The sequence below is a fragment of the Acidovorax benzenivorans genome, assembly GCF_028680575.1.
Lineage (GTDB): Bacteria > Pseudomonadota > Gammaproteobacteria > Burkholderiales > Burkholderiaceae_C > Acidovorax > Acidovorax benzenivorans.
Genome location: NZ_JAPCKI010000001.1, coordinates 469,288 through 581,008 on the forward strand (window position 1 = coordinate 469,288; position 111,721 = coordinate 581,008).

Sequence of the window (111,721 nt, forward strand, 5' to 3'; positions counted from 1 at the left end):
TCTCGGATGCTGCCCACGGCATTGTTCGAGTCCCCCACACCGTTGTCCGTCACGGTGTAGACCACAGTCCGGCGATCGGGACTGAGGCTTGCACCCGACCATGCAAACCATGTGGACGTGGGGGCTCCGGGGGTCGCAGGCCCAAACTTCCAGAACTGAATCGCGGCAGGCAAAGGGTCTGGATAGACCAGCGTAAGGGTCACGCTGCCAGGGCAGCCCACAGCCAGGAACTCAAAGCCGCCATGGGGCAGTTGGAGGCTGCCAGGTACGCTGCCAGGAGTCATGAAGCCGGTGCTACCAGGGGTCAAGGTGCAGCTTGCCCCCCCGCCCGACAAAGTGGCGGTAGCCGTGCCCGCCATTCCAGCGACAGAGCCGGACACTGACAGAACCGGGGTGACGCTAAAGCTGCGGGAGACCTGGGTGGCAGCAAGGTAACTACCGTTACCCGCCTGGTCTGCGTTGATGGTGCATGTGCCTGCCGTCACGAAAGTCAGTGCCCCCAAGGAGGTAATGGTGCACACACTGGCGGTGGACGACGTGAAGGTGGGATTCAGACCCGAATCCGATGTGGCTGTGAGCGTGGGTGTGGTGCCGTAGTTCTGCGCGCCAGGGTTGGCGAACGTAATGGTCTGGGTCGCTTTTGGTGTGACGGAGTTGGACGCGGCAGACGCGGCCCCCGTCCCGGCCGAGTTGGTGGCGGTCACGGTGAAGGTGTAGGCCATCCCGTTCGTCAGGCCAGTCACGGTGATCGGCGAGCTGGACCCGGTGGCAGTGGCCCCGGCCGGACTGGCGGTGACGGTGTAGCCCCCAGCGATGATGGCCGAGCCGCCGGTGGAGGCTGGCGCGGTGAACGTGACCGAGGCCTGGGTGTCGCCTGCGGTCGCCGTGCCGATGGTGGGCGCCCCTGGCACGATGGCGTTGACGGCGAACGAGCGGCTTACTTGCGACGCGGATAGATAGGTGCCGTTGCCTGCTTGGTCAGCGTTGATGGTGCAGGTACCTGCCGTCACGAAGGTGAGCGTACCGCCTGTGGTGATGGTACATACGCCAGTTGTCGACGAGGTAAAGCTTACCGGGAGCCCGGATGTGGAGCTCGCCGTGAGCGTGGGTGTAGTGCCGTAGTTTTGCGCGCCAGGGTTGGCGAACGTAATGGTCTGGGCCGCTTTCGGTGTGACGGAGTTGGACGCGGCAGACGCGGCCCCTGTCCCGGCCGAGTTGGTGGCGGTCACGGTGAAGGTGTAGGCCACCCCGTTCGTCAGGCCAGTCACTGTGATTGGCGAACTGGACCCGGTAGCGGTGGCCCCGGCCGGACTGGCGGTGACGGTGTAGCCCCCGGCGATGATGGCCGAGCCGCCGGTGGAGGCTGGCGCGGTGAACGTGACCGAGGCCTGGGTGTCGCCTGCGGTCGCCGTGCCGATGGTGGGCGCCCCTGGCACGATGGCATTCACGGTGAACGTGTTGCTGACCGTGGGGGCCGCATTCCACGCGGTATTACCGGCCTGGTCGGCATTGATCGTGCAGGAGCCTGCCGTCACGAAGGTGAGCGCACCGCCTGTGGTGATGGTACATACGCCAGTTGTCGATGAGGTAAAGCTTACCGGGAGCCCGGATGTGGAGCTCGCCGTGAGCGTGGGTGTGGTGCCGAAGTTCTGTGCACCGGGGTTCGTGAATGTGATCGTCTGGCTGCCCTTGGGGATCACGGAGTTGGATGGGCCAGACGGTGTGCTGGTGCCAACGCCGTTGGTGGCTGTCACGGTGAAGGTATAGGCCGTGCCGTTGGCCAGTCCGGTCACCGTTGCTGTACAGGCCGCAGGCCCTGCGCAAGAGCCAAAGGCTCCGCCTGGGTTGGCGGTGGCGGTATAGGTGGTGATGGCGGAACCACCGTTGCTGCCCGGTGCGGTGAAGGTCACGTTCGCCTGTGCATCGCCCGCCGTGGCCGTGCCGATGGTAGGAGCGCTAGGCGCTGTGAGAATGCTGACGGTGTGCGTGCTGCCACCGCTGTAGGCGGGCACGGAATTGCCCACGCCATCGACGATATCGGTGCCTCCATTCAGGTTGACCTTGAGCGTTCCCGAGCCGCTGATGCCACTGATGTTCACGTTGACGGCCGTCCCGCTGCTCGCGGAAACACTCGCAATGCTGCCAGCGGCCGACCCCGTGTTCATGAGCGTGAAGTCGTCGGTGGAAATGTTGGCCACCGCCTCGCTGAAATTCACCGTAAAGGCCATGCTGGTGTCGCCGCTGCCGGGCGAGCCGCTCACAGCGATGCTGCTGACGGACGGTGCGATGTTATCCACCGTGGCGTTGGTGGTGTCCGTGGTGCTGGTGGCGTTGCCCGCGTTGTCGGTGGCGGTGAAGGCGATATTGCGGTTGGCGGCGGCAATGGCGCCTGCCACGATGGTGTAGGTCGCCGTCCAGGTGCCAGCGCTGTTGGTGGCTGCCACGGCAGCCCCCCCGCCGAACTGGCTGAAGTTCACCGTCGCGCTGCTGATGTCGGGGTTGTTGTCGCCGCCAGCGGTATTGTTCCAGGTGGCGGTGACGGTGTCGCCGATCTTGTAGGCCCCACCGGTACCGGACGCGCCCGAGATGCTGATGCGGCCATCGGTGACGGTGGGAGCGATGTTGTCCACCGTGGCATTGGTGGTGTCGGCCGTGGTGGTGTTACCGCCAGCGTTGGTGGCTGTGACACTGACGTTGCGGTTGGTGATGTCGATGGCGCCCGAAGTGATGGTGTACGTGGCCGTCCAGGTGTTGCTGCTGTTGGTGGCCGCCACCGCAGAGCCACCGCCGAACTGGCTGAAGTCCACGGTCACGCCGGTGATGGAGCTACTATTGTTGTCGCCGCCAGCGGTGTTGTTCCAGGTGGCGGTGACGGTGTCGCCGATCTTGTAGGCTCCACTGGTACCGGACGCGCCCGAGATGCTGATGCGGGCGTCGGTCACATTGGGCAACGGCGCAATGGCGCCCTGGATGGAGAAGCTACGGAATTCGAAGAAGGGCTTGGTACCGGAGCCGCCGTTGGTGTCGAACACCAGCTTGAACGCTTTCAGCTTCACGCCCGAGAAACTTGAGAGCTGGCCCGCGCCAAAGGTAAAGGTCTCGCCCGTGGTCCCCGTCCCGTTGATGATGGACGATGTCACCGTGCTGTTGTCTGGCTTGATGCCGACAATTTGCACATTGGTGAATTGCCCCGTGCCGTATTCACCAGCCACGAGGCCCGTGAGTTCGAACGCCCCGGTGTTGACTCCATCGGCGGCCACCTGGAAATAGGTGCCTGTAGTGCTTGTGTTGTATCCGGTTTGCAGGTACGCAGCAAAAGGCGACGCAGTATAGATACTGATGTTCGAGATGGGGCTACCACCGCTGTCCCAGCCGGTGGCGACAAAATCGGTGGAGGTCAGATTGGCGTTGTTGTCCATCCAGCCCGTCTGAAAGGTCTTGGTGCCATCCGACGCTACCAGCACGTGCGAGAAGTCCTTCATGGCCTTGTCAGAGAACGCCATGGTGGTTTCAATGCTCCCGCGCACCACTTCCAGGTTCCAGTCGCCTCCCAGTGTCGTGCTGCCCGTCAGATTGCTGGAGGCTGCCACATCGAGGCCTGTCTGTTGCTGGAGGATGTCCAGCAGCGCACTGCCTTCGCTGCTGGCGGCCAGATCGCAGCCATAGAACAGCAGGTCTGCGCCAGGGCGCACAGCCTCACGCAGCGTGGACAGCGCGGCCAACTCCTCGTGGGCGTTCTCGGGTGTGATGCGGCTGTTGCCCAGCAGCAGTACACCAGCGCTGGCATGCGATACCACATGGATGGCCGCGAGGTTGCGATGGCCGCGCAAGGCATCGGCCAGCTGCGGCAGGCCGGGTAGGGATGGGTCGATCTCCACGGCCACCACGCCGGGCTTGAGGCCCCGGTACAGCGTGGCCTTGTCGGCGATGGAGCCGTCGATGACTACCAGTTCGGTGGCGACCGGCGGCTGGAGGATATCCAGCGTGGCAAAGTCGGTCGGCGCAGCGGCATGCCGGGCCGATGGTTTTGCCTTTTGGGGCGCCGTGATGGTGGGGCTCAAGGCATCTATCTGTAGACGCGCGTGGCTGCGTGGCTGGTATCCGCCGCGCAAGAGGTAGCCCCCAGCCGCCGTGGCGGCAGCATGGGCGGCAAAGGGAAACAGCAGCGCGGAAAGGCCGCCGAGCAGGGCACGGTTCATGGGGTGTCCTTGTGGGGTTGCGTGTTTTGAACGGGGGCCCGGCGTGGGGCGACGATGCTGGCCGAGGTACCGGTCTGGTCTTGCCAGAAATCCATGTCCTGGTACTTTGCAAAAAGATCCGGGGGAAGAATGCTGCGGCGTGGCTTGAACGCGACCTTCTTCTTCACGTCGTGCAGGCCCTTGACGCCCAGGTTCTGGTCGAACTCGTTCTCCGAATACTCGACGTTGTCGAAGTCGTGCTCGAACCAAGGCTCGCCGATGAAGCGGTAGATCAGCTCCAGCGTGCGCCGGGGGTGCTGGGTGAGGAGGTCGTAGTCCACCAGCAGCAGCCGGTCGGAATACTCGCCGTAGTAGGCCTCCTTGAGCGCCGTCCAGGCGCTGCCGACCGGGCCGCCGGAAGACATCATGACCTCGCAGCGCGAGTAGACCGTCTGGCGGCTGCCCGCGTTGTACATGCGGCTGTAGTCGAAGGGGTTCTTGCGGTGGATGACCTCGAAGCTGTCCATCACCCACGCGGGGTTGCGCACGCAGCAGATCATCTTGAAGCCGTCCACCAGCTCGACCAGTTGGTGCATGCGCGCCGTCCATTGGCGGTTGGTGTCGAAGATGACGGGCTCGGTCTTGTCGGCGTAGTAGGCGTCGATCAATGCGCGGCAGATGGCTTTACGCTTGGTCGTGTCGAAAAAGGGATAGGACTCGCTGCCTGCACCCATCTGCTCCAGCACCCCGTTGACGAGACTGGCCACGGGGCTGCTCATGGCGGCATGAAAGCGCGGGTTTTGGCGCAGGATGCCAGCGAGCAGGGTGGACCCTGAGCGCGGGAGGCCGGAAAGAAAATGCAGTGTGTGCGGCATAGGGGAATGGAGATGTTGAGACGCACCCCTGGACAGCCACTGGGCCACCCAGGGACGCTGCGCAGGCAGCGTCAGTTGCGCGCGGGGAATATGCCCCACAACGCAATGCAGTAGTTCAACACCAGGAAGGGCTGCCTGTTCTCGTGGGGCGTGCTCCCGCCATTGGGCAGCAGCGTGTTGGGCTCCATCGCGGTTGAAGGGTTGCCGCCCGTCTGCATGTATTGGATGACACCACTGCCTCCACGCACGTCGCGGCTCAGGTAGCAAGCGGCGTTGGGCGCGGTCTCGGTGCCAGGATTGTTCATGCCGGTGATCTGGTGGCTGTGGGCTGGCATCTGGGGCGATAAAAGCGTCACGCTGTCCTCCCCCACCATTTCGCCCAGGGTCCAGGGGCTCAGCCCTGGACCCTGCCCAGCGCCCACCACTACGCGGCCTTGCAAGTTGGGCAAACCGAACGTGGTTGTTCCATTCCCTCCGTAGGTCGTCCCGAGAATGGAAAACAAGGCCGTGTTGCTCGATATGGCCAACAACTGGCCATTGCACAGCGCCCAGTCTTTGGGCGCGAAACTGAAGGGAAATGCCCGGATTTCTCCGATGAACTGTTCCATACGATCCTCCGGGATTAATTGCGGCTCGGAAAAACGCCTTGCAGCGCGATGATGTAGTTCAGGCCCATGCTGGGCATGATGTTGTCGTGCGGCTGGCTGCCGCCTGACACAGTTACCGCATTGGCCGCGAAGGCCTGTGGCTGCGGATCGGTGGCGGGTGCGGGGCCATACAAGTTGTCCGAACCCGTTTGCCCAAAAAGCCTGCCGCCCGGTTGGGGGCTGGTTCCCGTGGCCGTGGTGGCGTTCAGCGCATGGCTGTGCTGCGGCATTTGCGTGGTGAGCAACGTGACGGTCTCGGTGCCGTAGGTTTGCGACAACACGCGATTGCTCAGGCCCGAGCCGGTCCCCTGACCGACCGGAACGCGGCCCCGCAAATCCGGCACGGCGAAGGTGGTCTGACCGTCGCCACCATAGGTGGTACCGATCAACGCGAACAAGGCGTCGTTTTCGCTGATGCTGAGCAGGGCTCCGTTACAAAACATCCAGCCCTGGGGCGCGTAATTGCCCGCAAAAAGGCGGATGTCTCCAATAAAGCTTTCCATTCTCGGCCTCCGTTTTAGTCAATTGCGAGACGGGAAGATCCCCGCGACGGCGATGCAATAGTTCAGCACCAGCGAGGGCTGCGTGTTGTCGTGTGGCTGGTTGGCGCCCTGGGGGCTGACGGCTGCCGGAATCAATGGCTGGGCAGGCCCGCCCGCCTCGGCATACACGTTCACCGGGTTACCCGATGCCACTGCGTCTGCCACCAATGCACCAGCGAAAGCTGTGGTGTTGCCATTGCCCGAGGCCGCCATCACGGCATGGTTATGTGCCGGCATTTGGTTCGACGACAGTGCCACCGTTTCCTGCCCCGCCCTGGCCCCCAGCGGGTTGGCCGGGGATGCGTGCTGCACGGACCGGCCGCGCAGATCCGGCAGCTGAAACGTGGTAACGCCATCGCCTCCGTACGTGGTGCCCAGCAAGGAAAACAAAGCCTGATTGGTGTTGATGGGCAGCGTCTGCCCCTGGCACAGCATCCAGCGCTTGGGCGGCCATTCATAGGGCATCAGACGAATCTCTCCGAGGTAAGGTTCTGACATGGGGTTCAGCCTTTCGTTGTGGTGGTGAGGGACAAGGAATCCGCGTGCGCACCCTCCTGCGCGGCACAGGGTCGGGGGCGCCACAGCATCCGCCACTGGACGGGCTGCTTCTCTGTGGGCTCGAAGCCCAGCGCCAGGTACAGGCGCAGGGCTGGTTGATTCATAGGGTCCACGCTCAATGTGACCGCTTGACGACCGGCCTCGCGCTCCTGCGCTTGCGCCTGCACTTGGCGCACCAGCGCCCGCCCATGGCCGCGGCCGCGCGCTGCAGGCGCCACCACCAGGTCCACGATGTGCAACGCGGCGGCGTCTTCGTTGACCACCAAAGAGCCCACGGGCTCATCCCCCGCCAGCGCAACAAGGGTGCAGGCCCGAGGGAAGCGACGCTCGTAGTCGGCCACCCGGCAGGTGTACTGTTGGTCGATCAGTGCCTGCAAGGCTACCGGCGGCAAGCTCAGCGCACGGAGATGATCGCAGTGCGAGTCGAACAGCGAACGCAGGAATGGCGCGTCCTGCGGGCCGCTCAAGCGGGTGCGCAAGGGCCGTGGGGTTGGTGTGTCAGTGGACATCGGCAGCCTCGGTTGTCGGCACTGCGTGCTCTGCTGGCGGAATCAGCGCCTGGTGCAGCGCGGACAGCCGCTGCGTGATGGTCTGCGCCTGGCCGACATCGAACACCGCAGCCTTCCTGGCGCCGTCCGGCTCAAAGCGGACGCCCGGCAGCTTGGCGTTGCGCTGCATGCGCTGCGCGATCCGCTGCTGGCCTTGCACGCCACAGTGCAGGCCGAACATCCCCGCGATCCGCCGCACGGAGTCGCCGTGCAACTGGCGGTAGTCGAGGTAGACGGTGCCCGAAACCGCGCGAAGGGCCGACATGGCCTCCATCAGCGCCCCAAGCACGTGGATGCGATGCTCCAGCACCGAGCTCGCTGCGGACACCCCAAAAACCGGAGCGACCGCAGCGAGGGATGGATCCCCTGACATGTGCCGACCCGTCTGCGCGTGGTGGGACGCCAGGATTTCCACCGGGTCACGCACCAGCGCTACCACCGGCACGGCGGGGTACGCGTCACGCAGCAGCTGCGCGTGGAAGATGTCCCACGCGTTCCATTTGACGACCACTCGGCGGCCAGGAAAGAGGCTCGCCTTCAGGTCGATCAGGCATTGGACGTGCGCACGCTTTTCCTGCTGGCCCAGCGCTGGATCGAGCAGCACCTCGGTCAGTACGGGGGACTCTGAGAAGACTACCGCCTCGTCCAGCTCCGACAGGCAGCCGGACAGCAGCGTGGAGCCGCACCGCGACAGGTGAAAGATGAAACCGGCGGGTTGCGCCCGGGGCACCCTTTGCGCACACGCCGCCAGTGCCTGCAAGGAGGTCCGGGGCCTGAGCAGCTGGTTCAGCACGGTTGTTTGCCCGCAGCGGCTCAGGTACTCGTCGTGGAAAGGTTCGGTGGGAGCGCCATCGGGCAGGCACCAGAGGATGCGCTGGCTGCGTACCTGGTAGCTGTGGGGCAGCCAGAGTCCCGCCATGCCGATGGCCACTTGGTCGGGCACGTCTTCGCGGTTCAGCGCGTCGATGGCCTGCAGAAGTTCCGCGTCGCTGTAGCCGTCTGCGCCCCAGAGGCGGCGCAGCGCTGCCAGCAAGTCCGCCACCGAACACGCTTGTCGGCACAGGGCCAGCTGTGCCGCAGAACACAACAGCGTGTAGTAGGCGTTGCGCAGGTCAGGCACCGAACGCGCCCTCCAGAATGCGGCGTACCAGCCACGGGTTGGCCACGCAGTCGATGACCAGATGGGTGCGTGGCGCCGGGCTGCGGTTGACCACCGCGTGCTCCTCGTCAGCGTTGAAGTACCAGAGCTCGCCTTCGCGCATGGGCACTTCCTGCCCCGCGACGAGGAAGTGCACATCCGGGTTGGTCCAGACCGGTGCATGCAGGCGCGCCTCGCCGCAGCCCAGGTGCAGGCCGTGGTCTCGGTGGGGCCTGATGTTGGCGCCGGCATGCAGCCGCATCAGCCGCACGGACTTGAGCGGACAGTCCAGCCGACCGAGCAGCCGCCGAATGGCAGGGCACGCGTCAAGCGCTGGCAGGTCGTCCCATTCCTGCGCAGGGTCCTGCAGGGCAAAGCCCTGGAGGACCGGGTGCGCATTGACATGCTGCTGCTGGCAGCGCAAGGGCGTCACATCCCACGCGCCCTCGTAGTCAGCGTGATTGACATGAGGCAGCCAGTTGTGCGCCATCAGGTGCGAGACCTCCTCCTGCAGCGCAGCGATGGGCACCGGGATATCAAGGCGTGAGGCCACTGGCCCGCGCAGCGTGTGCGTCTCGGCGGGCGGGGCCTCCAGAGCCATGGGCAGGCTCATGGCAGGGGCGCCCGATCAGACTCACACCGAGAGTGAGGCGCAGGCACGGGTCGCGCGATGGCTGGCATCGTGCCTTGCGACGACGCCAGCAGGGTCAGCATGCGTTCCACGCAGGCATCGATGGAGAGCAGATCGGTGCGCAGTGCCAGGTCAGGCGCAAGCGGCGGCTCGTAGGGCGAGTCAATGCCCGTCAGGTGCGCCAAGGCGCCACTGCGCGCCTTCTGGTACAGGCCCTTGGTGTCGCGCTGTTCCGCCACCGCGAGCGGCACGTTCACGAAGACCTCCAGGAAGTCGCCGGGGGTGAACAGTTCCCGCGCTGCCTGGCGCTCCGCGCGGAAGGGGGAGATGAATGCCACCAGCACCAGCATGCCCGCATCGACAAAGAGACGCGCCACCTCGGCCACTCGGCGCATGTTCTCCACGCGGTCCGCGTCCGAGAACCCCAGGTCCTTGCACAGGCCGCGCCGAATGTTGTCGCCGTCCAGAATGTAGGTGCGCTTTTGCGTGCGGTGAAGTGCTACCTCCAGCGCGTTGGCCAGCGTGGATTTGCCCGCGCCGGACAGGCCTGTGAACCATACGACCCGGCCCCGGTGCCCGGCCAGCAGCTCCCGGTCTTCACGGGCAACGGTAAATGACTGGGGGGCGATCACGGGTGGGCTTTGGTTGAAATCGTGGGGCGGCATGAAAGCGGGGATGGCATTGCGCGCATCGACAGGATGCGGGAGTGGTGGGTGACTATCTGCGAATCCTTTCAGGTACACAAGAAAAAAATGACGGGGTATGACTTGCGCGACAGATTCATGCCCCGACTACCCGTGCATTCCGCCCGACATGGCCCGCCAGCCAGTCCAGCCGTTGGCCCGGCCAGGGCACCGGAAGGGGCTGTGACCTATCATGGTTGGTTTTCCTGCTCCAAGCCCTCCCGTGACCGACACCACCGCCCCGTCACCCGCTACGCCTGCCGACGGCACCTACCTTGCCCGCGCCCTGCGCGAGCAGCGCATCAGCATCCGCGGAGCGCGCACGCACAACCTCAAGAACATCGACCTGGACATCCCGCGCAACCAGCTCGTGGTGATCACGGGGCTGTCGGGCTCGGGCAAATCGAGCCTGGCGTTCGACACGCTGTATGCCGAAGGGCAGCGGCGCTATGTGGAGAGCCTGTCGGCCTATGCGCGGCAGTTTCTGGGGCGCCTGGACAAGCCCGATGTGGACCTGATCGAGGGCCTGTCGCCCGCCATCAGCATCGAGCAGAAGGCCACCAGCCACAACCCGCGCTCCACCGTGGGCACGGTGACCGAGATCCACGACTACCTGCGTCTGCTGTACGCCCGCGCTGGTACGCCGTATTGCCCCGACCACAACCTGCCGCTGGCCGCGCAGACCGTGAGCCAGATGGTGGACGCCGTGCTGGCCCTGCCCGAAGACACCAAGCTCATGCTGCTGGCGCCCGTGGCGCGCGAGAAGAAGGGCGAGTTCACCGAGCTGTTTGCGCAGATGCAGGCGCTGGGCTACGTCCGCTTTCGGGTGGACGGCCAGATCTATGAGCACGAGAACCTGCCCGCGCTCAAGAAAACCGAGAAGCACAACATCGACGTGGTGATCGACCGCATCAAGGTGCGTGCCGACCTGCAGCAGCGCCTGGCCGAGAGCATCGAGTCGGTGCTGCGCGTGGGCGGGCACGAGGGCAATGGCCGCGTGCTGGCGCTGGAGATGGACACGGGGCAAGAGCACCTGTTCAGCAGCAAGTTTGCCTGCCCCGTCTGCAGCTATTCGCTGCCCGAGCTGGAGCCGCGCCTGTTCTCGTTCAACTCGCCCATGGGCGCGTGCCCCGCGTGTGACGGCATCGGCCAGCGCGATGTGTTTGACCCGGCGCGTGTGGTGGCCTTCCCCACGCTGAGCCTGGCCAGCGGCGCCATCAAGGGCTGGGACCGGCGCAACGGCTACTACTTTGCGATGCTGGAGAGCCTAGCCAAGCACTACGCGTTCGACATCGAGGCGCCGTTTGAATCGCTGCCCGCACCGGTGCAGCACGCCATCCTGCACGGCTCGGGCGAGGAAGAAATCGCCTTCAGCTACATCATGGACAGCGGCGCCTCCAAGGGCAAGGTGTATGCCAAGAAGCACCCGTTCGAGGGCATCATCCCCAACATGTCGCGGCGCTACCGCGAGACCGATTCGGTGGTGGTGCGCGAAGACCTGGCGCGCTTTCGCAGCACCCAGCCCTGCCCCGAATGCCACGGCACGCGCCTGCGCCGTGAAGCCCGCCACGTGCGGCTGGGCGAAGGCGAGCAGGCCCGCGCCATCTTTGAAGTGAGCCACGCCACACTGAACACCGCCCACACCTGGTTCAACGACCTGAAGCTCACCGGCGCCAAGGCCGAGATCGCCGACAAGGTGGTGCGCGAGATCGCCACGCGGCTGCAGTTCTTGAACGACGTGGGCCTGAGCTACCTGAGCCTGGACCGCAGCGCCGAGACCCTCTCTGGCGGCGAGGCGCAGCGCATCCGCCTCGCGTCACAAATCGGCTCGGGCCTCACGGGCGTGATGTACGTGCTGGACGAGCCCAGCATCGGCCTGCACCAGCGCGACAACGACCGCCTGATCGCCACCCTCAAACACCTGCGCGACATCGGCAACAGCGTGATCGTGGTCGAGCACGACGAAGACATGATGCGCGCCGCCGACCACGTGATCGACATGGGCCCCGGCGCGGGTGTGCACGGCGGGCGCGTGATGGCGCAGGGCACCTACGACGAAGTGCGTGGCAACACCCAGTCGCTCACGGGCCAGTACCTGTCGGGCGTGCGCTCGATTGCCGTGCCCCAGTGCCGCACGCCCTGGCTGCCGGTGCTGGAGCAGGCCGCGCCCGTGGTGGAGGCCAAGGCCAAGTCGCGCTTTCCGCAAACCGAGGCCAGCAAACGCCGCGCCGAGCGCATGGCTGAGCACCACGCGCGCCAGGGCGCCCTGCAGGCGCTGCGCGTGGCAGGCGCCACGGGCAACAACTTGAAGGGCGTCACAGTGGACTTCCCCGTGGGGCTGCTCACCTGCGTGACGGGCGTGTCTGGCTCGGGCAAGAGCACTCTGGTCAACGACACGCTGTACACCGCCGTGGCGCGCCAGCTGTACCGCGCGCACGAAGAGCCGGCCGCGCACGACGAGATCGTGGGCATCGAATACTTCGACAAGGTCATCAACGTGGACCAGAGCCCCATCGGCCGCACGCCACGCAGCAACCCGGCCACCTACACCGGGCTGTTCACGCCCATCCGCGAACTGATGGCCGAGGTGAACACCGCCAAGGAGCGTGGCTATGGCCCCGGGCGCTTTTCCTTCAACGTGGCGGGTGGCCGCTGCGAGGCCTGCCAGGGCGATGGCGTGGTGAAGGTGGAGATGCACTTTTTGCCCGACGTGTACGTGCCCTGCGACATCTGCCACGGCCAGCGCTACAACCGCGAGACGCTGGAAGTGCTGTGGAAGGGCAAGAACATCGCGCAGATTCTGGAGCTGACGGTGGAAGACGCCGCCGCCTTCTTCAAGGACGTTCCAACCATCGCGCGCAAGCTGCAGACGCTGCTGGACGTGGGCCTGTCGTACATCCGCCTGGGCCAGGCCGCCACCACGCTCTCAGGCGGCGAGGCGCAGCGCGTGAAGCTGGCGCAGGAGCTGAGCAAGCGCGACACCGGCCGTACGCTCTACATCCTGGACGAGCCCACCACCGGCCTGCACTTTGCCGACATTGACCTGCTGCTCAAGGTGCTGCACCAGCTGCGCGATGCGGGCAACACCATCGTCATCATCGAGCACAACCTCGACGTGATCAAAACCGCCGACTGGCTCATCGACATGGGGCCGGAGGGTGGTGCGGGCGGCGGCACCGTGGTGGGCGTGGGCACGCCCGAAGAACTGGCGGCCAACCCGGCCAGCCATACGGGGCGGTATCTGGCGCCCTACCTGAAAAAAGCGCCGGTCTGAGCGCAGCGGCCCGTCAGGGGGCCTTGCTCACAAACGCCACGGTCAGCCCTTTGGCCGTCACGGTGATGGGCCCTGGCTGCAGGCCCAGGCCGTCAAACACGGCCGTGTCCTGTGGGCGCAGCTGGTGCAGCGTGACCTCGCGCAGCGACTGTTCGGCCAGCAGGGGGCCGTAGGCGTTGAGCAGGTCTGTCACCTCCGGGCGCAGGCTGGGGAATTCCATGCGCCCCAGCTGGATCTGGTGGGCGCGCAGCGTGCGGTCGCTGGCCTCGTAGCGCAGCGCAAATTCCACATCCAGGCGGCCCTGGTGGCTGCGCCGCAGCGCCGGGCCGGCCACGTCCAGCGCCATGGCTGCGCCCAGGCGGTTCACTTCGGGCAACAGGCGCAGGTGGGGCGCCTGCACGCTCAGGTTGAACAGGCCTTGCACCGGCACGTTGCGCGGGAACTTGGGGTCCACCATGGCTTGCAGTTGCGCCAGGGGCACGGTGTAGCTGGGCTGGGCCAGTGCGCCTTGCGCCACCAGCAGCGCCGCGCCGCCCAGAGCGAGGCCACGGGTGGCGTGGGTCAGGAATCGTCTGCGATGCAGCATGGGCGCTCTCCGTCAAACCCGTTGTGACACCGTGGCGGTGAAAAGGTGCCCGGCGGCTTGCTGCAGGCGTTGTTACCAGAAGTTTGCAGATCTTGGGCGATAGCGCTGGTTTTGTATGTCTTGAGTGCTATCAAAATAGGTGCAACGGCAGGTGAGCCGTGCTCAGCGCCCCACCACCGACCAGCCCGCCCGCTGGTTGTTCTTGTCGTTCTCGTACTCCCACGCGGTGCCGCAGCGGTCACACACATAGCGGGTGATGGTGACGGAGCCGTCCTCACGGTCTTCCTTGCGGTTGCCGCGCTGCACCAGTTCGGCGTGGCCGGGCGCCTTGCGCCAGTTGCGCTGGATGCCCTGGCAGGGCTCGCACAGGGCCATGGGTTTGAGTTCGTTCTGTCGGGCCAGGTCTTTGGTCATGGGGTGTCAGCCGTCGTGGGCCGGTGTGGGTGGGTTTGTCTGCTGCGGGGCGGCTACTGTAAGGCACCTGCGGGTGCAAAGACACAGCGCGGTGGCTGAGTTTTAAGCCAAATTGGCCTCTGGCGCTTGATGGGTAAGCGCAACCAGCTATCAAATCAGGAGTATCTTCTCAACGGGCCACCAGTGCCTTGGCCATGCGGGCGTTGTGCAGCACCACGCCTGCACGCTCCACCTGCTGGCGCGCTTCCACCACAAAGCCCTGCGCGGCAAAAAAGGGCTCGGCGGTCAGGCTCACGCGGGCCTGCAGCTGGGCGATGCCACGCTGCTGAGCTTGCGCGTGGACGTGTGCCATCAGCGCCCGGGCCACGCCACGGCCTGCAAATGCCGGGGCCACAAAGAACATGTCGATGGTGCCGTTGGGCAGTAGATCTGCAAACCCGGCGATGGCACCACTGCCCAGCGCCTGCGCGATGAAGGGCTGGTTGGCCCGCATGCGCTCCGCCCACTGCGCCGCGTCATGGTGCTGCGGCGCCCAGGCGGCGAGTTGTTCGGCGGTGTAGTCCTTGCAAGCCAGGCCATGCACCGAGGCGTGGAAGACGGCGCGCAACGCGGGTTCGTCGCCGGGGCGAAAGTTGCGGATGTGGATGGACGGCATGGCGAGCAAGCTGTACAGAAAAAGGCCGCGATGGTGCCACAGCCCTGCGCGGTTGGAGAAAACGTCAGCCCGCCGCCATGCGCAGCCTGCGCGCCGCGTCTTCGTCGCGCGCGTCGTCAATCTCGCGCAGCACGGCCTGCATGTCCACATCGGCATGTGTGGGCGCATAGATGCCGGTGAGCGGCGTCTCGTTGCTCAACAGCCCGCTCTGGTACAGGCTCCAGATCTCGGGGCCGTACTGGGTGGTGCGCAGCTCGGGCGCGAACTGGCCGAAGAAGTCGCGCAGGTTGGCCACATCGCGCAGCAGCATGCGCTGGGCGTGGTTGTTGCCCGCAGCGTCCACGGCCTGGGGCAGGTCGATGATGACGGGGCCATCGTGGCCCCCTTCGCCTTCTGCACCATCCACCCCGCCAGCGCCCGGCAGGTATGCCAGCAGGATGTTGAATTCCGACAAGTCGCCATGCACCACACCCGCACACAACATGCGCACCACCTCGGCCACCAGCGTGGCGTGGTGGGTGCGCGCGTCTTCGGGCGTAAAGCTCACATCGTTCAGGCGCGGGGCCGCGTCGCCGTGGGCGTCGGTCACCAGCTCCATCAGCAACACGCCGTCGTGAAAGTTGTAGGGCTGCGGAACACGCACGCCGGCGGCGGCCAGGCGGTAGAGCGCATCGACCTCGGCGCTTTGCCAGGCGGCCTCTTGCTCCTGCCGACCAAACTTGCTGCCCTTGGCCATGGCGCGGGCCGAGCGCGAGTTCTTGACCTTGCGGTTCTCGGTGTAGTCCACAGCCTGCCGAAAGCTGCGGTGGGTGGCCTCTTTGTAGATCTTGGCACAACGGGTTTCATCACCGCAGCGCACCACATAGACCATGGCCTCTTTGCCGCTCATGAGTTGCCGAACCACGGTGTCGATCAGGCCTTCCTCGATGAGGGATTGGAGGCGCGGGGGAGCTTTCATGCGGGGCAGTGGCGAGCAAAGGAAGCGCTGATTGTCGTTCCCTCACGCCTTGCCCCTACTCCCTGCTGCCGGTTACCTGCTCCCCTCGGCGGTTTCCACCGCCTTGACGCCCAGCATCGCTTCGCGCAGTTTCCAGTCGGCCGGGGCCGCGTTGAGCCAGATGCCGGCCAGCGCGTTGAAGAACTCCGGCTCCTTGAAAGGCTCGCCCGACACCTTGCCCTTGACCGTGACCACCGTGCCTTTGCCCGGCACCCAGTCGAGGATGATCTGGTCGCCCGCATCCAGGCGCTTGTACTCGGTGAACAGCTCGGACATGCGCCACATGGACGACATCAGCCGCGCGGCGGAGGCCTTGTCCAGGTTGTCCTGGATGCCCCGGGCGAAGAGCTTGCCCAGCTCGTCGGACTTGACCTCGCGCAGCATCACGAGCTGGATGCGCCGGGCTTCGGTGGGGCTCTGCATGTCCACAAAATGGTGTGCGGGCTTTTCGAGGTACAGACCGGCCTGGTAGACCTGGAACACGGCGCGGTAGCGGGTGCCCGCGCCGTTCAATACCAGGGTACGGCCACCGACCTGCGCCTTGGCGGGGAAGGTGAATGCGGGCACAACCACCTTCACGGGCGCTTCGGTTTGGGCCTGGGCCAGGGCAGCGGCGCCGACGGCGAAAAGGGATACCAAAAACCAACGAATAAGCTGCATTGAGCCTCCGGCAACAGTCACTCTGATCAAGTGCTTTCATGCTAAGGAGATGTGCTCTACAGCGGGATACCGCTTGTACATTGTTTGCAAACCCAGCGCAGGCGGCGGGGCCTGCCCAGGCTCAACGCAAGCCGCGCAGCCGCAAATGCGCTGCGCCCTCCCAGTCCACTGGCAGCTGGTGCTTGGCCTGCAGGTAGTGGTGGGTGAACACGTCCAGGTACGCCTCCAGCGCCTGCGCAGCGCGCAGCTCGCCCGCCAGCTCCAGGCACAGCGCGCCGACCTCGGAGGTGCAGAAATGGTCCATGCGGGTAGACCGGCGCAGGTGGTAGCGCGAGAGTTGCTCGGGCTGCAGGCTCAGCACGGGCAGGTGGTTGAGGTAGGGGCTCTTGCGGAACATCTTGCGCGCCTCGGGCCAGGTGGCATCGAGCAGCACAAACAGCGGGCGTTTGCCTTCTGCCGTGGCCACCTGAGTGACCACGCGCTCGGGCGCCACGAACTCGCCGGGGAACACCACATACGGCTGCCACTGCGGGTCGGCCAGCAGCGCGAGCAGGTCGGGGTGCACCTCGGTGCGCGCCCAGCCAAAGGCATAGGTGTCGGCCACCACATCGGCAATCAGCCAGCCGGTGTTGCTGGGCTTGAGGGGCTCGATGTCGGCCATCAGCAAACACATGCCTGCACGTGTGGGCAGCACGGGGCGCAGTGCGCACATGCAGTGGCTGGGCACCAGGCGGCAGTCAGCGCAGCGCTCGCCTTTGGGGCCGCCGCGTGCCAGAAAGGGCTTGGCGCTGCGGGCCAGGCGCTCGGCGCGCAGGCGCGACACCGCGTGCGGCGGAATCGGCGCGTTTGGCGCGTTTGGCGCGACAGGGGCGCTCACTGTTCGCCCGCCTGCTCCAGCGCAAACAGTGGCAGCTCGGCCTTGCGGCTGAGCCACACGCCGCCGCCCAGTTCGATGGCGCCTTCGCGCAGGCCGCGCCGATACAGCTCGGCGCGGTGGCGGAACACGCGGTTGTCGGTGATCTCTTCGTCGATGATGTCGCGTTCAAAATCCTCGCGCGACACCGCCTCGACATACAGCGCGCCTTTCGTCAGACGGCCCAGGTTGAGCAGCGCGGCCTTCAGGTCTGGCGGACTCAGGTAGGGCAGCACGCCCTGGCAGATGACCAGGTCAAACGGCTCATCGGCCGCATAGTCCACCACCGAACCCTGCTGCCACCCGAAGCGCTCGCACAGGTAGGGGCTGAACTCCACGCCCTGGTAGCTGGCCTGCGGAAAATGCTGCGCCACGATGCCCTTCCACAACCCGATGCCGCAGCCCACGTCCAGCACGCGCGACACCGGCACGCGCAGGTACTTGAGGTAGCTGCACACAAAGGTGCCCAGGCGCTCCATGTGCGCTGGGTCCACCACGCTGGTCTTTTTGTCGAAGTAAAAGCGCTGGTAGTAGGCCTCGTCAAAAGTGGTGGCGCTGGCGGATTTCAATGGCGGGTCCTGGTGTCTTTGGGGGGATGCACACCACCTGATGGGTGGTGGAGCGAAGCCGCCAAGTATCCACCACAGGTTCTCACACACGACTCAAACAGCACGCAACCAGCACGCTGCGTTAGGCTGTCGCCATGGATTCGCTGATCTCCGCCGCTGCCCGCGCGCTGGCCGCAGGCGATGCACTGGCCGCCCTGCAGCGCGTGGCCCTGCGCGACGACCCTCCGGCCCTGGCCCTGCGTGGCATTGCCATGGCCCAACTGGGCGAGCACCCGCGCGCCCGTGAGCTGCTGCGCCGCGCCGCACGGGGTTTTGGCGCGCACGAGCCCGTGGCCCGCGCGCGCTGCGTAGTGGCCGAGGCCGAGGTGGCGCTGGCCATGCGGGACCTGGGCGAGCAGGCGCACGCGCTGATGGCTGCCGTCGCCACGCTGCAAGTCCACGGTGACGTTGCCAACGCACTGCAGGCACGGCTGGTGGCAGCGCGCAAGCTGATTTTGCTAGGCAGGCTGAACGAAGCCACCGCTGCGCTGGCAGGCGCTCCAACCACCGGCGCGACAACGCGACTGCCCCCTTCGCTGATCGCCGTGGCCGAGCTTGCCGCGGCAGAACTGGCCCTGCGCTCGCTGCACATCGGCACTGCCCGCTTGGCCCTGCAGCGCGCGCAACAGGCTGCGGCCCAGTCGGGCGTGCCCGCGCTGCTGGCCGAGGTGGCCCAGGCGCACGCGCTGCTCACCCAGCCCGCCGCGTGCTGCCTTGCGAGCGGCGCCGAACACATGCTGCCGCTGGACGACGTGGCCGCGCTGCTTGCGTCCCCCACGCTGGTGGTGGATGCCTGCCGCCACGGCGTGCGCGCGGGCGACGTGTGGGAGCCGCTGGCGCGCCGCCCGGTGCTGTTTGCGCTGGTGCGCGCGCTGGCCACCGCCTGGCCGGGCGATGTGGATCGCGAGGCATTGATCGCCAACGTGTTTCGCACCCGCCACCCCGACGAAACCCACCGCGCCCGCCTGCGGGTGGAGATCGGCCGCCTGCGCAAGCTCATCGCGCCGCTGGCGAACGTGGAGGCCACCGCACGCGGCTTTGTGCTGCGGCCCCACGGTGGGCGCGATGTGGCCGTGCTGGCACCGCCTGTGGAGGGCGAGCAGGGCGCACTGCTGGCGCTGCTGGCGGACGGCGCAGCGTGGTCCACATCGGCCCTGGCGCTGGCCTTGGGCGACAGCCAGCGCACCGTGCAGCGCGCGCTGGCCGATCTGGAAGCCGCCGACCGCGTGCGCGCCATCGGCAACGCGCGGGCTCGCCGCTGGCTGGCTGCGCCGCTGGTGGGATTCACGACGATCTTGTTACTCCCCACGGCGCAGCCAATTCCATAAAGTGGCCTCACCGCCCAACGCACAGCGCCTTTTGCCGTGCACCGGCACCCCACCAGGAGTGACAGAGATGACCACCGCCACCCACACCGCCACCCGCGACACCGCCTGCAGCAGCGACATGGACGACACCCCGCCCTCCAGCAAACACTTGCCCATCGCGGCCCGCCAGCCTGCCGATGTGGTGCGCGAATACGGACCGTTCGGCGCGGCCAGCGCCATCCACGGCGTGACCCACGACGGCCAGCGCGTGTGGGCCGCCACGGGCGAACAGCTGGTGGGTTTCGACCCCGCCAGCGGCGCTACCACGCACACGCTCAACGTGATCTGCGACGCAGGCACCGCGTTTGACGGCACATACCTCTATCAGATCGCCGAATCGCGCATCGACAAGATCGACCCCGCCACGGGCAAAGTGCTGGCCACCATCCCCGCACCGGGCGGTGGCAACGATTCAGGCCTGACCTGGGCCGAGGGCAGCCTGTGGGTGGGCCAGTACCGCGACCGCAAGATCCACCAGATCGACCCGGCCACGGGCGCCATCCGCCGCACCATCGAGTCGAACCGTTTCGTGACCGGTGTGACCTGGGTGGACGGCGAGCTGTGGCACGGCACCTGGGAGGGCGAAGAAAGCACCCTGCGCCACATCGACTCCACGAGCGGCGCCGTGCTGCAGCAGCTGGACATGCCGCAGGGCATGGGCGTGAGCGGCCTCGAATCCGACGGCGCAGACCTTTTCTACTGCGGGGGCGGCGGCAGCGGCAAGGTCCGCGCGGTGCGCCGACCCAAGGCGCACCGCGCCTGAGAGGGTGTGAACGAACCCGCCATGCCCGCTCGGCCAAGCCGGTTTCATTCACACCTTCTGAACCTGTTGAGCAACGCGGCGCCCGCCGCACCCACCACCCCCCTTGCCACCACAGGCCCTGCGCGCATCAAGCGATGCCGCAGGCCAGGGACAGGTGCGCCTGCCATCGCCCCAATTCATCCATCCACCAAACCACACCACCACCTCACCAAGGAGCACACCCATGAACGCACCCACCCCCCACCCCGTGGTATCCGCCGACCAATGGCTGGCCCAGCGCCACAGCCTGTTGGCCCGCGAGAAGGCGCTGACCCGCCTGCGCGACGAGGTCGCCGCGCAGCGCCGCGCGCTGCCCTGGACCCGCGTGGACAAGCACTACACGTTTGACACGCTCCAGGGCCCACGCGCCCTGGCCGACCTCTTCGACGGCCGAAGCCAGCTGCTGGTGCAGCATTTCATGTTCGGCCCGGGGTGGGAGCAAGGCTGCCCCAGCTGCTCCTTCATGGCCGACCACCTGGGCGGCATGGAGCTGCACCTGCAACACCGCGACGTGTCGGTGCTCGCCATCTCGCGTGCGCCGCTGGCCGAGATCGAGCGCTTTCGCCAGCGCATGGGCTGGCAGTTCCGCTGGGCGTCATCGCACGGCAGCGACTTCAACCACGACTTCGCCGTGAGCTTCACGCCCGAGCAGCGTGCGCGCGGCAACGGTGAGGTGCTCTACAACTACGGCATGCGGCCGTTCCCCGCCGATGAGGCACCGGGCATCAGCGTGTTTGTGCTGAGCGATGCGGGCGAGGTGTTCCACACCTACTCCACCTTCGGGCGCGGCGTTGAAGCCATGATGGGCACCTACCAGTTGCTGGACCTGACGCCAAAGGGGCGCCACGAAACCAACCCGGCCTACCCCATGGATTGGGTGCGCCACCACGACCGCTACGCGTCTGCGCAGCCACCGGCCGGTTCTGCTGCTTTGCCCGCTGTGCATGTACCTCAGGCCTCCCCATCCCACCCTGCGCCGGGTGCGTGCTGCGCTGCACGGGGCTGAACACCGCACCACCACCACCATGGACACCCTCTGGCCTTGGCTCGCCATCGCCGCCATGGGCGCGCTGCACGGGCTCAACCCCCTCACCGGCTGGGGGCTGGCCATCGTCTGGAGCCTGCGTGCACACGACCGCAGCATGCCGCTGTGCGCGCTGCTGCCCATGGCCGCCGGGCACTTGGCCTCGGTGGCACTGATGGCTGCGGCGGTGGTGTGGGGCCTGTCGCTGTCCCGGCCTGTGCTGTTGGCCGCGGCGGGTGGCTTGTGTGGGGCCGTGGTTCTGGTGTGGGCCTTTGCGCACCGGAGGGGCCTGGCTCTGCATCGGCTGCGCAAGCCTGCCGGCCCGGTGGGCATGGCGTTTTGGTCGTTGGGCGTGTCTACCGCACACGGCGCGGGGCTGGCACTGGTGCCCGCGCTGGCACCGCTGTGCCTGGGCGATGGTGCCGTAGGGGCTGGGGCATCAGGGGGTGTTGCGCCCTTCACACCCTTGCTGCAGGCGCTGGCCGCGCTGGGTGTTCATACCCTGGCGATGCTGGCCGCCACTGGGGCCATGGCCGCCACCGCATGCCACGGCGTGCAGCGGGCCACGCGCTGGCTGCAACGCCACAGGTGCCGTGCCAGCCGCCCAGCCCGCTGATCACGCCTTTGGGGGGCGGTGCAGCGCACAGAGCTTGTTGCCGTCCGGGTCGCGCAGGTACGCCAGGTACAGCTTGCTGCCGGGGCCTTCGCGCCAGCCCGGTGGGTCTTCGCACGTAGTGCCCCCGTTGGCGACACCCGCCGCATGAAACGCGTCGGCCTGCTCGGGCGACTGCATGGCAAAACCGATGGTGCCGCCATTGGCAAAGGTGGCGGCCTCGCCATTGATGGGGGTGCTGATACTGAAGGTGCCAGTGGGGCTGCGATAGAAGTAGCGGTTCTTGTTGGCGACGCCAGCGGGCACACCGATGGTGCCGAGCAGCGCGTCGTAAAACTTCTTCGACACTTCCAGGTCGTTCACACCGACCATCACATGACTGAACATATTGCTTGTCTCCGTTGTGCCCCGGTGGGGCGGGTTGTGGGCTGGGCGATGTTACTTGCTGGTAAATGGCCGCAAGGCGCCTCGGTCAACGCCTCGGCATCTCGCGCACGGGCAGCGTGGCATGATTTAACGTAAAAATGGCCTCTAGCGCTTATCCGATAAGCGCTAATAGCTATCAAATGCAGAGCGTTGTCGGTTTGCCGCTCAACCCCCATCCCCCACACCATGCTGCCATCCACACCTGCCGAACACTTCGCCGCCGTGCCGCTCAACAAGGCGTACCGCCTGCTCAACCACGGCCCCACGGTGCTGGTGTCGGCAGAACACGCAGGCCAGCACAACGTGATGGCCGCATCGTGGGCCTGCGCGCTGGACTTTGCGCCGCCCAAGGTGACCGTGGTGCTCGACAAAGCCACGCGCACCCGCGAGCTGGTCGAAGCCAGCGGCATGTTCGCGCTGCAACTGCCCACCGTGCCCATGGCCGCCATGACCGTGGCGATTGGCACCGACAGCGCCAAGACCCACCCGGGCAAGCTGCAGCAGCACGGCGTGGAGCTGTTCTACGCGCCCGGCCACGCCGCCGCCCCGCTGGTGCAAGGCTGCGCCGCCTGGCTGCTGTGCCGCGTGGTCCCCGAGCCGCACAACCAGCAGACCTACGACCTCTTCATCGGTGAAGTGATAGCCGCCTGGGCGGACGACCGCGTGTTCCGCAACGGGCACTGGGAGTTCGACACCGCGCCCGATGCACTGCGCACGCTGCACTACGTGGCGGGTGGGCAGTTTTATGCGACGGGGGCGTCGGTGCGGGTGTAGGGGCCCGTGCCAATGCACGGGGAGCCGCGGTGATGTTGCAGAGCAGCAGCTGCCGTCACGGTGCGGGCTGGTGCCGTTAAGACTGACTCCACGGCAGGCAGCGTCTACCCCGGCACAGGCATCGCGTAGCGCGTGCCGTGCTTTGCATCACTCCCCATCCGAAATCCCCACCTGCTTGAGATCCGCAAATTTGGCCGCCATCGTCGGGTTGCCGCGTGTCAGCTTCTTGATCGTGAGGTCTTCGGCCTTGTCGTTGGCCAGGCGCAGGTTGTTGGCCGACTTGTGCAGCGCCTCCTTGGTTTTCTCCAGGTCCTTGATGGCCTCGTCAATGCGCTTGACCGCCTCCTCGAACCCATCCGAAGCCAGCCGCCAGTTGCGCCCAAAGGCGCCCTTGAACTCCTCCAGCTGCGATTCAAACTTGGTGATGTCAAGGTTCTGCGCCTTCACCAGCGCCAGCTCCGACTTGTACTGCAGCGACTTCATGGAGGCGTTGCGCAGCAGCGTGATGATGGGGATGAAGAACTGCGGCCGCACCACATACATCTTGGGGTAGCGGTAAAACATGTCCACGATGCCGGTGTTGTACAGCTCGCTCTCGGGCTCCAGCAGCGACACCAGCACCGCGTACTCGCAGCCCTTTTCGTTGCGGTCCTTGTCCAGTTCTTTCAAAAAGTCTTCATTGCGCTTTTTGGTGGCCGTCTCGTCGTTCTCGTTCTTCATCTCGAACATGATCGAGACGATCTCGTTGCCCGCCTCATCCGCATCGCGAAAGATGTAGTCGCCCTTGCTGCCGCTGCGTGCGTCGTTGTCCTTCTCAAAGTACGCGCGGGGAAACGCCGTGGCGCGGATGCGGTTGAACTCCGTCTCGCAGTGCTGCTCCAGCGTCTCGCCCACCATCTTGGTGGACAGGCGCGCCTTCATGTCCCGCAGCCGCGCAATCTCGCCGTCGCGGTCGCGCAACTGCAAGGCGTACTGCTCCTTGATGGCGGCCTCCTCCAGCTGCTTCTTCACCACCACCAGGTTCAGATCGTTCTTGAATTCATCGCGCTCGCGGGCCACCACCGTGACCGCCTCGGACACCGCCAGCCTGCGTGTCACCTCGCCCGCCTCCAGCTGCGATTTCAGCTGCTGGATCTCGGAGTCCTTTTTGGCGGCTACGCCCTGCAGCTCCTGTGCCAACCGGGCCTCCGCCAGCAGCGCCGCTGTTTGCTGCGCTTGCCGCGCCCGCTCCAGTTCATTGGCCATGGCATCGCGCTGCTTTTCCACCGCGCTCAGCGCCTGCGCCACCGCCAGATCAAGCTCCACCGCGCTCGCACCCAGCTGGGCCTTCAGGCCTTGAATCTCGGAGTCTTTGGCGGCCGCCGACTTCTGCAGCTCATTGGCCACCTGGGCCTGCGCCAGCGCTACCGCGTTGCGCTTGTCTTGCTCGGCCAGCTCCAGCCGCTCGTGCAACTGCGCGTTGAAATCCGCATCGCGCACCTGCTTGAGGATGTCGGCATAGCCGGTTTCGTCCACCTTGAACGCCTTGTTGCAGTGAGGGCAGATGATGTCGTGCATGGCGGTTACTGTGTGTCTTGTTCGTGTTTAGTGGGTAGGGGAGCATAGCGGGCAGGAGCGTGCGCGGACGGAGCCTGTCGCAGCCTCGCGGAGCGCTTCAGCAGGCTCAGCGTGAACGATTCAAGTGGATTCATGCCGCCTCAGCCGCAGGTCTGCGGCGGCAGTTCTTGTATCGCCCCCATCTTGCTGATGACCAGCTCAATGAAAGCCGACACCGCCAAGGGCAGGTAGCGCCTGCTGGGGTAGACCATGTGCACGCCATGCCCCTGCCGGTGGTACTGCGGGAGCACGGGCACGAGCAGGCCCGCACGCAAATCGCGCTGCGTCAGCGTGGAGGGCAGCAGCGCAATGCCCAAGCCCGCCAGCGCGGCTTTGCGCAAGGCCTGCGCCGTGTTGCCGCTGAACCGGCCTGACACCTGCACCTCGGCCGGTGCGCCCTCCGGCCCTGTCACGCGCCAGGTGGCTTTGCCGCTGGGATGGCCGAACACCAGGCAGTCGTGGCCCACCAGGTCTTGCAACGTGGCCGGAACACCCCGGCGTGCGATGTAGGCCGGGCTGGCCACCAGACAGTCGGTACCCGCGTCCAGCACCTTGCGGGCAAAAAGGCTTGAGTCCTCCAACATGCCGCCGCGAAGGGCCACGTCGATCCGGTCTGCAATCAGGTCGGCGCGGCCGTCGCTCAGCACAAAGTCCACCCGCACTTTGGGATGTGCCTCTAGAAACTCCGTCAGCCACTCCATCGCAAAGAAATCAAAAAAATCAGCCGGGGCCGCCACCCGCACCAGGCCGCTGGGCTCCTGGTTCACCGCCAGCAGCTCCTCGCCCGCATCCATCAGCCCCTCTACCGCGCCGCTGCAACGCTCCAGAAACACCTGGCCCGCGCTGGTGAGCGTGAGGTGGCGGGTCGAGCGCTGCATCAGCCGGGTGCCCAGCTGCGCTTCCAGCTGCTGCACCCGGCGGCTCAGGGTGTTGGGCGGCACGCCCAGGCGGCGCGAGGCCTCGGCAAAGCTGCCGCAGCGCACCACCTGCACAAAGATGGCCACGTCGTTCAGATCCAGCATCGTCGCGCCAATTCATTCAATTAATGGACGAGTGCAATCATATTGCGCTATCTAGTCAATTAATCGCTGAATTTTTAAGCTGCAGGCATCAGTTCAACACCTCCAAGGTTCTCTGTATGTCTGCACCCGCCACCGCCCCACGCGCCATCACCCACCGCACCCGTGGCACCCCGCACGGCCCCATCACCCGCCTCATGAGCCCTGGGGACCTGGGCCAGGTGCTCAAGCCCTTCATCTTTTTGGATCGGGTGCACTTTCAGCCCGGCGCAGCGCAGCAGGGCTTTGGCATGCACCCCCACTCGGGCATCGCCACGGTCACGTTCTTGTCGGAAGGCGATGTGCGCTACGAAGACAGCACCGGCCAAGCGGGCCTGCTGCCTGCGGGTGGCGTCGAATGGATGCGTGCTGGCAACGGCGTGTGGCACACCGGTGCCCCCGTGGGCGACACGCCGGGCCGGGGCTTTCAGCTGTGGGTGGCCCTGCCCGCCGCGCTGGAAAACGCCCCCGCCCACAGCCAGTACCTCGCCCCCGAACTGGTGCCCCAGGTGGGCCCGGTGCGGGTGCTGCTGGGCGAGTACGGCGCAGCACACAGCCCCGTGGCAGCGCCCGAGGGCATGACCTATCTGGCCGTGCAGTTGGCCCAGGGCGAGCGCTGGACCTACACCCCGCCCCCAGGCCACACCGTGGCGTGGGTGGCCGTGGCCAGCGGCGCGCTGACGGCGGACGAAGCCATTGCCGCTGGCGAGCTGGTGGCGTTTGAGCCCTCCGGCCAAAGCATCGACTTTGTGGCCACCGAAACCACCAGCTTCGTGTTGGGCTCTGCCGTGCCGCATCCGCACGAGCTGGTCATGGGGACTTACTCGGTGCACACCAGCCAGGCGGCGCTGCAGCAGGGCACCGCAGAAATCCGGCGCATTGCAGGGCAACTGCGCCAAGCCGGGCGGCTGGGTTAATCCCTTTCAGATCCCTCTCCGCATTCGACTTTTCACCGTTCCCCTTCCCTCCACCCACTTCACTCATTGACCAAGGAAATCATCATGAACATCGGCATCATCGGCTCTGGCGCACTCGGCTCTAACGTGGCGCGCGCATTGGCCAGCAAAGGCCTGGCGGCCACCCTCTCCACCCGGCGCGGGCCGGAATCACTGGCCGCGCTGGTGGCTGAGCTGGGCCCCACCATCAAGGCGGGCACCGTGGCAGAGGCTGCCGCCGCAGACATCGTGCTCATCGCCGTGCGCTGGGAAGACCTGGGCCAGGCGCTTGGCAGCCTGCCCGCCTGGAACGGCCGCATCGTCATCGACGGCACCAACCCCGTGGAATTTCTCGACCCCAACTCGCCCGCCGCCAAAGACCCCAGCAACCCGCTGGCGGCCTACGGCATCAAGGCCATCGACCTGGGCGGGCGCTCGTCCAGCGAAGTGTTCAGCGAATTCGTGCCCGGCGCCCGCGTGGTCAAGGCGTTCAACCACCTGGATGTGAACGTGCTGGCCCAGCCCCAAGTCTCTGGCGGCCAACGCGCCATGTTCTACGCAGGCGACGACGCAGCAGCCAAGGCCGAAGTGCGCAAGGTGCTGGACGCCATCGGCTACTTCCCGGTCGACCTGGGCACACTGGCCGTGGGCGGCCGTTTGTCAGAGCTGCCGTTTGGCGCTCTGTCGAGCACGCAGTTCATCAAGATCTGAGTACGGGGCGCCTGCCAGGGCGCTTTGACGGCCCCGGACGCAGCTTGCTCAATGCAAAGGGCCTGGAGCTTGCGGGAGTCACCCCATCGCACCGCCCACAGCACCGCTGGGTGCGCTGCAAACCGAGGCGGAGCAGGGGCTGCTGCGCATGCCTCCCGCTGAATGTAGAGCCAGATTGCCCTCCAGCGCTTTATGGATCAACGCTAGTAGCTATTAAAAACGAAGCATCTTCGATTGCCGCACTCGCGTTTTGAACCAATTTTCGTCGATATTCACCGCACAAAATGCGGTGAATACTCTGCATAATCGCCGCATGCGCCACCACCGCCCCACCCGCACGCCCCGCTACATCTGGCAGTTGCCCGATTGGCCGCACCTTGCTTTTGACGCAGCCGCCCTGGCCGCACCACTGGCTCAGGTGCACCGCGCACAAGGCATGCTGGCCGGGCGCATGGCAGAGCTGGGGCTGGCGCAGCGCGACCAGGCCACCCTGCAGGTGCTGACACAAGAAGTCATCACCACCAGCGCCATTGAAGGCGAGCGGCTGGACCTGGACGCCGTGCGCTCATCCGTGGCCCGCAAGCTGGGCCTCGACATTGGGGCGCTGGCGCCCAGCGACCGACACGTGGACGGCGTGGTGGACGTGGTGCTGGACGCCACCCGCAACTTTGACCAGCCCCTGACCCCCGAGCGCCTGTTTGGCTGGCACGCGGCGCTGTTCCCCACCGGCTACAGCGGGCGCATGCGCATCACCGTGGCCGCATGGCGCACCGATGCCAGTGGCCCCATGCAAGTGGTGTCCGGCCCTGTCGGGCGGGAGAAGGTGCACTTTGAAGCCCCGCCCGCCGCCACCCTGCCCGCGCAAACCCAGGCCTTTTTCGACTGGTTTGAAGCCGCTCCAGCGGGCGACGCCATCATCAAAGCAGGGCTGGCCCACCTGTGGCTGGTCACCCTGCACCCGTTTGACGACGGCAACGGCCGCCTGAGCCGCGCCGTGGGCGACATGGCCCTGGCCCGCGCGGAAGGAACGCATCAACGCTTTTACAGCTTCAGCGCCCAAATACAGCGCGAGCGCAAAGACTATTACGACCAGCTGGAGGCCACCCAAAAAGGCCCCCTGGACGTGACCCCGTGGCTGCATTGGTTTCTGGGCTGCCTGCTGCGCGCCGTGCAGGGCGCAGACGCCACGCTGGCAGGCGTGCTGGACAAAGCCCAGTTCTGGCAGCGCTGGGCAGGCACGCCCATGAACGCGCGGCAAACGCTGGTGCTGAACCGCGTGCTGGACGGCATGGAAGGCAAGCTGACCAACGCCAAGTGGGCGGCGATGGGCAAATGCTCTGCGGATACGGCGCTGCGGGACATCAACGACCTGTTAACCCTGGGTGCGCTAGCGCGGCAGGGAGGTGGTGGGCGGAATACCGCCTACATTTTGATCAAATAGGCGGATAGCGCTTTATCCATAGCACAGGCAGCTATCAAAAGCGCAGCAAAATCCACTTGCGCATCTGCGTTTGAGCCGTATTGCGGCACTATTCACCGCACAAAATGCGGCGATTAAAAACAGCGCACCGACCTGACGGCAACGCCGCAGGCCAGCCCCCACCACCTACCTCAGCACCTACCCCTGCGCATACCGCGCCAGCCGCTGCGCCAGCGTGCCGGTGTGCAGCTCAAACAGGTGGTTGTCAAAGTCGTAGAAGTACAGCGACTGCCCCTCGCCCTCCACCCGTGGGCGGGGCGGCTTCACTTCTGCCCCCAGCGCCCGCAGCCGCGCCTCGCAGGCGGGCAGGTCTTCGTCAGCTACTGCAAAGGCGACATGGCGGTAAGTGCGATCGGCAGGTGGCTCACCCTCCATGAACGCCAGCCACAGGCCGCCCAGCAGCACAAACTTTTCGCGCGAGAGGGAGAAGTTGCGGCCCTGGCTGTCGTACACCGCTTGCCCGCCTAGGGCTTCGCAGAACAGGCGGGCGGTGCGGTCTACGTCGCGCACGATGAAGGTGAGGTGGCTGAGGCCGAGGGTGGGAGCGGTTGCCATGGGGGGAGCCTGTGCTCATCAATGTGCTAAGGGGTGGGTTGTAGCGTATTAGCGCCGCCTCTGGGGCATGCAGGGCGACCGCATCGAAAAATGAACCGAAAAAAGTAACTTAACTTATTGTCAATATTCACTTTTCGGTAAAAAATCTAAAAACACAAAATATACCGAAATGCTCGAACTCAGCCCTGCCATCACCCGCCAGTACATCGACGCCATTGCCGTGTTTGACGCGCTGGCCGAAGCCACCGAAGAAGCCGCCCAGGTGCGCGGCGGCATGTACTGGCACGCGGGGCCAGCGTCGTCGCCGCAAGCGCAATACCTGGTGCGTACCTCGCCCGCCGGGGCCGAAACCAGTCTGGGGCCCCGCACCCCCGAGACACAGGCCATCTACGACAAATTCATGCAAAGAAAGCAGGCCAGCACCGAACGGCTCACCGGCCTGAAAGCCGCGCTAGACCAGCAACAGCGCATGAACCGCGCCCTGCGGGTCGGCAGGGTAGACCCGCTGGTGGTGGCACTGCTCGACCGCCTGGCCAGCACCCGCCTCAGCGAGCACTTTCGGGTGGTGGGCACCCACGCCCTCTACGCCTACGAAACCGCAGCCGGGGTGCGACTGGACGCTGATGCACTCGCTACGCGTGATATCGACTTGCTGTGGGACAGCCGCAAACGCATCATCTTTTCTACCCAGCTCGCCCGGTTGGACAGCTCCATGCTGGGTGTGCTCAAAAAAGTAGACCCCACCTTTCGCATCAGGCAAAGCCAAAAGTTCACCGCCGTCAACAAAGACGGCTTTGAGGTGGACATCATCCGCCGCGAGCGCACCGATGACGACCCCCACCCCATCAAGCTCAGCGACGCCGACGAAGACTTCTGGGTAGCCCAGGCCCGCCGCGCCAGCGTGCTGCTGGACTCACCGGGGTTCTCTGCCGTCATCGTCGCCACCAACGGCACCATGGCCCGCATGCACACCGTGCACCCGGCTACGTTTGTGGCGTTCAAGCGGTGGATGGCAGAGCAACCCGACCGCGACCCGCTGAAGCGGCGGCGGGATGTGTTGCAGGCCGATGCGGTGCAGGTGCTGTTAGACCAGTATTTGCCGCAGGTTTAAGCAATTGGCGGCTGGCGCTTATGGAATATGCGTAGGCAGCTATAAAAAAATGAGCACCAAGACACACCACACCTTTGAAACGCCAGAACAGCTCCACGCATGGCTGCAGGCCCACCACGCCAGCGAGACAGAGCTGTGGGTGCGCATCTTCAAAAAGGCCACCGGCCAGCCCAGCGTGACGTGGGACGACTGCGTGGGGGCCGCCATCGCCTGGGGGGGATCGACGGGATACGCAAGAGCTTGGACGACACCGCGTTCTTGCAGCGCCTGACACCCCGCCGCGCACGATCCAACTGGTCGCAAAAGAACGTGCAGCATGCCGAGCGGCTGATCGCGCAAGGGCACATGCAGGCCGCTGGCCTGGCGCAGGTAGAGGCCGCGCGCAGCGACGGGCGCTGGGCCGCCGCCTACGCCGGCAGCGCCACCATGGAGATACCCGAAGACTTTTTGGCGGCGCTGCAAAAAGACCCGGTTGCCCACGCTTTTTACGCCACGCTCAAACGCCAGAGCCTGTTCACCATCTACCACCGGTTACAGAGTCCCAAGCGGGCGGAGACGCGGGAGAAGCGGATGGCGGAGTTGTTGGCGAAGTTGGGGCGGGGCGAAGGCCCTTGAAATTTGTCTCCCGCGAGATGGGCGTAGAAACGCTAGTTTCGTGAGCCAAATTAGCCCGTAACCCTCGTGGAAATATGCGAGAGCAGCTATCAAAAGCCAAGTGGTTACGTGGCTTCTCCCCTGCGATAACAGGATCGCCAAGGCACTCAAAAATCACGATCTGATAGGTGCCCCCACACATAACCACGACCTTAATTCTGTAGAAATTTTCGAATAATCAGAACGAATATATTGACTATCCTCTCTATTAAGTTTAGACCTCCACCCCGCGTTCTCTGGCTTAAGGGCAGTGGCAAGCGTCTTATCACTGATGCTCGGAACTAAATTACAGCTACAACTTGGGTCTTCACAACAAGGCAAGGTCATTCCGGCTGCCTTTAACTCACCCGCCCAGTACTGTGAACGCATATCAACCTTCTTTAAATCACCTCCATTTATACCTTGCTTCAACGGCAAATGCCGCCAACTATTCATTCCCCTAATTTTCTTAGCTATTGCGAATTGGGATATCTGTTGCTGGCTTTTACCTACGTTGAATTGCCTTTCAATTTCATCCATAGGTAGCAAATTTTCGGCCGAATACATATCAATAACTAAATTATCACATAGTGGCGATTTATGATTTTTGTCCACATTCACCACAAATTTCGCAGTATCACCCAGCTTTTTACTTGGATGCGCACGATCGGAATCCACTATACAAAAACAAAAATCCATACTTTTTTGCTTGTGTCGGCTATAGGAGTAATGGGTGCTGTTTCCTCCACCGGATTCGAATCGATCAAACAACTGCAATTCACTCAAGGACTGAGGGATTCCATCAATAAAATTTTTAGATATTCCTTCTGCGTAAAGTTCGCAATCTGTCAAATTTTCACCAAGCAAAATTGGCGGATATAGAACATTGGATTTATTAATAAAATCCGGTGCAACATGGATTACATTACCTCTTCGGCGTGGATTCCTTTTACCAGAACACCCAACAAGCACAAAAGCAGTTAAATCTTTTAAAAGCTGCTTTTTATGACGAAACTTTTTCGACATCGTTCTCAGGAGCTCAACTGTTTCACCATCGCCACTTTGCTGAAAATAGGCAACAATCAAATCAATAGCCTTATTAGAGGAATATATTAAAAGCAAGCCTCGCTTTCGAGAGTCCAGCATTCTCAGCAAACAATCAATACTATCCCGATCCCCAGCAGCTATACTATTTGCAAATGATTTTCCCAGGCAAAACAGCATTTTATTGTCCATCAAAAAAACCATAAGGCCACTGCTCGAGAAATCCCCCAGCATCGAAATGGGACCGCCTTACATTAATATCCCTACCCTTGCTAAGAATATAAATACCCGCATCATCCTTCCCAATGGTTTCCCGCTCAATTGATCTTCCAATAGCATCAATTATTTCCCTGCTGTGCGTCTCAATTATTATTCTTAAATCAATATTTTTACTTTTCGCAAGTTTTATCGCTCGACAAAAGGCCTCACCTACGCGAGATTGCATTTTTGGATGCAAGTGCAGTTCAGGTTGCTCGATGACAATCATGGTCGGGGTATTTTTGATCCCGATCCCTAAATTACTTCGCTTCGACTGTTGCCACACCTGTATAAGAACAGGAAGTATCTGAGATATTCCAAATCCGGTATCTGCAATATTTGTCTTACTTCCCTCTTCACCATCAATAATAAAAATCGAAGCATGTCCATGGCTTCCAACAATTTCAATGGAAAAGCCAATTTCACTCTTTAGCCACAAATTAATCTCATCAATTTCAGATTCTTTTTTTGCATACAAAAACATAGCCAAATTACTGCCATTAGGATCCAACTCCTCAATCGAAGTGTTTTGTATACGGTAATACCTATCCGCAGCGGCGCGCAATGGAGTTATATAGCGCGAAGCAAGAAAATGTGCGCGAAAATTATCTGCAATCTCATCCGTTATTCGCTCTAGATTCACAAAAATAATCTGATCCTTAATTGATTTAAATTTTTTATCAGTTATTTTCCATTGAGAAATTTTTGCAGCAGCGTAATCACCCACCAGAGCCTTGTTTGAAAGACTTTTCTTGATTGTTTCATCGTCTGAAAACTTAAGGTTTCTAGCGATTTGCTGGATCTTAAATTCGGATGTTCGATGGTGCACATGATTCGTAATTTCTCTTATAAGAGTCACGTAATGCGATCCGTATTGAACAGCAGTTCTGGCATTCCTAAATAGAACAGGAATAATCGTATATATCTTATAAATCTGAAACGACTCAAGCGCCTGCTTGGTAAAATCAACCTCATTTATATGGAGAGATATTATTTTAAATTCAGGATTGGTTCGAATGGAAAATTTATTACCATACATTTCATAAGAAATATCAGTGTAGCTACTCTTGCCATACTCATCCCCATAAACTTTGATTGTTAACTTCACCAATGATTCTGCAGCAAGAGAACTACGTACGTGACCCGATGAAATTCTGAATGAAAAAGAGAATGAAATTTCTCTTGAGTCTTTAACATCTAGACCATGCTTAACAGACTCATCAAAACTACCGTAATCAACATACTTCCCAGACCAAAGCACGGTTCCTAGGATTTTTGATTCAGCACTTTGCTTGAACAGTGGAAAACATCGAATTAAGCTACTTTTACCTGAGCTATTTTGCCCAACAAAAACCGTAATAGGCTTTATTTCTATCTCCCCTGAATCGGTTATGCTTTTTAAATTTTTCACACGAATGGTGTCCACGCAAAATCCTCCTGTTATTTAAAGCGTTTCCATCTCTATATATTGAAATAGAAATGCCTGTCAGCCACAATATTTATGTAACCGCAAATCTCAAAAAATATACATATCGACCAATTTTTCATTTTAGGAAGATATTAAAGTTTGGCCGTTTGAGTGACTTCCTGTTTGCAAAAGATACCGAAGGAAATTTCCGTCGCATTTGAATGCTCTCTAAATTTCCAGAAGCGTCTTGTCAAAACGCCCTAGTTCATTTACGCCCAACACTAGCCTTTGCATTGCCCTAGTCGCCGCCACATAAAACACCCGAGCTGCTTCCCTCTCATCCTCCCCCGCCGCAGGCATGTACCACACACCGGGTAACGCCACCACGGAAAACTTAAAGCCTTTGCTGATCTTCATGGTCATCACCTGAATAGCATCCGCGCCAGGCCGGTATTCACCACTCTTCTTGCGCACGCGGTGCGGCAGCTTGCGTTGGGCCAAGGCGCTGGCGCACAGGTCCATGGCTTTCCAGTCCGCGCACAGCACCGCCATGTCCCCACGCAACGTCATATCCATGCACCTTCATTTTGTGTAGTCAACGTGCGCGGCTTTAGTCTTTTGCACCATACAAATCCAGCTCGATCTGCTCCCCCGGCAAGGTAGATGGCAACCCGCGGGCCAACAGATCCTTGGCACTGACGACCTTGTTCAAAACCACAACCGCGCGAGCAAGCAGAGCAAGAAAGAACAACGTGCAGATAAGCAAAGACCAGCGCTGCTCTTTCAGCTTGCTCGCCAGATGCTCTGGCCACTCGTCGACTGGCAAAAGGTCGCACAACGTTTTCACTTCCGCCTCGGTGAAGGAGGTACGCGCTGCGTTCGCGGCCAGTGGCTGATCGCAGTCGCCCTTTTTCAATGGGTTTCTGTTGAAGAAGAAGGGGGGCCACAGGGTCTGCGCGTTGGACTCTGTGGCGAGGAAGGTCCGCTCGCTCGCCTTGAAGGTGAACGGCACTTGCGGAATCAGCAGCAGCCAGGCGCAGACTATCGATCCGACAAGGGACACGACAAACACTGCAATCTGAGCAAAAAGGTAGGGGCGCGAGGGAAAGTCTTGCTTGCGCACCTGCCGCAGCCCGGTGTCGAAGTAGCGACCGCAAGCGGCGATTTGGCGCAAATCAACGCGGTGGAGTTGGGCCCACGCAATCAGCTGGTGCGCTTCTTCCAGGCTGGCGGCCTGCACGCCAGAGAACATGCGAAAGGACATGAGGTTGGTCTGCTCGTCCACGTACGCACGGATCTTGGGGTCTGAGATTTCATCGCTGCCGTGCACCAGCAGCCACAGGCGCCGCAGCAGGGTGTGCAACGACACCGTGCGCCAGATGACAACGACAAAGCCGACGAGCAGTACGAGCGGAATCAAGGCGGCCAAGGCGCCGCCGAATTGCGTGATGGTGGCGAAGTCCATCACGCAGCAGAGGGCGCGCATCGCCCACGGTGGTGCGGCCTCGACGCGAGCGAGTCGCTGGCTTTCTCTTGCGGCCTGTCAGCCAGGCGTTTTTCTCCACGGGTCATGCGCGGTAAGCACGCACCCAGTGCCGGTATCAATGTCGCCATGTCGCTGGTTGCCCCCCTATGCTGTGCGTTGCATATCTTTGTATGCAGTTGTTAAGGCACTTTAGGTGGTGTGGCAGTGGGGCGCAACTTTTCGATGCCAAGCGTGTTGGTGGGCGCTGGTTGAGTGGGCCGCTGCAGAACGACTTACGCAGCCAGGACTATTCAAACTATATTGGCCTGTAGCGCTTATCCAATAAGCGCTGATAGCTATCAATTTCATACCAATCAGCTAACAACACACTGGCCCTCGGCGTGCACTGGCGTCGCCCTGCAAGCCCCTGCAGTGCCGTCGGGTAAATTGCCCCGCATGCCGAACACCTCTTCGTCCCGCCCAGCCGCCGCCCCCGCCTCCCTCATCGATTCCCCCCAAGCCGCCTGGCGCCTGCTGACCACGCTGGGCCTGGTGGTGCTGGGCAACAGCAGCATGTATGTGGTGTCGGTGGTGCTGCCCGCTGTGCAGGCCGAGTTCAGTGTGGGCCGTGCGGACGCGTCGCTGCCTTACACGCTGATGATGGTGTGCCTGGGGCTGGGAGGGATCTGGACGGGGCGCATGGCCGACCGGCATGGGCTGATGCCGGTGCTGTGCGTGGGCGCGGTGGCCGTGTGTGGCGGTTTTGTGTGGGCGGGGCTGTCGGGCAGCATCTGGATCTTTGGGCTGGCCCATGGCCTGATGGGGCTGATTGGCAGCTCGGCCACGTTTGCTCCACTGATGGCCGACACCGCGCTGTGGTGGAACAAGCGGCGCGGCATTGCGGTGGCGATCTGCGCCAGCGGCAACTACATTGCGGGCGCGCTGTGGCCGCCCATCGTGCAGCACGGCATTGAGCTGATTGGCTGGCGCCAGACATACGTGCTGCTGGGCCTTGTGTGTGGTGTGGGCATGCTGCTGCTGGCACTGCGCATGCGCCAGCGCGCGCCGGTGGCACAGATGGATGCAGCACCATCTGCACCAGCCGCATCGGCACGCGGTGTTGCATCCGGTGCTGCGCCCCTACCGTTGTCGTTGGACCGCAGCCGCCCGTTTGGCTTGCGCCCGGTGCATGCGCAGCTGCTGTTATGTGTGGCGGGCGTGGCCTGCTGTGTAGCCATGGCGATGCCGCAGGTGCACATCGTGGCCTATTGCACCGACCTGGGTTTTGGCGCAGCGCGTGGCGCCGAGATGCTGTCGCTGATGCTGGCGTGCGGCATCGTCAGCCGCCTGGTGTCGGGCGTGATCTGCGACCGCATTGGCGGCGTGCGCACGCTGCTGCTGGGCTCGGCCTTGCAGGGCGTGGGGCTGGCGCTGTTTTTACCGTTTGACGGGCTGGTGCCGCTGTACGTCATATCGGCCATGTTCGGGCTGTTCCAGGGCGGCATCGTGCCCGCCTACGCCATCATCATTCGCGAGTATTTCGCGCCGCAAGAGGCGGGCGCCCGGGTGGGCGCGGTGATCATGGCCACGCTGATCGGCATGGCGCTGGGGGGCTGGATGTCGGGCTGGATTTTTGACGTGACGGGCAGCTACCAGGCGGCGTTCATCAACGGCATGGGGTGGAATCTGTTGAACCTGTCGATTGTGGGGTGGCTGTATTGGCGGGTGCGCTACCAGCGTGCTGTGACAGCGCGGCCACAACACAGCCCCTGGTAAGCCGGGCAAGCGCTGCCAGCAGGCCCCATGGGTGGTCACACCGCCTGCAGATACCGCCCCGCCAGCTCCTGCTGCGCGGCGGCGTCCACGCCCAGCACGTCCACCAGATACGGCTGCAGGCCACCATAGTCTGTGTCCACCATGTGCAGCGCGGCGTCCAGAAACTCCTCTTGCACGCGCCACAGCACGCGCAGCACTTCCTCTGGCGCGTGGCTGCCCATGCCGGGCGGGCGCTGGTAGAGCGCGTTGGTGAGCAGGTAGTCGTGCATGACTACGTCGCGTGGCACGCCCAGCGTCAGCAGGATGAGGGCGGCGGCAAAGCCGGTGCGGTCTTTGCCTGCGGTGCAGTGGAAAACGGTGGGTGCGTCGCTGGCCAGCAGCAGGCGAAACAGCTCGGCAAAACGCGGCGCGTTGTCGTGCACAAAGCCGCGGTAGGTGTCTTGCATCAGGCCCACGGCGTCTTGCGCGGTGAGCTGGCGGCCGGTGCGCTGCAGCTCCAGCGCGCGCTGCACTACGGTGGGCTCGATGTGCAGGGGGTGGTACGCAATGCCGGGCAGCGCGTAGGCATACGCAGCGCTTTCGGCCTGGCCCCGAAAGTCCACCGCGCGGGCCACGCCCAGGTCGGCCAGCAGGGCCTGGTCTTGCGCGGTGAGGCCCGCCAGGTGGTCTGACCGGAAGATGCGCCGCCATTTGACCTGCCGCCCGCCATGGCCGGTGTAGCCGCCCAGATCGCGAAAGTTGGTGGCGCCCATCATGGGTAGGGATCGGGTGGGGGCTTGCTGCGTCATGGTGCGAGGTACGCGGTCAGTGAGGAGGGAGGTACAGGATAGTCGGGCTGTGTGGCTGCCATCTGTCGCGCGGGTGGCTGGTGCCTGGGTGGACTGCCGCGTTGGTAACGCACCTGTGCCCCGCTACCGGGCGGCCCATGTGTGGCTCATGTGCAAAATTGCGGCATGCCCCACCAGCGCTTTGTACACGCCCCGCCCGACTTGCAGCCTTGGCTGGAGGCGGCTGTGGTGGTGGACTGCCCCGCAGAACTGGCGCAGTCGCAGTTTCCGGCGATGGTGTCGAGCATGCTGGTGGTGCGGCTGGCAGGGCAAGTGACGTACCAAGGGGTGCCAGTGCCAAAGGCGGCCTGGATGAGCGCCAGCACCTGCGCCACCGTGTATGCACACGTGGGCCGCGTGCACGCCGTGGGGCTGGTGCTGCGGCCCGAGGCAGCGGCGGCGCTGTTTGCTGGCGCATGCGGGGCGGTGAATGCGATTCGCCCCATGGCTGAACTGGCGGGCACCCAGTGGGCTGCGGTAGAGCGTGGCGTGCTGGCTGCGGCAGACGATGATGCCCGGCTGGATGTGTTGTGCCAGTTCATCCGCGCCACCGCTGCACCACCGTCGGATTGCGAGGTGCGGCGGCGGCAAGCGTTGGCACTGCTGGCTGCCGCCAGCCGTGCCGATGAAGGCACCGGCCTGCACATGGGCCTGAGCAAGCGCCAGTTTGAACGGCGCTTTGTCGCGCACTGGGGCATGGCGCCCAAGCAGTTTCAGGTGGTTGCGCGGCTCAACAGCACGCTGTGGCACGCCCTTGCCGACGCGCCAGACAGCCAGGGGGCCGAACTGGCGGCAGACCAGGGCTACTACGACCAGTCACACATGGGGCGCGATGTGCGCAGGCTGGCGGGCCAACCGCTGCAGGCGCTGGTGCAAGACACGCGCACCTCGCTCAGTACGCACTGGCCTTTGCAGATAGGGGCGCAGACACCGCCGAAACCGCTGCATGAGCCACCCCAGCCCACTCAGCCGGTGGCGCCAGCGCGCAGGCGGTAAGCCAGATACAGCGGCATCGCAAACGCCAGGCTGATGCCAAAGCAGGCCACGATGCACGCCCAGCGCCATGCGCCCAGGGTACGGTCTGCCGCGACCCAGACTGAAAACGCCACGGCGGCCAGGTACACGTCAAGGGTGATGCCGGTGGTCAGGGGGTTGGCAAATGCGTCTCGCCAGAAAACATCGGGCATCACGCTGCCACCCGCCAAAAAGTACACCGCGTTGAAATACCAGGGCACAGCCAGCCCCACAAAGGCCAGCAACAGAAAGACGGCGCGCAGGTGCTTTTTTTGCATCGGTTCGATCAGCCCCAAGGGTGGGCTGGCAGTAGTGAATCAATGCTGCGATTGGACGCGGGGAGCGCTGCGGCCGGATAGGAAAAAACCGACATGCGCAGCGTGTACGCCACTCATGCGCGGGTTGGCCGCGCCGCCGTGCAAAAAGCCAGCGGCGGCACGCCCTCTGGCCCGGTTTACTTGCCCTGCACGTACGCGTTGCGCGCCGTCACGGCCAGGTCAGGGTAGTTGGCGAACATGCCGTCCATACCCATGTCCAGGTACTTGCGAAACTCTGCGGCCGCAAGGGCTGCGTCGGTCTGTGCAAAGGTCCAACCGTGCACCTTCAGGCCTGCGGCGTGGGCCTGGTCGATGAAGGCCTTAGTGACGGGATAGGTGGTGTTGTTGATGAGCACGCCCACGCCTTCGTTGAAGGCGGCCACGTCTTTCAGCGCAAGCATCTGCACGCCCGTGGCTCCGGTCACGCCCATGCGTGGGGTGCCGTCGGCAGCGGCGGTAGCCACGCCCAGCAGCACCAGCGGCATCTTGTTGTTCTGCGCGATCTGCTTGGTGCGCAGGCTGCGCAGCGTAGCGTCGCTGAACGACTGGATGTAGATTTTGCTGTTGGCGTTGTAGCCGTTGGCGGCCAGGGTTTTCAGGATGCCGTCTTCCATCACCGGGTCGGCCTGTTTGGCCTCGGGGTAGATGCCCACTTCGCGGCCCACAGCGTTGCTTTGCTTCTTGGCAAAGTCCACCACCTCTTGGAAGGTGGGTACCGTGAAGGGGCTGGCGGCGCTGGGGGTGAAACCGGGGTAGCTCGTCTTGCCGGTGCTGGTGGGCACCACCGTCAGGGTTTTGATCTCGGCCAAGGTGAAGTCAGACACCTTGTAGCCGCCATTGCGCTGCGCGAACAGCGTGGCCACGTTGGTGGTGCGGTTCAAGGTGTCGTCGTGGATGGCGACCAGCGCACCGTCTTTGGTGATTTGCAGGTCGGGCTCGATGAAGTCGGCGCCCATGCGGATGGCCAGCTCGTAGCCGCCCAGCGTGTGCTCGGGCAGGTAGCCGCTGGCGCCGCGGTGGGCAATGACCTGGGGCTGTGCGGGTGCTGCGTCGTTGTCGCTGCCGCCGCAACCGGCAATGAACAGGGCGGAGAGGCAGACTGCGGCGAGGGAGAAGGCTTTCATGGGGCGACAGGTCCAGAGGCTGATGAAAGAGGCGGACTCTATCGGCGCGCCGTGGCAGTGGCGTGACATGCGAGAACCTGTTCAATATCTCTTCACGGTCGCACAAGTACCTTGCCCGAAGGGATGCAAGGCGCGGATGTGCAGACCGCTACTGCGGCAGCGAGGTCACGGCGCCATCCACCGCCAGCTCACGGCTGCCCTTGTCGCAAGGCTGGTCGGTGTAGGTAACGCGGCCGTCTTTCACGCACTTGCGCGGCTGCGGGGCCACAGGTTGGGACGCCGCGCCCTGCGCCGAACGGGCCTGCGCGGCGGCGCGTTTTTCGGGGGGGAGGGACTCGGGGCCGGGGCGCGTGGCTTTCTTCCAGGCCTGCTCCATCCACGGCCCCGCATGGGGCAGCCACTGGTCGGATGTCCCCCATGCCGCTGCTGCTGCGGCCAGCACCAGCGCGGCCAGGATGGACCAGAAGGCTCGTTCGCGGGGGCTGCGCATGGAATAGGTCTGCGTGGGGTGGATGAGGTGGCAAGGCCCACTGTGCGCAGGCCTCAGGCCACCAAGCTTAAAACATCACGGCACCTGCCAACCACCAACCACGCGCAATCACTGTTGCTGGCCTTTGGCCGCAGGGCGCCCGTAGCGCGCCGTCAGCGTGGCCTTGCCCAGACTGTTGGCGTTGATCATGTAGCCCGCCAGAGCGGCGGTGGCGTCGGCGGGCAAGTCCAGGCGCGGCACCTTGAGCGCGTGCACGGAGAAGATGTAGCGATGGGGCGCATCGCCTTCGGGCGGACAGGCGCCGCCCCAGGCGGCCACACCGTAGTCGATGCGCACATGGCTGGCGCCTGTGGGTAGCTTGGCGCCGCCCACCGCGCCTGCATCAGCGCGCAGCTCGGCGACACCGGCGGGAATGTTCACCACCGACCAGTGCCACCAGCCCGAACCCGTGGGCGCATCGGGGTCGTACACGGTGACGGCGTAGCTTTGTGTGCCCGCAGGCGCGCCGCTCCAGCGCAGGGCAGGCGATTGGTTGTCACCCGCGCAGCCGAAGCCCTTGAATTCGAAGCGCTGGGGCAGCGTGCTATTAGCGGCAAAGTCGGGGCTGCTGAGCGTGAAGGCCTGGGCCTGGGCGGCAAAGGCCAGACCCATGGTGGCAAGCGCGGCGATGGAGGTCAAAGCGCGACGGGTGCGCGAGAGAGGTTGTGGCATTCAAAAAGCTCCTTGCAGTGGCGGTGTGAAACAAGGGCTTGATGGTGCTGCGCGCCGCGCCTTCGCGTTGGCCCGGCGGCGTCAATGGCTGTGCGCTGCGCGTCAAGGCCGCAGCTGCGAGGGCGGAAACCCAAAACGCTCGCGAAACGCGGCACTAAAGCGGCTGTGCGATTCATACCCGCAGTGCGCAGCGATTTCCGACACCTGCAGCGTGGAGCTTTGCAGCAGCATCAGGCCCGTCTCCAGCCGCACATCGCGCAGGCACTGGCTCACGGTTTCGCCCTCTTGCGCCAGACGGCGCTGCAGGGTGCTGGCACTGGTGGAAAATGCAGCGGCGATGCGCTCCACCGTCCAGTCGGCCTGCGGGCTGGGGCCGACGAGGCGGCGCACGCGCTCGGCCCAGCCCAGTTCGCCGGGTGGGGAAAACACAATGCCCGCCTCGGCCAGCATCAGCAGCACCTCCAGCGCGCGGTGTTCGCGCAGCGCCTGCGAGCTGGTGTCGCTCTCCAGCGCGGCGACGGCGCGCATGAAACTGTCTTCAAAGGCCGCGTCAGCCGCCAGGCCTGCGCAGCCTTGCACTGGTGGAATGGCTGCGAACTGGCCGAACTGGCGGTGGAACTGCTCCACCAGCTCGGGGGAAAAACACAGCAGCCGCGCCACGTAGCGGCCTTGCGGGGCGGGGTCGTTGACCACCTCCCACTGCGCGCCACGCGGCAGCACGAACACCCGTCCGCTGGGGTAACGGTGCCCACCCCCCGGTGTGACCAGGTGCTTGGTGCCCGACACCACCCAGCCCACCGAATCCATGCGCACCGTGACGGTGTGGACGCGGTGGTGCACCGTGGTGGCGATCTGCAGGGACAGTGCGGAGGCGTCCACCTTCAGTTCTCAAGGGCGCACACAGCACTGCGCAGAACCCGCCGCCGATGCAAAGGGGCGTGATCCCCAAGCGCGGGACGCCTAGCAAGGGCCACCCCGCAGTGAGGGCGTCGTCCCCCTTGAGGGGGAAGGCGCCGAAGGCGACTCAGGGGGGGCTTCACGTCACGCGAGGTGGTTGCCCAGGATGCCTGCCAGCTCGAACATGCCCGCGCTGTCCTTGCCAAACACGGCGCGCAGCTTGTCGTCGGCGACGATGGTGCGCTTGTCCTTGGGGTCTTGCAGGTTGTTTGCCTTGATGTATTCCCACATCTTCTTGACGGCCTCGGGGCGCGCCACGGGCTCGGCGCCAATCACGGCGGCCAGGGCGGCGCTGGGGGCCTTGCCTGCGGCGGCCTTTCGCGGTGCCTTGGCAGCAGCAGTCTTGGTGGCTGGGGCCTTCTTGGCGGCGGCAGGTTTAGCGGATTTTTTGGCTGTGGCGCTTGTCTTGCCTGCCTTGGCAGCTACTGTTTTTGCAGCAGCGCCGGGGCGCGGCGGGAACTTGCTCGGCGCAAACTCAAAGTTGACCTTGCCCGCCTCCTTGTCCCACGCCAGGTGGGCCTTGAAGGCGCGGCGTGTGCGCATGCTCACAAACTTGTCGAGCAGGTCGGTCTTACCGGTCTCCAGCAGCTTGTGCATCTGCTCGCGCTCCACGGGCTGCTGCAGGATGATCTTGCCGCTCTTGAAGGTGCAGCTGGGCGTGGGCTGCGCGGCAGTGGGCACAGCCTTGCTGCACACGTAGTTGCTGCCGTGCTCGTGCACTTCCGATCCGCAGATGGGGCAGGGGCCGAGTGCGGCGTCTTCAAACTCGACGATCTCGCCGGACTCTTCGCCCTTCTTGTCGTCGCCAAAGTCGAACTCGAGCTTGTAGTTGTGCGCCTCGTCGTCGTACTTGATGACGATCTCGGACGTGAAGGGCCAGCCCGCCTTGGAGCGGAAGCCCTCCAGCGGGCCGATCTTCTTGTCACGCAGCAGGGCATTGGCCTCGGCAGTTTCAAAGGTGCGGCCTGCGGGCGATTTGCCAAAGCTGAAGCCGCAGCCTTCGGCGCCCGCCTTGCCCACGCAGGCAAAGCGGCGGTAGTTCTCCTTCACCACACCACCACAGTTGGGGCAGGGCGATTCGAGCGTGGCGTAGTCGCCAGGGATGGTGTCGCGGTCGTATTCCTTGGCCTTCTTGACCATGCGTTCGGTCATGGCGGCGATCTCCGCCATGAAGGCTTCGCGGCTGAGCTGGCCCTTTTCCATCTGCGAGAGCTTGTACTCCCACTCGCCGGTCAGGTCGGCACGGCAGAGTTCTTCCACCTCCAGCCCGCGCAGCAGCGTCATCAGCTGGAAGGCCTTGGCCGTGGGGATGATTTCGCGGCCTTCGCGCAGCATGTACTTCTCAGTCAGCAGGCCTTCGATGATGGCGGCGCGGGTGGCTGGCGTGCCCAGGCCCTTTTCCTGCATGGCAGAGCGCAGTTCTTCGTCGTCAATCTGCTTGCCCGCGCTTTCCATGGCGCCCAGCAGCGTGGCTTCGGAGTAGCGTGCGGGGGGCTTGGTTTTGAGGCCCTTGGGGTCGGCGGCCAGGGTGTTGACCATTTCGCCGGGCTTCACGGGCACCAGATTCTGGCCCTTGTCGCCGTCCTTGCCGCCTTCCACTTCATCGGCCGCTTCCTTGCCGTAGATGGCCAGCCAGCCGGGGCGCACCAGCACCTTGCCTTCGGTCTTGAAGCTGTGCGGGGCCACGGTGCTGATGCGGGTGGTGACGGTGTATTCAGCGCTGGGGAAGAACACGGCCATGAAGCGGCGCACGACCAGGTCGTACAGCTTTTGCTCGGCTTCGCTCAGGCCGCTCGGTGCCTGCAGCGTGGGGATGATGGCAAAGTGATCGCTCACCTTGCTGTTGTCGAAGATGCGCTTGGACGGGCGCACGTAGTTGTTGCTCAGCGCCGTGGCGGCGTGCGGCGCCAGGTGGCGCATGCCGCTGTCGGCCAACATCTCGAAGGTCTGCTTGGCCACGGGCAGATAGTCTTCCGGCAGCGCGCGCGAGTCGGTACGTGGGTAGGTCAGGGCCTTGTGGCGCTCGTACAGGCTTTGCGCCAGGGCCAGCGTGGTCTTGGCCGAGAAGCCGAACTTGCCGTTGGCCTCGCGCTGCAGGCTGGTCAAATCGAACAGCAGGGGCGATGCCTGTGTGGTGGGCTTGCTCTCTTCGGTGACCGTGGCCTGCTTGCCGCGCACAGCGTTGGCGATGGCTGTGGCTTCGGCGGCAGACCACACGCGGTCGGCGCGCATCTCCACGTCCTCGCCCTTCTTCCACTTGGGGTCAAACCACTTGGCGGGGTATTCACCGGCCTGTGCGCCAAAGGTGGCGTGGATTTCCCAGTAGTCGCGGCTGATGAACTTGCGGATCTTTTCTTCGCGCTCCACCACCAGCGACAGCGTGGGCGTCTGCACCCGGCCCACGGTGGTCAAAAAGAACCCGCCGTCGCGAGAGTTGAAGGCCGTCATGGCGCGGGTGCCGTTGATGCCCACCAGCCAGTCGGCCTCGGAGCGACTGCGCGCAGCGCTCGCCAGGCCCGCCATCTGCTGCTCGGAGCGCAGTGCGTCAAAGCCGTCGCGAATGGCCTGGGGCGTCATGGACTGCAGCCACAGGCGCTTGACGGGCTTGCCCAGCGGCTTGGCGCCACCAGCGTACTGCTCGATCAGGCGGAAGATCAGCTCACCCTCGCGGCCCGCGTCACAGGCGTTGATGAGTTGTGTCACGTCCTTGCGCTTGGCTTGCTTGACCACCGCGTTCAGGCGGCTCTTGGTCTTGTCCACAGGCTTCAAGTCAAAGTACGGCGGGATCACGGGCAGGTGGGCAAAGCTCCATTTGCCGCGCTTCACGTCAAACTCTTCGGGCGCCTGGATCTCCACCAGGTGGCCCACGGCGCTGGTGACTACATAGCGGTCGTTCTCGAAGTGGTCTTCGTGCTTGTCGAACTTGCCCGCCACGGGCGTCAGTGCGCGCACGATGTCTTGCGCCACTGAGGGTTTTTCTGCAATTACCAGGGTCTTGGTCATTTTGGGGCTCTCGCCAGTCATTCTGGTTGCCCGGGTTCCGGGCGCTTCTACAATTCGGGTCTCACGCGCATGCACACGCATACACGCGCACGCACACATGTGTGCACCATCAAGTTAACAGAGTTTTTGCCATGCCCCGCTCCGCATCGCCTGCCGCCCCCACCCTTGCACCGGGCCGCCGCATCCAGACCCGGCGTTCGGGCGTCCATGGCAAGGGCGTGTTTGCCGTGCAGGATATTGCAGAGGGCGAAGTCCTTGTGGAGTACACGGGCGAAGTGATTGGCTGGCAGGAGGCGCAGGACCGGCACCCGCACGACCCCCTGCAACCCAACCACACGTTTTACTTTCACGTAGATGAAGACCACGTGATCGACGCAAAGTTCGGCGGCAACTCCTCGCGCTGGATCAACCACAGCTGCAACCCCAACTGCTACGCCGACGAGCGGGATGGCCGCATCTTCATCACCGCGCTGCGCAATATCAAGGCGGGCGAAGAGCTGAACTACGACTACGGCTTGATCATCGAAGAGCGTTACACCCCGAAGCTCAAGGCCGAATACCCCTGCTGGTGCGGCAGCAAGAACTGCCGAGGCACGCTGCTGGCGCCCAAGCGCGGCTGGGCGCCGCCGGTGCCGCTGCCCCCGTCCAAGCCGTTGTCCTCCAAAGCGGTCAAGGCCCCCAAGGCCCCACAAAAGGCCAAGCCGCGAGGCCGCAGCCAGTGAGCACCGCCCCCATCCGCTGGCCCGCCGAGGCCATCTGGGAGGCGGTGTCACCGCTGTTACCGGGCTTTACCGTCGAGGTGCTGCCCACCATCGACTCCACCAATACCGAGCTGATGCGCCGTGCGCGCAACGGCCAGTGCGAGCCCACCCTGCTGGTGGCAGAGCAGCAGACCGCCGGGCGGGGGCGGCTGGGCCGCGTGTGGCAAAGCGATGTCGGTGCTTCCCTCATGATGTCGCTGGGCCTGCCGCTGGCGCCCCAGGACTGGTCCGGCCTGTCGCTCGCCGTGGGGGTGAGCGTGGCCGAAAGCCTGCAGCCGGTGCTGCCTGCCCTGGGTGCGGGGCAGCCTGCGCGCGTGGGGCTCAAGTGGCCCAACGACCTCTGGCTGGGCGGCGCTGCGGGCGACCGCAAGCTCGGCGGCATCCTGGTGGAGACGGCCAGTTTTGTGACGCCCCAGACGGCCGCCTCGCAGGCAGGCACCAGCACAGCGCGCTTTGTGGTGGTGGGCATTGGCATCAACGTGCTGCCGCGCAGCCCCGAGGGCATGAGCATGCCCCCCGGCAGCCTGCAGGATGTGGAGCCGGGCCTGGACGCACCCACCGCCCTGCTGCGCATCGTGCCGCCGCTGGTGTCCATGCTGCAGTCGTTTGCGGGCTATGGGTTTGCGCCCATGCAGCCCCGCTTTGCGGCACGCGACGTACTGCAGGGCCGCGCCGTGACGCTGAGCGATGGCCACACCGGCACCGCGCATGGCGTGGGCGACGATGGCGCGCTGCTCGTGCACACGGCCGGTGGCATGCAGGCCATCACCAGTTCTGAAATCAGCGTCCGGCCGACGGCGGTGCCTCCGGTGTGAGACAGCTTCCTCTTTCGATGCGAGTGTTCTTGAAAGGCCGCGCCCCATGCTCCGTCTTGCCGTGATCGTGCTGCTGCTGGCCAACGCGGGCTATTACGCGTGGTCGCAAGGGCTGCTGCGCCCGTTGGGTTACGCGCCGCAGGAGCAGTCCGAGCCCCAGCGCATGAACCAGCAGATCCGGCCCGAGACGCTGCAGATCCTGAAGGTCAACCCCAGCAAGACCTCCTCTGCCGCGCCCTCCGCCACTCCCGCTTCCCCACCCTTGGCCGCCGCCGCCAACGAATCCCCCTCCCCCCCGCCTGCTGCATCCGCCCCCGCAGACACCGCCGAGTGTCTGCAGGCCGGCGTGTTTGACGACCGCCAGGCCGAGGTGCTGCGCGCGGCTGCTGCCGGTTTGCCCACAGGCAGTTGGGCGCTGGAGCCCACGCCCGTGCCGGGCCGCTGGATGGTCTACATGGGGCGGTTTGACGACGTGGAAACGCTGGACCGCAAGCGCGCCGAACTGCGCACCCGCAAGGTGGACCACGACCGCGCCGGGGGCACGTTCGAACTGGGCCTGTCGCTGGGCCGCTTTGCCTCCAAGGAGGCCGCCGAGCGCGAGTTGGCCAACCTGGGCAACAGGGGCGTGCGCACGGCCCGCGTGATCCAGGAGCGCGCGGAATCCCCCGGCTTCACGCTGCGCCTGCCCGCCGTGAACGACGCGCTGCGGGCGCAGCTGGATGTGCTGCGCACCGCCATGGCGGGCAAGACGCTGCGCACCTGCGGCTGAGCGCTGTGTCGGGGGGTGGCCGCCCAGGGCGTGTACCGCGCTACGCCAACGGTATGGCGCGCGTCTCGCCGTGCCGCATGAGCCAGACGCGGTCCTGCGGCAGGCCACGCTGCGCCAGTGCGGCGGCCAGGTCGCGCGGTGGGTGGTCGAACGCCTCTTGTGTCAGCATGAACGTGCCCCAGTGCACGCCCATGGCCTGCTTGGCTTCCACATCCAGCATCAGCTGCACGGCGTCTTCGGGGTTCACGTGCATGGGCTTCATGAAGTCGCGGGGCAGGTAGGCGCCGATGGGCAGGGCCAAAAAGTCCACCGGCCCCAGGCGCTGGCGGATGGCCTTGAAGTCGTCGCTGTAGCCGGTGTCGCCAGGGAACAGAAAACGCCAGGGGATTGCCGCATCGGGGCGCGTCCATTCGAGCAGGTAGCCGCCCCACCGCGAGGCATTGGTGTCCCACGGTGTGCGGCGGCTCCAGTGCTGAGAGGGCGTGAAAAACACGCGCACGCCGGGCGCGATGTCGGTGTGCTCCCACCAGTTCAGCGCGGTGACCGGGCCCATGCCGCGCTGGGTGAACCAGTCACCCAGGCCCAAAGGCACCACAAAGCGGGGCGACTGACCCGCGTCCCGCAGGCGGCGCAAGGTGCCGTAGCACAGGTGGTCGTAGTGGTTGTGCGAGATCAGCACCACATCAATGGGTGGTAGCTCCTCGGGGGCCAGGGGTGTAGGCACGCGGCGGGGTGCGCCAAAGCGGCCCAGGGGGCCCGCAAAGCCGCACAGCGTCGGGTCCATGAGCACGTTCAAGCCAGCCACCTGCAGGAGGATGGACACGTGGCCCAGCCAGGTGACCACCGGCATCTGTGGGTGCTGCGCCAGGCGTGCGTGGTCCACGGGCACGCTCCATTGCCGGGCGAAAGCTGCGTAGCCTCCCGCAGGCTCGGCGCGCGGTTTGAAATCACCGCGCAGCGAGCGCCAGACCATTTCGTACCAGGGGAAGTTGCCGATGACAACGCCAGGGTGGGTGTTGGCAAAACGGCGGGGCGGTGGGGTCATGGTGAAGCACCAGGCAAAGGGACGCCGCATGATGCCGCAGACACCGGTGCCCTGGCGCCAGCACCGGCTTTGCCCCTGCGCCGCCGTCTGACCTGGGCGGTGTTCAGCGCCTGTTCAAGGCCTCAGCGGCCCGCCACCACGTCCCGTGCCGCAAAACGCACACTGAAGCGCGCACCCGGCGGGGTCTGGCCAGGCCGGGCGTCTTCGAGCGTGACCTCGGCATCGTGCTTGTTGGCGATCTCCCGCACGATGGGCAGGCCCAGGCCGGAGCCGTCGGCCTCGCTGCCCAGGGCGCGGTAGAACGGCTGGAACACCAGCTCGCGCTCGGCCTCGGGCACGCCGGGGCCCGAGTCTTCGACCTGCAGCAGCAACACCTGGCCAAAGGTGTCGGCGAGCACGCGGGCCGTGACCACGCCGGGCTTGTCGGGTGTGGAGGGGGTGTAGTTGATGGCGTTGTCCACCAGGTTGCGCACCAGCTCCTTGAGCAGCGTGGGGTTGCCGTCGATCTGCACGCCCGGCGATCCAGGCTCGGCGCCGTCGTAGCCCAGGTCAATGTGTTTGTCGAGCGCGCGGGGCACCGAGTCGCGCACCACGTCGATCACCAAGCGTGCCAGGTCGCAGGGCTGGCGCGCAAAACCCACGCCGCTGCCTTCGGCGCGTGCCAGCGCGAGCAGTTGGTTGACGGTGTGCGTGGCGCGGATGCTGGAGCGGCCAATCTGCTGCAGCGAGCGCTTGAGCTCTTCGGTGCTGGTGCCTTCGCGCTGGGCCAGGTCGGCCTGCATGCGCAGGCCCGCCAGCGGGGTCTTGAGCTGGTGGGCGGCGTCGGCCAGAAAGCGCTTTTGCGTGGCCAGCGAGTCGTTCAGGCGCGTGAGCAGGTCGTTGACGGACGACACCAGCGGCGCCACTTCGAGCGGCACCGTGCGGTCGTCCAGCGGCGAGAGGTCGTCGGGGTTGCGTGCGCGGATGCGCTGCTCCAGCTGGTTGAGCGGCTGGATGCCGCGCGCCAGCGCCAGCCACACCAGCAGCACGGCCAGCGGCAGGATGACGAACTGCGGCAGCATCACGCCCTTGATGATTTCGGTGGCCAGCACGCTGCGCTTTTCGCGCGTCTCGGCCACCTGGACCAGCGCCACCGGCGTGTCTTTGAGCGGCAGGCGCACCCAGATATAGGCCACGCGGATGTCGATGCCGCGCATCTCGGCATCGCGCAGCCGCACCTCGCCCGACAGGGGGGGCTCGTCGCTGGGGGGCTCAGGCAGCTCGCGCTCGCCTGAGAGGAACTCGCCGCCCGGGCCGATGACCTGGTAGTACACGATGTCAGAGTCGTCGGCCCGCAGTATCTCGCTGGCGGGCTGGGGCAGGTTGAACTGCGCCTTGTCGCCCACCACGCTGACCAGCTGGGCGAGGGCGTGGGCGTTGTACTCCAGCGCTCGGTCAAACGGCTTGTTGGCCAGGCCCTGCGCGACCAGCCAGGTCAGCGCCAGGCTCACGGGCCACAGCAGCAGCAACGGCGTGAGCATCCAGTCGAGGATCTCGCCGAAGAGGGAGCGCTGCTCTCGCTGGAAGATTTTCAAGGTTTCAAGCCTTTTTGGCCTCTAGCGCTTATTCATCAAGCGCTAGCAGCTATCATTTTTATAACATCGGACTTGAAGGCAACGCCCACCTCTTCCGCCCGCCCCGAAACTGGCGCAGCCGCACACCAGTGCACCTGTGGAACTGGCTCCACCAAGCCGCCGAGTGCGTCCCCTTGGGAAGAAGGCGCCAAGCGACTCAGGGGGGCCTCCTATCCAGGGATCTTCTCAAGACAGTAGCCCAGGCCACGCACGGTGGCGATGCGGATGGGCCCGCCCTCGATCTTCTTGCGCAGGCGGTGGATGTAGACCTCGATGGCGTTGTTGCTCACCTCTTCGCCCCATTCGCACAGGCGTTCCACCAACTGCTCCTTGCTCACCAGGCGGCCGGCACGCTGCAGCAGCACTTCCAGCAAGCCAAGTTCACGGGCCGACAACTCGATCATCTTGCCGTCGATGGTGGCCACGCGGCCGGCCTGGTCGTACACCAGTGGGCCGTGCTTGATGGCGCTGCTGGTGCCGCCCATGCCCCGGCGCGTGAGGGCGCGCACACGGGCTTCCAGCTCTTGCAGGCTGAAGGGCTTGGCCATGTAGTCGTCGGCGCCAAAGTCCAGGCCCTTCACCCGCTCTTCCACGCTGTCGGCTGCGGTGAGGATGAGCACCGGCAGTGCGGAGCCCCGGCCGCGCAGCTTTTTGAGCACCTCCAGCCCATGCATCTTGGGCAGGCCCAGGTCCAGGATGAGCAGGTCGAACTCGTTGTTGGTCATGAGCGCCGCGTCGGCCTCGCTGCCGCTGGCGACATGGTCCACCACGGCGCCCGAGGCGCGCAGCGTGCGCAGCAGGCCATCGGCCAGCACCTGGTCGTCTTCGGCAATGAGGATGCGCATGCTGGTGTCTCCTGGTGGGTGGCAGCGGTCTGGCGCCGCGCCTGTGGTGCGATTTTAGGCCGTGGCTTTGCCGGCGCGGGGGATGCCCTGCCCAACATTGATCAGCTCTGGCAGCCGCTGCGCCAGCGTGTCGATAACCATGCGCTGCCGTGTGGGCATGGACCGTAACTGCGGCCACAGCGCGTGCAGGGGGTAGCCAAAAGGCATGGCTTCTTCAAACACCTGCTCCAGGGTGCCGCTGGCCACAGCGGGTGCGGCCAACCAGGTGGGCAGGCGCACCAGGCCCATGCCCTCGGTGGCCGCCTGCGCCAGCACTTCGAGGCTGTTGGCGGTAAAGCGCGGGGTGACTTCCAGTTCGAACGTTCGGCCACCGGCCCAGGTAAACAGCCAGGGCTTGGCCCAGCCATCACTGCCATACACAACAAACGTGTGTTGATCGCGTGTGTCCGCCAGTTCAGCGAGGCCTGCGGGCCTGAGATGGGTGGCAAGGTAACCTGCCGAGGCGTACACGCCCATCCATTGGTGGCCCAGCAAACGCGCCGCAAACTGAGTGCTATCGGGCAACGGGCCGCTGCGGATGGCCAGGTCCAGCCCTTCATCGATCAGGTGTGAAGGGCGGTCGCTGAAGTGCGCCTCAACCACCAGGTGCGGATGCTCGCACGCCAGCGCCAGCAGCACAGGCCCCACGCAGCGCCTTCCGATCAGTTCGGGGCAGGTCAGCCGCAGCCGGCCCACCACCTCTTCGCGCCCGGCCTGCACCGCAGCTTCAGCCGCATCCAGCTCGTCCAACGCCCGCCGACAGCGCTCGTAATAGCGCTGGCCCTCGTCCGTCAGCGCCTGCGAGCGCGTGGTGCGGTGAAACAACCGTGCGCCCAGCCGCGATTCAAGCCGCGCCACCCCTTTGCCCACGGCAGATCGCGTGAGGTGCAGCCGTGTGGCGGCCCGGGCAAAACTACCGGATTCGACAGCCGCGACAAAGATATCCAGGCCCTGGAGGCGCTCGCTCATGGAAGACTGCTTTCTGCTTCGTTGTGTGACACTGGTGAATTTTTGGAACCAATCAGAGGAAAATTATCCGTCACAAAGCCTTGTTTATCACCAATACCATCGGCTCTGTCTATTTCTCTACGGAACACACAGGCCATGACACCCCTTCCCCCCCACTTGATGCGCTGGCAACTGGCAGGCGTTGGTGCGCAGCACCTCGAATATGTTGAAGCCCCCATGCCCAGCCCCACGGGCCACGAGGTGCTGGTGCGGGTGGACGCTGTCTCACTCAATTACCGCGACCAGTTGGTAATCGACAACCAGTACGGCATGGGCGCTGCTCTCCCGTTTACCCCCGGCTCTGACATGGCGGGGCAGGTGGTGGCGACGGGCCCGGACGTGCACCGCTGGAAGAGCGGCCAGGCTGTCATCAGCACCTTCACCGCGGGTTGGCTGGACGGCCAAGCCCCTGCAGACGCCATGCCACTGGGCGTGCCGGGCCCAGGCGTGCTGGCTACCCACGTGCTGGTGCACGAGGATTGGCTGGTGGCCGCGCCGACAACGCTGGATGCCGCCGCCGCCAGCACCTTGCCGTGCGCCGGGCTCACGGCCTGGATGGCGCTGGTAGAGAACGGTGGCCTGCGGGCGGGCCAGACAGTGCTGGTGCACGGCACCGGCGGCGTGGCGCTGTTCGGTGTTCAGGTTGCGCGCCTGCACGGCGCCCAGGTGTACGTAACCAGCGGAAGCCCTGAGAAGACATCGGCGGTGCTGGCGCTGGGCGCCACTCAGGTGCTGCCGCGCTCAGGCCCGTGGCCCGCTGAGTTGCTGACGCTGACAGGCGGCCGCGGGGTGGACCACGTGCTGGAAACCGCAGGGGGCGCAACGCTGGACCAGTCGCTGCAGGCGCTGGCGCAGGGCGGTCATGTGGCCTATATCGGCGTGATGGAGGGCGTGGGTTTTTCCGGGTCAGGCTTTGACCTGATCAGCAAGCGAGCACGCGTGCAGGGGGTGAGTGTGGGGCACCGGCGTGCGCTGCAGGACCTGGTACGTGCTGTCGACGCTGGCGGTTTGCAGCCCGTGATTGCGGCCCGTTACCCGGCGGCCGCTTTGCACGAGGCTCTTGCGCACTTGGCGCGCGGGCCGCTGGGCAAGGTCGTGGTGACGTTCTCGCAATAACTGCGCCGTACGGAGGCCGCGCAGACCAGGGCGGCCTGCGGCGGTCTGCGTTTGCCGTCAGCGCGGGTCGATCACGAGCAGCTTGTGCACCAGGCTTGTCAGGTCGGCCTGCAGGCGGGCCATGCCCTCGGGCACCTGCGCCAGGGTGCGCTCGTCCATGTAGAGCTTGCGGTTGATCTCGACCTGGATGCTGTGCCGGTGCTGCGCAGGGTTGCCGTAGCGGCGCACCAGCTCCACGCCCTTGTAGGGGTGGTTGTATTCGACGCTGTAGCCGCATGCACGCAGGTGTTCGCAGATCAGCGCCGACAGCGCTGGGCTGGCCGTGGTGCCGTCGCGGTCGCCCACCACAAAGTCGGCGTGTTCCAGGCCCGGAAATTCGGTGGCGAAGCGCCCGGCCACGGCGGGCATGGAGTGGCAGTTGATGTGAATGCTGTAGCCGTGGCGCGCATGGGCGGTATCAATGGCCTGCGCCACGGCGGCGTGGTAGGGGCGCCAGCAGCGGTCGATGCGGGCCCGCACCTCGGCCACCGTGAGCTGGCGTTGGTAGATGGGCTCGCCCTCGTCGGTGAACTTCCAGATCAGGCCCTTGCCCAGGCGCACCTTGCTGAGCACCTTGGGGTCGGCGGAGATGGGGTCGGTCCAGGCGCCGTCGAGCAGGCTGGTGTCCAACTCGGTGGTGTCGCGGTTGGCGTCCAGGTAAATGCGGGGGAAGTGGGCTTCGACCCAGGCCACGCCGAGTGCGGGGGCAAAGGCGTAGATCTTCTCGACGTGGGTGTCTTCGGCCCGGCGCAGCGTGGCCAGGTCGAGGGCAGAACCAAAGTCTGCGGGGTACTGGGTGCCGCTGTGGGGAGAGTCGAGCACCAGCGGTGTGTTGCCGGGCACCGCAGTGACGGTAGCGGGTGATGGTGGAGTGGCAAGTCCGGGCGAGCCGGTGACGCCGGGTTGGGCTTGCTGAAAGCGGCGGTGGATCAGTTTCAAGGCTGCATGCATAGGCAGAGTGTGCGCAAAGGAGGGCGGCTGGCCTAGCCGCCCAGACCGGGATGTGACTATGGTTATCCCTGAGACCTTGAACAGGCTCAGGAAGCAGGGGTGCCTGCGTCGTCTCACCATCCCAGCTGTGGCCGCCCCAGGCCTGGGGCCTGGGGAATCTGGTCAGTCGAGCACCACCTTGGCGTAGGCCGCCACGCGCTTCATCTTGTCGATCTCGCTGGCGATCTGGGCCGTGAACTCCTTGGACGTGGTGCCCGAGGGGTAGAGGCCCTGGCCCGCCAGGCGTTCGCGTACGGCGGGCTCCTTGAGGGCTTGGGCGACTGCTTGCTGGATGCGATCCACCGCCGCTGCAGGGGTGCCGACAGGCGCCACCAAGCCAAACCACGACGGTTCGTTGGCCTGCTTGTAGCCCAGCTCGCCGTAGGTGGGCACATCGGGCAGCACGTCCAGGCGCGCTGGCCAGGACACGGCCAGCGCCTTGAGCTTGCCCGACTTGACGTGCGGGAGCGACGAAGCCACCTGGTCAAAATACACCGCCACCTGGCCTGCCAGCACATCGTTGATGGCCGGGCCTGCACCACGGTAGGGGATGTGCACCATGGAGGTGCCGGTGCTGCTCTTGAACAGCTCGCCCCACATGTGGCCGATGGTCCCGTTGCCGGGGGTGGCGTACGACACCTTGCCGGGGTTGGCCTTGAGGTATTTCACGAGGTCGGCAAAGTCCTTGACGGGCAGCGTGGCGGGGTTGATCACGATGACGCCCGGCGCCTTCACGATCTCGGTCACGCCCACAAAGTCTTTGGTGGGGTGGTAGGGCAGTTTGCTGTACACGGCGGGGTTCACACCGTGGGTGGACAGCGTGGCCACACCAATGGTGAGGCCGTCCGCCGGGGCGCGCGCTACTTCGGCCATACCGATGGAGCCGCCTGCGCCGCCCCGGTTTTCCAGCACCACGGGCTGCTTGAGGATGCGGGCCAGCGACTCTTGCAGGCTGCGGGCTGTGATGTCGGTTGCTCCCCCGGGCGGGAAGGGAACGATGATGCGCAGGGGCTTGCCCTCTTGCGCTAAAGACATTCCGGGAGCGAAAGATACGGCGGCCAGCGCTGAGAGCAGTTGACGGCGTTGCATGGGCATTTCTCCTATGAGTTGCATTGAGGTTAATGGATTCAATGCGCTCTACCAAGCAATGGATATGCCTGATAACATTCCTATTTGGAATGATTTGATTACTTACTATGTCGTCACTTCGCCGTCTTTCTCCACCGCTGCATTTGCTGCGAGCGTTTTCCACGGTGACGCGGTTCGGCGGAGTGTCCCGCGCGGCCGAGGCCCTGCACCTCACACAAAGTGCGGTCAGCAAACAGATCAAGGAGCTGGAGGGCTGGGTGGGCGTGCCGCTGTTCGAGCGCAGCCGCAAGCGCCTGGCGCTCACCCCCGCCGGCGAGCGCTATGAAAAGGCGGTGCGCGGCGTGCTGGCGCAGCTGGAGGCGGCCACGCTGGAGTTGATCACCAGCGATGACGGCGGTGGCGCACTGCACCTGTCCAGCCTGCCCACGTTTGCGGCCAAGTGGCTCATCCCGCGCCTGCCGCAGTTCCAGCAGCAGCACCCGCAAATCACGCTGCACTTTGTGCCCTATGTGCACAGTTACGACTTCACCCGTCCCGAGCTGGACTGCGCCATCCTGTTCGGCGACGGCCACTGGCCCGGCGCGCATGCCCACCACATCACGGGCAACGACGTGGCGCTGATCGCCCCGCGCACCAAGGTGGCCGACTGGCCCATCCACACCCCGCGCGACGTGGCGCGCTACACGCTGCTGCGCCACGTGACCGTGCCCGAGGCGTGGTTGCGCTGGAGCGAGACGCACGGGGTGGAGGCCCTCATCGACCCGCTGGCCGGGCCGCAGTTCGACCAGTTCCAGACCATGATCCGCGCCGTGATGGCGGGCATGGGCCTGGCGCTGGTGCCACGCTGCCTGGTGCAGGATGAAATCACGGCGGGCCTGGTGCGCGAGCCCCTGCCCGATGCCGACCTGCGCGGCGGTTACCGGAGCGATGTGGGCTACTGGTTCTGCTATCCCGAAGGGCGTACGCAGCTGCACGCGCTGCAGTGCTTTCGTCAATGGCTGCTGGCGTGCGCCGAGCCAGTGGCGGCTCAGGCGCCAGTGTCGCCGCCCGCGTAGGCCTCCAGCCCGATGGCCACCACGGTGGCCACGTCATTACCCACCTCGGCGCGAAACTCTTCCTCGGCCTGCGCCACCGCGTCCCGGAACGCCTGCAGCCACGCCAGGCCGGTGGGCGTAAAACACACGCGGCGCGCCCGCGCATCCAGCGCGTCGGCCTGGCGCGTTACCAGCCCCCAGGCCTCGCACTGGTCCACCAGGTTGGCCATGGCCTGCTTGGTAATGCCCGCGCGCTGGGCCAGGTCGGTCAGCCGGTCGCCCTGCAAGGCCAGGTGCCGGGTGATGTGCACATGCGCGGCCGTCACCTGGTCGCGCGCTGCCAGGTTGGACAGCGCCAGTGGCACCTCCACATTGCGCGCCATGAGCTGCAGCACCCGCGCGTCGAAACGGCGCAATGCACTGCCCATCAGGCGGCCCAGGTGGGTTTGGCGCCAGCGGTCATCGGCGCCCGGCAGTGGCGTGGCGGAGGGGGTGGCTGGAGAAAAATCGGCCATGCGATATTGTCAGGCAAACTGACTAAAAATCGCTTTGTCTCGATTCCATTGCTCGCATAAACTACTGTTCAAGCATCCAGCCTGTGATTAACCGCAGAGCGATGCAAGCATCCAACCTGTTGTTTTTCAAGGAGTTTCTCATGGACGTCGCAGTCAAAGGCACCAATCCCGCATTGCCCGTGAACACCGAAAAGGCCAAGGCCCTGGCCGCCGCGCTCGCCCAGATCGAGAAGCAATTTGGCAAGGGCACCATCATGCGCCTGGGTGAAGGCGAGGTGATCGAGGACATCCAGGTCGTCTCCACCGGCTCGCTGGGCCTCGATATCGCCCTGGGCGTGGGTGGCCTGCCCCGTGGCCGTGTGGTTGAGATCTATGGCCCGGAATCGTCGGGCAAGACCACGCTCACGCTGCAGGTGATTGCCGAGATGCAAAAACAAGGCGGCACCTGCGCGTTTGTGGATGCCGAACATGCCCTCGATGTGCAATACGCCCAGAAGCTGGGTGTGCAACTGTCCGACCTGCTGATCAGCCAGCCAGACACCGGCGAGCAGGCGCTCGAAATCGTGGACAGCCTGGTGCGCTCGGGCGCTGTGGACCTGATCGTCATCGACTCGGTGGCCGCGCTCACGCCCAAGGCCGAAATCGAAGGCGAAATGGGCGACGCCCTGCCCGGCCTGCAAGCCCGCCTGATGAGCCAGGCGCTGCGCAAGCTCACCGCCACCATCAAGAAGACCAATTGCATGGTCATCTTCATCAACCAGATCCGCATGAAGATCGGCGTGATGTTCGGCTCGCCCGAAACCACCACCGGCGGCAATGCGCTCAAGTTCTACGCTTCTGTGCGTCTGGACATCCGCCGCACCGGCACTATCAAGAAGGGCGACGAGGCCATCGGCAACGAGACCAAGGTCAAGGTGGTCAAGAACAAGGTGTCGCCACCGTTCAAGACGGCCGAGTTCGACATCCTGTTCGGTGAAGGCATCAGCCGCGAAGGCGAAATCATCGACATGGGCGTGACCGCCAAGATCGTGGAAAAGAGCGGTGCCTGGTACGCCTACAACGGCGAAAAGATCGGCCAAGGCCGCGACAACGCGCGCGAGTTCTTGCGCGAGAACCCCGACCTGGCCCGCGAGATTGAAAACAAGGTCCGGGAGCAACTGGGCATCGCTCTGTTGCCTGCGGCATTGGCGGCAGCCAGTGCCGCAGACGAGGCGTAAGCCGAGTGGATCGCAGTTTCACCAAAACAAGGTGCGCGAAGGCCTGGGCATTGCGTTGCTGCCTGGCGCACTGCAGGCCCCGGTGGCGGCTGCGGGCGAGTGATCTCCAGTCTTTGAAGCCAAAGAACCCGCAGGCGCATGTTCCATATGCGCCTGCAGCTATTAAAATTATAGCGATTTGATTTGCGATGGGATTCACTGCGCTTTCGCTCAAAGGCCGCGCGCTCCGGCTGCTGAGCCAGCGGGAACATTCGCGGGCCGAGTTGCAGCGCAAACTCCGCCCCCATGTTCAAGAGGGCGAAGACCTGGAGGCTGTGCTGGACGACCTGCAGGCCAAAGACTTCATCAGCGAGGCCAGGGTGGTGGAGTCTGTGTTGCATCGGCGCGCAGGGCGCCTGGGGGCATCGCGCATCCGGCAAGAGCTGCAGGCCAAGGGGCTGGGGGCAGAGGCCGTGCAGCAGGCTGTGGTGCAGTTGCAGGGCAGCGAACTGGAGCGTGCCCGCGAGGTGTGGCGCCGCAAGTTTGGCGAGCCCGCCGCAGACCCGCAAACCCGCGCCAAACACATGAGGTTTTTGCTGGTGCGGGGGTTTTCAGGCGATGTGGTGCGGCGCGCGGTGCTGGGCGCCGACGAGTCTGACGAGGGCTGAGCGCAGCTAACAAGAAGGAAGAAGGGCATCGGCCCCACTTCCTGGTGGGCTCTGGGGTCGTTACACGCTCAGCATCAATTGCAGGTTCTGCACTGCGGCGCCGCTGGCACCCTTGCCCAGGTTGTCCAGGCGCGCAATGACCACGGCCTGCCGATATTGCTCGTTGGAAAACACGCGCAACTCCAGCTTGTTGGTGTCGGTCAGCGTGTCGGCGGCCAGCTTCAAATCATCGGTGGGCGGCAGCACGCTGACCCACTGTTCGGGCGTGTTGGTGCGGCTGTAGTGGCTGGCCAGCACGTCGTGCAAGTCGCTGGCCTTGGGGGCTCCGGGCAGCAGGTCCAGGTGCAGCGGCAACTGCACCAGCATGCCCTGGCGGAAGTTGCCCACGGCAGGAATGAACACCGGGCGGCGCGTGAGCCCGGTGTAGCGCAGGATTTCGGGAATGTGCTTGTGCGTCAGGCCCAGCGCATAAGCCTCGTAAGGCGCCGCCGTGCCTGCCTCGTAGGCTTCGATCATGGTGCGGCCGCCACCGGAGTAGCCCGACACAGAGGGCAAGCTCAAGGGGTAGTCCGCAGGGATCAGGCCCGCGTCCACCAGCGGGCGCAGCATGGCAATCGCGCCCGTGGCGTAGCAGCCGGGGTTGGAGACGCGGGTGGCGTCGCGCACCGCTTGCGCCTGCGCTGCCGCGAGTTCCGGAAACCCGTACACCCAGCCGTCGGCCGTGCGGTGGGCTGTGCTGGCATCGATCACCTTGACCTTGCGGCCCGAGGTGCGCTCGATCTCGTCCACCATGGCCACGGTGTCGCGCGCCGCATCGTCGTGCAGGCACAGCACCACCAGATCCACCCCCGCGATCAGGTCGCGCTTGGCGGCCGGATCCTTGCGCAACTCGGGCGCAATGCTGACCAGCTCGATCTGCGGCATGGCCTGCAGGCGCTCGCGAATCTGCAGGCCCGTGGTGCCGGCTTCGCCATCAATAAAGACTTTGGACATGGAGGTGCTCCTGCAAAAAGGCGGCAGCGTCTGCCGGATAGAAATGGGGGTGGGAAGGCCGCTAGGCCCGCCCAGGGTGTAAGTTAGGCACAAGGATGGTGCGTTGCAGCATGATACAGTCGCAGGTTGCCATGTCCCAAGCCCGCGGCCAGACATCTGTTCATGGTAAACGGGTAACTATCACCCTTCCCTGAGAGAGACCTCATGAAGATTCACGAATACCAAGGCAAGGAAATCTTGCGCAATTTTGGTGTGCCCGTTCCGCGTGGCATTCCCGCATTCACGGTGCAAGAAGCCGTGGAAGCAGCTCAGAAGCTCGGCGGCCCCGTGTGGGTGGTCAAGGCCCAGATCCACGCCGGTGGCCGTGGCAAGGGTGGCGGCGTGAAGGTTGCCAAGACCATTGACGACGTGAAAGCACGCGCCAGCGACATCTTGGGCATGCAGCTGGTCACGCACCAGACCGGCGCTGAGGGCCAGAAGGTCCGCCGCCTGTACATCGAAGACGGCGCCGACATCAAGAACGAACTGTATGTGTCGCTGGTCACCGACCGCGCCACGCAGAAGGTGGCCCTGATCGCTTCGAGCGAAGGCGGCATGGACATCGAGGAAGTGGCCCACTCCACGCCCGAGAAGATCATCACCGAGATGATCGACCCGCTGACCGGCATCACCGAAGCGCAGAGCCGCAAGGTGGCAGCCGCCATCGGCCTGACCGGCGCTTCCATCGACCAGGCAGTAGACATCTTCGCCAAGATCTACAAGTGCTACATGGACACCGACGCGTCGCTGGTGGAAATCAACCCGCTGAACTGCGACTCCAAGGGCAACCTGATGGCCCTGGACGCGAAGTTCAACTTTGACGCCAACGCCCTGTTCCGCCACCCCGAAATCGTGGCCTTCCGCGACCTGGACGAAGAAGATCCAGCCGAAGTGGAAGCTTCCAAGTTCGACCTGGCCTACATCAGCCTCGATGGCAACATCGGCTGCTTGGTCAACGGCGCTGGTCTGGCCATGGCCACCATGGACACCATCAAGCTGTTCGGCGGCGAGCCAGCCAACTTCCTGGATGTGGGCGGTGGTGCCACCCCCGAGAAGGTCACCGAAGCCTTCAAGATCATGCTGAAGAACCCCAAGGTCGAAGGCATTCTGGTCAACATCTTCGGCGGCATCATGAAGTGCGACACCATCGCCACCGGCGTGATCACCGCTTGCAAAGCCGTGAACCTGAACGTGCCGCTGGTCGTGCGCATGAAGGGTACGAACGAAGAGCTGGGCAAGAAGATGCTGGCCGAGTCCGGCCTGCCTATCATTGCCGCAGACACCATGGCCGAAGCTGCGACCAAGATCGTTGCTGCCGTCAAGTAAGCCCGGAGAACACACATGTCGATCTACATCAACAAAGACACCAAGGTCATCACCCAGGGCATCACGGGCAAGACTGGCCAGTTCCACACTGAGAAGTGCCAGGAATACGCGAACGGCAAGAACTGCTTCGTGGCGGGCGTGAACCCCAAGAAGGCTGGCGAGTCGATCTTTAACATCCCGATCTACGCCTCCGTCAAGGAAGCTGCTCAGCAGACCGGCGCCACTGTGTCGGTGATCTACGTGCCGCCCGCAGGCGCTGCTGACGCGATCTGGGAAGCCGTCGAAGCCGACCTGGACATGGCCATCTGCATCACCGAAGGCATTCCGGTCAAGGACATGCTGATGGTGCGCAACAAGATGAAGGCCAAGGAAGCCGCAGGCGGCAAGAAGACCCTGCTGCTGGGCCCCAACTGCCCCGGTCTGATCACGCCTGACGAAATCAAGATCGGCATCATGCCCGGTCACATCCACCGCAAGGGCCGCATCGGCGTGGTGTCCCGTTCGGGCACGTTGACGTATGAAGCCGTGGCCATGCTGACCGAAGTCGGCCTGGGCCAGTCGAGCGCTGTGGGCATCGGTGGCGACCCCATCAATGGCCTCAAGCACATCGATGTGATGAAGGCGTTCAACGACGATCCAGACACCGACGCCGTGATCATGATCGGCGAAATCGGCGGACCTGACGAAGCCGAAGCCGCCCAATGGTGCAAGGCCAACATGAAGAAGCCTATCGTGGGCTTCATCGCTGGCGTGACAGCCCCTCCCGGCAAGCGCATGGGCCACGCTGGCGCGCTGATCTCTGGCGGTGCCGACACGGCCGACGCCAAGCTCGCCATCATGGAAGAGTCGGGCTTCATCATCACCCGCAATCCTTCGGAACTGGGCAAGCTGCTCAAGGCCCAGCTGAAGTAAGTTGGCCGGCGCCGTCCCGCCCGTAAGCACAATTACGGACGCGGCGCACGGCGCAGACCGCTAGACTTGCGGCTCCTACAAAAAGAGAAGCGCTCGGAACCCTGGTTCCGGGCGCTTCTTGCATTCATAACAGTGGAGTCAGTCATGGAGTTTCTGCAAAGCACCGATTTTTGGATCGGCCTGGTGAAGATCGTCTGGATCAACATCATTCTTTCGGGTGACAACGCGGTGGTCATCGCGCTGGCCGCTCGGTCCCTTCCCCCCCATCAGCAAAAGAAAGCCGTGTTCTGGGGCTCCGGCGCCGCCGTGGTCTTGCGGATTTTGCTGACCGTCGTGGCGGCCAAGCTGCTAGAGCTGTCGTTCCTGCAGATCGTGGGTGGTTGCCTGCTGCTGTGGATCGGCTTTCAGCTGCTCAGCGACGACGAAGAGGATGAGGGCGAGTCCAAAACCTATGGCAGCCTGATGGCCGCTGTGCGCACCATCCTCATTGCCGACCTGGTGATGAGCCTGGACAACGTGATCGCCGTGGCGGCTGCGGCCCAGGGCAATGTGGTGCTGCTGGTGTTGGGCTTGGCCATCAGCATCCCGCTGGTGATTTTCGGCAGCACGCTGATGATCAAGCTCATGGAGCGTTTTCCCATCATCGTGTTGCTGGGCGCCGCGCTGATTGGCTGGGTGGGTGGTGAAACCATCGCCAGCGATGTCATCTTGCACGACTACGCCGTGGCGCACCCCGCTTTGCACTATGTGGCGGCTGCCCTGGGCGCCGCACTGGTGGTGGGTGTGGGCAAGTTCTGGCGCAAGGGGGCGCGCAGCGCGTCTGCCTCCTGATCGTTGAAGCGGGGGCTCGCACGAAGGCGTAACCTTTTTGCGGACCAGCGGGTGACAAAAATGGCATCCGGGCGGTGTCTCGTCCCGGCGTTGCGTGACAAGAACGACACGCCACTCCATTTCCGCAGCCCATTCGTTGCCAATCGCCATCGTTTAGCGGTCCCGACGTCCTTGGTCAGCATGGGCGCAGTTATTGCTTGAAACCCTCCAATACTGAGTGGAACAACAGCAAGTGGGACGAAAAACCTCGGCACGGCGGATGGATGGGTGGCGTACCGATGGCTTTTGGGGCGGATTGGTGGCTCTGGCCATAGTGGGCCTGTGCGCGATCACGGGCGCATCGCTGTCGCTCGAACACAAGCTCTACGACGCTGCTGTTCGCACTTCGTCCCCTGCCCCGTTGGGCGACGTAGTCATCGTGGGCATCGACGACGCGAGCGTTGCCACCGTTGGGCCCTGGCCCTGGCCGCGTGATATCCACGCACGCCTGATTGACCGCCTGTCAGCGGCTGGCGCCCAAACCATCATTTACACCCCCGCATTCACGCAACCGCAGAGCGACAGGGGCTTGACCTATCTCCGAAAAGTCCGCGAAACCCTTGCAGCAGCGGGTGATGGAACCGCATTGGCAGCTGAGCTGGGCCGTGTGGTGGGAGAGGCCGAGGCTGTACTCGACGGCGATGCGCGCCTGGCTGCTGCCATCCAGCGGGCGGGCAACGTATTCCTGGCTTCGCGCTATGAAGCCACGGGGACTCCGGCGCCTTTGCCGTCATACGTGCGCCGCAGCACGGTACCCGACCCAGGTGCTGGCGCGACTGTGATGCAGTCGGCCCAGCACCCCATCGCGTCGCTGGGCTCCGTGGCGGCCGGGGTGGGCCACGTGTACGCCGAGCCGGACCAAGATGGCCGCGTGCGCCAGGTGCCCCTGCTTCTTCGGTACGACAGCGTTGGAGTGCCGTCCCTGGCATTGCTGGCGGCGCAACACAGCTTGCATCTGGGGTTGGGTGATGTTCGTGTCGTGGATGCCTCTGGGGGGCTGCGGCTGGGAGGGCTGAATATTCCCACCAATGCAGCTGCTGCGCTGCGTCCCCGCTGGCAGATGGCTGGCGATGGTTTGGGCTCCTTCCCTGTCTTGTCGGCCGCCAGCGTGCTCGATGAAACCACCCTTGCCACCAGCCTCCAGGGCAAGACCGTGCTGGTGGGTGAAATGGCGGATGCGCTGGGGGCCTCCGCAGCGCAGTCGGGGGAGCGCCCCGCCTACCCCGTGGAGATGTTGGCGCAAACCTTGTCATCCATTCGCCTCGGGCTGGGTGTGGTGGAGCCAAGCTGGGCCACGCCGGTGGCTTGGTTGGTGTTGGTGCTGGTATTTCTGTATGTGGTGCTGTTGGCGCCGCGCATGGCGCGCCCGGTTGGGGTAGGTGCAGGTGCCGTGCTCGCGTTTACCGTGGTCACCGCCGAATGGACCCTTCTGCGCTATGGAGGCTTGTGGGTCCCGTTGATGCTGCCCGTGCTGGGTGTGTTGGCGGGCACGGCTGTGGTGGCACTCTCGCATCGCGGACGGCAGGGCGAAGTCTCCGGGCGTTCCGCCGAAGCCGCTGAGGCTGACCGCATGATGGGCTTGGCCCTGCATGGCCAGGGCCAACTGGACATGGCCTTTGAGCGCCTGCGCAAGGTGCCCGCCAGCGATGCGTTGCTGGACAACCTTTACCACCTGGCGGAGGACTTTGAGCGCAAGCGCCTCTTCGCCAAGGCCCAGGCGGTGTACGAACATATCCTGCGCCACAACCGCCAGTACAAGGACGTGCGCAGCCGCTACAAGCGTGCCCGTGCTCAGGCCCAAAGCGGCGGCGCGCCAACCTCGCTGGGCGTGGCGGATTCTGTGCCGCAGGCCAGCCCTGGTGCGCCCCTGCTGCCAGGCGACGCTACCGTCGGCGTGCCCATGCTGGGGCGCTACCAGATCGACCGCGAGATTGGTAAAGGTGCCATGGGAGTGGTCTATCTGGGGCGGGATCCCAAGATTGGCCGCGTGGTGGCCATCAAGACGCTGGCCCTGGGGCAGGAGTTTGAAGGTGATGCGCTGATTGATGCGCGTGCCCGGTTCTTCCGCGAGGCAGAAACCGCTGGCCGATTGCAGCATCCGAACATCGTGACCATCTTTGATGCGGGCGAGGAGCATGATCTTGCCTACATCGCCATGGAGTTCCTCAAAGGCCAGGATCTGACCCATGCCTGCGGCCAGGACCGGTTGCTGCCGGTGCCCACCGTGCTGTCGATTGCGGCCCGGGTGGCGGACGCGCTGGACTACGCCCACGCCCACAACGTGGTGCACCGCGACATCAAGCCCGCCAACATCATGTTTGACAGTGCGACAGACGCAGTCAAGGTGACGGACTTTGGCATCGCGCGCATCACGGATTCAAGCAAGACCCGCACGGGGCTGGTTCTGGGTACGCCCAGCTTCATGTCACCCGAGCAACTGGCTGGAAAGAAGGTTGATGGGCGCTCGGACCTCTATTCGCTGGGCATTACCCTGTTCCAGTTGCTAACGGGTGCGCTTCCTTTGCGGGGCGCGTCCATGACTGAGCTGATGCACAAGATTGCCAACGTGGAGGCGCCCGACGTGCGCCAGCTGCGCCCTGAACTCCCGGCCGCTGTGGCCAGGGTGGCGGCGCTGGCGTTGCAAAAGCGCCCGGAAGCGCGCTACCAGACTGGGCGGCAGTTCGCGGCGGATCTGCGGCAGGCCATGGTGGGCGAGGTGAGATTCAGCCCTGAACCAGTCGTCTATGATGCGGACCGCGATGCAACAGGGCAAGAAATGGCGGATTTTCAGGAAACCGTGATGGAGCCCCCCGCCGTGCGGGGTGCGGCAGCCCCGCCGATTTTGGGCGCCCCATGACGCACGCCTCCACATCCATGACCTACGAATTCACTGCGCGGACCGACAAGGGCCGCGTGCGCTCCAACAACGAAGACGCGGTAGCCGTTGACCGCGATGCGCAGGTCGCGATATTGGCCGATGGCATGGGCGGCTACAACGCGGGTGAGGTGGCTAGTGGCATGGCCACCACCTTCATCCGTACTGAAATGGCGCGCTGGCTGGCCCAGGCGGGCGCGAGTCCACAGTCCACCGACGTGCGTCGAGCGCTGGAGATCTGTGTGGAGAACGCCAACCACGCCATCCTGGGGGCGTCCCTTTCCAATCCGCAGTACGCGGGCATGGGGACCACGCTGGTGGTTGCAGTGTTTCATGGTAGCCGCCTGATCCTGGGGCACATTGGCGATTCGCGTTGCTACCGACTGCGCGATGGTGCTTTGCAGCAAATCACGCGTGACCATTCCTGGCTGCAGGAGCAGGTGGATGCCGGCCTGCTGACACCGCAGCAGGCAGCGCTGTCGTCCAACCGCAATCTGGTGACGCGGGCCTTGGGTGTCGAGCCCAATGTGCTGATGGAGGTGAACGAGTTCCAGGTGGCGCCCCACGATCTGTTTCTGCTGTGTTCCGATGGGCTCACCGACATGGTGTCCGACTCGGACTTGGCAGAGATGGTGCGGGCGCCCATGCCATTGGAGGAAAAAGCGACACTGCTCATTGACACCGCCAACGCCAACGGCGGCCGTGATAACGTGAGCGTGCTGCTGGTGCAGGCTGCTGCAGGAGGCAAGAAGCGTGGCCTCATGTCCCGATTGCTAGGGGCCTCTTGAACGGCCCGAAATACAACAATTCATCACATCAGGAGTGGATCATGCCGAGAATGATCGTTTCAATCGACGGCGTCGTCATCAAGGAAGTGCAGCTGACCAAGGAGCGGACCACGCTGGGTCGGCGGCCATACAACGACATCGTGATCGACAACCTCGCGGTGAGCGGTGAGCATGCCGTGCTCCACATGGTGGGGCAGGATGTGGAGATTGAGGACCTGGGCAGCACCAACGGTACCTATGTGAACGCCAAAGCCGTCAAGCGCCAGGAATTGCGCAATGGTGATACGGTGGAGGTGGGCAAGTACAAGATCCGCTTCCTGCAAGATGCCGAGGGCCAGAACTTCGAGAAGACCATGATCTTCAAGCCCGGCATGGTGCCGCCCGCCGTGGCTGCGTCCAGGCCCGCTCCTGCGGCCCCTGCGCCTGCACCAATTTCGGCGGTGATCCGGGTCATGTCGGGTGCTGCTGCGGGGCGTGAAGTGTCGCTGCAAAAGGTCGTGACCACCATTGGCAAGCCGGGGGTCGCTGTGGCCTCCATCACCAAGCGGCACCAAGGTTTTGTGTTGGCCCATGTCGAGGGGCCCGACATGCCGCTGCTCAACGGCGCTGCCATTGGTGCATCGCCAGTTCCGCTCAAGCACGGTGATCGCCTGGAGCTGGCCGGCACCGAGATGCAGTTCGAGCAAAACTGACATCCCGCACAGGGCCCGCGTCATCATTGCGTGCCCTTGCTGACCTGAGCCCTTCTTTCCAGCGCGCGGACCTATGCTGCAGTCCCTGTCGCATCTGTTCCGTCGGCGCTGGCAGCGCATTGCGGTCACGCTGATACCACTGGTTTTTGCGCTGCTGCACGTGGCCGATGTACTCCACCTGCAGGTGTTGGAGCGACTGGACAACATCATCTACGACACCCGCTTGCGGGTGACCATGCCACGAACGCTGGACGAGCGGATCGTTATCGTCGATATCGACGAGAAGAGCCTGGGGCGAGTGGGCCAATGGCCTTGGCGCAGGGACAAGATGGCCGCGCTGGTGCATGAACTGTTTGAGCGCCAGCAAGTGTCGGTGGTGGGTTTTGACGTGCTGTTTGCCGAGGCCGATGAAAGTTCGGGCCTCTCCACGCTGCAACAGCTCGCCCAGGGCCCTCTGCGCAGCCAACCCGCCTTCAAGGAGCAACTGGAACGCCTGGCGCCATCGTTGGACTATGACGCCCTTTTTGCGCAGTCTCTGCATGGGCAGCCGGTGGTGTTGGGTTACTACCTTTCGGGCGAAGACCGCGACGGCATCACCAAAGGCATGCTGCCAGACCCCGCCCTGCCGGTAGGGCGCTTGCGGGGCTTGCCCCTGGGGGCAACTACGTGGCGTGGGTACAGCAGCAATATCGAGGTCCTCACCCGCGCGGCACCGGCTGCAGGGTTCTTCAATTCGATCACGGACGAGGATGGGGTCGTTCGCTCCCTACCCTTGTTGGCCGAGTACCAGGGGCAGTATTACGAATCGCTGGCGTTGGCCATGTTCCGTACCGCGATCGGTCTGCCAGAGATTCATCCGGGTTTTGTGAATCCCACACCCTCCGGGACGCACGATTTACTCCAAAGCATTGTGTTGCGCCAGGATGGTCGCGCGCTGGCGCTCCCCGTGGACCAACAGCTGGCCACTCTCATCCCCTACCGGGGGAGGGGCGACGCCAAAGGGGGCTCTTTCCGGTACATCTCGGCATCGGACGTTCTGGACGGCGCATTGCCGCCTGGCCAACTCAAGGACCGACTGGTGCTGGTCGGTTCCACGGCGCCCGGTTTGCTGGATTTGCGGGTGACCCCGGTGGGCAGAACGTACCCAGGCGTGGAGACACACGCCAATGTATTGTCGGCATTCCTGGACGGCAAGAATATTGTCCGGCCCGACTACGCCGCAGGGTTCGATGTGCTACAGCTGCTGTGTGCGGGCTTGCTGTTGGCGGTGGCGTTGCCGCTCTTGTCTGCATCGTCTGCGGTCTTGCTCAGTGGTGGCGTGGTGTGTGCGCTGGTGGGGCTTAACCTGTGGATGTACATCGCTCAGGGGCTGGCGTTGCCGCTGGCGACGGCAGTCGTGATGGCTATGCTGGCCTTTGCGCTCAACATGGCGTACGGGTACTTCGTCGAAAGCCGCTCCAAGCGCGAGCTGGCCGCACTGTTCAGCGCCTATGTGCCACCAGAGCTAGTGGCCGAGATGGTCAAGCAACCTGAGCACTACAGCATGCAGGCCACCAACCGGGAGCTGACGGTGATGTTCTGCGACATGCGCGGTTTCACCGCCATGTCCGAACGGATGGAGCCGTTGCAATTGCAAGGGTTGCTGAATGAAGTGTTCAGCAAGCTCACCCACATCATCCGCAGCCACCGGGGCACGATTGACAAATACATGGGCGACTGCGTCATGGCTTTTTGGGGGGCTCCCGTGGCCACGCCAGACCACGCGCAACTGGCGGTGACTGCGGCCCTGGAAATGTCGCAGGCCATTGGGCAAATCAACGCCAACCATCGCCAGCGCGGTCTGCCCGAGATTGGGGTGGGCATTGGACTCAATACCGGTGTCATGTGTGTGGGCGACATGGGCTCGGACATCCGTCGCAGCTACACGGTCATCGGCGATGCGGTCAACCTCGGCTCCCGCCTGGAGGGGCTATCCAAGCACTACGGCACTTCGATCGTGGTGAGTGAATCCGCCATGCAGCTCGCTCCTCTGTTTGTGTGGCAGGCCATGGACCGCGTCCGCGTCAAGGGCAAGGCACAGGCCGTGCCGATTTACCAGCCGCTCGCACCTCAAGGCGAGCTATCCACCGAACTCGCCGAAGAACTGGCGGCGTGGGAGGGTTTTCTGCGTGCTTATGTCGCGCAGGAATGGGCACAATGCGACCAGTTGATGGGGCAGTTGAAAGTGTGCAGACCTCACTGCGTCCTGTACGAGTTGTATGCGGCGCGGGTCGAAGCCCTGCGCGGGTTGCCTTTTAACCCGGACTGGGACAGCGCCACCAATTTCGACACCAAGTAAAAGGCTTCACATGAAGGTTCGCGTGCTGGGGTGTTCCGGCGCCATTGCCAAGGACTGTCGCACGACATCGTTCCTGATCGGTGACAGCATCTTGCTCGATGCGGGCACTGGCGTGGGCGACCTCACGCTGGAAGAAATGGGCAAGATTGACCATGTGTTGTTGACCCACTCCCATCTGGACCATATCGCCGCTCTGCCCCTGATGCTCGACGCGGTGTCGTCTCAGCGCCGCCACCCCGTGCAGGTGCACGCCCTGGCCGCCACCATCACGGCGCTGCAGACGCATGTGTTCAACAACGTCATCTGGCCAGATTTCAGCGCCATACCGTCCGCTGCATCCCCATTTTTGCAATATCAGACCTTTGTGTCCGGTGATGTGCTGAGCATTGCAGGTACCCGGATTGAGGTGCTCCCCGCCCGCCACACCGTACCTGCCGTAGGTTTTGCTGTGCAAGGCGATACCGGCTGGTGGGTGTTCAGCGGCGATACCGAACGCAACCCTTTGTTCTGGAACCGTGTCAACGCATTGCCGGTAGCTTGCCTGGTGATCGAGACAGCTTTCAGCAACCGCGAACGAGACCTGGCTCGCCGCAGCCTGCACCTCTCGCCCGAGACTTTGGCGCAGGAACTGGCGCACATTTCAGGCGCTGATCGCTATCCCATCTACATCACGCACACCAAGCCGTCGGAAACCTCGCTCATCATGGACGAAATTCGACAGCTGGACTGCACTGCCTCCACCCACCACAGCCCGCATGACGTTCGCTGGCTGAGTGCGGGGCAGACGATGGAAGTGTGAAGGGGCTCACAGTTGTGACAATACTGGGCGACAAAAATGTAATGTGTGACGGCGAGCGTCGTCCATTTTCGGAGCGGGCAAGTGTGTCTGCGGCTGATAGTGAGAGCTGGTTTGTCAACAATGCTCAATGTGAGTTTTTTTGAGTTGAAGCGATGAATCTGCACTTGACTTTTGGTGGTGCAGTTGGGGCGCTAGTGGGTTCTCTTGCTTGCTCGCGGGTCTCCGCGGCATCCCGGCGCGGCCAAACCCGACTCTACAAAGTAGGCACGGCGATTGCATAGCAAATAGTGCATTTGCAACTTTTCCTAGGAGTTTTTCATGAAGCGTACTTTGCAAAAGGGTTTTACCCTGATCGAGTTGATGATCGTTGTGGCGATCATCGGTATTTTGGCCGCCGTAGCGCTGCCTGCGTACCAGGACTACACCATCCGTGCCAAGGTGTCTGAAGTGATCTTGGCGGGATCTGCTTGCCGGACCAGTATTACAGAAACGATTCAAACAATCTCGAGCACCGTGCTGCCTGCAGCTAATGCTTGGGGATGTGAACAAAATACAGCAGCAGATGCCAATAGCGTGCCAACGAAATATGTTTTCTCGATTGTCACAAGCAATGCAGGTCAAGTCACAATTAAGACCACCAGTGAAGCCAGCCTCAAAGATGCGAAGGACTCTACTGTTGTGATGACTCCCTACTTGAAGACGGGCGTTATTACGAATGCTGATGTCAACAAGGTTGTATATGAATGGAAGTGCGGCCCTGGTGGTGCAACACCGATGCAGGCAAAGTATCTGCCAGGTTCCTGCCGCGGCTAAATTACTGGTATCTGCAGACTAGTTCGCAGATATTTTCAGCCAACGGTGCGCCCAAGGGCGCACTTTTTTTTGAGCCATTTATTCAGTGATGAGTGCCTTTCTAGAAAAGAGAATGCTGGTATGGATGGGAGGTATATTGTGCCTCTGTTATTTGCTTCCAAACCATTACTCCCCTTGGTTGAGTTTTCACCAAGAGTTGGGCGCGGCTTTGGCATTTGTACCTCTTTTCGTCTGGGCATGTACAAAAACTGCTTGTGCCCCTGCTATTGCCTATGGGGTCGGAGTACTGGCGGCAGTCCCCCTATTGCAATTCGCGACGGGCCGACTTTTATTTGCTACGGATGCATGGATGACTAGCCTTTATCTCCTAGGGCTTTCATTGTCAATCTATGCAGGAGCACTTTGCGCAAATGGCTCTACTAAAACAGGTGGTGGAAGAATTAGTATCCCGATTGCACCGTTCTGGGGGGGGATACTGGTGGCTGCGATATGCTCCGCAGGACTGGCGCTGCATCAGTGGTTAATTCCAAGCTATCAGGGGATCTATATTGCGGAAATTCCACCAAAATCCCGCCCCTTCGGAAACCTCGCTCAGCCTAATCAACTAGCGACCTTGGTGCTCCTTGGTGCTGTTGGTTTGTTATATTTTTGGGAAACGCATCGAGTGCGTACTTTGATCGCGGGATTGTCTGCTGCCTTATTATTTGGTGCATTAGCAATGACTGGGTCTAGGTCGGTTCTGCTGGCTTTTGCTTGGTTAATACCGGCATTTTTGTTTATGCGCAAACGGTGCGCCTTGCGGGCGACGCCGATGGTAATCGGCATAGCCGTGGGGTTTTATTTTTTGATGATGTGGCTCGGGCCTTTGCTGGGTGATTTGCTACTGCTAAAGGCTCAAACAAATTCCACATTGGAGCGCATGACATCCCCCGGTATTCGTAGTGTGATTTGGCTATCCATGCTCGATGCGATATGGCGTGAGCCTTGGTTTGGATATGGCTGGGGCCAAATTAGTAGCGCGCAACTGTCTGTTGTACTGGACTACCCCCCAACTTATCTAGTTATTGAAAGCGCACACAATTTATTTCTGGATCTTGCCTTGTGGAATGGACTGCCAGTAGCACTTGCCTTAACAGCGGGCTTGACAGTTTGGTTCTTGAGGCAGATCCGACGCTGCAACACTGCGGCAGAGTGGGTAGCTCTTGTGGGGGTGGCAATAGTGTTCAACCATGCGATGGTTGAGTACCCACTAAACTACGCGTATTTTCTATTGCCTGTTGGCTTTCTCATTGGTTGGCTTTCTCCTACAACAACGCTTCGGCCCACTCTTCAGCACAAGGCGATTGGCGCCACACTGACCCGCGGTGCGGCTGTGGTAGCAAGCACCATCCTTGCCATACTAACCATAACTGTAGTCGTGGAATATCTTCCACTTGAGGCAGATTGGGCTCTGATGCGCTTTCAAGAAGCAAGGATTGGAAACCCGGAACCAACAGAACCACCGTCTGCCGTGATTCTGACAAGTCTCCGGCGATTCTTGAAATTCTCTCGCAATGAGGCAAAAGTGGGCTTGTCAACTGATGAGCTGGAGGAAATACGCCGTAATTCTGTTCGCTTTGCTTATGCCGCTCCGATGTTCAAGTACGCACTTGCCCTGGCTTTAAGTCACCAACCAGAAAATGCGTTGACAACGCTGAGGAAAATGTGTTCCATGCAAGCTGAGAGTGTGTGTCTGGCTGCAAGAACTCACTGGGAGGAGCTTGGGAGAGATAAATATCCAGAATTGGTAAATATTCCATTTCCTGAATACATCAAAAATCGCTGATTGCGGGGTTGTTTTATCCTCTCAGTGATGTTGTATTTTGAGCGAATACTTCAACAGCATGAGCGTTGCTGAATGCTCTAGCTTGGCGTGTACTAAGTGTATGCCTTACATCATCGCGAAGCGCACTGCTCGCGCACAACCTCTCCACCAGAGCTGCGTACTCGCTCGTCGAGGTGGCAATCCATTCATCAAGTCCCAGTTCTCGCAAGATACCACTTGCAAATCTACCTCTCATAAATTGCCCCTCCCACGCCACTATGGGAGTGCATCGCTCGACTGCTTGCATTGCAGTATTAAATCCGGAAAATCCGATGCTATCAAGATAAGCCTCGGCTCGATCAAGTAATGCGAAAAAATCTGTTTGAGGGAGCCAAGGGATAAACCGTACATGTGTATCAAAATCCATGTCTGCATCCGCAAATGCCTTGCGAAGGCGTGCCTCAAGCAAAGTAGGGAGAGATTCTGGTTTGGATCGAAAGAAAATTAGTTTGCAAGGTTGGCAACGTCTTGCAATATCAACCCACAATGCATCATTTTGTGGCGCGTATTTAAAAGATGTACCGGCACAAAGTAAAATTCGATCAATCTTGCTAAGGCCCCATCGCGAGAGATCGATTGGAGTTGGCGCAAGTGCGAATGGGTGATAGCAGCATCCAAGACCAGGTAATTCAACAAGTTTCTCGGTGTAATGTGCTTCAGCACCTCGTGGTTCTAGAGCCCTGGCACTGACAAACACATCCATGGTCGGCAAACCGGTGGTAATAGGATGCCCCCAACTGGCAAGTTGTACCGGCGCCAATCGCAAGGAGGCTAACCGCACAGTCGTTGAGTCCATGCCAATCTCTGGATACGCCAAGACATCGATACGAGCGTCTGAAATCACCTTGGCCCATGCCACCCAGTCCCCCTCGGCATAATAAAAACGAGTGGCTCTTCGCACTGCCCATTCCGTCTGAGCATCCCGTCCAGTTCCTGTATGAAAAATATAAATCTCAAACTGAGTGGGATCGAGATGCTCCACCCATCCTTGCACAATGGCACGCCAAACAGAATGCTCATGAATATGTGCAGACACAATACCAATTTTGCATTTTGAGCCGGTACTTCGAATAGGTGTCGGCACTCCCACTTTGCGTGCCCACGTCCCCATGAGAGACGTGCACAACTCACCATACTGTGACAATGCTGCACGATGATCTTGTGGAATGTAAGCAAGGTAATAGGGTTGCTGTGCACCAACAGCCTTGTAGGCATCCGTCGGACGATGGACCCTAAACCAGATTTTTAACTTGTCCAGCTCTTTCCCAAACGCCTCTACCGCATTATTTTGCTCCTCGTCAGACTGCGGCACAGCGGGTAACTGGGCCATGGCATGGCCCCATCTGGCCTGCACGTAGTTGCCATTGACCTGAAGGGCTGCTTGGTAGGCTTTTCGCGCCGTCGCCGCATCGCCAAGCCCCATTGATGCGTTGCCCAACCAATACTGCGCATCTGCCTGCTTAGGATTGGCAGCCAGCGTACTTTGAAGCCAATGGCTGGCCTCTCCCCACATCCTTTGATTCACACGCATCATTGCCAAATTGAATGCAGCCTCAGCCATATCCGGCTTCAGCCGCAAAGCGTGCTCCAGATGTAAGGCCGCCTCCTCATTGTGGCCCCGGTTTTTCAAGAGGCCACCCAAATTGACCAGCGCATCTACATAGTCAGGACGAGATGAAACTGCGTTGCGATAATGCCGTTCTGCCAGATCCAGATTACCGCGAACACGAAACAAGTTGCCGAGATGAAACTGAGCTTCCGCCAAAGAAGGATCGTGGGCCACCGCCGACTGCAATAGTTTCATGCCATCTTCCTCTTGCCTACTGGCAAGCGCTAGTTTGGCGAGATTCAAACTGGCCATCGCGTGACCAGGAACTACCTCAAGAGCCCGATGGAATGCAGCGGCCGATGCTTTGCTGCGGCCTGAGATCAGCAGCGCTTGACCGAGCGCGACATGTATCTCGGCGTTCGAAGGGTGCAACGATGCCGCTCGCTCCAAAACACGCAGACTATCCGCCCTGTGCCCCCGCTCCAGGGCGATAAGGCCTTGCACCAGAAGTCCATCGGCATGGTCTGGTTCGATGGCCAGTTGCGCCAATGTCGCTTGCTCGGCTTCAGCGACCTGCCCCGCCAAGTACAAGTCCCAAGACCCTATAGGCGTCAGCACAGGTGCGCGCTCGGAGGCGATACGCGCATCCGCTGCGGGCAATGAAGCAGCATTTTTGAGAGAACCCCATTTTTTTTTTAGCCACGCCAGCATCATTTTTTTGGATGCGTCTGCGTGGACGCAAGTGCTACGAGCCGAACAACGTCATACGTAAAAGACTTACTGAAGGTTTTAGGGTAACCAGCAGCCAGAAGGCCATCTTGCAGCTGGCTTCCCAACTTAGCCTTTTGATAAATGTTCAATTGATGGTTGTTGACAAGCTGCTGGGCATGGCTCCGGATCCTGTCATCAATACGGGTACGTGTCTTCTCTGCTTGCTTGGATTGCGTGTCCAATTGCTGCGGAGGAAGTCCTTTCACCAACTCTCGCACCACGAGAGCAGCAAAGGTATCTACGTGAGAGGTATTGAAAAAGCTACCAAACATTGAAAATCATCTCGTGCATAACAAAAAAATTTACGCAACCCGCAGCCTGAGAAATTTGACCATGAATGTCAATTCCTAATCTCAAGAAAAAGCATGTGCAGATAGCCGCCCTTCTCTGTGAGATCAAACCACTCCAAATTTTTGAGTCAAAATTTGCTTTACTACCGGTGACCCTCAAGGCGCGATAAAACTACCCGATTTGCCACCGTGTTTTTCTGCCACATGCACGCCGTGGATGGACATCCCCCGATCCACGGCCTTGCACATGTCGTAAATGGTAAGGAGTGCTATCTGCACAGCGGTGAGGGCCTCCATCTCGACGCCAGTGGGGCCCACCGCTTCTACGGTTGCGGTGCAACATATACCGATAGCGCCTGATTGGTGAGCACTGGCAGCTTCGAATTCAATAGCAACACGGGTCAAAGCAAGAGGGTGGCACAGCGGAATCAGGTCGCTGGTTTTTTTGGCCGCCTGGATACCCGCAATGCGTGCAATGCCCAGCACATCGCCTTTTTTTGCGGTTCCTGCTTCAATCAATGCCAGTGTTTCTGGCTGCATCTCAATGCGCCCGCTGGCAATGGCAATACGGTGGGTGGCGGATTTCGCGGCCACATCGACCATGTGGGCTTGGCCTTTGGTATCAAAGTGGGTGAGGGCGGACATGAGGTAAAAACGCGGTTAGAGACAATTGTTCATTGAATACTCATCAAACGAAGACATCATACGATCATGCAGAAGTGGAAAGGGCGCCTACGCGCCAGTGGCATTCATCTGGGCGTCAGCCTTTGTATTGCGGCTTTGGCTGCTGTCTTGGTGTTTGGAATTTGGTACCCGTACCCCTACCGAGAAATTTCGGGGGGACGGGCGCTCTTTGTGTTGGTGACAGGTGTGGACGTCATCATGGGGCCTCTCATCACTTTGATCATTTTCAATCGCACAAAACCTGGGCGTGAACTGGCCACCGACCTCACCATCGTGGGCTTGCTTCAGGTCGCCGCGCTGATCTACGGCTTGTGGACCGTGTTTATGGCAAGGCCCGTGCATCTGGTTTTTGAATACTCACGCATGAGCGTGGTCCATGCAATTGACATAGACGCCGAACTGTTGAGCAAGGCCCCTACTTCGTTGCAAAAGCTGCCGATCGCAGGTCCAACGACAATCGCATTGCGTCCCTTCAAAGACGCAGCAGAGCAGTTTGATTCCACCATGGCCGCTATAGGCGGCGTGCCGCTCTCGGCGCGGGCTGACCTTTGGCAGCCTTATACAGACAGCACCAGAGATATCTTGAAGGAAGCCAAACCGGTCAGCGAATTAATCGCTCGGTTTCCCCATGATTCGGTACTTATCGCTCGTGCAGTTCAGCAAACGGGCAGAACTGCAGTCGAATTGCGCACCCTGCCACTGGTTGGTCGCGATCAAGCGTGGACCGTCCTACTTGACGAAGCTACTGCCGAGCCTCTGGGATTCCTTCCCCTCGACTCGTTCTGATTTCTCATTTCCGATGCGTTACCGGCTTACAGCCTCAGTGGAAATGTCGTTGCATGCCCTATTTCTGATGGCATTGTTGATATCCACCTTGCCCCAGGCAACGGCTCAAACCTCCCTCCCCACCCTCGGCGACTCCAGCGACCTCACCACCAGCGCCGAACGCCGTTTGGGTGACCGCATCATCCGTGAGCTGTACCGCGACCCGGACTACGTCGATGACCCGGTTGTGGCCGACTATGTGCAAGGGATATGGCAACCACTCCTGGCAGCCGCCAAGACGAGGGGTGAACTGAGTGCCGAGCTGGACGAGCGCTTTGCCTGGGAGATCCTGCTGGGCCGTGACCGCACGGTGAATGCATTTGCTCTGCCCGGTGGGTATCTGGGGGTGCATCTGGGGCTGATCGGGGTGGTGGCCACACGCGATGAACTAGCCTCGGTACTGGCCCATGAGCTGAGCCATGTCACCCAGCGCCACATCTCGCGGCTGATCACGCAGCAAAGCAAGCAGACGCCGCTGCTGCTGGGAGCCATGGTGCTTGGTGCTCTGGCGGCCAGCAAGAACCCAGGCGCCACGCAGGCCTTGGTGGTGGGCGGCCAGGCCTTGGCCATGCAGAATCAGCTCAATTTCTCGCGGGACATGGAGCGCGAAGCGGATCGCATAGGCTACGGGTTGATGGCCACCGCGGGCTTTGCGCCTCAAGGCTTTGTGAGCATGTTTGAAAAGCTGCAGCAAGCCAACCGGCTCAATGACAACGGGTCGTGGCCTTACTTGCGCAGCCACCCGCTGACCACAGAGCGCATGGCAGACATGCAGTCGCGCATCTCGCCGGGCACAGCATCTGCGACTGGAGCCGCTACTCAGGCTTCCAGCGAGCATGCCATGGTGGCCGCACGGGCGCGTGTGCTGTCCAACCCGGGGGTGGATGCCTTGCGCCAGTGGATTGCCGAGCCACGAGGCTCGGGATTTCAGTCGCTGCCTCTGCCGCGCCGCGCTGCCGCCCTGTATGCGGCAGCGCTCGCTAGCAGCCAGTTGCGTGACGCGGCGGGTGCGCGCACGGGGGCTCGCCAACTGGATGATCTGGTGCGGCAGGACCCGGCGGCCCACCGATTGGTGCGCCTGTTGATGGCAGAGATTGAACTGGCAGCGGGTGACGTCGCCACCGCCCTGACGTTCATCCCGGATGGCAATGCGCGCAGACCTGAGCTGATGCTTCGCTCGCAAACCCTGTTGCGCGCCAACCGAGCCAGCGACGCCACGCAGGCGTTGCAGACCTGGGTGGCAACCCATCCCAAGGACGCCACCGGGTGGCAACTGCTGGCGTCTACCTGGCAGGCGCAGGGGCAGGCGTTGAGGGCGATACGTGCCGAGGCAGAGGCCCAGGCGGCGCGCTATGACTATGCCGCCGCCGTAGACCGGTTCAAGGCCGGCCAGGACATGGCACGCCGAGGCGGTGCGGCGGTGGACCACATTGAGGCCTCCATCATCGACACGCGCCTGCGTGCGATGGAATCACTTCTTCGTGAACAGGCCGCCGAGCGCTGATTCGATCACCAGCCCCAGCACCGAGTAGATCAGCGAGCCCAGCAGCGCGGCCCCAAAACCCGCTACATGGAAGCCGTCGAGCACGCTGGCTGCCGCCCAGAACATGAGTGCGTTGATGACGAAGAGGAACAGCCCCACCGTGACGATGGTGACGGGCAGGGTGAGCACGACCAGCACGGGCCGCAGCACCACATTGAACAAGCCGATCACGAAGGCCGCAATCAGCGCCGAGGTGAAGCTCTTTACCTCCACGCCGCTGTAGATATAGGCCACAAACAGCAACGAGGCAGCGCTGAGTAGCCATTTCAGAAGAAGTCGCATGACCGGAGAATAGCACTGGCCTGCGGGACGGTGATCACTGGATGTGGCTGGCCTGGCCAGGCAGCCACAGAATCATTCGAGCGCAAGCACCCACAGCACACCAAAGCCGGTCAGTACGCTGCCCAGCGTGCCCGACGCTGACGACCAGCGCCCGTCAACGCGCCCCACAGGCTCGGACTTGGGTCGGCGAGCATCCACCACGGGAGCGACCGTCGCCATGCTGTCGCCATCCGCCTGCAACTGGGCGGTCAGCTCGGCCAGTGGCCCTTTCGCCACCACGGTAGTCACAGCCCCCGAGGGCGCCTGCAGCGTCGGCACAATCTGGGCGAACAGCTTGTCCGCCCACTTGGTGCGCCAGTTCTCACGTGTGCTGTGGCTCACCCACTTGCTGACGCGGTGGGTCATGCGCGGTGCGCAGGCAACCAGCACCCAATGGGTGCGCGCGCTGGCTGGACGCCCACACAAGGGCGCCAACACCTGCTGCGCGTACGCTGCGTCGTCCACATACACGATGACTCTGTCCATACCCACCTCCAGGTGTGTGGCACGCCACAGGGGGCGGCATGGCCCCCTGCGCTGCCTCTGATGCAATGCAATCCGTGTGAAGCGGTCAGTGCCCTGCCGATGCCGAGCCAGCGCTGCCCCGGCGAGCAAGAATGAGCTTGCCAGCCAGCAAAACGAGCAGCGCGCCTGCCACGCTGGCACCGTACTTGACCGCGTCGGTCACTTCGCCACTCACGCCATCCAGGGGCATCTTGAGCATCCACTGCCACTTGTCTGGATTGGCCAGGGCTGGGTCTGTGACCAGCATGCCGCCCGCAATCCAGCCCAGCAGCATGCCGCCCAGCGTGATGATGACGGGGAAACGCTCCATCAGCTTGATGACCAACTGACTGCCCCAGACGATGATCGGGATAGAAATCAGCAGGCCCAGCACCACCAACAAGAAGGAGTGCTCGCCCGCATTCTGTGCGGCGCCCGCGATGGCAATCACGTTGTCCACGCTCATGACCAGGTCGGCCACGATGATGGTCTTGATGGCGGCCAGCAGCTTGTCGCTGCCTTGCACGTCGCCATGGCCCTCTTCATCGGGCGCCAGCAGCTTCACGCCAATCCACACCAGCAGCAATGCGCCCACAAACTTGAGGAACGGCAGCGCCAGCAGGGTCATCGCAAAGGCGATCAGGATCACGCGCAAGACAATGGCACCCGCCGTACCCCAGATGATGCCCTTGGTGCGCTGTGCGGGCGGCAGTTTGCGGCAGGCCAGGGCAATGACCACGGCGTTGTCGCCACCCAGCAGGATGTCGATGATGATGATCTGGCCGAGTGCGAGCCAGAATTCGGGCGAAGCCAAAAAGTCCATAAATTCCTCAGTGTCAGTGGCGAGAAACGAGGATCCTGGCGCCACTGTAGCGCCGAGTCCCCCGCAGGGATAGAGGGCTTACGGTGATCTGGTCAAGGAAGGCTTGCCCCGGAACGGGGAGACATGGCAAGCGAAGGGACGGCCTTGATCAGCCCACGGTGGGCCCATCAAAGGTCTTGCTCAGTTCCACACAGGCTGGTTGTGCGTGAACCCGGATTGCCGGAAGCGTGGCTTCGTATTGACGACAAATCCGATGTCTTGCATTGCGCAGATCCCACCCATGGTGGGTTGGCTGGCAAGACGGGAGCTACTCCCCTTCGAGACAGCGATTGGAACATCCCCGGCGAGGCAGCGCAAGTGCCGGGGTGTTGTGGTTACTGCGTACATCCATACACCCCACTGCGTGCGCTGAGCGAGAGATTCAGCCAGCGGGGAATACGACGGATACCACCACTGCCAGCTCCCCCGTGGCGGGCCGCTATGATCCAGCCCCCTCTTGTGCCCCTGCGCTTGTGCGTCTTTTGCCCCGTTTTCATGGCTGCCATTCACATCACCGACATCGAAGCCGCCATCAATCACTGGCGCCATCGCGCGCCCGCGTCCCCTGACGGGCTGGGCCTGGCGCCCGAGGTCCAGGCTCTGGGGGAGGCCTATGCGCTGATGGTCTATGGTCGCGCCACAGAGATCGATGAAGACCGCCTGCCTTCCGCCGCGATGGCCGCATGGCAGGCCTGGTATGACACGACGCCCGACACGCCTTGCATCGCGATTTGCTCCACCAGCCAGGGCGACGACTTGTGCAAGGGATGTGGGCGCACGTTCGACGAGGTGCAGTTCTGGCCCTCGTTCACTCCGGCGGAAAAGCGGGGAGTGTGGCGCCGCATCACGCTGGAGCACTCGGCCTGGCGTTTCAACCGGTATGCCGAACGCGCGGCTGAGGGGGTGACCGTAGTGCCGGGGGCTGCCGACGGCACGCAGGGCTAACTAGATCGCGGTGGGCTGTACGCGGGCCCGGCAAACCGCTATGGTGGTGCCATGCTGCGCCTGACCCAAGCCCCGAACATCGCAATCGCCACCCTGTGGGCGGACCTGCTGTGTGAGGCCGGCATGACGGCCTCGGTGCAGCGCCAGTACCTGGGTGCCGCCGCTGGGCACCTGCCGCCCGACCAGTGCCTGCCCGAAATCTGGCTGGACCACGATGAGCATGCCACGCGCGCGCAGGCCTTGCTGCAAGAGCTACAAGACCTGCCGCAGCGCCATTGGGCCTGCCGCTGCGGCGAGATGGTGGAAGGCGGGTTTGAACAGTGCTGGCATTGCGGAGCGCTCATGCCACGCGACTGACAGTATGCGACTGTTTGCTATTTATTTGATAGCTTATCAGGTAAGTGAATCTGGCGCTATCGGGCGTTTTGGCCTGAAATGTCTCACTTCCAACGCACGGGCTCCACATGCACGCTGCCCTGCGTGCTGCTCAGGGTGATGGCCCCTTCCTGCACCGTGGCTTGCAGCTGCATGCTGCGTTCGGCCAGTTGCGCCAGCGCTTGCGAGGCCTCGGTCGGGATGCGCCAGACCTGCAGCTTGTCCAGCCGCGAAAGCTTGGTTTCAATGCCCTTCCACCAGATCTCGGCCGCGTGGTTGAAGCAGTACACGATCACTGAGTCAGCCTTGCTGCAGGCTTTCGTCAGGGGCTTGTCTTCCGGCTGCCCTACTTCGATCCACACGCGTTTGCGGCCGGTAAAGTCCGTCAGCGATGCATCTGGGTCATCCGGGTCCGACAGCCCTGCGCCGAACGCGAGTGTGGCGTCGCCATTGCACAGGTCATTGAGCTGGTGTGCCTGAATGGCCAGGGCTGTCAGCCGCACCATCATGCGCTCGTCGGTTTCGCTGGGGTGGCGTGCCAGGGTGAGCGCATGGTCGGCGTAGTAGCCGTGGTCGATGTCGGCGATCGCAAGGTTCGCTTTGAATATTGTTGATTTGATCGCCATTCTCAGCGGGCTCCTTCAATTTGTACTTCTACGTCAGCCCCATTGCTTCGACGTTTTTCAATGACATATCGGGCCGAAAAACTGCCCAGGCCTGCGGCAGTTTGCAGCGCATCCTCCGCGTCAGGGCGTTGCAAGGCATAAAGCGCGCGAAATCTTTCAAACCAAATTCGCGGTTCGTCGTGGGGGGTTATCCGCTCGGCGGTTTCCAGGTCAGAAAGTGCTTCTTGGGGGCGGCCTATCCGGGTGAGCGTCGTTGCGCGAGCGAGGTAGAAACTGGAGTTCTCGGGGCTCAGTTCGATGGCCTTGCCGATATCTGACAGTGCTCCCTCAACGTTGCCCTTCTGGAAGCGCTCGTTGCCCCGGTTGAAGAAGATCCGGCTCGCTCCAGCTACTTCAGGTTTCGGTAGTTTGGCTGCGGCGTCTTCCCAAAGAGCGGCCCGTGAAGAAAAGCTCTCCAGCCGGTCTCGCGACTGTACAAACAACAGGGGGATCACCAGCACGCCCAGTGCAAGTGTCATACGCCACGGAAGGTGTCGTGCCAAAGCGGCGACAGTCGCAGCATACCCAATGGCCCAGATATAACTGCGGTAGAGCACGTAAGGCTCCTGAAAGCGCACAAGGCTGAACTCGACCAGAAACAGCAAAGCGCTGAATGCGAGACCAAAAGCGAACAAACGGTGCTTGCCCGTCCGCAGCGAAAGACCTGCCACCACAGAAGGCACTGCCACAAATAGGCCCAGTTGCAGCAAAGCGCGAACGGAAGTCCAGGGTTGGAGAAAATCGACCCTCAAGTCTGCAGACATTCTGGTGGTGGAGGGCATTAGCCACTGCAGCCAGTATTGGTAGTACAGCTGGGCCTGCGTGTAGGCCGAAAATAGCCACCTATCACCGCGGCCCTGGAATGCAGGCAGGCCGTAGATTTCACCTGTCAGGTCGCTCAGTCTGGGTTCGTACGGCTGGCCAACAAATCCCATCCCCACGCTGAAAACCAAGGCAACGGCTGGCAAATTCGCGCAAATGAAAGTGGAGCAGACTTGTATCGTTCGTCGATCCACCCGATCCAGCAGCAAAACGAGTGACAAGGCTGCAAATGGAACGGTCACTGAATGTTCCTTGCACAACATGGCTAGAGATGACATCAGCGCCGCTCGCAACGCCCTGACATGGCTACCTTCCTGCAGGGCCATCAGCAAATAGCGCAAGCTGATCAGCGAGAACAGCGCGGCCATGACGGTAGTGCGCTGTATCAGGTATCCCGCCGCATAGACGGCCACTGGATGCACCACGAACACAACGGCCAGCAATGCTGCAATGGCGTCGGCCTGCTCACGGGCTATGGCAGCCGACTCGCTTCGGCGCCCGTCCAGAATGAGCATCTGCTTGAGCAATTGATAAAGTTGCCAGGCGACCAAAACGTGCAGCACCAAGCTGATGAGCCGATGCGCTTCCATGGTGCCCCATTGTGTTTGGACCCAACCCAGGGTGAAGTACGGCAACGACCGGGTAAGCAGCTCCCAGGGCTCCACCGCCGCGGTCGTTAGACGGGAGGTGAAGAAGAGATTTCCGTCATCAAAAACAAACGGATTTTCCAGGTACGGGCCGTACAGCGCCGCCGCGAATGCCGAAACTACGACAAAAACAAGCAGAGCAAACAATGATTCCTTTGACCAACGCCCTCGAATGAAAGGCGCTTTCATCCAGGTACTCTCTTGGGTGTACAGCTCTGCCGCATGGAGATAGCACTACACCCGGCGCGCCAGCTCGGCCGCCTTGCCCACGTAGCTGCCGGGCGTCATCGCCAGCAAGCGGTCTTTTTCTGCCTGGGGGATCTCCAGCGAGGCGATCAAGCCATGCAGCGCCTCGGCGGTCACGGTTTTGCCGCGCGTCACTTCCTTGAGCTTTTCGTAGGCGCCTTGCACACCAAAGCGGCGCATCACCGTCTGGATGGGTTCGGCCAGCACTTCCCAAGATGTGTCCAGGTCTTCGGCCAGGGCTTCTTCGTTGATTTCGAGCTTGTTCAGGCCCGTGAGCAGCGAGGCGTAGGCCAGCGTGGCGTAGCCCAGGGCCACGCCCATGTTGCGCAGCACGGTGCTGTCGGTCAGGTCGCGCTGCCAGCGGCTGATGGGCAGCTTTTCGGACAGGTGCTTGAGCAGCGCATTGGCCAGGCCCAGGTTGCCTTCTGCGTTCTCGAAGTCGATGGGGTTGACCTTGTGCGGCATAGTGGACGAGCCGATCTCGCCCGCCTTCAGGCGCTGCTTGAAGTAGCCCAGGCTCACATAGCCCCAGATGTCACGCGACAGATCGATCAGGATGGTATTGGCACGCGCCACGGCGTCGAACAGCTCGGCCATGTAGTCGTGCGGCTCAATCTGGATGCTGTAAGGCTGGAAGGTCAGGCCCAGGCCCAGGGGTTCGGGCGTCTCGATGACCTTCTTGCTGAAGGCTTCCCAATCAAAGTCGGGCCAGGCGGACAGGTGGGCGTTGTAGTTGCCCACCGCGCCGTTCATCTTGCCCATGATCTTGACGGCGGCAATGCGGTCGCAGGCGGTTTGTAGGCGCATCACCACGTTCGCCATTTCTTTGCCCACGGTGGTGGGGCTGGCAGTTTGGCCGTGGGTGCGGCTGAGCATGGGCACGTCGGCAAAGGCGTGGGCCATTTCGCGCAGCTTGAGCACGATGCGGTCCAGGCCCGGCAGCACGACCTGGTCGCGCCCCGAGCGCAATTGCAGCGCGTGGCTGGTGTTGTTGATGTCTTCGCTGGTGCAGGCAAAGTGCACGAACTCGGAGGCTTTTTCCAGCTCGGGGCGTGCCTCGAACTTGCTCTTGATCCAGTATTCGACCGCCTTCACGTCGTGGTTGGTGGTCTTCTCGATCTCTTTGATGGCGGCGGCATCGGCCTCCGAGAAGTTCTTGACCAGGCCCAGCAAGTAAGCACGTGCTCCGGTGGTGAGGGGCTTGAATTCTGCAAACCCTGCGTCAGACAGGGCAATGAACCACGCCACTTCCACTTGTACCCGGCGGTGCATGTAGCCGTGTTCGCTCATGATGGGGCGCAGGGCGGCAAGTTTGGGGGCGTAACGGCCGTCAAGCGGCGACAGGGCGGTGATGGTGGACAGGCTCATGGCGCGCAATTGTAGGCGGGGTGTGTCGGTGGGGGTTGTGGGGGCCGCGCATCAGTCAGCCTTGTGCTGGGCTGCTGTCGATAGAATCAAACCCGAATTGTTCAGCATCCCCCGCGCACTGGAAGACACACCATGAAATTGATCGGAGCCACCGCCAGCCCCTACGTGCGCAAGGTACGTATCGTGATGGCTGAGAAAAAGCTCGACTACCAGTTCGTGCAAGAAAACGTCTGGGCAGACGACACCCATATCTCCGCATCCAACCCCCTGGGCAAGGTGCCCTGTCTGGTGATGGAAGGTGGCGAGGCTGTGTTTGACTCCCGCGTGATCGTCGAATACCTCGACACCCTGTCACCCGTGGGCAAGCTCATCCCCACCCAGGGCCGCGAACGCGCCGAGGTCAAGACCTGGGAGGCCTTGGCCGACGGTGTGATGGACGCTGGCATTCTGGCTCGCCTTGAAGCCACCTGGGTCCACCGCAAGGACAGCGAACGCAGCCAGGCCTGGATCGACCGCCAGTTGCTCAAGGTGAATGACAGCCTCAAGTCCATGAGCCAGGGCCTGGGTGACAAACCCTACTGCAGCGGCATCCACCTGAGCCTGTCGGACATTGCCGTGGGCTGCGCTCTGGGCTGGCTGGAGTTCCGCTTCCCAGAGATCGCCTGGCGCAGCGAGTATCCCAACCTGGGCAAGCTGCTCGACAAGCTGATGCTGCGCCCGAGTTTCGCGGACACCAAGCCCTCTTGAGCCAGGCTGGCGGTGCCTGAACGGGCAGGTGCCTCGCCCCGCCCAATGGCAGATATGGGCCTTCGTGCAGTCTTGGCCTGCGCTTGCCGTATGCTCCAGGGCTTATGAACGAAATGGTTCAAAACCCACCCTCAGCCCTCGGCACAAGGGCCACCCGCCAGCGCGCGGCCCGTGACGCCGCCGCCACGCCAGGCGCAGATCGGGTGCGCGTGAATGACCCGGACCGCACCATGGCCAACATCCTGCAGGTGGCCACTGCGGAGTTTGCCGACAAGGGGTTGGCCGGTGCGCGCATCGATGAGATTGCAGCCCTTACCAGCACCAGCAAGCGCATGATCTACTACTACTTTGGTAGCAAGGAAGGTCTGTATGTAGCGGTGCTGGAGGATGCCTACCGCCGTATCCGGCGCATTGAGTCGGAGCTGCATCTCGAAGACCTGGCTCCAGAGCAGGCGCTGCGCACGCTGGTCGGCTTTACGGTGGACTACCAGCTTGCCAACCCCGACTTCATCCGCCTGGTCATGAACGAAAACATGCACCGGGGCGAGTTCATCAGCCGCTCCACCACCATTCAAGAGCTCAACATCCCCGTTATTCACGCAGTGCGCGACGTATACCAGCGGGGCGTAGCCGCCGGTGTGTTTCGCCCCGATGTGGACCCGGTCGATCTGCACATGTCGATCTCGGCGCTGTGTTTTTTCAATGTGGCCAACCGCCACACCTTTGGCGCGATCTTCAAGCGCTCGCTGGATACGCCCGCTGCCACGGCGCAACGCCGTGAATCGATCATCGAAATGATCGTGCGCTTTCTGCGGCCCTGAAGCGGGCCAGGCCGCCGCCGCAGCAGCAGCAACACTTTGCGCCTTCCCTTGCACTCTGCACCCGTGCTCTAGCAGGAGGGCGCCGCGCGCAAGCTGCGGTTGATCGACCCACCACCGATCCCATTCACCGGGCCCCTGCCCGTTTTGATCGCCGCATCCGGTGCAGGGTTTGCACCTAGGTCAAATACTAACCAGTTCGTACAAAATTTGATCCAATCGCACACAACAACTGGAGACACCATGCTTGCATTGGCCGACCGCTGGCTGGGGAGATACACCCGCGCACTCGACATGCTTTCCGGCCTGTGCCTGGCCGTGATGGTGTTGCTGGTGTTTGGCAACGTGGTGTTGCGCTACACCCTGAACTCCGGCATCACGGTATCCGAAGAACTCTCGCGCTGGTTGTTTGTGTGGCTGACCTTCATGGGGGCTGTGGTGGCTCTGCGCGAGCATGGGCACCTGGGCACCGATGTGCTGGTGTCGCGACTGCCCGCCACAGGCAAGAAGATCTGTCTGGTGCTGGCCCAGATCGCCATGCTGTATGTCTCTTGGCTGCTGCTCAAAGGCAGCTGGGCGCAGATGGTGATCAATGCCGAGACCGAAGCACCCGTCACCGGGGCGTCCGTGGGCATCTTCTATGCCAGCGGTGTGCTCATGGGGGCGTCGGGCATTGCCATCCTGTTGCGCGACCTGTTGCGTACGCTGTTCGTGCCGCTGGACGAGCGCGAACTGGTCATGGTGCAAGAGAGTGAAGAACTCGCGGCGTTGCAACACCGCACGGAGGACGCGAGTGCTACCTCTTCCTCGGCAGGTCCCCGCCGCTGAACGGCCCTTCGTACCGGAACCCGCACCATGACCGTCACTATCTTTCTCGGCTCCCTTCTGCTCGCCATGGCGATCGGTATTCCCATTGCGTTTGCGTTGCTCATCAGCGGCGTGGCGCTGATGTGGCATCTGGACCTGTTCGACGCGCAGATCCTGGCGCAAAACGTCATCAACGGCGCCGACAGCTTTCCACTGCTGGCCGTGCCCTTCTTCATGCTGGCTGGCGAGATCATGAACGTGGGCGGGCTGTCCAAGCGCATCGTGAAACTGGCGCTCACCCTGGTGGGCCATGTGCCCGGTGGCCTGGGCTACGTGGCCATCATGGCGGCGGTGATCCTGGCCGCCGTGTCGGGCTCGGCCGTGGCCGACGCGGCGGCGCTGGCGTCGCTGCTGCTGCCGATGATGGTGGCGGCGGGCCACAACAAGGAGCGCTCGGCCGGGCTGATTGCCTCCGCCGGCATCATTGCTCCGGTGATACCGCCGTCCATCGGTTTTGTGATCTTTGGGGTCGCGGCGAACGTGTCCATCAGCAAGCTGTTCCTGGCGGGCATCGTGCCGGGCGTCCTGCTGGGGATGGCGCTGGCAGTGACTTGGTGGTGGCTGGTGCGGCGCGAAGATGTGGCACCGCCCAAGCGTGCCACCCGCGCCGAACTGGCTGTGGCGCTGCGCGAAGCCGTGTGGGCACTGGGCCTGCCCATCATCATCCTGGTCGGCCTGCGCATGGGTGTGTTCACACCCACCGAAGCCGCCGTGGTGGCCGCCGTCTACTCGTTGTTTGTGGCGATAGTCGTTTACCGCGAGCTGAGCCTGCGCCAACTGGCCGGGATCTTCCAGTCCGCTGCGCGCACCAGCGCCGTGGTGATGTTCCTGGTCGCTGCTGCCATGGTGTCGGCCTGGCTCATCACCGTGGCGGACCTGCCGTCTGCCGTGATTGGCATGCTGGAGCCCTTCATGGGCAACCAGACGCTGTTGCTGATCGCGATCATGGTGTTGGTCATGGTGGTGGGTACGGCGATGGACATGACGCCCACGATTCTCATCCTCACCCCCGTGCTGATGCCGGTAGTCAAGGCGGCAGGCATCGACCCGGTGTACTTCGGCGTGCTGTTCATCATCAACAACGCCATTGGCCTCATCACGCCGCCTGTGGGCACGGTGCTCAACGTGGTGGCGGGTGTGGGGCGCATTTCCATGTCACAGGTGACCCGTGGGGTCATGCCGTTCATGGTGGCGCAGTTCATCGTGATGTTCCTGCTGGTGCTCTTCCCCTCCATCGTCACCGTGCCTCTGCGCTGGTTGGGCGGCTGACCAGCCACCCAGCGCGTTCCGTTTCTGCCTGCCAAAAAACCCAAGGAGACTATTCCATGAAGCTGCTCAAAACCCTGCTGGCCACCGCCCTCCTGGCGGCATCGCTGCTGCCCGCTGCCCACGCTCAGGAGCGGACCATCAAGTTCGCGTTCCAGAATCAGAAGGATCACCCCCAGGCCCAGGGCGCGCAAAAATTCGCTGACCTGGTAGCAGCCAAGACCAGCGGCCGCATTGCCGTCAAACTCTTCCCCGGCGGCACGTTGGGCGGTGACCTGCAGACCGTGTCTGCGTTGCAGGGCGGCACGGTGGAGATGACGGTGCTGAATGCTGGCATTCTGTCCGCGCAGGCCAAGGAATTCGGCATCTACGACTTCCCGTTCCTGTTCGCATCGCCGCAAGAGGCGGATGCCGTGACGGATGGCCCCTTCGGCAAAAAGCTGCTCGACAAGCTCTCGGCCAAGAACCTCGTGGGCCTGGGCTACTGGGAGCTGGGCTTTCGCAACCTCACCAACAGCAAGCGCCCCATCACCAAGGCCGAAGACATCGCGGGTCTCAAGATCCGCGTGATCCAGTCGCCCATCTACATCGACATGTTCAACGCGCTGGGCGCCAACGCCGTGCCCATGCCCTTCCCCGAGCTGTACACCGCCATGGAACAAAAGGCGGTGGACGGCCAGGAGAACCCGTTCTCCACCATCCTGTCGTCCAAGTTTGCCGAGGTGCAAAAGTACCTGACCGTCACGCGCCACATGTACAACCCGCAGGCCGTGATCATGAGCAAGAAGTTCTGGGACAGCCTGAACCCTGCCGACCAGAAGGCCCTGACCGACGCCATGGCCGAAGCCACCACGTTCCAGCGCGGTGTGTCGCGCGTGCAGGCCAACGTGGCGCTCGACGACCTCAAGAAGGCCGGTATGCAGGTGTCCGAGTTCCCTCCTGCTGAGCTGGACAAGCTGCGCGCCAAGGTCAAGCCCGTGGTCGAAAAACACAGCGAAAAGGTCGGTGCCGAGACGGTGAAAGAGGTCTATTCCACGCTGGCCAAGCTCCGCGGCAGCAAGTAAGCCGAACGCTGCAAACCCCGCACTGCCGTGTGTGGCCTCGCCGCGCCCGGCAGTGCATCTACCCCGCATTCCGCCCGCCCCATGAGCACCCAGCTGCTTGATCCTCCGGTCATCAACATCACGTCCACCATGTCTTCCACAAGCCCCCGCAAGGTGCTGATCGGGCTGATCGGTGCCGGTATCCAGAAATCGCTGTCGCCCGCGCTGCACGAAGAAGAAGCGCGCCACCATGGCATGCGCCTGCACTACCAGCTCATCGACCTGGACCGCTCTGCTTCCTCGGCGGAGCATCTGCCCACGCTGTTGTCGGCGGCACGCATCATGGGCTATGCGGGCTGCAACGTGACCTACCCCTGCAAGCAGGCGGTGATCCCGCACCTCGACAGCCTGTCTGAAGAAGCGCGCGCCATGGGCGCCGTGAACACCGTGGTCATTCGCGACGGACAACTGGTGGGGCACAACACCGATGGATCGGGCTGGGCCTGGGGCTTCACCCGTGCGCTGCCCGGCGCCGACCTGCGCCGCGTGGTGCTGCTGGGTGCGGGTGGTGCGGGCGCTGCCATTGCGCATGCCGTGCTGCGGCTGGGCGCCGAGCACCTGAGCATTGTCGATGCGCAGCCCGAGCGTGCGGCACAACTGGCGGCTGATGTGAATGCACTCTATGGAGCCCGTGCCGAGGCGGCGGAAATCCACTCGGCCATGGCGCAGGCCACCGGCATGATCCACGCCACACCCACGGGCATGGACAAGCTGCCAGGGCTGCCACTTGATGTGGCCCTGCTGCGGCCTGCCATGTGGGTCTCCGAAGTGGTGTATTTCCCGCTCGACACCGCCCTGGTGCAGGCGGCGCGCGCGCTGGGCTGCCGCGTGTCCGACGGCGGTGGCATGGCCGTGGGCCAGGCCGTGGGCGCGTTCGAGCTGTTCACCGGCGAGGCGCCGGATGCGGCGCGCATGGACGCGCATTTCCGCCGCCTGGTCAGCGCCCGTTGAACCCCGCCCCTGCAGCAAATCACAAGGAGTTGAATCCATGAGCACCCCGATGATGGCCGCCCGCGAAGCGCTGGGCGAACTGCCCAACCCCCTGGGCCTGCAAGGGGTGGAGTTCATCGAATACGCCACCAGCCGCCCGCAGGCGCTGGGCCAGGCGCTGGAGCGCATGGGCTTTCAGCCCGTGGCGCGCCACCGCTCGCGCGAGGTGCTGCTGTACCGCCAGGGCGACATGAACATCATCGTCAACGCCCACCACGACAACGAACGCACGGGCGTGCATGCTCCGCCCGCGCTGACCGAAGCGCCGGTGCTGGCTGCCATCGCGTTCCGCGTCAACAACGCCGCCGCCGCCTACCGCCGCGTGCTCGAACTAGGCGCCTGGGCCGTGCACACCGAGGTCGAGGTGATGGAGCTGAACATCCCCGCCATCCACGGCGTGGGGTCCAGTCGCATCTACTTGGTAGACCGGTACAAGGAGTTCTCGATCTACGACGTGGACTTTGTGCCCATCCCCACCGTCAACCCGCGCCCGCCCGCACTGCAGGGCCTGCACCTGTTTGGCGTGGTGCAGTACATCGGCCTGGGCCGCGCGCAGGACTGGATCCACTTCTACGCAGAGCTGTTCGGCTTTGCCGAGCTGTCGCCCGAGCAATCATTTGGTGTGCTCACACACGGCCGCATCCTGGCCAGCCCTTGTGGCACGCTGCATTGGCAGCTGATTGAGCCGCTGGTCGATGCGCTCGATGCCGACCCGGAGGAGCTGCTGCAGCGCGTGGCCTTTGGCACGCCCGATGTGCTGGCCACCGTGCAGGCGCTGCGTGCGCGGGGTGTGGACTTTGTCGAATCACCCACGGGCGTGCACACCGGCACGCGCGGCGCCCTCACCCGCGCAGATGCAGGCTCGCTCAGCTTCGAGTTGGTGCTGGACGCACGCTGAGCCTGGAGACTGCCCCATGCGCACATCCACCATGCAACGCAACGTCGCCGACTTCGGCATGGACACCATCAGCCTGGCCGGCCCGCTGGAGGCCAAGCTGGCTGCCGTCAAGGCCGCTGGCTTTGGCCAGATCATGCTGGCCGCGCGCGACATCGTGGGCCATCCGCAGGGCATTGAGGCGGCCGTGCACGCCGTGCGCAGCAGTGGCCTGCGCGTGACGGGTTTTCAGGTGCTGCGCGACTTCGAGGGCCTGTCGGGCCACCTGCACAGCTACAAGGTGGACATTGCCAAGCAGATGATCCTGATGGCGCGCGACCTGGGCGCACCCGTGCTGCTGGCCTGCAGCTCCACATCGTCGCACGCCACGGCGGATGCCGACGCGATAGCGCGTGATCTGCGCAAGCTGGCCCTGCTGGCGCTGCCACACGGCATTCGCGTGGCGTTTGAAGGCCTGTCGTGGGGACGACATATCAACGAGGTGCACCAGGCCTGGGCGGCCGTGGAGCAGGCCGATTGCCCCAATCTCGGGTTGGCCATTGATTCGTACCACCAGTTCGCCACCAGCACGCCGCTCTCGGCGCTCACGGATGTGGACCCCGCCAAAATCTACCTCGTGCAGCTGTCGGACTTCATGTGGCAGGAAACGCGCACGGTACAAGAGCGCATCGACACCGCGCGGCACTTTCGCGTGTTCCCTGGCGAAGGCGTACACAGCCAGGCCCTGGCCGAGCTGGTGCGCACGCTGGACGGCATGGGCTACGAGGGCGACTACAGCTTTGAGGTCTTCAACGACGACTACCAGCAGCTGCCCCTGCCCTATGTGGCGCAGCGCGCGTGGAACAGTGCGCTGTGGCTCGCAGAAGGTGTGCTGCAGCGCGCGGTGCCGCTGCCCGGGCATTCGCGCATCCGGGCAGTGGGGTGAAGTGGGGTGAACAGGCCCTAGCTGTTGGCGCGCTTCTTGAGCCAGCGCATCAGTGCGCCGACCACGGGTAGCTTTTCGTACAGCTCTTCGGCCGCGTCCCAGTAGTCGCGGTGCAGCGTCACCAGACCTTGTTCGTCCAGCACCAGGTGAGAGGCCCCACGCACCGTCTGCGTCACGCCCTTGTGAAAGTCCTTGAACGCGAACAGGAAGTCCCAGGTCAAAAAGCACTGCGTGCCCTGCACCACCCGTCCGGTGACCACAAAACGGGGCTGCTCCAGAGCTTCGAACATGTGGGCAAAGATGCCCTGGATGGCGGGCACACCCACGACCTCGTTGAACGGGTCCTTGAAGCGCGCCTGTGGCGCGTAGAACTGGCCGATGGTCGCTACGTCGGCCGGTGAGAGGTTTTCAAAGAACGCGACGACACGTGTGACGGCTTCTTCGGTGGCAGGGGCGGGAGGCTGCATGGTGGATGTCAAAGTCCGGTGAAGCGGCGAACCGCTGGAAAGTACCACCGATACGGCAACACGCGCAGCAGTTTCATCACGCGTGTGAAGCGCTTGGGAAAGTGAATGTCGAAGTGTCCTCGCTCCCAGCCCCGCACGATGGCCGTCGCAGCAGCCTCCGGCGAGATCAGCGCGGGCATGGTGAAGTCATTGCCCGCAGTGAGCGGCGTGGCTACAAAGCCGGGGTTGATCACGCTCACGCCCATGCCCAGGCCGTGCAAGTCCAGATACAGCGCCTCGGCCAGGTGGATGAGCGCCGCCTTGGTGGGCCCGTAGGCCAGGCTCTTGGGTAAACCGCGAAAGCCCGCCACGCTGCTGATGACGCTCACGTGCCCAGGGCGACCGGCCTGCGCTGCCGCCAGCATCGCGGGCAATACGCCAGCCAGCACATGCAGCACGCCGTTGTAGTTGATCTGCTCGTGGCGCAGCATCACGGCCAGATCGAAGTCGGTGGCGCGCATGTCGCGGTAGTAGCCCGCGCAGTAGCACACCAGGTCGGGCGTCCCTCCCGCGAGCACCTGCGCTGCGGCGGCGTGCACCTGTGCCGGTTCGGCGGTGTCAAAAGCCAGCGCCATGCTGCCGGGGTGCTGCACGACAAAGGCGTTCAGTGCATCACCGCTGCGCGCCGACACGATGACCTGCGCACCGCGCGCATGCAGCGCGGCTGCGGTGGCCCGGCCAATGCCACTGCTGGCCCCGATGAGCCAGGCCCGGCGGCCATGCCAGTCGCGCAATGGAGGGTTGAGGCTCATGGTGCGCGTTTGGTGAAGGACAGCGTGATCTCGCCCAGGCGCACGCCGAACTTGCTCATGGTGGCGCGGTTGAGCATCACGCGGTCGTCGATGAGAACCATCCAGTCATCCAGGTCCACGTGGTAGACCTTGCCGTCCACAGCCAGGGCCAGCGTGTAGTTCCAGCGGAAGGCGTTGCCACGTGTCTGGCCGTTGGCCCTGCCCACCACATCGTTGGCCGTGCCTGTATAGCGGCCATCGGCGTGTTTCGTCAGGCGCCAGATGCGGCGCTGCGCGGTGCCGTCTGAATAGGTGAAGGCTTCGTCCAGCACGCCCTCGTTGCCTTTCCATGAGCAGTCGATGACCACGGTGAAGCGCTTGACGATCTGGCCGCTGCGGTCCTGAAAGATGCCGTAGGCGTCGATTTTGCCGTTGAAATACTGGGCCAGGTCGAGCGCAGGCTTTTCGCTGGCGTAGCCATCGAGGTTCTGGCTGGCGCAGCCGGACAGCACCACGGGTGCGGCCGCGGCGGCCGAAAGGAGGAGGCGTCTTTGCATCATGCTTGTGGTCTTGGGTCGCAAACCATCGCCGCGTTGCGAGGGCGCCGCAGGATGAGGAGATAGAGCGCTGCCGCCGCCATCAGCTTGAGCACGCAGGGCAACACCGCATAGGCCAGGCCCAGGGTCTGCAAGCCGTCTTCGCTGCGCGTACCCGGTGTGTAGCCCCACCAGCCCAGCAGAGGCAGTGTCAGTCCCGCAGCCAGGGCCAGGTTGAGCTTGGTGGCAAAGTTCCACCAGCCGAAGTACGCGCCCTCGTGCTGGCCGCTGTCGCCCTCGGCGGCGATTACACCAACCAGCAGGGCGCTGGGCAGCGCCAGGTCGGTGCCCAGCGCCACACCCGACAACGCACAGACCACCAGGAACGGCACCACATCACCCGCGCCCAGAAACGCAGTCCACACAAACACAGCCGTCGCCAGCAGCATGCCCGCCAGCCAGGTGCGCGCCAGGCCCCAGCGCGCCACGGCACGCAGCCACAGCGGGATGGACAGCGCCGCACAGACAAAATAGGCCGCGAGGAACATGGGCTCCTGCGCGGGCGGGGCCTGCAGGCGGTCCTGGATGAAGAACAGCACCAGCGTCGCCGGGATGGCACTGGCAATGCCATTGAGCATGAATACGGCCAGCAGGCGGCGAAACGCCGGGAGGCCCCAGGGCCGCCAGAGGTTGGCGCGCTGTGGTGGGCGATACACACCGGCCACGGCGACACCCGCATGCGCTGCAGGGCGCGGGGCTCTGGTCCAGGCCCACCAGCCCAGCAGCAGGGCGATGGCAAACACACTGAGCATCACCGGCAGGCCCAGCAGCGCAGGCAGCACCGAAGCCAGCACCACGCCCACCAGCGCGGCGCCCTCACGCCAGGCCACGATGCGGCCGCGCTGCAGCTCGTCGCCGCCCAGCCGTGCGCCCCAGGACTGGTGCGCAATGCTGAGCTGGCTGTATGCGGTGTAAGTGATGAGCAATGCCACCAGTGCCCAGGCAATGAGCGCATCGGCCCCGCGCACCAGGGGAAAGAACAGGCTGGTCAGCCCCAGTGCCAGCACCACTGCCGACAGCGCGCCCACCCCCAGCACCGCACGCACCGAGCGGCTAAACAAATGGTCGGCCAGGCGGCCCAGCAGCGGATCGATGAACGCATCGAACAGCCGCGCCGCCAGCAGCACCGAGCCCAGCGTGGCCAGGGGCATGCCGAACTCGCGCGCATAGTGGTTGGGCAGCAGCACATACAGCGGCAGCGCCACAAACGCCAGCGGCAGGCCCAGCAGCCCATAGGCCAAGCCTGCGCTGGCGCGGATGGGCTGCGTGGAGGTCATGGTTGGCCTGCAGTGCGGGTGGCGGCCAGCAATTCCTGGCGCAGCCCGGGTTCGGAGGTCTGCGGAGACAGCCAGATGCCAAAGAACAGGCGCGAGAACTCGGCGTCCGGCACCTCACCGACGACACGCCCCGCCATCTTGAACACCGCACCCACGCCCGGCTGGTGAATGCCCAGCAGGCGGTCGCCCGACTTCACACCCGGCAACGCGGCCTGCAGCGCCTGCTGCCAGCGCGTGCCCTGCTGGGGCGTGAAGCTGCCCACGCGGCGCATCTCTTCCAGCGAGCGTTTGGCGATGGCCTCGGCCGTGAAATCGCGGTGGTAGGTCAGCTCCAGCGCCAGCGGCTGGGCGCCGTAGTTGTCGGCATCAAAGCCGGGCTGCACCCACAGGCGGGCGCGGTAGATCTCGAAACCCAGGAACCGGAGCACGCCCTGGCCCGCCAGGCGCGCGCCCGACAGGGGCGTGGCGGTGGCCGACTCTGCCGCTTGGGCCATCGGCATGGCCTGTGCGACAGCGGTATTTGAATAAAAACAGGCTCCAGCGCTTATGTATAAAGCGGTAATTGCTATGTTTTTCATAGCGATTGGTCTTTCGCCAGCGTGTACTGCACCAGGTCGATGTTGCTCATCGCAAACGCCGCCTCGCAGTAGGCCAGGTAGAACTCCCAGATGTGCAGGAAGCGCTGGTCAAACCCGAGCTGCAGGATCTGCGTGCGCTGCGCCAGAAAGCGCTCGCGCCAACGCTTGAGGGTCTCGGCATAGTCCTGGCCAAACGCAAACTCGTCCACCACACGCAGCCCTGCGGCCTCGGCCTCGCGGCGGAACTCCCGGGGGCAAGGCAGGCAACCGCCGGGGAAGATGTACTGCTGGATGAAGTCGGTGGAGCTGATATAGCGGTCGAACAGGCTGTCGTCGATGACGATGCTCTGGATGCAGGCCTTGCCGCCGGGCTTGAGCAGGCGGTTCACCGACTGGAAATAGGTGGGCCAGTATTCGCGGCCCACGGCCTCGACCATTTCGATGGAGCAGATCGCGTCGTAGGGGCCGTCCTGGATGTCGCGGTAGTCCTGCAGGCGCAAATCGGCCTTGTTCTCCACGCCATGTGCCGCCATGCGTTGCTGCGCAAAGGCCAGCTGCTCGGTGGACAGCGTGACACCGGTGAGGGATGCCCCAAATTCGATGGCCGCCATCTCGGCCAACGCACCCCAGCCGCAGCCGATCTCCAGCACCCGGTCGCCCGCCTGTACACCCGCCATGCGCAGCGCGCGGCGCACCTTGGCGTGCTGGGCGGTGCGCATGTCGCCGTCCGCATCGCCTTCGAACCAAGCGGACGAATAGTTCATCGTGTCGTCCAGCCAGAGTTCGTAGAACGCGTTGCCCAGGTCGTAGTGGGCGTGGATGTTTTTCTGGCTGTTGGCGCGCGTGTTGCGGTTGAGCAGATGCTTGATGCGGTACAGCAGCCGCCCGGCCCAGGTGCCGTAGATCACGCCTTCGACCTGCTGGCGGTTGGCGACAAAGAGCTTGAGCAGGTCGGTGAGGTGTGGCGTGGTCCAGTCGCCCGCGATGTAGCTCTCGGCAAAGCCGATGTCGCCCGACTTGAGCGCTGCGCTGCACACGTTCCAGTTCTTGAGCGTGATCGCGGCAGACGGGCCATCGCCGTGCCCAAAGTGCTGCAGCGTGCCGTCGGGCAACTGCACCGTGAGGTGGCCGTGCTGCAGGCGCTGCAGCAGCTTGAGCGCCGTGCGGGCGGCGGCAGGAGTGCCCGCAGGCAGAGCGTGGCCGGAGCGAGGGGCTGTGGTGGAGTTCATGGCGGCGGTCTCTCGGGGCTGGAACGGCATGGAGATCAACGGGTCACGATGGAGGCGGGCGCCTCGGGCTTGCGGTGGAAACGCACACGCTTGAGCCACAGCTGCAGCGCGTGCCAGTGGATGCGGGCGATGATGGCCAGCGTCATGGCCGGGTAGCCCCAGAGCGCCTGGCGCAGGGTTTGTGCGGTGATGGCGTGCAGGGTGCCGCTCACGCTGGTCTGGATGAGCGGGCCGGTGTCGTCGTCGTGGTCGATGCGCACCACGGTGCGGCCTGCGTCCTGTGCCCCGGCCTCGGTGCGCAGGAAGCGAAAGCGGTAGCCGCCAGCCACCTCGCAGAACGGCGACACATGGAACACCTTGCGCGCCCGCTGCTCCACGCCGTACTGCGGCGCTTCGAGCAGGTAGCAGTGGCGCTCGCCGAAGGTGTTGTTGACCTCCACCACGATGGCGCGCAGGTGGCCGTCGGCACGGTGGCAGTACCAGAAGCTCACGGGCTTGAAGGTGTAGCCCAGCACGCGCGGGTAGCAGTGCAGCCAGACCTCGCCGGTGGCGTCGGCGATGCCTTCGGTGCGCAGCAGCTCGTCCAGCCAGGCCAGCGCCCCGCCCTGCGCGGCGCTGCGGCCGTCACCGTGGTCCACGTCATGGAAGCTGATGGCACCGCGCCGGTTGATGGCCAGTTCACTCTGTATGCCGGGCATGCCGCGCATCGGCAGCATCAGGAAAAAAGTGGGGTAGGCAAAAGCGTGCCGCCGGGGCCGCAGCCGCGTGTGGCGCACCTGGCCAAAACCGATCAGGGGCGCTGCGGGTGGGGCTGGGGCGTGGCTCACGCAGCCTCCGCCAGGGGCGCGGGCATGGCGGCCAGCAGTTGCTCGGCCACGGCCAGACCCGATTTGAGGCCGTCTTCGTGGAAGCCATAACCCGTCCAGGCGCCGCAGAACCAGGTGTGCTGCTGGCCTTGCAACTTGCCCACCTGCTGCTGCGCGCGGATGGCGGCCATGTCGAACACCGGGTGGGCGTAGTCGTAGCTGCCGATCACGTGTTCAGGCGCAATGTCGCGCACCGGGTTGAGCGACACCACCACGGGCTGCGCAAACGGCACGGGCTGCAGTTGGTTGATGAGGTAGTGCAGGCACACGCGGGCCGACTCGCGGCTGCGCTGCGGGGCGCGCTCATAGTTCCACGCGGCCCAAGCGGCCCGGCGCTGGGGCAGCACCGAGGTGTCGGTGTGCAGCACGGCGCGGTTGGCCTGGTAGCGGATGGCACCAAGCGCGGCGCGCTCCTGGGCGGTGGGCTGGGCCAGCAGCGCAAGCGACTGGTCCGAATGCGTGGCCAGCACCACCTTGTCAAAGTGCTCTGTGTGGCTTGTAGTCACCACGCGCACACCGGCTGCATCGCGTTCGATGCGGCGCACGGGCGTGTTCAGGCGCTTGTCTGCAATGCCCGCCACGATTTTGTCTACGTAGTGGCGCGCACCACCGGCCACCGTCCACCATTGCGGGCGGTTGCTCACCTGGATGAGTCCGTGGTTGTGGCAGAACTGGATCATGGTGGCCACGGGGAACTTCAGCATCTGGTCGGTGGGGCAGCTCCAGATGCAGCCCAGCATGGGCAAAAAGTACCAGTCGCGGAACGCGTCGCCAAAGCGGTGTTCGCGCAAAAAGTCGCCCAGCGGCTGCATCAGCGCGGCCTCGGCCTGTTTCTCTGCAATGCGCGTGCACAGTTTGTTGAAGCGCAGCAGGTCGCGCAGCATGCCCAGAAAGCGCGGACTGACCAGGTTGGAGCGCTGGGCAAACACGGTGCTGAGGTTGGTGCCGCTCCACTCCAGCGCGCGGCCACCGCCAGGGCCGCTCAGGGCGCCCGGCACCTGCACCGAGAACGACATGTCGGATTTGGCGGTCTCCACGCCCAGCTCGGCCAGCAGGCGGATCAGGTTCGGATAGGTGCGCTCGTTGAACACCAGAAAACCGGTGTCCACGCCGTGGGTGACGGAGGTTCCCGACGCATCGGGCAGCGTGACATCGACCGTGTGGGTGTGACCGCCGAAGTAGTCGCCGGCCTCAAACAGCGTGATGTCCGCCTGGCCGCGCAGCTGGCGTGCGACGGAGAGCCCGGAGATGCCGGAGCCGATGATGGCGATTTTCATGACCGGCTCCCTCTGGCCGGTGCACGGAATAAAAAGGTTGCGAAGCGTCCCGAAACGAATAAGAGAGGGAGGGAGGAGAAGCGCTCCAGGAGGTCAGTCGGAACCCGAGGGCCCGAAAGGCTTCGCAACGTTAAAACTGTACGCCGCGCAATCGTCTTGCGCAATGGATAGAGTGGGGCCGCGCTGGCGAAGTTCCAGAGGCCCTCTGTATTTTTTTTCAAGAAATGTAAAGAAATCATGGCACTCACCGGGGCGTAGGCAGGGCCAATTGCTGCTCGATGGCGCGCACCAGGCCCTTGTTGTCAGGCCCGGTCAGGCTGGAGTAGTGATCCACCAACTTGCCGTCGCGGCCCAGCAGGTATTTGTGGAAGTTCCAGCGGGGCGCCGTGCCCGACAGCTGCGCCAGCTGCTGGTACAGCGGCGAGGCCTCGGGGCCCTTCACGCTGCTTTTGGCAAACATCGGAAATTTCACGCCGAAGGTGTTTTCGCAGAAGTCAGCGATCTCCTGGTTGCTGCCTTTTTCCTGGGCGAAGTCGTTGGACGGGAAGCCCAGCACCACCAGGCCCTTGTCCTTGTAGTGGGCATACAGCGCCTCCAGCCCCTTGTACTGGCCGGTAAAGCCACAGAAGCTGGCCGTGTTGACCACCAAAACCACTTTTCCGCTGTATTGGCACAGCGACTGGGGCTTTTCGTCTTGCAGGCGCGGGAAGGTGTGCTGCAGCGTGGCCGGGCATCCGGCAGGTGCATCGGCCGCCTGGGCGGTGGGCGCCAGCAGCAGCCAGGCCACCAGCGCGGCAGCTGTCGAGAGGAGTCGTGTAGGGCGGTTCATAGGTTTGGAGGCAGTGAGTGCAGGCAATTTAACCATTCCATCATTTTTTGTCCACATGAGTTTTTATTTGTACTGAATGGTTTACGTGGTGCGAGCGCATTTGGATTCAGATTTCTGAACGAAGTGGGGTGAGGGGGCGAAAACCGTTTCGGCAGTGCGAGCGGTGCCAGTCCCTGTTGGCGTTGGCAGGGACAAGTGCGCTGGCAACGCCAACCCCGGCGCCGTGCGCGGGGCGCCGCTCGGGGGCGAAACAAACGAGGGTTCAGCGGCGCTGCCCGGCCCGACGGCGGCAGCAGAGGGAGCCGGGGCACCTGCGGTGGCCCCGGCGCGGCGTCAGACCATTTGCAGCAGGCGGTCCAGCGGCAGCTTGACCCGTACATCCTTGAAAGCCACCACGCCGGTGATCTTCCAGGGGGGCATGCCCGTGTCACGGGGAATGAGTTCGCCCGTGGGCATGCCGTCGCGGTTGGTCACCACGGCTACGCGCGGGGTGGTGGCTGTGGTGCCCCGGCGGATGACCACCCCCACCTCACGGCTGGCCAGGCGCACGAAGGCGCCCGGGGGGTATACGCCCAGGGTCTTGACGAGGGCTGCGCCTGCCTCGTCCACCTGGTGTTCTTCGTCGTAGTAGCTGGCCTGCATGGCGGCCGTGACGGGCATGGGCAGCCGCGCCGCGCGGGGGGCCATGCGGGCGCCAAAAATGTCGGCGCGCTGCAGCAGGCGGGCCATTTGCTGGGCTTCGGTCTTCTTGGCCAGGGGCCCGGGCGTGCGGTGGTGGTGGCAGCGCACGGCCTCCAGCCACACCGGGTCGGCCACGCCCAGGTGGCGCAGCAGTGCCTCGGACCGCGCAGCGTGGTCTTCCACGGCGGCTATCTGGGTGGCGGTGAGGGGCTGGGTCTGCAGGACCAGCTGGTCCTGCAGCTCGGTCATGGCGATGTTCATGCTCAGAGCCGCGTGCCCTAACTGCTGCACCCGGCCGCTGGGCCAGCGCAGCATCTCGCGGGCCACCACCATGCACACGCAGCTGACCAGCATGGAATGCGTGGCGCTGTACATGCGCGTTTCCTGGGTCGAGAGATAGATCAGGGCCAGCAGCGTGGCGTCGGGCGTCTGTTCGCAATGGCGCACCAGCTCGTCGTGCAGCGACTGAAAGCGCCCGCCGAAGTCGCTGGGCGACGGGGCGCGCAGCAGTTGTGTGGCGCGCAACTGCAGCTCTGGCCAGTCGGGCAGGGTTTTGCCTGTGCGGGCGGCGGCAGCCTGCTCGCCCGCCGTCATCTTCATGGCTGCGATCTCGCCCAGATTGGTGTCGGCGATCAGCATGCGCTGCAGCTGTGCCAGGTAGGCCCGGTGGCTGTCACCGGACTCATCAGTATCCACGCACAGCTGCCGCCCCCGCCCCACCATCTTGGCCAGCTCTTCCCGGGTGCGTATCACGTAGCCTTTTTGCGCCAGCAATACGCCATCGGCCCCCCGCAGCACAAAAGGCAGTGGGTGGCCCAACTGGATGGATTCGATGTTCAGGCTGACGAGGTTCATGGTGCGCGTTGCATTATCCGACGGCTACCCCCAACCAAAGCCCGTGCAACCCCCGTGATTGCCCTGCTTTTTGGGCGCATACCGGGGGTGGCCGGGTTCGCCCTGGTGTCAGGGCGCGGGGGGCGGGGCTGCTTGCGCCGTGGCCGCCGCTGCGGGTGCTGCCGGTGCGCCAGGGTCAGTCCGCCCAAAACGCAGGCGGCGAGCCAGCCGCGCAAACCCCTGGCCCAGGTCGTCCACACCGGTGAACACCGCCGGAATCACCAGCAGGCTCAACAGCGTGGACGTGATCAGACCGCCAATCACCGCCACTGCCATCGGCGAGCGGAAGCTGGCATCCGCCGCACCAATGCCCAGCGCAATCGGCATCATCCCTGCGCCCATGGCCAGCGTGGTCATGATGATGGGCCGTGCACGCTTGTGGCAGGCGTCGATCAGTGCCTCGAACCGTGTCATGCCATGCTCGCGCCGCGCCAGGATGGCGTACTCCACCAGCAGGATGGAGTTCTTGGTCGCAATGCCCATGAGCATGATCAGGCCGATGAGCGAGGGCATCGAGAAGCTCTTCTGCGCAATCAGCAGCCCCACAAACGCCCCGCCCAGCGACAGCGGCAGCGCCGCCAGGATGGTCACCGGGTGCAGAAAGTCCTTGAACAGCAGCACCAGCACGATGTAGATGCACAGCACGCCCGTGAGCATGGCCAGGCCAAAGCTGGCAAACAGCTCGCCCATCATTTCGGCGTCACCAATCGTGATCTGGCGCACGCCGGGCGGCAGGTTCTGGATGGAGGGCAGCGCCTCCACGGCCTTGGTCACATCGCCCAGCGGCTGACCCGAGAGTTCGATCTCAAAGTTGACATTGCGAGCGCGGTCGTACCGGTCCACTACGGCCGGGCCGCCGCTGAACTCCAGCGTGGCCACCTGGCCCAGCATCACCGGGCCCTTGGCGCCCGGCACGGGCAGGCGTTCCAGCAGCGACAGGTCCTTGCGCGCATCGTCCTGCAGCTTGACGACGATGGGCACCTGGCGTGCGGCCAGGTTGAGCTTGGGCAGCGAAACGTCGTAGTCGCCCACCGTGGCAATGCGCAGCGTTTCGGCCATCGCGCTGCTGGTCACGCCCAGGTCGGCGGCGCGGGCAAAGTCGGGGCGCACGGCAATTTCGGACCGCACGAGGCTGGCGGTGGACGAAATGCTGCCCAGGCCGGGGATGGTGCGCAGGTCTTTTTCGACCGCCAATGCGGCCGTGGTCAGCGCCTGCGGGTCGTCGCCCGTGAGCACCAGCACGTACTTCTCGCCCGAGCCGCCCAGGCCCACCTTGCTGCGCACACCGGGCAGCGTCTCCAGCGCGGCGCGGATCTGGTTCTCGATGCCCTGCTTGCGCGGGCGGTCGCCGCGCTCGGACAGCAGAATGGTCAGCGTGGCCTTGCGCGTTTCGGTGCTCGCGCCGCCCATGAAGGGGTCGGTGCCAGCCGAGCCGCCGCCGATGGTGGTGTACACACTTTGCACATGCTCCACCTTGGCGATGCGCTGGCGCGCGTCTTCGGCCGCGGCACGCGTCTGCGCCAGCGTGGCGCCTGGCGCCAGCTCCAGGTATACCTGGGTCTGCGAGTTGTCGTCGGGCGGGATGAAGCCCGTGGGCAGCAGCGGGATCAGCGCCAGCGAGCCGATGAAAAACGCCGCCGTGGCAATAAAGGTCATCCACCGGTGCTTGATGCACCACGCGGCCCAGCGCAGGTACACCGTCATCCAGCGCGGGTCCTTGTGGCCGCCCACGATGGGTTTGAGGATGTACGCCGCCATCATGGGCGTGAGCAGGCGTGCCACCACCAAGCTGGCAAACACCGCCAGCGACGCGGTCCAGCCGAACTGTTTGAAGAACTTGCCCGCAATGCCGCTCATGAACGCAGTGGGCAAAAACACCGCAATCAGCGTGAAGGTGGTGGCGATCACGGCCAGGCCGATCTCGTCCGCAGCCTCCATGGCCGCCTGGTAGGGCGTCTTGCCCATGCGCAGGTGGCGCACGATGTTCTCGACCTCCACGATGGCGTCGTCCACCAAAATGCCCACCACCAGCGATAGCGCCAGCAGCGTGATCACGTTGATCGAAAAGCCCAGCCAGTACATGCCGATGAACGCCGGGATCACCGACAGCGGCAGCGCCACGGCCGAAACGAAGGTGGCGCGCCAGTCGCGCAGGAACAGCCACACCACCAGCACGGCCAGCAGCGCGCCTTCGTACAGCAGGTGCATGGAGCCGTCGTATTCCTCCTGCACGGGCAACACGAAGTTGAAGGCCTCGGTGATTTCCAGGTCCGGGTGCTGTGCGCGCATCTCCTGCAGGGCCGCCTGCACGGCAGAGCCCACTTCGACTTCGCTGGCGCCCTTGCTGCGCGCCACCTCGAAGCCCACCACCGGCTTGCCGTTGAGCAGGGCCAGCGCGCGGGGCTCGGCAATGGTGTCCGTCACCGTGGCCACCTGGTCCAGCCGCACGTGGCGGCCGTCCGACAGGGCGAGCGTGAGGCCCGCCAGCTCCTGCGCCGACTGCACCGTGGCCAGTGTGCGCACCGGCTGCTCGCTGCCGCCCAGGTCGGTGCGGCCGCCTGCACTCTCCGTCTGCACCAGCCGCAGCTGGCGCGACACATCGGCCGCCGTGGCGCCCAGGGACTGCAGCTTGACCGGGTCGAGCGCCACATGCACCTCGCGCTGCACACCACCTACGCGGTTGACGGCGCCCACGCCGCGCACGGTGAGCAGTTTCTTGGCCACGGCGTCGTCCACAAACCACGACAGCGCCTCGTCATCCATGCGGGCCGACGCGATGGTGAAGGCCAGCACCGGCTGCGCGGCCAGGTCCATCTTGGTCACGATGGGGTCGCGCACGTCGCCGGGCAGGTCACCGCGCACGCGGGCCACGGCAGAGCGCACGTCGTCCAGCGCCTCCTGCGTGGGCTTCTCCAGCCGGAACTCGGCGGTGATGGCGGCGCCGCCGTCCTGCACCTTGGTGTAGATGTGCTTGAGGCCCTGCAGCGTGGCGATGCTGTTCTCGATCTTGCGCGCCACGTCGTTCTCCAGCTGCGCGGGCGAGGCGCCCGGCAGCGCCACGGTCACGGAGATCGTGGGCAGGTCGATGTCGGGAAAGTTCTGCACCTTCATGGCGTTGAAGGACAGCAGGCCGCCGAAGGTCAGCAGCACAAACAGCATCAGCGCCGGTATGGGGTTCTTGATGGACCAGGTGGATACATTCATCTGGAATGCTCCTTAATTGATAGCTGCTGGCGCATGATTCACTAGCGCTACAGGCACTTTTTGCATGAAATGCTGGCTGGAGGACTGCTTGCCAGCCTCGGGCGCTGCTGCAGGGGCCGCCACACGCACCAGGTCGCCGTCGTTCAAAAAGCCCGCACCGCGCACGGCAACCGATGCCCCCGCGTCCAGGCCCGACAGCACCTCGACCCGGTCGGCCACGCGGCGGCCGGTCTGTACCTTGCGCATCTGCACCCGCTGGTCGCCGCCCACCACAAACACGTACGAGAACCCGTCGCGCACCACCAGCGCCTCTTGCGGCACGGTGAGCGCGTCGCTGCTGCCCAGCGCGAATTCGCCCCGCGCAAACATCCCGGCACGGAAGTCGGTGTTGGCAGGCAGGTCCACGTAGACCAGTGCATTGCGCGTCTGTGGGTCTACCGTGGGCGCGACCATGCGCACGGTGCCCTCGGCCACCGCGCCGCTGGCAGCGGTAACGCTGACCTTGGCGCCGAGCTGAATGCGCCGCAGTTCGGTGGATGTGACCTCGGCGCGCCACTCCAGGCGGCCCTTGCGCACCATGCGGAACAGCTCGGTGCCTGCCCCCACCACCGCGCCCACGGTGGCCGTGCGGGCCGAGATCACGCCGCTGTCAGGCGCCACCACTTGCGTGTATTTGAGGCGCAGCTGCTGCGCGTTCAGCGCGGCCTTGGCAGCCTCCACGCGGGCCTTTGCGGTTTGCTCAGCCGTGGTGTATTGCTGGATCTGCTGCTGGCTGAGTGCGCCCGTGGCCTGCAGCGAGCGGGCGCGGTCGGCATTGGCCGCTGCCTCGGCCGCATTGGCCTGGGCTTCGAGCAGGCTGGCGCGCGTCTGGGCCACATCGGCCAGCACCGTGTCGGCCGAGAAGGTGGCCAGCACCTGCCCGGCCTTGACCACGTCGCCCACGTTCACGCGCACCTCGGTCAGGCGCAGGCCGTTGCTTTCGGCGCCGATGCTGGCCTCTTGCCAGGCGGCGATGTTGCCGTTGGCTGCCAGGCGCAGCGGCACCTGCATACGCTGTGGCTGGGCCGTGCTCACGGTGAGCGCAGGCCGGGGCTGGCCCGCCTTGGGCTCATCGGCCGCACGCGATGCGCCCGAGAAAACCAGCGCACCGCCTGTTGCCAGCACGCAGGCGGCGATCACGGCGAAGGTGGTAGGGGAAAACTTGAAGGAGAAAGAGGAGTGTTGCATGTGCATCTGTCCTGGAGAATTCAAATCAGCTGTGCATGGTGTTGGGGGTGGCCCACTGCGCTCGAAACTGGCGATGCGCAGACGAGGGCTGCCAAGCAAGGGCCGCCCCGCAGCGAGGGCTGCGTCCCCCTGCCCGCATTGCGTAGCAATGCGAGAGCGGGGGGAAGGCGCAGAGCGCCTCAGGGGGGTGTCTCATAGCTTCCAGCCACCGCCAGCGGCGCGGTACAGCGCAATCCAGGCAGTCTGGCGCTCGTGCTGCAGCGCGACCAGCGCGTTCTCGGCGGCCAGTGCGGTGCGCCGGGCATCTTCCAGCTCCACCAGGCTGGCCAGGCCACCGCGCCAGCGCGCCTCGGTCGCGTCGAACGAAGTGCGGTAGCCCTCGGCCGCCGTGCGTGCGCTGACGTTGCGCTCGGCGGTGCTTTGCAGCCGCACCAGCGCTTGTTCCACCTCGCTCACCGCCTGGCGTGCCTTGGCCCGGTATTGCGACGCGGCTTCGTCGTAGCGGGCCTGCGCTGCGTCGGTCTGCGCGGCGCGGCGGCCACCGTCAAAAATTGGCACGCTGAGCGCCAGCGGGCCGATGGTCCAGGTGCTCAGGTCGGTGGTCACGCCCCCCGTGCGCACCTGGGCCGCACCCACGCTGCCGCTGAGTGTCAGCCGCGGGTAGCGCTGGGCCTGGGCGCTGGCGACGTCCGCGCTGGCGGCGGCCACTTCGCGCTCGGCGTTGTACACATCGGGGCGCTGGGCCAGCACCTGGGCCGGTAGCACGGCAACGGCAAACAGCGCGTCGGGGGCCGCAGCCACCGGCTGGGCCAGCCGGTTGCGCAGCGTGGGCTCTTCCCAGCCGGTGAGCGCCACCAGGGCCTTGATCTCTACATCGCATTGCATGCGCTGCTGCGAGGCACGGGCCTGGGCCTCGGCGGCGCTGGCGCGTGCCAGTGCCGCTGTGGCGGGTGCAGTAAAACCCGCGCGTTCGCTGAGCTGGGACAGGCGTGACGTTTCGCCCCGGGACTGCGCGTCGCGCTCGGCCACCTGCACCTGGGCCAGGCAGGTGCGGATGCTGCTGGTTTGCTGCGCCACCTCGGCCGCCACACTCACGCGCGCCTCGTGCCACAGGGCCTGTGCGCCTGCCAGCCTCTCATCAGCGGCGGTTTTGGCGGCGCGGTTGGCGCCAAACAGGTCCACCTCCCAGCTTGCCTGCAGCCCGGCCTGTGAGGTGGTGGCCACGCGGGCCAATTGATCGTTGAAGCCCCGGCTGGCGCTGGCCTGCGCGTCGAGCGATGGCAACAAGGCGGACCGGCTGGCAACCCGCGTGGCGCGGGCCTGTGCGATGCGCGACTGGGCCTGAGCGATGCCGGGGCTCACGGCCTGGGCTGCGTCGATCAGTTCGACCAGCAGCGGGTCTTGCAGTTGGGTCCACCACCGGGCCATGTCGCCCAGCGAACCCTGGTGCGGCAGCGGTGCCTGCCAGGCCACGGGTGGAGTCGCGGGCACCTGGGCGGGCGGCGCGGAGACCGCGCAGGCGCCCAGGGCCAGAGGCAGCAAAGCGGCCCATACGAAACGGGTCTTGCGCATGTTCATGCGTTGGATTCCTTCTTGTGTGAAGTCCTCAAAGTGCGACGCTCAGGCCGTTGTGTGGCCTGTCGCCGGGCGATTTCTCCCTGCACCATGCTCAGCGCGTAGCCAGTCAGCCGCTCCACCCATGGGTCCACTGCTTCTGCACTTGCGAGTTGAGGGGCAATGGCCATCAGGGGGTCGCGCTGTGTCCACAGCTGCATCACCAGGCCGGCCAGGGAGAAGGCCAACCGGTGCATGTCGTCGTCCACCACCGGCACGCCCATGTGCCGACACAGAACCTGGATCAGCGCCATGTGCGGCGCACGGCATTCGCGTTCGATGAGTTCGGGCCAGACATGGGTAGGGTCCAGCAGCTCGCGCACGTGCAGGCGCAGCGATTGCGTCACCAGGTCGTCGTGCTTGAGCGGCTCCAGGAACCCGGCGAAATAGTGATGCAGCGCGCCCGGCAGATCCAGCGCCGGGTTGGCAAACACAGGGATCAGGTCGCTGCCGCTGCCAAACGGCTCGTAGAACGTGGCGGTGTACAGCTGGGCCTTGTCGCCAAAGTGGTAGGCAATGGCCGCCACGTTGGTACTCGCCGCCTGCGCAATAGCCCGCACCGACGTCTGGGCAAAGCCTTTTTCGGAGAACAGCTGAAGCGCTGCTTGCAGCAGGCGTGCACGCGTGTCTTCACCATCGCTGCGCGCCGTGCGTTGGGCGGCAGCGGGAAGGGGGTGGGTGCCAGAACTCATGGTCCCGGATTAAATCACCAGAATTCAAACAGTTGTTTGAATTAATGAATTTTTCAGAAACCGCTGCCGCACCAAAGTGCAACCGGTTGTCACCGCGGCAAGGGCCGTCGCAACTAGGGCGCTGTGCCGAACACCGCCGTCCAGAGTGCCAGCACGGCGTCGCGCTCGGCCTGCAGTGCGGGTGGCGTGACCTGGGTCGGCGCCTCGTCCAGGCGCGCCACGTGCTGCACTCGGCGCAGTTCGCGGTAAGCGTCGGCCGCAGCGTAGCCCACCCCTGCGGGCAGCAGGCCTACTTGCTCGGCCCGCTGCAGCAGCGCAATGTTGCCCAGGTTGCCACGCAGCTCCGGGTGGGCGGCAGACTGCGACAGCACCAGGTACTGCACGGCAAACTCGGCGTCCACCATGCCGCCCGCGCTGTGCTTCACGTCAAAGCGTCCGGCAGGTGTGGGGTGGGCCGAGCGTACCCGCTCGCGCATGGTCACGATCTCGCCGCGCAGTGCCACCGGGTCGCGGGCGGAGGTGATGACGGCCTCCCGTACGGCGTCAAAGCGCTCGCGCAGGGCCTCGCTGCCCATCACAAACCGGGCGCGCGTCATGGCCTGGTGTTCCCAGGTCCAGGCGGTGTTGCTGCCGCGTTGCTGCTGGTAGTTGGCGTAGGCCTCGAAGCTCGTCACCAGCAGGCCCGAGTTTCCGTTGGGACGCAGCGCGGTGTCGATCTCGTACAGATCGCCTTCGCCGGTCTTGACGGTAAGCCAGTTGATGAGCTTGCGCACAAACGCGGCGTAGACCTCCGGGCCCCGTTCGTCATCGTCGTCGAACACAAAGACGATGTCGAGGTCGCTGCCGTAGCCCAGCTCTTTGCCGCCCAGCTTGCCGTAGCCAATGATGGCGAACTGGGGCTCGTCGCGGTGGCGGTTCTTGAGGCGGCTCCAGCACCATTGGCTGGTGATACGCAGCACGCTGTCGGCCAGCGCACTGAGGTCGTCAGCCACCTGCTCGACGGTGATGCGGCGTTCCACGTCGCGCGCCAGGGTGCGGAAGGTCTCGGCATGCTGGGCGCGGCGCAGCAGGTTGAGCAGGGTCTCGTCGTCGTCTTCGCCCGTAGAGCGCAAAGATGCCAGGCGCATGCCCAGTTCGCGTTCAAAGTCGGCCACCACAAAACGCTCGGACAACAGCGCGTCGCCCACCAGTTCGTCGATCACGCCGGGGTGCTGCAGCAGGTAGCGCGCGGGCCACTTGGCCGCCCCCAGCAGGTGCAGCAGTTGTTCATGCACGGAAGGCCGCTCCAGCAGCAGCGCCAGGTAGCTTTCGCGCCGCAGCAAGGGCTCCAGCCAGTTGGCCAGGCGCAGGGTGGCTTCTTCGGTGACGCGCCCTTCCTTGAGCCACTGGGCCGTGCGCAGCACCAGGCGGAACAGGCGGGCCCGCGCTTCGTCGCGCAGCCCGGCTACGCGTGGGTGGTTGCGCCACTCGGCCACACGCTCGCGAAAGCCCGGCGGCAGTTGCTCCAGCAGGACTTCCAGTTCGGGAGGGGGCGGTGCTGCTGCCCGTGGGCCGCCACAGCCGCCGCCACTGCATTGTTTTTTGCCGTTGCCACCCAGCAGGGTGTCGAATTCCTGGGCCACCAGCTCGCGGTGTGCATCCAGCTCGTGCAGGAAGGCGCAGCAGTCTTTGTAGCCCAGGGTGCTGGCGATCCAGGCCAGGTCGTCGTCGCGCGTGGGCAGTACGTGGGTCTGCTGGTCGTCCAGGTACTGGATGCGGTGCTCTACCCGGCGCAGGAACACATAGGCCCGGGCCAGCGCGTCGGCGGTTTCCTGCGGCATCAGGCCTGCATGGGCCAGGCGCTGCAGCGCATCGAGCGTGGGGCGGCGGCGCAGCTCGGGGAACTGCCCGCCACGCACCACTTGCAGCAGCTGCACGGTGAACTCGATCTCGCGGATGCCGCCGCGCGAGAGCTTGACGTCGTTGGCGCGCTCGGGGTGCCCGGCGCTGCGTTTGGAGGCATGGTCCCGGATCTGGCTGTGCAGCGAGCGCAGCGCGTCGAACACGCTGTAGTCCAGGTAGCGGCGGAACACAAATGGCAGCACCACGCCACGCAACGCTTGCACCTCGGGGCTGCCAATGCAGTCGCGCGGGGCGACCACACGGCTTTTGAGCCAGGCGAAACGCTCCCATTCGCGGCCCTGCACCTGAAGGTATTCCTCCAGCGCGGCCAGGGACACTGATGCGGGGCCCGAGTTGCCGTTGGGCCGCAGGGC

106 protein-coding genes (2 of these 106 running past the window's edge) are annotated in these 111,721 nt (G+C 63.8%); 43 read left to right on the forward strand and 63 right to left on the reverse strand.

The genetic code is table 11. The features are described 5' to 3' along the window. From OIN59_RS02170 to cysC, 9 genes are all read right to left on the reverse strand, one after another. On the reverse strand, window positions 1-4,199 hold the 5' portion of the coding sequence (locus tag OIN59_RS02170; RefSeq protein ID WP_274106685.1) for a DUF4347 domain-containing protein. 124 nt of this gene lie to the left of the window's left edge; only the first 4,199 of its 4,323 coding nucleotides appear in the window; its start codon is at window positions 4,197-4,199; its stop codon lies off the left edge, out of view. After that, window positions 4,196-5,053, reverse strand: a complete 858-nt coding sequence (locus OIN59_RS02175) for a sulfotransferase family protein (protein ID WP_274106687.1) — start codon at window positions 5,051-5,053, stop codon at window positions 4,196-4,198. Before OIN59_RS02175 ends, OIN59_RS02170 begins: the two co-directional genes overlap by 4 nt. Before the next feature lie 71 nt (window positions 5,054-5,124). Then, window positions 5,125-5,661, reverse strand: a complete 537-nt coding sequence (locus OIN59_RS02180) for a phage tail protein (protein WP_274106689.1) — start codon at window positions 5,659-5,661, stop codon at window positions 5,125-5,127. 14 nt (window positions 5,662-5,675) lie between these two features. Then, entirely contained in the window at window positions 5,676-6,203 is a 528-nt protein-coding gene (locus tag OIN59_RS02185; protein WP_274106691.1) for a phage tail protein, read from the reverse strand. 18 nt (window positions 6,204-6,221) lie between these two features. Beyond that, a complete protein-coding gene (locus OIN59_RS02190) occupies window positions 6,222-6,740 on the reverse strand; it encodes a phage tail protein (RefSeq protein WP_274106693.1) in 519 nt (172 codons plus the stop codon). Window positions 6,741-6,745: 5 nt separating this feature from the next. Continuing rightward, window positions 6,746-7,309, reverse strand: a complete 564-nt coding sequence (locus OIN59_RS02195) for a GNAT family N-acetyltransferase (RefSeq protein ID WP_274106695.1) — start codon at window positions 7,307-7,309, stop codon at window positions 6,746-6,748. Further along, a complete protein-coding gene (locus tag OIN59_RS02200) occupies window positions 7,299-8,468 on the reverse strand; it encodes a sulfotransferase family protein (protein WP_274106697.1) in 1,170 nt (389 codons plus the stop codon). The genes OIN59_RS02195 and OIN59_RS02200 overlap by 11 nt, the downstream gene beginning before the upstream one ends. Continuing rightward, window positions 8,461-9,099, reverse strand: coding sequence for an aspartyl/asparaginyl beta-hydroxylase domain-containing protein (locus tag OIN59_RS02205; protein WP_274106699.1), 639 nt, complete (start codon window positions 9,097-9,099; stop codon window positions 8,461-8,463). Before OIN59_RS02205 ends, OIN59_RS02200 begins: the two co-directional genes overlap by 8 nt. After that, the gene (gene cysC / locus OIN59_RS02210; protein ID WP_274106701.1) at window positions 9,096-9,749 is read right to left on the reverse strand and encodes an adenylyl-sulfate kinase; all 654 of its coding nucleotides are present in this window, start codon (window positions 9,747-9,749) and stop codon (window positions 9,096-9,098) included. The genes OIN59_RS02205 and cysC overlap by 4 nt, the downstream gene beginning before the upstream one ends. A gap of 244 nt (window positions 9,750-9,993) precedes the next feature. Here cysC and uvrA point away from each other — a divergent pair, with 244 nt between their 5' ends. Beyond that, window positions 9,994-13,074 (forward strand): excinuclease ABC subunit UvrA, encoded by a 3,081-nt coding sequence (gene uvrA, locus OIN59_RS02215; protein WP_274106703.1) that lies wholly within the window; start codon window positions 9,994-9,996, stop codon window positions 13,072-13,074. Between the two features lie 13 nt (window positions 13,075-13,087). On the opposite strand, the gene OIN59_RS02220 is transcribed toward uvrA, so the two are convergent. The 7 genes from OIN59_RS02220 to OIN59_RS02250 form a co-directional block, all read right to left on the reverse strand. Next, window positions 13,088-13,660 carry a DUF1439 domain-containing protein gene (locus tag OIN59_RS02220; protein ID WP_274106705.1) on the reverse strand — a complete coding sequence of 191 codons (573 nt, stop codon included), beginning with the start codon at window positions 13,658-13,660 and terminating at the stop codon, window positions 13,088-13,090. A 162-nt stretch (window positions 13,661-13,822) separates the two neighbouring features. After that, window positions 13,823-14,074, reverse strand: coding sequence for a hypothetical protein (locus OIN59_RS02225; protein ID WP_274106707.1), 252 nt, complete (start codon window positions 14,072-14,074; stop codon window positions 13,823-13,825). A 169-nt stretch (window positions 14,075-14,243) separates the two neighbouring features. Further along, window positions 14,244-14,729, reverse strand: a complete 486-nt coding sequence (locus tag OIN59_RS02230; RefSeq protein ID WP_274106709.1) for a GNAT family N-acetyltransferase — start codon at window positions 14,727-14,729, stop codon at window positions 14,244-14,246. 64 nt (window positions 14,730-14,793) lie between these two features. After that, window positions 14,794-15,687, reverse strand: coding sequence for a PA4780 family RIO1-like protein kinase (locus OIN59_RS02235; RefSeq protein WP_274106711.1), 894 nt, complete (start codon window positions 15,685-15,687; stop codon window positions 14,794-14,796). Between the two features lie 72 nt (window positions 15,688-15,759). Then, complete coding sequence (locus OIN59_RS02240; protein WP_274106713.1) at window positions 15,760-16,386, reverse strand: chalcone isomerase family protein; 627 nt, start codon at window positions 16,384-16,386, stop codon at window positions 15,760-15,762. A 121-nt stretch (window positions 16,387-16,507) separates the two neighbouring features. Further along, window positions 16,508-17,209, reverse strand: a complete 702-nt coding sequence (locus OIN59_RS02245) for a tRNA-uridine aminocarboxypropyltransferase (RefSeq protein WP_274106715.1) — start codon at window positions 17,207-17,209, stop codon at window positions 16,508-16,510. A 50-nt stretch (window positions 17,210-17,259) separates the two neighbouring features. Continuing rightward, window positions 17,260-17,868 carry a class I SAM-dependent methyltransferase gene (locus OIN59_RS02250; RefSeq protein ID WP_274106717.1) on the reverse strand — a complete coding sequence of 203 codons (609 nt, stop codon included), beginning with the start codon at window positions 17,866-17,868 and terminating at the stop codon, window positions 17,260-17,262. Between the two features lie 134 nt (window positions 17,869-18,002). On the opposite strand from OIN59_RS02250, the gene OIN59_RS02255 reads away from it, so the two are divergent. The 4 genes from OIN59_RS02255 (at window position 18,003) to OIN59_RS02270 (ending at window position 21,716) form a co-directional block, all read left to right on the forward strand. Next, window positions 18,003-19,235, forward strand: coding sequence for a helix-turn-helix domain-containing protein (locus OIN59_RS02255; protein ID WP_274106719.1), 1,233 nt, complete (start codon window positions 18,003-18,005; stop codon window positions 19,233-19,235). A 118-nt stretch (window positions 19,236-19,353) separates the two neighbouring features. Next, the gene (locus OIN59_RS02260) at window positions 19,354-20,037 is read left to right on the forward strand and encodes a Vgb family protein (protein WP_274107156.1); all 684 of its coding nucleotides are present in this window, start codon (window positions 19,354-19,356) and stop codon (window positions 20,035-20,037) included. A 223-nt stretch (window positions 20,038-20,260) separates the two neighbouring features. Then, window positions 20,261-21,082: a DUF899 domain-containing protein gene (locus OIN59_RS02265; RefSeq protein WP_274106721.1), complete on the forward strand. Its 822-nt coding sequence runs from the start codon at window positions 20,261-20,263 to the stop codon at window positions 21,080-21,082. Between the two features lie 19 nt (window positions 21,083-21,101). Beyond that, on the forward strand, window positions 21,102-21,716 hold the full coding sequence (locus OIN59_RS02270; protein WP_274106723.1) for a hypothetical protein: 615 nt from the start codon (window positions 21,102-21,104) through the stop codon (window positions 21,714-21,716). Here OIN59_RS02270 and OIN59_RS02275 read toward each other — a convergent pair whose 3' ends face one another. Further along, complete coding sequence (locus OIN59_RS02275) at window positions 21,717-22,100, reverse strand: VOC family protein (protein WP_274106725.1); 384 nt, start codon at window positions 22,098-22,100, stop codon at window positions 21,717-21,719. A gap of 225 nt (window positions 22,101-22,325) precedes the next feature. On the opposite strand from OIN59_RS02275, the gene OIN59_RS02280 reads away from it, so the two are divergent. Next, a complete protein-coding gene (locus OIN59_RS02280; protein WP_274106727.1) occupies window positions 22,326-22,913 on the forward strand; it encodes a flavin reductase family protein in 588 nt (195 codons plus the stop codon). A 147-nt stretch (window positions 22,914-23,060) separates the two neighbouring features. On the opposite strand, the gene OIN59_RS02285 is transcribed toward OIN59_RS02280, so the two are convergent. After that, window positions 23,061-24,470, reverse strand: coding sequence for a DUF2130 domain-containing protein (locus tag OIN59_RS02285; RefSeq protein ID WP_274106729.1), 1,410 nt, complete (start codon window positions 24,468-24,470; stop codon window positions 23,061-23,063). Between the two features lie 140 nt (window positions 24,471-24,610). Further along, window positions 24,611-25,531 (reverse strand): LysR family transcriptional regulator, encoded by a 921-nt coding sequence (locus tag OIN59_RS02290; protein WP_274106731.1) that lies wholly within the window; start codon window positions 25,529-25,531, stop codon window positions 24,611-24,613. Window positions 25,532-25,647: 116 nt separating this feature from the next. Between OIN59_RS02290 and OIN59_RS02295 the strand changes: the two genes are divergently transcribed. From OIN59_RS02295 to OIN59_RS02305, 3 genes are all read left to right on the forward strand, one after another. Then, entirely contained in the window at window positions 25,648-26,484 is an 837-nt protein-coding gene (locus OIN59_RS02295) for a pirin family protein (protein ID WP_274106733.1), read from the forward strand. An 84-nt stretch (window positions 26,485-26,568) separates the two neighbouring features. Then, window positions 26,569-27,213: an NADPH-dependent F420 reductase gene (locus OIN59_RS02300; RefSeq protein WP_274106735.1), complete on the forward strand. Its 645-nt coding sequence runs from the start codon at window positions 26,569-26,571 to the stop codon at window positions 27,211-27,213. A 313-nt stretch (window positions 27,214-27,526) separates the two neighbouring features. Continuing rightward, a complete protein-coding gene (locus OIN59_RS02305) occupies window positions 27,527-28,654 on the forward strand; it encodes a Fic family protein (protein ID WP_274106737.1) in 1,128 nt (375 codons plus the stop codon). A 177-nt stretch (window positions 28,655-28,831) separates the two neighbouring features. On the opposite strand, the gene fosX is transcribed toward OIN59_RS02305, so the two are convergent. Continuing rightward, window positions 28,832-29,248: a FosX/FosE/FosI family fosfomycin resistance hydrolase gene (gene fosX, locus OIN59_RS02310; protein ID WP_274106739.1), complete on the reverse strand. Its 417-nt coding sequence runs from the start codon at window positions 29,246-29,248 to the stop codon at window positions 28,832-28,834. Window positions 29,249-29,417: 169 nt separating this feature from the next. Here fosX and OIN59_RS02315 point away from each other — a divergent pair, with 169 nt between their 5' ends. From OIN59_RS02315 to OIN59_RS02325, 3 genes are read left to right on the forward strand one after another with little or no spacing between them, the layout of a single operon-like run. After that, complete coding sequence (locus OIN59_RS02315) at window positions 29,418-30,359, forward strand: GSU2403 family nucleotidyltransferase fold protein (protein ID WP_274106741.1); 942 nt, start codon at window positions 29,418-29,420, stop codon at window positions 30,357-30,359. A 49-nt stretch (window positions 30,360-30,408) separates the two neighbouring features. Beyond that, a complete protein-coding gene (locus tag OIN59_RS02320; RefSeq protein WP_274106743.1) occupies window positions 30,409-30,630 on the forward strand; it encodes a YdeI/OmpD-associated family protein in 222 nt (73 codons plus the stop codon). Then, a complete protein-coding gene (locus OIN59_RS02325; protein ID WP_274106745.1) occupies window positions 30,600-30,974 on the forward strand; it encodes a YdeI/OmpD-associated family protein in 375 nt (124 codons plus the stop codon). The genes OIN59_RS02320 and OIN59_RS02325 overlap by 31 nt, the downstream gene beginning before the upstream one ends. Window positions 30,975-31,127: 153 nt before the next feature. Here OIN59_RS02325 and OIN59_RS02330 read toward each other — a convergent pair whose 3' ends face one another. The 4 genes from OIN59_RS02330 to OIN59_RS02345 all read right to left on the reverse strand — a co-directional run bounded on the left by OIN59_RS02330 (window position 31,128) and on the right by OIN59_RS02345 (window position 35,167). Further along, window positions 31,128-32,240 (reverse strand): hypothetical protein, encoded by a 1,113-nt coding sequence (locus tag OIN59_RS02330; RefSeq protein ID WP_274106747.1) that lies wholly within the window; start codon window positions 32,238-32,240, stop codon window positions 31,128-31,130. After that, the gene (locus OIN59_RS02335; RefSeq protein WP_274106749.1) at window positions 32,218-33,720 is read right to left on the reverse strand and encodes an AAA family ATPase; all 1,503 of its coding nucleotides are present in this window, start codon (window positions 33,718-33,720) and stop codon (window positions 32,218-32,220) included. The genes OIN59_RS02330 and OIN59_RS02335 overlap by 23 nt, the downstream gene beginning before the upstream one ends. 210 nt (window positions 33,721-33,930) lie before the next feature. Beyond that, on the reverse strand, window positions 33,931-34,278 hold the full coding sequence (locus OIN59_RS02340) for a 3'-5' exonuclease (protein WP_274106751.1): 348 nt from the start codon (window positions 34,276-34,278) through the stop codon (window positions 33,931-33,933). A 34-nt stretch (window positions 34,279-34,312) separates the two neighbouring features. Beyond that, window positions 34,313-35,167 (reverse strand): DUF6216 family protein, encoded by an 855-nt coding sequence (locus OIN59_RS02345; RefSeq protein ID WP_274106753.1) that lies wholly within the window; start codon window positions 35,165-35,167, stop codon window positions 34,313-34,315. A 456-nt stretch (window positions 35,168-35,623) separates the two neighbouring features. On the opposite strand from OIN59_RS02345, the gene OIN59_RS02350 reads away from it, so the two are divergent. Continuing rightward, window positions 35,624-36,943 carry an MFS transporter gene (locus tag OIN59_RS02350; protein WP_274106755.1) on the forward strand — a complete coding sequence of 440 codons (1,320 nt, stop codon included), beginning with the start codon at window positions 35,624-35,626 and terminating at the stop codon, window positions 36,941-36,943. Window positions 36,944-36,978: 35 nt separating this feature from the next. Here the strand turns inward: OIN59_RS02350 and OIN59_RS02355 are convergent, their stop codons facing one another. Beyond that, window positions 36,979-37,731: a tyrosine-protein phosphatase gene (locus OIN59_RS02355; RefSeq protein WP_274106757.1), complete on the reverse strand. Its 753-nt coding sequence runs from the start codon at window positions 37,729-37,731 to the stop codon at window positions 36,979-36,981. A 165-nt stretch (window positions 37,732-37,896) separates the two neighbouring features. Here OIN59_RS02355 and OIN59_RS02360 point away from each other — a divergent pair, with 165 nt between their 5' ends. Next, window positions 37,897-38,766 carry a helix-turn-helix domain-containing protein gene (locus tag OIN59_RS02360; RefSeq protein WP_274106760.1) on the forward strand — a complete coding sequence of 290 codons (870 nt, stop codon included), beginning with the start codon at window positions 37,897-37,899 and terminating at the stop codon, window positions 38,764-38,766. Here OIN59_RS02360 and OIN59_RS02365 read toward each other — a convergent pair. The 6 genes from OIN59_RS02365 to OIN59_RS02390 all read right to left on the reverse strand — a co-directional run bounded on the left by OIN59_RS02365 (window position 38,736) and on the right by OIN59_RS02390 (window position 45,386). After that, window positions 38,736-39,062, reverse strand: coding sequence for a DUF2834 domain-containing protein (locus OIN59_RS02365; RefSeq protein WP_274106762.1), 327 nt, complete (start codon window positions 39,060-39,062; stop codon window positions 38,736-38,738). The genes OIN59_RS02360 and OIN59_RS02365 overlap by 31 nt on opposite strands. Window positions 39,063-39,238: 176 nt before the next feature. Further along, a complete protein-coding gene (locus OIN59_RS02370) occupies window positions 39,239-40,225 on the reverse strand; it encodes a glycerophosphodiester phosphodiesterase family protein (protein WP_274106764.1) in 987 nt (328 codons plus the stop codon). A 148-nt stretch (window positions 40,226-40,373) separates the two neighbouring features. Continuing rightward, window positions 40,374-40,715, reverse strand: coding sequence for a DUF4124 domain-containing protein (locus OIN59_RS02375; protein ID WP_274106766.1), 342 nt, complete (start codon window positions 40,713-40,715; stop codon window positions 40,374-40,376). Between the two features lie 108 nt (window positions 40,716-40,823). Next, entirely contained in the window at window positions 40,824-41,426 is a 603-nt protein-coding gene (locus OIN59_RS02380) for a YbhB/YbcL family Raf kinase inhibitor-like protein (RefSeq protein ID WP_407655046.1), read from the reverse strand. 102 nt (window positions 41,427-41,528) lie between these two features. Continuing rightward, window positions 41,529-42,305 (reverse strand): helix-turn-helix transcriptional regulator, encoded by a 777-nt coding sequence (locus OIN59_RS02385; protein ID WP_274106768.1) that lies wholly within the window; start codon window positions 42,303-42,305, stop codon window positions 41,529-41,531. Between the two features lie 162 nt (window positions 42,306-42,467). Further along, window positions 42,468-45,386 (reverse strand): DNA topoisomerase III, encoded by a 2,919-nt coding sequence (locus tag OIN59_RS02390; RefSeq protein ID WP_274106770.1) that lies wholly within the window; start codon window positions 45,384-45,386, stop codon window positions 42,468-42,470. A 131-nt stretch (window positions 45,387-45,517) separates the two neighbouring features. Here OIN59_RS02390 and OIN59_RS02395 point away from each other — a divergent pair, with 131 nt between their 5' ends. Genes OIN59_RS02395 through OIN59_RS02405 form a run of 3 tightly spaced genes read left to right on the forward strand, consistent with a single transcriptional unit; the run spans window position 45,518 to window position 47,731 of the window. Next, window positions 45,518-46,108 carry an SET domain-containing protein gene (locus OIN59_RS02395; protein ID WP_274106772.1) on the forward strand — a complete coding sequence of 197 codons (591 nt, stop codon included), beginning with the start codon at window positions 45,518-45,520 and terminating at the stop codon, window positions 46,106-46,108. Next, window positions 46,105-46,962, forward strand: a complete 858-nt coding sequence (locus tag OIN59_RS02400) for a biotin--[acetyl-CoA-carboxylase] ligase (protein ID WP_274106774.1) — start codon at window positions 46,105-46,107, stop codon at window positions 46,960-46,962. The genes OIN59_RS02395 and OIN59_RS02400 overlap by 4 nt, the downstream gene beginning before the upstream one ends. Before the next feature lie 46 nt (window positions 46,963-47,008). Continuing rightward, the gene (locus OIN59_RS02405) at window positions 47,009-47,731 is read left to right on the forward strand and encodes an SPOR domain-containing protein (protein WP_274106776.1); all 723 of its coding nucleotides are present in this window, start codon (window positions 47,009-47,011) and stop codon (window positions 47,729-47,731) included. Between the two features lie 40 nt (window positions 47,732-47,771). Here the strand turns inward: OIN59_RS02405 and OIN59_RS02410 are convergent, their stop codons facing one another. The 4 genes from OIN59_RS02410 to OIN59_RS02425 form a co-directional block, all read right to left on the reverse strand. After that, the gene (locus OIN59_RS02410) at window positions 47,772-48,776 is read right to left on the reverse strand and encodes an MBL fold metallo-hydrolase (RefSeq protein ID WP_274106778.1); all 1,005 of its coding nucleotides are present in this window, start codon (window positions 48,774-48,776) and stop codon (window positions 47,772-47,774) included. A gap of 122 nt (window positions 48,777-48,898) precedes the next feature. Further along, a complete protein-coding gene (locus OIN59_RS02415; protein WP_274106780.1) occupies window positions 48,899-50,350 on the reverse strand; it encodes a sensor histidine kinase in 1,452 nt (483 codons plus the stop codon). 209 nt (window positions 50,351-50,559) lie between these two features. After that, window positions 50,560-51,234, reverse strand: coding sequence for a response regulator (locus tag OIN59_RS02420; protein ID WP_100408724.1), 675 nt, complete (start codon window positions 51,232-51,234; stop codon window positions 50,560-50,562). A gap of 54 nt (window positions 51,235-51,288) precedes the next feature. After that, window positions 51,289-52,242: a LysR family transcriptional regulator gene (locus OIN59_RS02425; protein WP_274106785.1), complete on the reverse strand. Its 954-nt coding sequence runs from the start codon at window positions 52,240-52,242 to the stop codon at window positions 51,289-51,291. A 135-nt stretch (window positions 52,243-52,377) separates the two neighbouring features. Between OIN59_RS02425 and OIN59_RS02430 the strand changes: the two genes are divergently transcribed. Next, on the forward strand, window positions 52,378-53,397 hold the full coding sequence (locus OIN59_RS02430; RefSeq protein WP_274106787.1) for a zinc-dependent alcohol dehydrogenase family protein: 1,020 nt from the start codon (window positions 52,378-52,380) through the stop codon (window positions 53,395-53,397). Window positions 53,398-53,454: 57 nt separating this feature from the next. Here the strand turns inward: OIN59_RS02430 and OIN59_RS02435 are convergent, their stop codons facing one another. After that, window positions 53,455-54,387, reverse strand: a complete 933-nt coding sequence (locus OIN59_RS02435; protein ID WP_274106789.1) for an N-formylglutamate amidohydrolase — start codon at window positions 54,385-54,387, stop codon at window positions 53,455-53,457. A 162-nt stretch (window positions 54,388-54,549) separates the two neighbouring features. Then, entirely contained in the window at window positions 54,550-55,515 is a 966-nt protein-coding gene (locus OIN59_RS02440; protein ID WP_274106791.1) for a Bug family tripartite tricarboxylate transporter substrate binding protein, read from the reverse strand. Window positions 55,516-55,622: 107 nt separating this feature from the next. Between OIN59_RS02440 and OIN59_RS02445 the strand changes: the two genes are divergently transcribed. Next, window positions 55,623-56,570 carry a LysR substrate-binding domain-containing protein gene (locus OIN59_RS02445; RefSeq protein WP_274106792.1) on the forward strand — a complete coding sequence of 316 codons (948 nt, stop codon included), beginning with the start codon at window positions 55,623-55,625 and terminating at the stop codon, window positions 56,568-56,570. On the opposite strand, the gene OIN59_RS02450 is transcribed toward OIN59_RS02445, so the two are convergent. Further along, a complete protein-coding gene (locus OIN59_RS02450; RefSeq protein ID WP_274106793.1) occupies window positions 56,543-57,064 on the reverse strand; it encodes a MarR family winged helix-turn-helix transcriptional regulator in 522 nt (173 codons plus the stop codon). The two genes, OIN59_RS02445 and OIN59_RS02450, sit on opposite strands and share 28 nt — an antisense overlap. Window positions 57,065-57,204: 140 nt before the next feature. Here OIN59_RS02450 and recA point away from each other — a divergent pair, with 140 nt between their 5' ends. Together recA and recX are read left to right on the forward strand one after the other, a co-directional pair. Further along, window positions 57,205-58,281 (forward strand): recombinase RecA, encoded by a 1,077-nt coding sequence (gene recA, locus OIN59_RS02455; RefSeq protein WP_274106795.1) that lies wholly within the window; start codon window positions 57,205-57,207, stop codon window positions 58,279-58,281. Window positions 58,282-58,469: 188 nt separating this feature from the next. Beyond that, window positions 58,470-58,928 carry a recombination regulator RecX gene (gene recX, locus OIN59_RS02460; RefSeq protein ID WP_274106797.1) on the forward strand — a complete coding sequence of 153 codons (459 nt, stop codon included), beginning with the start codon at window positions 58,470-58,472 and terminating at the stop codon, window positions 58,926-58,928. Window positions 58,929-58,988: 60 nt separating this feature from the next. Here the strand turns inward: recX and argC are convergent, their stop codons facing one another. Beyond that, window positions 58,989-59,921 (reverse strand): N-acetyl-gamma-glutamyl-phosphate reductase, encoded by a 933-nt coding sequence (gene argC, locus OIN59_RS02465; protein WP_274106799.1) that lies wholly within the window; start codon window positions 59,919-59,921, stop codon window positions 58,989-58,991. 204 nt (window positions 59,922-60,125) lie between these two features. Here argC and sucC point away from each other — a divergent pair, with 204 nt between their 5' ends. From sucC to OIN59_RS02515, 10 genes are all read left to right on the forward strand, one after another. Beyond that, entirely contained in the window at window positions 60,126-61,286 is a 1,161-nt protein-coding gene (gene sucC, locus OIN59_RS02470) for an ADP-forming succinate--CoA ligase subunit beta (RefSeq protein ID WP_056056610.1), read from the forward strand. Between the two features lie 15 nt (window positions 61,287-61,301). Beyond that, window positions 61,302-62,198 (forward strand): succinate--CoA ligase subunit alpha, encoded by an 897-nt coding sequence (gene sucD, locus OIN59_RS02475; RefSeq protein ID WP_056056609.1) that lies wholly within the window; start codon window positions 61,302-61,304, stop codon window positions 62,196-62,198. Between the two features lie 144 nt (window positions 62,199-62,342). Beyond that, window positions 62,343-63,029 (forward strand): TerC family protein, encoded by a 687-nt coding sequence (locus OIN59_RS02480; RefSeq protein WP_274106807.1) that lies wholly within the window; start codon window positions 62,343-62,345, stop codon window positions 63,027-63,029. A gap of 298 nt (window positions 63,030-63,327) precedes the next feature. Next, the gene (locus tag OIN59_RS02485) at window positions 63,328-65,925 is read left to right on the forward strand and encodes a CHASE2 domain-containing serine/threonine-protein kinase (RefSeq protein ID WP_274106809.1); all 2,598 of its coding nucleotides are present in this window, start codon (window positions 63,328-63,330) and stop codon (window positions 65,923-65,925) included. Beyond that, the gene (locus OIN59_RS02490; protein WP_274106811.1) at window positions 65,922-66,731 is read left to right on the forward strand and encodes a Stp1/IreP family PP2C-type Ser/Thr phosphatase; all 810 of its coding nucleotides are present in this window, start codon (window positions 65,922-65,924) and stop codon (window positions 66,729-66,731) included. Before OIN59_RS02485 ends, OIN59_RS02490 begins: the two co-directional genes overlap by 4 nt. Before the next feature lie 41 nt (window positions 66,732-66,772). Beyond that, window positions 66,773-67,423 (forward strand): FHA domain-containing protein, encoded by a 651-nt coding sequence (locus OIN59_RS02495; RefSeq protein WP_274106812.1) that lies wholly within the window; start codon window positions 66,773-66,775, stop codon window positions 67,421-67,423. A 73-nt stretch (window positions 67,424-67,496) separates the two neighbouring features. Continuing rightward, a complete protein-coding gene (locus tag OIN59_RS02500) occupies window positions 67,497-69,761 on the forward strand; it encodes a CHASE2 domain-containing protein (protein WP_274106815.1) in 2,265 nt (754 codons plus the stop codon). Window positions 69,762-69,771: 10 nt separating this feature from the next. Then, a complete protein-coding gene (locus OIN59_RS02505) occupies window positions 69,772-70,560 on the forward strand; it encodes an MBL fold metallo-hydrolase (protein WP_274106817.1) in 789 nt (262 codons plus the stop codon). Window positions 70,561-70,878: 318 nt separating this feature from the next. Next, on the forward strand, window positions 70,879-71,373 hold the full coding sequence (locus tag OIN59_RS02510; protein WP_274106819.1) for a pilin: 495 nt from the start codon (window positions 70,879-70,881) through the stop codon (window positions 71,371-71,373). An 88-nt stretch (window positions 71,374-71,461) separates the two neighbouring features. After that, window positions 71,462-73,198: a PglL family O-oligosaccharyltransferase gene (locus OIN59_RS02515; RefSeq protein ID WP_274106821.1), complete on the forward strand. Its 1,737-nt coding sequence runs from the start codon at window positions 71,462-71,464 to the stop codon at window positions 73,196-73,198. A 13-nt stretch (window positions 73,199-73,211) separates the two neighbouring features. On the opposite strand, the gene OIN59_RS02520 is transcribed toward OIN59_RS02515, so the two are convergent. The 3 genes from OIN59_RS02520 to moaC form a co-directional block, all read right to left on the reverse strand. Beyond that, window positions 73,212-75,500, reverse strand: a complete 2,289-nt coding sequence (locus OIN59_RS02520) for a tetratricopeptide repeat protein (protein WP_274106823.1) — start codon at window positions 75,498-75,500, stop codon at window positions 73,212-73,214. Continuing rightward, window positions 75,497-75,829, reverse strand: a complete 333-nt coding sequence (locus tag OIN59_RS02525) for a hypothetical protein (RefSeq protein WP_274106825.1) — start codon at window positions 75,827-75,829, stop codon at window positions 75,497-75,499. The genes OIN59_RS02520 and OIN59_RS02525 overlap by 4 nt, the downstream gene beginning before the upstream one ends. Window positions 75,830-76,003: 174 nt before the next feature. Beyond that, on the reverse strand, window positions 76,004-76,492 hold the full coding sequence (gene moaC / locus OIN59_RS02530) for a cyclic pyranopterin monophosphate synthase MoaC (protein ID WP_274106828.1): 489 nt from the start codon (window positions 76,490-76,492) through the stop codon (window positions 76,004-76,006). Between the two features lie 66 nt (window positions 76,493-76,558). On the opposite strand from moaC, the gene tfpZ reads away from it, so the two are divergent. Beyond that, window positions 76,559-77,317, forward strand: a complete 759-nt coding sequence (gene tfpZ, locus OIN59_RS02535) for a TfpX/TfpZ family type IV pilin accessory protein (RefSeq protein WP_274106830.1) — start codon at window positions 76,559-76,561, stop codon at window positions 77,315-77,317. A gap of 67 nt (window positions 77,318-77,384) precedes the next feature. After that, window positions 77,385-78,860, forward strand: coding sequence for a M48 family metalloprotease (locus OIN59_RS02540; protein ID WP_274106832.1), 1,476 nt, complete (start codon window positions 77,385-77,387; stop codon window positions 78,858-78,860). Here OIN59_RS02540 and OIN59_RS02545 read toward each other — a convergent pair. The 3 genes from OIN59_RS02545 to OIN59_RS02555 form a co-directional block, all read right to left on the reverse strand. Beyond that, window positions 78,828-79,181 (reverse strand): phage holin family protein, encoded by a 354-nt coding sequence (locus OIN59_RS02545; protein ID WP_274106834.1) that lies wholly within the window; start codon window positions 79,179-79,181, stop codon window positions 78,828-78,830. The two genes, OIN59_RS02540 and OIN59_RS02545, sit on opposite strands and share 33 nt — an antisense overlap. A gap of 72 nt (window positions 79,182-79,253) precedes the next feature. Further along, window positions 79,254-79,706, reverse strand: coding sequence for a hypothetical protein (locus OIN59_RS02550; protein WP_274106835.1), 453 nt, complete (start codon window positions 79,704-79,706; stop codon window positions 79,254-79,256). 85 nt (window positions 79,707-79,791) lie between these two features. Beyond that, window positions 79,792-80,547, reverse strand: coding sequence for a TerC family protein (locus OIN59_RS02555; protein WP_274106837.1), 756 nt, complete (start codon window positions 80,545-80,547; stop codon window positions 79,792-79,794). 534 nt (window positions 80,548-81,081) lie between these two features. On the opposite strand from OIN59_RS02555, the gene OIN59_RS02560 reads away from it, so the two are divergent. Continuing rightward, the gene (locus tag OIN59_RS02560) at window positions 81,082-81,531 is read left to right on the forward strand and encodes a DUF3717 domain-containing protein (protein WP_274106839.1); all 450 of its coding nucleotides are present in this window, start codon (window positions 81,082-81,084) and stop codon (window positions 81,529-81,531) included. Between the two features lie 51 nt (window positions 81,532-81,582). After that, window positions 81,583-81,888 carry a putative signal transducing protein gene (locus OIN59_RS02565; protein ID WP_274106840.1) on the forward strand — a complete coding sequence of 102 codons (306 nt, stop codon included), beginning with the start codon at window positions 81,583-81,585 and terminating at the stop codon, window positions 81,886-81,888. Window positions 81,889-81,971: 83 nt separating this feature from the next. On the opposite strand, the gene OIN59_RS02570 is transcribed toward OIN59_RS02565, so the two are convergent. Genes OIN59_RS02570 through purB form a run of 3 tightly spaced genes read right to left on the reverse strand, consistent with a single transcriptional unit; the run spans window position 81,972 to window position 85,654 of the window. Then, window positions 81,972-82,532, reverse strand: coding sequence for a YaeQ family protein (locus OIN59_RS02570; protein ID WP_274106842.1), 561 nt, complete (start codon window positions 82,530-82,532; stop codon window positions 81,972-81,974). A gap of 2 nt (window positions 82,533-82,534) precedes the next feature. Beyond that, a complete protein-coding gene (locus OIN59_RS02575; RefSeq protein WP_274106844.1) occupies window positions 82,535-84,229 on the reverse strand; it encodes a tetratricopeptide repeat protein in 1,695 nt (564 codons plus the stop codon). Between the two features lie 45 nt (window positions 84,230-84,274). Beyond that, the gene (gene purB, locus OIN59_RS02580; protein WP_274106846.1) at window positions 84,275-85,654 is read right to left on the reverse strand and encodes an adenylosuccinate lyase; all 1,380 of its coding nucleotides are present in this window, start codon (window positions 85,652-85,654) and stop codon (window positions 84,275-84,277) included. Between the two features lie 132 nt (window positions 85,655-85,786). Here purB and OIN59_RS02585 point away from each other — a divergent pair, with 132 nt between their 5' ends. From OIN59_RS02585 to OIN59_RS02620, 8 genes are all read left to right on the forward strand, one after another. After that, entirely contained in the window at window positions 85,787-86,401 is a 615-nt protein-coding gene (locus OIN59_RS02585; protein WP_274106848.1) for a glutathione S-transferase N-terminal domain-containing protein, read from the forward strand. 104 nt (window positions 86,402-86,505) lie between these two features. Next, window positions 86,506-87,222: a TetR/AcrR family transcriptional regulator gene (locus tag OIN59_RS02590; RefSeq protein WP_274106849.1), complete on the forward strand. Its 717-nt coding sequence runs from the start codon at window positions 86,506-86,508 to the stop codon at window positions 87,220-87,222. Between the two features lie 240 nt (window positions 87,223-87,462). Then, window positions 87,463-88,047, forward strand: coding sequence for a TRAP transporter small permease (locus tag OIN59_RS02595; protein ID WP_274106851.1), 585 nt, complete (start codon window positions 87,463-87,465; stop codon window positions 88,045-88,047). A gap of 27 nt (window positions 88,048-88,074) precedes the next feature. Beyond that, complete coding sequence (locus tag OIN59_RS02600; protein WP_274106853.1) at window positions 88,075-89,355, forward strand: TRAP transporter large permease; 1,281 nt, start codon at window positions 88,075-88,077, stop codon at window positions 89,353-89,355. 56 nt (window positions 89,356-89,411) lie between these two features. Then, the gene (locus OIN59_RS02605) at window positions 89,412-90,416 is read left to right on the forward strand and encodes a TRAP transporter substrate-binding protein (protein WP_274106855.1); all 1,005 of its coding nucleotides are present in this window, start codon (window positions 89,412-89,414) and stop codon (window positions 90,414-90,416) included. Between the two features lie 129 nt (window positions 90,417-90,545). Beyond that, the gene (locus tag OIN59_RS02610; protein ID WP_274107161.1) at window positions 90,546-91,406 is read left to right on the forward strand and encodes a shikimate dehydrogenase; all 861 of its coding nucleotides are present in this window, start codon (window positions 90,546-90,548) and stop codon (window positions 91,404-91,406) included. A gap of 37 nt (window positions 91,407-91,443) precedes the next feature. Next, window positions 91,444-92,343 carry a VOC family protein gene (locus OIN59_RS02615; protein ID WP_274106857.1) on the forward strand — a complete coding sequence of 300 codons (900 nt, stop codon included), beginning with the start codon at window positions 91,444-91,446 and terminating at the stop codon, window positions 92,341-92,343. A 16-nt stretch (window positions 92,344-92,359) separates the two neighbouring features. After that, on the forward strand, window positions 92,360-93,265 hold the full coding sequence (locus OIN59_RS02620; RefSeq protein ID WP_274106859.1) for a sugar phosphate isomerase/epimerase family protein: 906 nt from the start codon (window positions 92,360-92,362) through the stop codon (window positions 93,263-93,265). A 17-nt stretch (window positions 93,266-93,282) separates the two neighbouring features. Here the strand turns inward: OIN59_RS02620 and OIN59_RS02625 are convergent, their stop codons facing one another. From OIN59_RS02625 to glnE, 15 genes are all read right to left on the reverse strand, one after another. Next, on the reverse strand, window positions 93,283-93,732 hold the full coding sequence (locus OIN59_RS02625; RefSeq protein ID WP_274106860.1) for a nuclear transport factor 2 family protein: 450 nt from the start codon (window positions 93,730-93,732) through the stop codon (window positions 93,283-93,285). A gap of 8 nt (window positions 93,733-93,740) precedes the next feature. Next, a complete protein-coding gene (locus OIN59_RS02630) occupies window positions 93,741-94,523 on the reverse strand; it encodes an SDR family NAD(P)-dependent oxidoreductase (protein ID WP_274106861.1) in 783 nt (260 codons plus the stop codon). Further along, window positions 94,520-95,062 (reverse strand): DUF3833 domain-containing protein, encoded by a 543-nt coding sequence (locus OIN59_RS02635; protein ID WP_274106863.1) that lies wholly within the window; start codon window positions 95,060-95,062, stop codon window positions 94,520-94,522. Before OIN59_RS02635 ends, OIN59_RS02630 begins: the two co-directional genes overlap by 4 nt. After that, complete coding sequence (locus tag OIN59_RS02640) at window positions 95,059-96,375, reverse strand: MFS transporter (protein ID WP_274106865.1); 1,317 nt, start codon at window positions 96,373-96,375, stop codon at window positions 95,059-95,061. Before OIN59_RS02640 ends, OIN59_RS02635 begins: the two co-directional genes overlap by 4 nt. Continuing rightward, entirely contained in the window at window positions 96,372-96,869 is a 498-nt protein-coding gene (locus OIN59_RS02645; RefSeq protein WP_274107163.1) for a chalcone isomerase family protein, read from the reverse strand. Before OIN59_RS02645 ends, OIN59_RS02640 begins: the two co-directional genes overlap by 4 nt. Window positions 96,870-96,949: 80 nt before the next feature. Then, entirely contained in the window at window positions 96,950-98,182 is a 1,233-nt protein-coding gene (locus OIN59_RS02650; RefSeq protein ID WP_274106867.1) for an SAM-dependent methyltransferase, read from the reverse strand. A gap of 35 nt (window positions 98,183-98,217) precedes the next feature. Further along, on the reverse strand, window positions 98,218-99,009 hold the full coding sequence (locus OIN59_RS02655) for a DUF1365 domain-containing protein (RefSeq protein ID WP_274106869.1): 792 nt from the start codon (window positions 99,007-99,009) through the stop codon (window positions 98,218-98,220). After that, a complete protein-coding gene (locus OIN59_RS02660) occupies window positions 99,006-100,325 on the reverse strand; it encodes an NAD(P)/FAD-dependent oxidoreductase (protein ID WP_274106871.1) in 1,320 nt (439 codons plus the stop codon). Before OIN59_RS02660 ends, OIN59_RS02655 begins: the two co-directional genes overlap by 4 nt. A 244-nt stretch (window positions 100,326-100,569) precedes the next feature. Then, entirely contained in the window at window positions 100,570-101,154 is a 585-nt protein-coding gene (locus OIN59_RS02665) for a glutathione peroxidase (RefSeq protein WP_274106873.1), read from the reverse strand. Window positions 101,155-101,487: 333 nt separating this feature from the next. Then, window positions 101,488-102,690, reverse strand: a complete 1,203-nt coding sequence (locus OIN59_RS02670) for an HD-GYP domain-containing protein (protein ID WP_274106875.1) — start codon at window positions 102,688-102,690, stop codon at window positions 101,488-101,490. A gap of 108 nt (window positions 102,691-102,798) precedes the next feature. Then, window positions 102,799-105,933, reverse strand: a complete 3,135-nt coding sequence (locus OIN59_RS02675) for an efflux RND transporter permease subunit (protein ID WP_274106877.1) — start codon at window positions 105,931-105,933, stop codon at window positions 102,799-102,801. A 12-nt stretch (window positions 105,934-105,945) separates the two neighbouring features. Then, entirely contained in the window at window positions 105,946-107,160 is a 1,215-nt protein-coding gene (locus OIN59_RS02680; protein WP_274106879.1) for an efflux RND transporter periplasmic adaptor subunit, read from the reverse strand. Window positions 107,161-107,352: 192 nt separating this feature from the next. Continuing rightward, window positions 107,353-108,738, reverse strand: coding sequence for an efflux transporter outer membrane subunit (locus tag OIN59_RS02685; RefSeq protein WP_274106881.1), 1,386 nt, complete (start codon window positions 108,736-108,738; stop codon window positions 107,353-107,355). Further along, on the reverse strand, window positions 108,735-109,466 hold the full coding sequence (locus OIN59_RS02690; RefSeq protein ID WP_274106883.1) for a TetR/AcrR family transcriptional regulator: 732 nt from the start codon (window positions 109,464-109,466) through the stop codon (window positions 108,735-108,737). The genes OIN59_RS02685 and OIN59_RS02690 overlap by 4 nt, the downstream gene beginning before the upstream one ends. 113 nt (window positions 109,467-109,579) lie before the next feature. Beyond that, on the reverse strand, window positions 109,580-111,721 hold the 3' portion of the coding sequence (gene glnE, locus OIN59_RS02695; protein WP_274106885.1) for a bifunctional [glutamate--ammonia ligase]-adenylyl-L-tyrosine phosphorylase/[glutamate--ammonia-ligase] adenylyltransferase. 615 nt of this gene lie beyond the right edge of the window; only the last 2,142 of its 2,757 coding nucleotides appear in the window; the start codon falls outside the window, past its right edge; its stop codon occupies window positions 109,580-109,582.

What these genes read in the sequence shown, in the direction of transcription:
- OIN59_RS02570 (WP_274106842.1), bottom strand. Translation starts at nt 82,532, where the DNA reads ATGGCGATCAAATCAACAATATTCAAAGCGAACCTTGCGATCGCCGAC.
- OIN59_RS02550 (WP_274106835.1), bottom strand. Translation starts at nt 79,706, where the DNA reads ATGGACAGAGTCATCGTGTATGTGGACGACGCAGCGTACGCGCAGCAG.
- OIN59_RS02425 (WP_274106785.1), bottom strand. Translation starts at nt 52,242, where the DNA reads ATGAGCGAGCGCCTCCAGGGCCTGGATATCTTTGTCGCGGCTGTCGAA.
- uvrA (WP_274106703.1), top strand. Translation starts at nt 9,994, where the DNA reads ATGGTTGGTTTTCCTGCTCCAAGCCCTCCCGTGACCGACACCACCGCC.
- argC (WP_274106799.1), bottom strand. Translation starts at nt 59,921, where the DNA reads ATGTCCAAAGTCTTTATTGATGGCGAAGCCGGCACCACGGGCCTGCAG.
- OIN59_RS02355 (WP_274106757.1), bottom strand. Translation starts at nt 37,731, where the DNA reads ATGACGCAGCAAGCCCCCACCCGATCCCTACCCATGATGGGCGCCACC.
- OIN59_RS02495 (WP_274106812.1), top strand. Translation starts at nt 66,773, where the DNA reads ATGCCGAGAATGATCGTTTCAATCGACGGCGTCGTCATCAAGGAAGTG.
- moaC (WP_274106828.1), bottom strand. Translation starts at nt 76,492, where the DNA reads ATGTCCGCCCTCACCCACTTTGATACCAAAGGCCAAGCCCACATGGTC.
- OIN59_RS02635 (WP_274106863.1), bottom strand. Translation starts at nt 95,062, where the DNA reads ATGATGCAAAGACGCCTCCTCCTTTCGGCCGCCGCGGCCGCACCCGTG.
- OIN59_RS02510 (WP_274106819.1), top strand. Translation starts at nt 70,879, where the DNA reads ATGAAGCGTACTTTGCAAAAGGGTTTTACCCTGATCGAGTTGATGATC.
- OIN59_RS02370 (WP_274106764.1), bottom strand. Translation starts at nt 40,225, where the DNA reads ATGAAAGCCTTCTCCCTCGCCGCAGTCTGCCTCTCCGCCCTGTTCATT.
- OIN59_RS02670 (WP_274106875.1), bottom strand. Translation starts at nt 102,690, where the DNA reads ATGAACCTCGTCAGCCTGAACATCGAATCCATCCAGTTGGGCCACCCA.
- OIN59_RS02395 (WP_274106772.1), top strand. Translation starts at nt 45,518, where the DNA reads ATGCCCCGCTCCGCATCGCCTGCCGCCCCCACCCTTGCACCGGGCCGC.
- OIN59_RS02270 (WP_274106723.1), top strand. Translation starts at nt 21,102, where the DNA reads ATGGACACCCTCTGGCCTTGGCTCGCCATCGCCGCCATGGGCGCGCTG.
- OIN59_RS02260 (WP_274107156.1), top strand. Translation starts at nt 19,354, where the DNA reads ATGGACGACACCCCGCCCTCCAGCAAACACTTGCCCATCGCGGCCCGC.
- OIN59_RS02610 (WP_274107161.1), top strand. Translation starts at nt 90,546, where the DNA reads ATGTCTTCCACAAGCCCCCGCAAGGTGCTGATCGGGCTGATCGGTGCC.
- OIN59_RS02555 (WP_274106837.1), bottom strand. Translation starts at nt 80,547, where the DNA reads ATGGACTTTTTGGCTTCGCCCGAATTCTGGCTCGCACTCGGCCAGATC.
- OIN59_RS02185 (WP_274106691.1), bottom strand. Translation starts at nt 6,203, where the DNA reads ATGGAAAGCTTTATTGGAGACATCCGCCTTTTTGCGGGCAATTACGCG.
- OIN59_RS02630 (WP_274106861.1), bottom strand. Translation starts at nt 94,523, where the DNA reads ATGAGCCTCAACCCTCCATTGCGCGACTGGCATGGCCGCCGGGCCTGG.
- tfpZ (WP_274106830.1), top strand. Translation starts at nt 76,559, where the DNA reads ATGCAGAAGTGGAAAGGGCGCCTACGCGCCAGTGGCATTCATCTGGGC.
- OIN59_RS02590 (WP_274106849.1), top strand. Translation starts at nt 86,506, where the DNA reads ATGAACGAAATGGTTCAAAACCCACCCTCAGCCCTCGGCACAAGGGCC.
- OIN59_RS02360 (WP_274106760.1), top strand. Translation starts at nt 37,897, where the DNA reads ATGCCCCACCAGCGCTTTGTACACGCCCCGCCCGACTTGCAGCCTTGG.
- OIN59_RS02375 (WP_274106766.1), bottom strand. Translation starts at nt 40,715, where the DNA reads ATGCGCAGCCCCCGCGAACGAGCCTTCTGGTCCATCCTGGCCGCGCTG.
- OIN59_RS02615 (WP_274106857.1), top strand. Translation starts at nt 91,444, where the DNA reads ATGAGCACCCCGATGATGGCCGCCCGCGAAGCGCTGGGCGAACTGCCC.
- OIN59_RS02235 (WP_274106711.1), bottom strand. Translation starts at nt 15,687, where the DNA reads ATGAAAGCTCCCCCGCGCCTCCAATCCCTCATCGAGGAAGGCCTGATC.
- OIN59_RS02525 (WP_274106825.1), bottom strand. Translation starts at nt 75,829, where the DNA reads ATGTTTGGTAGCTTTTTCAATACCTCTCACGTAGATACCTTTGCTGCT.
- OIN59_RS02205 (WP_274106699.1), bottom strand. Translation starts at nt 9,099, where the DNA reads ATGAGCCTGCCCATGGCTCTGGAGGCCCCGCCCGCCGAGACGCACACG.
- OIN59_RS02680 (WP_274106879.1), bottom strand. Translation starts at nt 107,160, where the DNA reads ATGCAACACTCCTCTTTCTCCTTCAAGTTTTCCCCTACCACCTTCGCC.
- OIN59_RS02275 (WP_274106725.1), bottom strand. Translation starts at nt 22,100, where the DNA reads ATGTTCAGTCATGTGATGGTCGGTGTGAACGACCTGGAAGTGTCGAAG.
- OIN59_RS02440 (WP_274106791.1), bottom strand. Translation starts at nt 55,515, where the DNA reads ATGCAACGCCGTCAACTGCTCTCAGCGCTGGCCGCCGTATCTTTCGCT.
- OIN59_RS02585 (WP_274106848.1), top strand. Translation starts at nt 85,787, where the DNA reads ATGAAATTGATCGGAGCCACCGCCAGCCCCTACGTGCGCAAGGTACGT.
- OIN59_RS02490 (WP_274106811.1), top strand. Translation starts at nt 65,922, where the DNA reads ATGACGCACGCCTCCACATCCATGACCTACGAATTCACTGCGCGGACC.
- OIN59_RS02675 (WP_274106877.1), bottom strand. Translation starts at nt 105,933, where the DNA reads ATGAATGTATCCACCTGGTCCATCAAGAACCCCATACCGGCGCTGATG.
- OIN59_RS02380 (WP_407655046.1), bottom strand. Translation starts at nt 41,426, where the DNA reads ATGCCACAACCTCTCTCGCGCACCCGTCGCGCTTTGACCTCCATCGCC.
- OIN59_RS02435 (WP_274106789.1), bottom strand. Translation starts at nt 54,387, where the DNA reads ATGCATGCAGCCTTGAAACTGATCCACCGCCGCTTTCAGCAAGCCCAA.
- OIN59_RS02410 (WP_274106778.1), bottom strand. Translation starts at nt 48,776, where the DNA reads ATGACCCCACCGCCCCGCCGTTTTGCCAACACCCACCCTGGCGTTGTC.
- OIN59_RS02405 (WP_274106776.1), top strand. Translation starts at nt 47,009, where the DNA reads ATGCTCCGTCTTGCCGTGATCGTGCTGCTGCTGGCCAACGCGGGCTAT.
- OIN59_RS02350 (WP_274106755.1), top strand. Translation starts at nt 35,624, where the DNA reads ATGCCGAACACCTCTTCGTCCCGCCCAGCCGCCGCCCCCGCCTCCCTC.
- OIN59_RS02220 (WP_274106705.1), bottom strand. Translation starts at nt 13,660, where the DNA reads ATGCTGCATCGCAGACGATTCCTGACCCACGCCACCCGTGGCCTCGCT.
- OIN59_RS02365 (WP_274106762.1), bottom strand. Translation starts at nt 39,062, where the DNA reads ATGCAAAAAAAGCACCTGCGCGCCGTCTTTCTGTTGCTGGCCTTTGTG.
- OIN59_RS02265 (WP_274106721.1), top strand. Translation starts at nt 20,261, where the DNA reads ATGAACGCACCCACCCCCCACCCCGTGGTATCCGCCGACCAATGGCTG.
- OIN59_RS02195 (WP_274106695.1), bottom strand. Translation starts at nt 7,309, where the DNA reads ATGTCCACTGACACACCAACCCCACGGCCCTTGCGCACCCGCTTGAGC.
- OIN59_RS02450 (WP_274106793.1), bottom strand. Translation starts at nt 57,064, where the DNA reads ATGGCCGATTTTTCTCCAGCCACCCCCTCCGCCACGCCACTGCCGGGC.
- OIN59_RS02230 (WP_274106709.1), bottom strand. Translation starts at nt 14,729, where the DNA reads ATGCCGTCCATCCACATCCGCAACTTTCGCCCCGGCGACGAACCCGCG.
- OIN59_RS02255 (WP_274106719.1), top strand. Translation starts at nt 18,003, where the DNA reads ATGGATTCGCTGATCTCCGCCGCTGCCCGCGCGCTGGCCGCAGGCGAT.
- OIN59_RS02390 (WP_274106770.1), bottom strand. Translation starts at nt 45,386, where the DNA reads ATGACCAAGACCCTGGTAATTGCAGAAAAACCCTCAGTGGCGCAAGAC.
- OIN59_RS02640 (WP_274106865.1), bottom strand. Translation starts at nt 96,375, where the DNA reads ATGACCTCCACGCAGCCCATCCGCGCCAGCGCAGGCTTGGCCTATGGG.
- recA (WP_274106795.1), top strand. Translation starts at nt 57,205, where the DNA reads ATGGACGTCGCAGTCAAAGGCACCAATCCCGCATTGCCCGTGAACACC.
- OIN59_RS02520 (WP_274106823.1), bottom strand. Translation starts at nt 75,500, where the DNA reads ATGATGCTGGCGTGGCTAAAAAAAAAATGGGGTTCTCTCAAAAATGCT.
- OIN59_RS02300 (WP_274106735.1), top strand. Translation starts at nt 26,569, where the DNA reads ATGAACATCGGCATCATCGGCTCTGGCGCACTCGGCTCTAACGTGGCG.
- OIN59_RS02650 (WP_274106867.1), bottom strand. Translation starts at nt 98,182, where the DNA reads ATGAACTCCACCACAGCCCCTCGCTCCGGCCACGCTCTGCCTGCGGGC.
- OIN59_RS02340 (WP_274106751.1), bottom strand. Translation starts at nt 34,278, where the DNA reads ATGGATATGACGTTGCGTGGGGACATGGCGGTGCTGTGCGCGGACTGG.
- OIN59_RS02620 (WP_274106859.1), top strand. Translation starts at nt 92,360, where the DNA reads ATGCGCACATCCACCATGCAACGCAACGTCGCCGACTTCGGCATGGAC.
- OIN59_RS02330 (WP_274106747.1), bottom strand. Translation starts at nt 32,240, where the DNA reads ATGGTTTTTTTGATGGACAATAAAATGCTGTTTTGCCTGGGAAAATCA.
- OIN59_RS02660 (WP_274106871.1), bottom strand. Translation starts at nt 100,325, where the DNA reads ATGAAAATCGCCATCATCGGCTCCGGCATCTCCGGGCTCTCCGTCGCA.
- sucD (WP_056056609.1), top strand. Translation starts at nt 61,302, where the DNA reads ATGTCGATCTACATCAACAAAGACACCAAGGTCATCACCCAGGGCATC.
- OIN59_RS02445 (WP_274106792.1), top strand. Translation starts at nt 55,623, where the DNA reads ATGTCGTCACTTCGCCGTCTTTCTCCACCGCTGCATTTGCTGCGAGCG.
- OIN59_RS02190 (WP_274106693.1), bottom strand. Translation starts at nt 6,740, where the DNA reads ATGTCAGAACCTTACCTCGGAGAGATTCGTCTGATGCCCTATGAATGG.
- OIN59_RS02175 (WP_274106687.1), bottom strand. Translation starts at nt 5,053, where the DNA reads ATGCCGCACACACTGCATTTTCTTTCCGGCCTCCCGCGCTCAGGGTCC.
- OIN59_RS02685 (WP_274106881.1), bottom strand. Translation starts at nt 108,738, where the DNA reads ATGAACATGCGCAAGACCCGTTTCGTATGGGCCGCTTTGCTGCCTCTG.
- OIN59_RS02565 (WP_274106840.1), top strand. Translation starts at nt 81,583, where the DNA reads ATGCTGCGCCTGACCCAAGCCCCGAACATCGCAATCGCCACCCTGTGG.
- OIN59_RS02240 (WP_274106713.1), bottom strand. Translation starts at nt 16,386, where the DNA reads ATGCAGCTTATTCGTTGGTTTTTGGTATCCCTTTTCGCCGTCGGCGCC.
- OIN59_RS02295 (WP_274106733.1), top strand. Translation starts at nt 25,648, where the DNA reads ATGTCTGCACCCGCCACCGCCCCACGCGCCATCACCCACCGCACCCGT.
- OIN59_RS02285 (WP_274106729.1), bottom strand. Translation starts at nt 24,470, where the DNA reads ATGCACGACATCATCTGCCCTCACTGCAACAAGGCGTTCAAGGTGGAC.
- OIN59_RS02320 (WP_274106743.1), top strand. Translation starts at nt 30,409, where the DNA reads ATGAGCACCAAGACACACCACACCTTTGAAACGCCAGAACAGCTCCAC.
- OIN59_RS02665 (WP_274106873.1), bottom strand. Translation starts at nt 101,154, where the DNA reads ATGAACCGCCCTACACGACTCCTCTCGACAGCTGCCGCGCTGGTGGCC.
- OIN59_RS02605 (WP_274106855.1), top strand. Translation starts at nt 89,412, where the DNA reads ATGAAGCTGCTCAAAACCCTGCTGGCCACCGCCCTCCTGGCGGCATCG.
- OIN59_RS02480 (WP_274106807.1), top strand. Translation starts at nt 62,343, where the DNA reads ATGGAGTTTCTGCAAAGCACCGATTTTTGGATCGGCCTGGTGAAGATC.
- OIN59_RS02575 (WP_274106844.1), bottom strand. Translation starts at nt 84,229, where the DNA reads ATGAAAGCGCCTTTCATTCGAGGGCGTTGGTCAAAGGAATCATTGTTT.
- recX (WP_274106797.1), top strand. Translation starts at nt 58,470, where the DNA reads ATGGGATTCACTGCGCTTTCGCTCAAAGGCCGCGCGCTCCGGCTGCTG.
- sucC (WP_056056610.1), top strand. Translation starts at nt 60,126, where the DNA reads ATGAAGATTCACGAATACCAAGGCAAGGAAATCTTGCGCAATTTTGGT.
- fosX (WP_274106739.1), bottom strand. Translation starts at nt 29,248, where the DNA reads ATGGCAACCGCTCCCACCCTCGGCCTCAGCCACCTCACCTTCATCGTG.
- OIN59_RS02515 (WP_274106821.1), top strand. Translation starts at nt 71,462, where the DNA reads ATGAGTGCCTTTCTAGAAAAGAGAATGCTGGTATGGATGGGAGGTATA.
- OIN59_RS02600 (WP_274106853.1), top strand. Translation starts at nt 88,075, where the DNA reads ATGACCGTCACTATCTTTCTCGGCTCCCTTCTGCTCGCCATGGCGATC.
- OIN59_RS02305 (WP_274106737.1), top strand. Translation starts at nt 27,527, where the DNA reads ATGCGCCACCACCGCCCCACCCGCACGCCCCGCTACATCTGGCAGTTG.
- OIN59_RS02420 (WP_100408724.1), bottom strand. Translation starts at nt 51,234, where the DNA reads ATGCGCATCCTCATTGCCGAAGACGACCAGGTGCTGGCCGATGGCCTG.
- OIN59_RS02225 (WP_274106707.1), bottom strand. Translation starts at nt 14,074, where the DNA reads ATGACCAAAGACCTGGCCCGACAGAACGAACTCAAACCCATGGCCCTG.
- OIN59_RS02290 (WP_274106731.1), bottom strand. Translation starts at nt 25,531, where the DNA reads ATGCTGGATCTGAACGACGTGGCCATCTTTGTGCAGGTGGTGCGCTGC.
- OIN59_RS02595 (WP_274106851.1), top strand. Translation starts at nt 87,463, where the DNA reads ATGCTTGCATTGGCCGACCGCTGGCTGGGGAGATACACCCGCGCACTC.
- OIN59_RS02505 (WP_274106817.1), top strand. Translation starts at nt 69,772, where the DNA reads ATGAAGGTTCGCGTGCTGGGGTGTTCCGGCGCCATTGCCAAGGACTGT.
- OIN59_RS02345 (WP_274106753.1), bottom strand. Translation starts at nt 35,167, where the DNA reads ATGGACTTCGCCACCATCACGCAATTCGGCGGCGCCTTGGCCGCCTTG.
- OIN59_RS02625 (WP_274106860.1), bottom strand. Translation starts at nt 93,732, where the DNA reads ATGCAGCCTCCCGCCCCTGCCACCGAAGAAGCCGTCACACGTGTCGTC.
- purB (WP_274106846.1), bottom strand. Translation starts at nt 85,654, where the DNA reads ATGAGCCTGTCCACCATCACCGCCCTGTCGCCGCTTGACGGCCGTTAC.
- OIN59_RS02545 (WP_274106834.1), bottom strand. Translation starts at nt 79,181, where the DNA reads ATGCGACTTCTTCTGAAATGGCTACTCAGCGCTGCCTCGTTGCTGTTT.
- OIN59_RS02280 (WP_274106727.1), top strand. Translation starts at nt 22,326, where the DNA reads ATGCTGCCATCCACACCTGCCGAACACTTCGCCGCCGTGCCGCTCAAC.
- OIN59_RS02315 (WP_274106741.1), top strand. Translation starts at nt 29,418, where the DNA reads ATGCTCGAACTCAGCCCTGCCATCACCCGCCAGTACATCGACGCCATT.
- OIN59_RS02540 (WP_274106832.1), top strand. Translation starts at nt 77,385, where the DNA reads ATGGCATTGTTGATATCCACCTTGCCCCAGGCAACGGCTCAAACCTCC.
- OIN59_RS02645 (WP_274107163.1), bottom strand. Translation starts at nt 96,869, where the DNA reads ATGGCCCAAGCGGCAGAGTCGGCCACCGCCACGCCCCTGTCGGGCGCG.
- OIN59_RS02560 (WP_274106839.1), top strand. Translation starts at nt 81,082, where the DNA reads ATGGCTGCCATTCACATCACCGACATCGAAGCCGCCATCAATCACTGG.
- OIN59_RS02500 (WP_274106815.1), top strand. Translation starts at nt 67,497, where the DNA reads ATGCTGCAGTCCCTGTCGCATCTGTTCCGTCGGCGCTGGCAGCGCATT.
- OIN59_RS02430 (WP_274106787.1), top strand. Translation starts at nt 52,378, where the DNA reads ATGACACCCCTTCCCCCCCACTTGATGCGCTGGCAACTGGCAGGCGTT.
- OIN59_RS02690 (WP_274106883.1), bottom strand. Translation starts at nt 109,466, where the DNA reads ATGAGTTCTGGCACCCACCCCCTTCCCGCTGCCGCCCAACGCACGGCG.
- OIN59_RS02180 (WP_274106689.1), bottom strand. Translation starts at nt 5,661, where the DNA reads ATGGAACAGTTCATCGGAGAAATCCGGGCATTTCCCTTCAGTTTCGCG.